Source organism: Cronobacter condimenti 1330 (genome assembly GCF_001277255.1).
Taxonomy (GTDB): domain Bacteria; phylum Pseudomonadota; class Gammaproteobacteria; order Enterobacterales; family Enterobacteriaceae; genus Cronobacter; species Cronobacter condimenti.
This window is the reverse complement of sequence record NZ_CP012264.1, coordinates 861,375-976,717: the sequence shown is the minus strand read 5'-3', so window position 1 is coordinate 976,717 and position 115,343 is coordinate 861,375. Positions and strand designations below refer to the sequence as shown.

The window sequence follows — 115,343 nt, the reverse complement described above, 5'->3', positions numbered from 1 at the left end:
ACGGCGGTCGATAACGAAAAACGTCGCACCACGCTCGCCGCTGTCGGCCTGGATTACAACGGCGACCGCCTCAAAACGTCGCTCGATCTCGGTTATCAGAAACAGGGCTTCCACGGCGGGCGGATCGGGGTCGATATTCGTAATGTCGATTTTATCCCGGCCGTGCCGAAAGCGACGCAAAACTACAGCCAGGATTGGGTCTACAGCGATCTTGAAAGCCAGTTCGGTATGGCGCGCGCGGAGTATGCGCTCACCGATGACTGGACGCTGTACGGCGGCCTTGGCGCACAGCACAGCCATGAGAAAGGGCTTTACGCCACGCCACGGCTGATTAACGCCGATGGCGACGCCACCATGGGCCGCATGGATACCAATCGCATCATCGATAATGCCAGCGGCATGGGCGGCGTGCGTGGGCGCTTCGACACCGGGTTTGTCTCACACCAGGTGAATATCGGTTATTCGGCGATTGCACGCCGTGACGCAACCGCCTGGCGCATGGCGAAAGCTACCAAAACCGTCAATATTTACGATCCGCGCGACGTAGGCCGCCCGCCCAACGCCAGCGTCAGCGGCAACTACGGCTCCCCGCCGACCACCGGACGTTCACGTACACAAGGCTGGCTGCTGAGCGATACGCTCGGCGTGCTGGATGACCGCGTACTGCTGACGGTCGCTGCGCGCCATCAGAAAGTGGTGGTGCGTAAATACAGCCCGAAAACCGGCGATGAAACTCTCGATTCGCGCTTTAACGACAGCCGCTGGATGCCGACTTACGGCATCGTCTACAAGCCCACCGACACGGTCTCGCTGTACGCCAACCATACCGAATCGCTGGAGCCAGGGGGCAGCGCGCCGGCTACCGCCGCCAACTACGGCGAGAGCACCGGCATTTTGCATTCAAAGCAGAATGAAGCAGGCGTGAAAGTGGATTTCGGGCGGCTCGGCGGCACATTGACCGCCTTTGAAATCAAAAAACCGGTCGCCACCCAGGACAGCGTTACCAACCGCTACGCGCTGAGCGGCGAGCAGCGCAACCGCGGCGTGGAGCTGAACCTGTTCGGCGAACCCGTCCTGGGGCTGCGCCTGAACGCCAGCGCCACCTGGATAGACCCGGAGATGACCCGTACCAAAGATGGCATGAACGACGGTCACGACGCCGTCGGCGTGCCACGCTTTGCGATGCGTGTGGGCGGCGAAGTGGATATCGCGCCGGTTGAAGGGCTGACCGCCAGCGCTTTTGTGAATCACACCGGTTCGCAGTTTGCGAATGCCGCCAATACCCGCAAGCTTGATGATTACACCACCCTGGATCTGGGCGTGCGTTACCGGATGGCGCTCAACGATCAGCAGAATGTGGTGACGTGGCGCGCAGGCATTGATAACGTCACCAATGAAAAATACTGGTCAACGGCGGAAAGCAGCGGTATTTACCTTTATCAGGGCAAACCCCGCACGCTGAAACTCTCCATGAGTTACGACTTCTGATCTTCCCCGCCGGGCCGCCCCGGCGGGTTTCACCTTTAGCGGTGTTTATCCTCTTCCTTCATGCGCGCCCGAATGCCGCCGTCGATGGTCGTCGTGCCGGCCATCGGCTGATAAATCGCACCGGTCGTTGGCGCCAGCGGCTGCGCTTTTTCCACCGAGCGGCTTATCACTTTCGCAGAGAGTTTTTCCGTCATATCCGGGAACAGATGATGCGACAGATTAGAGGAACGCGCTTTCCAGCCCACCGGGATTTCCTCTTCCGGTTTAAAGCAGGCTTTTACCATCGCGTCGATCACTTTCTCCGGTGAATCCATCGCCGCCATGCGCGGCGCATGTCCGGTGTAATTGGCGGCATGGGTCCACCACGGCGTGTCCACCGCCCACGGCATGATGGTCGCCACTTTAATGTCGTTATAATCGTTAAGCCGCAGCTCTTCGTTAATGGTGCGACCAAGGCTCAGGACCGCCGCTTTGGTGGCGGCGTAGCTCGACTGAAACGCGAGCGGCACTTCGCTGTCCACGGAGCCGGTGTTGATAAGCACGCCGAACCCCTGGGCAATGAAATGTTTTACCGCCACATGCGCGCCGTAGATGACGCCTTTGAGGTTTACGTCCACCAGCCGTTCGTGATCGGCCACCGGGATCTCCCAGAACCAGCCGAGCGCGCCAATGCCGACGTTATTGATCCAGACATTAATTGGCCCGAAACGGGCGATCGCCGCTTCCGCCAGACGCTCCACCTGATCTGGCTGGCTGACGTCTGTCTCGACGGCCAGCGCGTGGCCACCTCCGGCGTTGATCTCCTGCGCCAGCGCCTCCAGCGCCTCGCCCCGCCGTGCTGCCAGCACCACATTCGCGCCGCGTTTCGCCAGCGCTAACGCCGCACCACGGCCAAAACCGCTCGACGCCCCGGTGATGACAATGGTGGTGTTGATCATTCTCTCTTCAGACATACCGGCCTCTCTTTTCATCCGTAGATTGCCGCACCGCTTCAGGCCCGAAGGGCGGCGCAGCCCAGCTTTTAGTCTGGACCGGGATGCGCAGAACGCAAAAAGATGGGCTTTTTGAATACCCGCTACTCCTGAAACTGAAACCGCTTCGTTTGGGGGGAACAGGGTATGTAGAGTTTTGGTATGAGGGAGGTGCGGAGGCCCGCAACTCCATGACTAACATTGAGGCGTCTTAATCAACGGCGTGCAGGTGCTGGTTACTTTAGTTGCTTCAAGGGGTAAGCGTTAGTGGTACTGGAACCGTCGCTGTAAAGCTCGCTAATAATAATTTTTTTGCCATCAATAGCATATTTGACCGTACTGTCTGCAGGATCATCCCGCCAGCGACCAGTGCTGTCAGGATTGTCAGATGCCCACATCACTTGGTCGCCTATAAGTTTGCACTTAATTGCCCAACGGGTGCCGTCGTTCTGTCGGATATAATGTACGTAAGCAATACCTGATTCGATTTTATCAAGCTGCATGATCTTATGGTCAGGGCCAAACATCGCAGCAGAAGCAGCCTTGCAAACCTGACCTACCGTGACTTCAGAAGCCTGTACCGGCGCAGTAAATATCAGCGGCACAAGAAGTAAGAGTTTCTTCATACGGAACCATCCATTTTGTTTATTTTCCGGATAAAGCTAAATATCTATTTCGGCAACCTAAAGTGTTTCTTGACGATAATTTAGCGTAGCGCTTCATCAATTTGCCCTGTTTAGCTGACTAAAAAGGATGGCCCAGGCCATCCTTTTTTCGCATAAACACAGCCCACTCAGGCGCGCAGGCCGCCTGCCAGTTGCGTAAAGACTTCGATCATTTTCGGCAGCGCCTGCTCGGGCGCCGGGCTTGCCGCCACCCAGAGCGCGGCATTGAGCGCCGCGCCGTTCAGCAACCGCGCGGCGGCATCGGCGTCCACGGGTTTCATCATCCCGCGTTCCGTCATGCTCACCACCGTCTGGCGGGTCGCGTCGAGGCAGCTATTCTGGCTCGGCCACTGCGCCGGGTCGCCAAGGAAAGCTGGCCCATCCAGCAGCACAATGCGCCGCACTTCTTCATCCAGCGCCATCTGAATATACGCAACACCTTCAGCAAGCAATCTTTCCCAGTCATCCCCGGCGCTCGCGGCGGCGGCTTTCGCGCGCTGCGCCATCTCGCCATCGACCTGCGCGACAACGGCGGCCAGCAGGCCCTTTTTATCGCCGAAATTGTGATACAGCGCCCCGCGCGTCAGGCCAACGCTCGCGGTGAGCTCATCCATTGATGCGGCGGCAAAGCCTTTCTCAGCAAAGGCTTTACGCGCGGCAGCGATAAGCTTTGCACGGTTTTCTTCCATCGTGTCGATGCGGCGTCTCGCAGCCATAACCCCTCCATTTCACATACGCAACGTATTTCAATTTGACATACGCGGCGTATGTATGATTATTATTCACATACTCCGCGTATATTAATTCAATTGCCGACGCGGCGCATCTCTCTGTTCTGACAACATAAAGGAAATTTTATGAGCACGCGTGAACCTGTTTTCCCTGCTAACCGCCATGCGCTTTATGAAGAACATGGTTACTCGGCCGCTATCCGCACAGGCGATCTGCTGTTTGTTTCAGGCCAGGTCGGCAGCCGAGAAGACGGCACGCCTGAGCCAGATTTCGAGGCCCAGGTACGGCTGGCGTTTGAAAACCTGCGCGCGACGCTTGCGGCCGCAGGTTGCACGTTTGACGATCTGGTGGATGTCACCACGTTTCATACCGATCCGCAAAACCAGTTTCCGGCGATCATGGCGGTGAAACAGGCACTCTTCCCGCAGCCGCCGTACCCCAACTGGACCGCCGTCGGCGTGACCTGGCTGGCTGGCTTTGATTTTGAAATTAAAGTTATCGCTCGTATTCCCGCCACGCCAAACGTCTGACGGCGCACCCATGAAAAAAGGATGGCGCAGGGCCATCCTTTCGTTGAGACACGCCAGGTATTACAGACCGCGGCGCGCCATCATCAGCGCCAGTTCCACGAGCCGGTTGGAGAAGCCCCACTCGTTATCGTACCAGGCGAGGATTTTGACCATCTTGCCGCCAATCACCAGCGTCGACAGGCCATCGATAATAGAAGAGCGCGGGTCGCCGCGGTAGTCACTGGAGACCAGCGGCTCGTCGCTGTAGCCGAGGATGCCTTTGAGCGGCCCTTCCTGAGAGGCTTTCAGGAAGGCGGCATTAACCTCTTCCACGGTGACATCACGCTCAAGCGTGACGGTGAGATCGACAATCGAGACGACCGGCACCGGCACCCGCAAAGAGTAGCCTGTCATGCGGCCGTCGAGTTCCGGGATCACTTTGCCAATCGCTTTCGCCGCCCCGCTGGAATAAGGCACGATAGAGAGCGCCGCCGCGCGAGCGCCACGCAGATCTTTCTCTGGCTGGTCATGCAGCGCCTGACTGTTGGTGTAAGCGTGGGTCGTGTTCATCAGACCGTGCTGAATACCAAACTGCTGGTGTAATACCTGGGCTGCGGGCGCAAGGCCGTTAGTGGTGCAACTGCCGTTGCTGACCACGCGGTGCAGCGCCGGATCGTACTGCTCATGGTTAACGCCGAGCACGATCGTCAGATCGTCGTTTTTCGCAGGTGCTGAGATGATTACGCGTTTCGCGCCGCCTTTGGTGATATGCGCCTCGGCCTGGGCTTTATCGGTAAAGAACCCGGTCGCTTCGATGACGATATCAACACCGACGCTGCGCCACGGAATATTACCCGGATCGCGCTCACTGAAAACGCGGACAGGGCGCCCGTCGACGCGTAGCTCGCCCTCGCCCGCCTCGACCGTCGCAGGCAGCGTACCAAGCAGGGAGTCATGTTTGAGCAAATGCGCCAGGGTTTTACTGTCGGTGAGATCGTTAATCGCCACCACCTGAAACGCCTCATTGCCAAGCGCGGCGCGAAGTACGTTGCGGCCGATACGGCCAAATCCGTTGATGCCTACCTTAACCATGATGAAGCTCCTCTGTTAACGTTCTGTAGAGAGTGTGTAACGGAGGAGTAATGGCGTAAACGACGATATTAGATCACTTTACGCCAAAGCGCGGGTACAGAAGCGTTCGCGATATTCAGACGGGGTGAGATGCAGATTGCGCTCAAAGACGCGCCGCAGGTTGATCCCGCTGCCAAAACCGCACCGCACCGCCACCTGCTCGATGCTTTCGCTCCCCTGTTCCAGACGCTGACGGGCGGCGTCAAGGCGCGCCTCTTCCACATAGCGCGCGGGCGACACGCCAGTTTCACGGGTAAAGACGCGGGTAAAATTGCGCGGGCTCATCGCCACCTGCCCCGCTAAACGTTCGACGCTGAGATCGGCCCCAAGATTCTCAAGGATCCAGCCCTGGAGATCGCGAATCGGGCCGGGGGTATTGGCCTGCGTCAGCAAGTAGCGGCTGAACTGCGACTGCCCGCCGGGACGGCGCAAATACATCACCAGCTCCTGCGCCACGTTGCGGGCAAGCTCAAACCCGGCGTCTTCTTCCAGCAGCGCCAGCGTCAGATCGAACCCGGAGGTCACGCCTGCCGAGGTCCAGATGTCGCCATCCTGCACATAGATTGGCCCGCGCTCTACCGTGACCGCCGGGAAACGCGTCGCGAGCGTATCGAGCATTCGCCAGTGGGTCGTGGCCCGTCGCCCGTCCAGCAGGCCTGCCTGCGCGAGTAAAAGCGCCCCGCCGCACACCGAAACCACGCGCCGGGCATAAGGGGCCGCCTGCGCGAGCCACTGCGCGACCTGCTCGCCTTCTTCTTCCGTCAGCCCTTTGCCGGTGATGATGACCGTGTCAAACGGCGTAGTCGGCGCGAGATCGCACAAACGATGCTCTGCCAGTAGCTTGATCCCCGATGCGCCATGCACAACGTGGTGTGGCTGCGTGGTGGCGATCGTAACCCGATAGAGCGGCTCCGGCAGGTTGTCAGGCCGCAGCTGGTTCGCGCGGGTGAAAATATCTGCGATGCCGGTGGCTTCCAGCAGCATGCCCCCTTCCGGGGCGATAATCAGTATGGTTTTCATGTCCTGAAAAATACGCTTCATACAAATTAAGTCAATTAGTTCGCGCCGCGCCGTTTTGCGTCTCACCTGCCGTTCACGCGGTTCTCGTGCGTTATCTGTCGCTTTTTACAGCGAAATTTCTTGCGGGATCACAATTAGCAAAAAACATAACTTCGGTAAGAAAAATCGTAATGGCGCAATAAGGGAAGCGGGCATTCCCCGAAAGATCACAAAAAGGAAAAAACATAAATGCGGAGAAAAATATCGCAATAGTTTCGCTTAAGGCTTTATGTGAAAACGGCCCCATTGCTTATTGCGTCGACACGCATCGCCGCCTCATTGATAACAGGGGTTGTTATGTCCACTACACAACGATTATCCATCCGGGAAAAGGTCGGATATAGCCTCGGCGATGCCGCAAGCCATATCGTGTTCGATTCCTCCGTCGCTATACTCGCCTGGTTTTATACCGATATTTACGGCCTGCCGCCGGCGGTCATGGGCACCATGTTTTTGCTGGTGCGCATTCTTGACGCCATCACCGACCCGATTATGGGCGCTATCGCCGATGCCACGAATACCCGCTGGGGCCGTTTCCGCCCCTATTTGCTCGCCATTTGCGTGCCGTTCGCGGTGAGCTGCGTGCTGGTGTATTCCATTCCGGCATTTTCAGATACCGGCAAAATCGTGTATGCCGTCGCTGCGTATATCTTTATGACGCTGATGTATACGGCGATAAATATTCCTTATTGCTCGCTGGGGGCGGCGTTAACGTCCGATCCGCAGGAGAATTTATCGCTGCAGTCTTACCGCTTCGCAATAACGCCGATTGGCGGCGCGTTGGGGTCAGCGCTGATTTTACCGTTCGCCGATTTTTTATTTCCGGGCGATCGCGTAAGCGGTATCCAGGCCGCAATGGCGGTATTTGGCGTTGTTGGCTGCATCATGTTTATTCTCTGCTTCCTCACGACCCGCGAGCGCGTCCAGCCTATTCAGGAAGAGAATTTGAATATCGCCCGCGATGTCAAAATTCTCTTCAAAAATGATCAGTGGCGGATTTTGTCGGTTTATAACTTCGCGATGCTGGTGGCACTGGTCGTGCGCAACGGTGTGGTGGTCTATTACGTCAATTATGTGCTGAATAAGGGCGCCGATATCGTGTCGCTGTTTATGCTCGGCGCGATGTTCGCCTCTATGGCAGGCAGCCTGCTTGCGAAACCGCTCGGCACACGCTTTTGTAAAATCCGTCTCTCCTTCTGGATAAACATGCTTAACGCGTTGCTGGGCGTGGTTTGCCTGTTCGCGCCGGTCAGCGTCTGGGTCGCGCCGTTTATTCTCTACGTGGCGATTTCGGTAGTGCAGGGTGCCAACGGCGCACTGCAATGGTCGATGATTACCGATGCGAATAACTACGGAGAATGGAAAACGCGCAGGCGTATTACCGGTATGAATGTCGCGGCCAATATTTTCGTGATTAAACTGGGTGTGGCGGTGGGCGGCGCAGTTCTCGGCTGGGTGCTGGCGTTTTATGGCTACACGGCAAATGGCCAGACGCAATCGGCGGGTGCCATCCAGGGTATCGTCATGTTGTTCACGGTGATCCCGTCCGTCTTTTACGTCATCACCGCGCTCGCCATCCGCTTCTACCGTCTGAATGAATCCACCATGAACGCGGTTGTGCAGGATCTTAGCCAGGGCAAATTCTCACCTTCTGCCCCGGCAAGGTTAAAAAGCGAAGGCGTACATCTTTAAAATCGTGCCCCGCATACGCGGGGCCGTTTTATTGCCGAGACTGCCAGTCCCGCTCGCAATGCTCTTTCGCCTCTGCCAGTAAATCACGCAGTTCCGGTGCGCCATCGCTATAGCCATAATCCATCGTGCTGCTGGCGGCCTGCTGCTCCTGCTGTGCAGCGAAGCGGATCTCATCCTGCTGCGGTTGCCATTCGCCGCTGTCGTCGCGCACAAAGCGCGTGGCGTATTGTGGCTGTTTGTCATCCTCGCCGTAAATTTCATATTTACACTCAGGCGCGTTTTCCGGCCCAAATTCCAGTGTGTCGATCAGATGCGGCTGTGTCATTGTGCCTCCTCCAACAGGTTAAAAATAAAGGGTAGTACAGGGAAGCGAAATGCGCCGGGTACGTGTAGAATAACCGAAACGCGGGACGAGAGATAAATAAGGAAAAGTGCAGTGCTGAAAAAAATCATTTTCTTTTTCGTCGAACCGTACTTACATTACGTCGCCATTTTATTTATTGTGCTCGGCGCCGTTATTTTTGATTTTATTGTTCCCGAGTATGCCGGCCCATTGACCTTTATGTGGCTGATACATGTATTGTATTGGTTTGTGAAATATGTGCCTTCGTATGTGAAATTTAGCAAATAAACCGCACGCAGGTAAACCTCTGCACATACGATGCGCAGAGGTTTACCATTATTCCTCCCGCAGCGTCAGCTTACCATCAGGCGTTTCAATGTACATTTTCTTATCGACACCGTAAAAAACTGTTTCATTGACATTACCATGAATCATTAAAGCAATATCATTATAAATACAACGCTCTTTTTCTTTTATGTCATCAAAGCAATGGTAATCGTCAACCGAGCCATCATTACTGCCAGTTGGCAAACTTGTATAGCCCTCAAAGTTCATTACTATCACATAAAAATTCTCTTTATTTTTGATAAGACCATACTGATCCTGAAAGCGACGTTCATTTTCCTTCCACCAGCTTATTTTGCCTTTGCTGGTCATGGGCAGATTTTCTACATATATAGCACTGCCATCAACCCTAATAACTTTCGCAGGCGCAATTAAACGCCAAACCAACCATGCGAGGCAGAAAATAAACACAGTAAAAAAGACTTTTTTAAGCATTACATTTACCTGTTAATGTCACTTTCGCTTCAAAATTAGTAAAAAATGGCTTAAAGGCAAACCGATTAAAACGTTGTAGCACAAACCAGATCCTGAAAAAGGTGAAGGCACTAAACTGTGTTTTACTGATATCATCAGTATCGAGTCCAAAATGATCCTGTGCCTTAAAACGAACAATCGCAGTATACTTCCCAGCGTCTAAAGTAAGCGACTCAATGCTAATCTCAGTACTATTAACATCATGTATCGAAACCCCTAACCCATTAATACAGGCTTGCCAGCCGGTAAATTTAGGCAAGCGACCCCGTGGGATATACAAGGAGAATGCCTGTGGCGTTAATTCAAACTTTTTATAATCAAAGCTATCCAAAACCTCTTTTATGATATTCAGAATACTATCATCCGTTTTATCGTTCAGTATGATTTTCTTATACGCTTGATTCATCTGCAAATCACTGTAATCAGCGCCATCTTTATAATGCATGTGATCTATTAATTTACTGATAAGCCCCTTGTAGGCTCCTGTAAAAGAAAAAGTGCCAGACTGCGTTTTCATATCAGCAAAGAGCATTTCAATGACTCTTTCTTTAGTATAAGGTGCAAGGTGACGTAAAGCGGGATGATCGTAAGGCGAGCGATAAGTACAATAATCAATAAAGGGTGATACCTGATAAAGTTTGAAACGTCTTTTAAGGGTTTGTTCATCAAGATCGCCGCATTTCATATCATCGGCGTTCCGATCATTAAAAGGTTTTTTGCTGGTAAAATAGTTAATGGTCGCATTAATCCACTCATTGAAACATCTCCTTGTAAATCAACTCAGTGAACAGTCATTATACTAACTTTTAAAGCGCTTCAAATACGCTTTCATTTAAAATCATCATTTACCGCCTTAAAATCATCATGTTTCCTATAGATCGTAGTGATGCGTTTTACTAAACTATATATATTGCATTCACTAAATTCATCAAGCTGATGATAAGTGCGATGTATAGTCGTACTTATCATATTTAAACGTGAGTTACGCGGAAAAAGAGAATTATTGACGATCCCAGTAAAACCCAAAGCGGAGACACTAAATACCGCATAGAGGACGATATTACCTTACAAACCGCAGACGGAAATCTACAACAGACGCGCTAAAGGCAAATGTCGCCTACCGGCGTTGATATACTCCTCTCAACGCCGCTTCCCAAACCGCACCCACGTTTAAGCACGCGACCTTCCCCCCATGCCACAATAAGTTAACCATTTTTTTACTTTGGAGCGCCGATGCACGCCCCTGACTTATCTCTTCCGCCCGTGTTTGACGGCCATAACGATCTACTGCTGCGCCTGTGGCTGCGTGCGGAAGGCGCACCGCTTGATGAGGTGTTCAATGGCCTTGATGGCGGCCATCTGGATTATCCGCGTATGCGCCAGGGTGGCTTTGCGGGTGGGCTTTTTGCGGTGTTTGTGCCGCCGCCGGAGTATGTCGCGCAGATGCGCAATCTGCCGCTGGCGGATGCCGAATCGATGCACGATCCGCTCGCCATTACCGAGGCGCAGATTGGGCTCTTTCACCAGATGGCGCAGGCCTCCGGCGGGAAAATGCGCGTCTGCCATACGGTCGCGGATATCGAACAATGCATGGCGGATGACGTGGTCGCGCTGGTGCTGCATATCGAAGGCGCCCAGGCACTCAACGCGCAGCTGGAGCCGCTGGAGCACTTTATTGCACAGGGCGTACGCAGCATCGGGCCGTTCTGGAACACCCCGAACGTGTTTGGCGAAGGCGTTAGTGGGCCGTTCCCCGGCTCGCCGGATACCGGCGCCGGGCTAACGCCTGCGGGCAAAGCGCTTATCCGCGCGTGTCGCGAGCATCACATTCTGGTGGATGTTTCACATATGAACCAGAAGGCATTTTTCGATACCGCCGCGATTGGTGGCGGGCCGCTCGTGGCGACGCACTCTAATGCCCATGCGCTGTGCGCTCAGCCGCGCAACCTCACCGATGAGCAACTGGCCGCCATCAAAGAGAGCGACGGCCTGGTCGGCGTCAACTTCGGTACCGCCTTTTTGCGCGCGGACGGCAAGCGTAACGGCGATACACCATTGTCTGAAATTGTTACGCACGTTGAGTATCTGATTACTAAACTGGGTGAAGACCGCGTGGCGTTCGGCTCGGATTTCGATGGCATCAGCCTGCCGGATGCGATGGGCGACGTTACCGGTTTGCCGCGTCTGATGCAGGCGCTGGCGACGGCAGGCTTTGACGCCTCGCTGCTTGAAAAACTCGCCTGGCGTAACTGGTTACGCGCGCTCAGGCTCGCCTGGGGGGAGCTGCGATAAATGGTTACCCTTTTAAGTTGCGATCTGGATCACATTTCCGCAACATAGGCGCGCCGGTAATCGGTTTGATCATGGTGGCACAACCACCCGTTATATGAGGAGTAAGACTATGACTATGTGGACTAAACCTGCGTTTGTTGACCTGCGTCTGGGTCTGGAAGTGACGCTGTACATTTCCAACCGTTAATCGCCCGTGCCCGCGTCATGCGGGCACCTTTTCTCTTTTATCCTTTCCGGTTTGACACATGCAGATCAAAGTTCTCGGCTCGGCGGCGGGCGGCGGTTTCCCTCAGTGGAACTGCAACTGCGCCAACTGCCAGGGCGTGCGTAACGGCACGATGAAAACCTCCAGGCGTACCCAGTCCTCCATCGCCGTGAGCGACGACGGTAAAAACTGGGTGCTGTGCAACGTCTCGCCCGATATTTGCCACCAGCTTCTCGCCTCACCCGAATTGCATAATCCTGGGGTGCTGCGCGGCACCGGCATCGGCGCGATTATTCTCACCGACAGCCAGATAGACCACAGCGCGGGATTACTCAATTTACGTGAAGGCTGCCCACACCACGTCTGGTGTACGCCGGAAGTGCATGAGGATCTCAGCACCGGTTTTCCGGTCTTCCCGATGCTTTCCCACTGGAATGGCGGGCTGATTCATCACCCTATCGCGCCGCTGGCGCGCTTTCAGGTCCGGGTCTGTCCGGGGGTGCATTTCACCGCCATTCCGCTGCTAAGCAACGCGCCGCCCTACTCGCCTTACCGCGACCGTCCGCTGCCGGGCCATAACGTGGCGCTGTTTATTGAAGAGGAAGGCGGTAAGCGCCTGCTCTACGCGCCAGGGCTTGGCGAGCCGGATGACGCCATTATGCCGTGGCTTGAGCGCGCCGACGTGCTGCTGATTGACGGCACCCTGTGGCGCGACAATGAGCTTGCTGCCGCAGGCGTCGGCCAGAATACCGGCAAAGCGATGGGCCATCTGGCGCTTTCTGAAGAACAGGGGCTGGCGGCGCTGCTGGCGCGTCTGCCCGCAGAGCGCAAAATTCTTATCCATATTAATAACACCAACCCTATCCTCAACGAGGACTCGGCGGAGCGCCAGTCCCTGCACCAGCAGGGCATTGAGGTGAGCCACGACGGGATGGTTATCGCGCTATAAGAGGCTTTATGACCGAGCAACGACTGCTGACGCCCGACGAGTTCGAAGCGGCGCTGCGCGCTAAAGGCGCGTTTTATCATATTCACCACCCTTATCACATCGCCATGCATAACGGCGAGGCGACCCGCGAGCAGATCCAGGGCTGGGTGGCGAACCGGTTTTACTACCAGACCAGTATTCCCATCAAGGACGCCGCCATTATGGCGAACTGTCCGCACCCGGATGTGCGCCGCCAGTGGGTGCAGCGCATTCTGGATCATGATGGTTTCGACGGCAGCGAAGGCGGTATCGAAGCCTGGCTGCGTCTTGGCGAAGCGGTCGGGCTGTCGCGCGAGTCGCTACTCTCGGAGGAGCGCGTCCTGCCGGGCGTGCGCTTTGCGGTAGATGCGTATGTGAACTTCGCCCGCCGCGCCTGCTGGGAAGAAGCCGCGTGCAGTTCGCTCACCGAACTCTTCGCCCCGCAAATTCATCAGGCGCGTCTCGACAGCTGGCCGCAGCACTACACCTGGATTGAAGCAGAAGGCTATGACTATTTCCGCAGCCGCTTAAGCCAGGCGCGCCGCGACGTGGAACACGGGCTGTCGCTTGCGCTGGAGTACTGCAATACGCTGGAGCGCCAACAGCGGATGCTTGAGATTTTACAGTTTAAGCTCGACATCCTCTGGAGCATGCTGGATGCCATGACGATGGCCTACACGCTGGACAGAGCCCCATATCACACCGTCACCCGCGAGCCGGTGTGGCACAAACGGAGACTGGTCTGATGCAGCCTGAACGTCATCACATTCCGCAATTTCGCCGCGGCTACCGCCTGCAATGGGAAGAAGCGCAGAACACCCATGTGATCCTCTACCCGGAAGGCATGGCGAAACTCAACGAGAGCGCCGCCGCTATCCTGCAACTGGTGGACGGTCAGCAGAGCGCCGGCGCGATGATTGATGCGCTGGAAGCGCGCTTCCCGGAGGCGGGCTCGCTCACCGACGACGTGCTGGGCTTTCTGGGCCTGGCGTACCAACAAAAATGGGTGATTTTCCGTGAGTGACGCGAAACCGGTGAACCCGCCACTGTGGCTGCTGGCGGAACTGACCTACCGCTGCCCGCTGCAATGCCCGTATTGCTCGAACCCGCTCGACTTCGCCGCCCAGGAGAATGAACTCACCACGGCGCAGTGGATAGAGGTGTTTCGCCAGGCGCGCGCCATGGGCGCGGTGCAGCTTGGATTCTCCGGCGGCGAGCCGCTGGTGCGTAAGGATCTGCCGGAGCTTATCGCCGCGGCACGCGGGATGGGGTTTTATACCAATCTCATCACCTCCGGCATTGGACTTACCGAGAAAAAGCTCCAGACCTTCGCCGACGCCGGGCTCGATCACATCCAGATAAGCTTCCAGGCAAGCGACGAGACGCTGAACGCGGCGCTCGCGGGCAATGAGAAAGCGTTTCACCAGAAGCTCGCGATGGCAAAAGCGGTGAAAGCGCTCGGCTACCCGATGGTGCTTAACTTCGTGCTGCACCGCCATAACATCGACCAGATCGACCGAATTATTGCGCTGTCTATTCAGCTTGAGGCGGACGATGTCGAGCTTGCTACCTGCCAGTTCTACGGCTGGGCGCACCTGAACCGCGAAGGGCTGCTGCCAACGCGTGAACAGATTGCTCGCGCCGAGGCGGTAGTGAAGCGCTATCGCGAGAAGATGGCCGACACCGGCAATCTCGCGAACCTGCTGTTTGTGACGCCGGATTATTACGAAGAGCGCCCGAAAGGCTGCATGGGCGGCTGGGGCGCGATTTTCCTCTCCGTCACGCCGGAAGGCACCGCGTTGCCATGCCACAGCGCGCGCCAGCTGCCGGTGAAGTTTCCCTCGGTGCTGGAGCACAGCCTGTCGCATATCTGGTATGAATCCTTCGGCTTTAACTGCTATCGCGGCAACGACTGGATGCCGGAGCCGTGCCGCTCCTGCCCGGAGAAAGAGCAGGATTTCGGCGGCTGCCGCTGCCAGGCGTTTATGCTGACCGGCGATGCGGCCAACGCCGACCCGGTGTGCAGCAAATCGCCGCACCACGGCACCATCCTCGCCGCGCGCGAGGCGGCCAACCGCACGCAGATGGGTATTAGCGATCTGCGTTTTCGCAACCGCGCCAACTCGCAACTCATCTTTAAAACGCCGCAATGATGCGCACTCTCCGGCACGCCAGCGGCGTCACGCTCACGCTTATCCACCAGCCGCAGGCCACCCAGGCGGCGGCGCTGTGGCGCGTGAACGCCGGCAGCCTGCATGAGCCAGACGCCTGGCCGGGGCTTGCGCACCTGCTGGAGCATATGCTCTTTCGCGAAAGCCAGGGCTACCCGGAGGACGAACGTCTGATGCGCTGGGTGCCCGCGCACGGCGGGCGGCTGAATGCCTCCACCCGCCTGTGCCAGACCGCGTTTTTCTTCGAAGCGCCTGCGCAGGCGCTTAAGCCCGGGCTTTCGCGTCTCACCGATATGCTGGTCACCCCGCGCCTGTCGCCCGGGGCGCTGATGCAGGAGACAGCGGTGATTGACGCCGAGTACCGGCTGCTGGCGCAGGATGCCGCCACCCGGCGCGAGGCGGCGTTGCTGGCCTTAACGGCGGGCGATGCGCGGCTGACGCGCCTGCGCATCGGTCATCAGGCGGCGTTCGGCGACGATGCCCCGCGGCTGCGTGCGGCGTTAAGCGCATTTCATGAGCAGCACTATCACGCCGCGAATCTGCACCTCTTTCTCTGCGGCCCGCAGCCGCTGAATGAGCTCGAAACGCTGGCCCGCGAGGCTGCCGCGCGTATCCCGCCTGGCGTGGCCGCGCCGCTGGCCATTAACGCCCGCACGGGCGGCTCGGGCGCGCTCGCCCAGCCAGGGTTTGCGCAGCTGGAACTGAGCTTTTTACTGCCGGCTGACGTGCGCCCTGCTCTGCGTCTGCTGGCGCATGCCCTTCACAGCGAAGCGCCCGGCGGGCTGATGGCGGCGCTGCGCGAGCAGGCGCTCGCCGATGACGCCACGCTTGAGGCCGACGCGCTGGACGACGCCACGCTCTGGCTGCGTCTCGCCTTCACGCTCGCGGACGAGACGATAAACCCGGCCCGCGTGGACGCGCTGTTTCACCGCTGGCTGGCCGCCCTCGCCGCGCTGCCGGAGGGCGCGCTGTCGCCGCTGCGACGGCTCGCCGATGAGGATTTCGCCGCGCTGGGGCCGATGGACACTCTGCGCGCCCACGCGTTCGGCCTGCCGCCGGTGGAGGCAAAGGCGCTGCCTGCGCTGCTGGCAGCACTCCGGGCGCAGCGCCCGACGCGGCTATGGCTGGCTCCGGACGTCAACGGCGCGCCGGTCAAGACACAGGGGCTGAGGTTGATGCTCGGGGCGTTTCCGGCCACGCACGACGCCCTGCCTGTAAACACTGAATTTTCCCCCGCGCCGGTCTTCCCACCCGCACTCGCCGTGGCGCTGCCGGGCGACTGCGCGCCGCTCGCGTGGCAGCCCGGCGCTGAAACGGTTGCACTGACGCTTACGCCCGCGCCGGGCACCGTCGTCAGCGAGCGTCGCGGCATGGAGCTCCTCTCGCGCCTGCGCCCGCTGTGCGACCGGGCGCGCCTCGACGGCGGCGCGCTGCAGGTGGGGCTGGCGGACGGGCGCTGGCGCATCGCGCTTTCCGGCAGCGAGCCGCTGGTTATCACTATCCTTACGGAGATGATGACGTACCTGTGGGAGCCGGATGAGCGCTACACCGCCGAAGCTGAACGGCTGGCGCAGCGCGCGCAGGCGCAGGAGAGCCAGGCCATCGCGGTGCGCCGCCTGCTGGCGCAGCTGCCCCGCGAACTGCGGATGGCCACGCACGTTCCGGGTACGCAGGCGTGGCAGGCGACGCTTGAGGGCGGCGGCCCGCTCCTGCACGACGCCCTCGCGCGCCGCTTAAGCGATTTCCCCTTCCCGCTCGTCACCCCGGCGCCGCCGCGCCCGCTGCCCACGCCGCGCCGCTTTACGCTGCCCGCCGCCGGGCCCGACAGCGCCCTGCTGCTGTTTGTGCCGCTGCCATCTTCGCAGCGCACGGCCGCCGCCGCGCTCCACGCGCCGTTTTTTCAGCATATGCGCGTGGACCAGAACATCGGTTACGTGGCGCAGTGCCAGTGGCACGCCTGCGCGGGCTACGAAGGGCTGCTGGCGCTGTTACAGTCGCCGCACCTTACGCCCGATGCGCTGTTACGTGAGACCGCCGCGTTTTTTGAACGCCAGGGTGAAGCCTGGCGCGATGTGATGTCGCAGGCCTGGGTGGGAAGTGTGTCGGGGGAAGGTGCGGAGCGATAACTTAGCATAATTCTGAATAATATATTCCCCCCCCAAAAAAACACTTCACCGATGAGAATAAGTTAAACCTGTTTAATTATTCTTTGATAATTGATCTTTGTCATGAACTTACTTAATAAAATAGCCAAAATAGAATCAGAAAGATTGTGATTGAAATTAATATAATGAAAATATTATATAGAATGACAAATTCATTCTCATTGTAAATATCATTATAAAATATAATCAGCATATTTTTAAGTTATATAATTCACACAGGGAATAACAGTGAGCCATCATCATAAACCACGTATTTTTAGATTAACTGATTCTGTCGGCGCATGTGGTACAAATAACCGCGAGGATGTTGCAAAGATTCAAAAAAGCATTATTGAGGCGGGTTACAGTCGGAACACTGGCCGTAATATAAAGAGTGATGGTAAATGCTCTGCTGACACTATAGAGGCTATTCGATGGTATCAGCGGCTTTTGAATATTTCTGTTACCGGCCTGGTTAATCCCACTGATATTTGGTTCCTTGAAGCTATGGAGAATGCTTCTTCTTTGAGACGAAACCATACAAGCAACGGGATATTGTCAGTAAGAGAAGGACAACTTACGTTTGATTATGAAGGCGTAGATTATATTACTGCCGTTGATCCTTTCCGACAGCCAACTCGTATGCCTTGCTTTTCTCGTATATTACATCATCCAGCCATTAGCTCAGGTGTAACGATAGGCCGAGGCTATGATATGAAAAAGAGAAGCGCAGGAGAAATATTATTTACGTTAAGTCAGGCTGGGATTGAAGAATACAAATCGCAGATTTGTGCTAAAGCCTCCTTTTTATCTGGTAAAAAAGCCTCTTCTTTTATTGAGCTTTACGGACCATTGGTCGGTGAGATAACACATCAACAACAAATACGGCTTTTTGAATTATCTTATAAGGAGAAAAAGGACTATGCAAAAAATATTTATGAACGTAGCGCTGCTGATATAAAAAATGCTCTTCGCTGGGAACAGATAGAGTTAAGGATTCGCGACGTATTTGTAGACACAATTTACCAGGGGAATAACACCGCGAAAGAAATGGCAATAATTATAGCTAAAGATCAAAGCAGAAATGGTATTATAGACTATCTTCGCAATGACATTTATCAGAAAAAAGACTCTCAAAGACTGGCCCTAAGGTTGAGGTATCTTCAGTGAAAAGATTCTTATTTTTAATCAGCTTATGCTCGCTATGTATAACAGCCGCTGCGACCCCTCTTCACCACCCGGCCGTTGAGCGCTGCATAAAACAGTATGGTGAAAACAGTGATGAATGCCTGGGTACGCTAAACGATCGTTCTCAGCAAGCATTAAAGAAAGCTTTTGAAGCAAAACTCAGCGAGATTAACGCATTCGATTTTACCCGATGGTGGAGAGGCTCACAGGCGCAAAAAGACCAGATGATTGCCACGCTTAAGAAAAATCAGGCGGCATGGCTGTCGTACCGGGACGACTATTGCGGACTGGTGACAACTGCCGATCAAGGAACCCATGCTTTCAGCGAGAATATGCTGAGTTGCATCATAAATATGAATAGCGAACGGGAAAAAGCGTTATCGGCCATTCAGCCAGCCCCGGCAGAATAAAGGGGGCTTTGTTGATTGGGTAAATTTAAAAAGGAAGCGTGTTTAAGAAACGAATATGACAAATCGCCTCTTTATGGCCTTACTCTGGCCGCTGGTTTCACTGGCAGCCGCGAACGATGTACCGGCCCCCGTTACGGCCGCCGTACAGTTTAATCAGTGGTACATCGAGCAGGTTGCACGCGGCAAAGCGCCTCTGACCGATTACGCCGGGCTAAGCCGCTATGTCACCGCCGGCACCCTTCAAAAACTTAAAGCGCAGGCAGCCTTAGATCCGAATGACTATGACGTCCCGGACGTAGATATGTTTATTAAGGCGCAGGGCGTGGGCGATGACTGGCAGCAGATCACCGCCGTCGCCAGCGATGCGGATGCGGCATGCAATAATGTCTATATCGCGTTTGGCAAAAAACAGGATCACATCGTGATTGATTGCATGGTTGAAGAAGGGAATGTCTGGAAAGTGCATTCGGTGGCGAGTGTGGCATTCTCCCGTAATCTCCCTCACCCTTAGCCGTTTTAAAACCGCCTCCGCAGAGGCGGTTTCCCGCCTTATTTTTTAAGATCCACCTGATAAAAAATATGTTTGCCGAACGGATCGACTTCATAGCCGGTGACGTTTTTGCGTACCGGCTCGAAAATCGTCGAGTGGGCTATCATCACTGCGGGCATTTGATCGTGCATCATCTGCTGCGCCTGACGGTAGAGCGTTTCGCGCGTCGGGCGATCGCTGGTGGCTTTCGCCTCGCTGATGAGCTTATCGAACGGCGCGTAGCACCACTTCGCGGAGTTCGAGCCGCCGTTGGCGGACTGGCAGGTAAAGAGCGGGCCGAAGAAGTTATCCGGGTCGCCGGTGGCGGTCGTCCAGCCCATCAGCGCCGCCTGATGTTCGCCGCCTTTCACGCGTTTTAAATATTCGCCCCATTCATACGTGACGACATGCGCTTTGACGCCGATTTTGGCCCAGTCGGCCTGGATCATCTCCGCCATGCGTTTGGCGTTCGGATTGTAGGGCCGCTGCACCGGCATTGCCCAGAGATCGATACTAAAGCCCTCCGGCATACCGGCTTCTTTCAGCAGCGCTTTGGCCTGTTCCGGCGCATAGTCATAATCTTTTAAACCCTGATCCGCGCTCCAGACGCCCGGCGGCAGCAGGTTTTTCGCCGCTGTCCCGGTGCCCTGGAAAACAGCATTGATGATGGCAGGCTTGTTGATGGCCATTGCCAGCGCCTGGCGCACTTTGACGTTATCGAGCGGCGGTTTCTGGGTGTTGAACGCGAGGAACCCTGTATTCAGCCCCGATTTGCTCATCAGGGTAAGATCCGGGTTTTGCTTCATGCGCGGCAGATCCGCCGGATTCGGGAAGGGCATCACCTGACACTCATTTTTCTCAAGCTTGGCGTAGCGCACTGAAGCATCGGGCGTGATGCTGAACACCAGCCGGTCGAGCTTCGCTTTGCCCTGCCAGTACTGATCAAACGCGGTGAACAGAATGCGTGAGTCTTTCTGGTACTGCGCGAGCTTAAACGGCCCGGTGCCGATTGGGTCCATGTCCACGCGCTCTGGCGTGCCGGCTTTCAGCATCGCGTCGGCATATTCCGCTGACAAAATAGACGCGAAATACCAGCCAAGATCGGCCACGAACGGCGCCTCGGGGTGGGCGAGCGTAAAGCGCACGGTGTGGTCATCCACTTTATCGATAGCCGTAATGAGCTTGCCAAATTCCAGGCTTTCAAAGTTGGAGTAGTTACCGTTCGAGACATTGTGATAAGGGTGTTTCGGGTCCTTCTGGCGCATAAACGAGAAGATGACGTCGTCCGCGTTGAAATCGCGCGTTGGCTTGAAATATTTGTTGCTCTGAAATTTCACGCCCTTGCGCAGATGAAAGGTGTACGTTTTGCCATCGTCGCTCACCTCCCAGCGTTCGGCGAGGCTCGGCACGAGTTCGGTGGTGCCGGTTTTAAAATCGACGAGCCGGTTATAGACCGGCACAGCGCTGGCATCCACGCTGGTGCCAGAGGTGTAAAGCTGCGGGTTAAAGTTTTCCGGCGAGCCTTCAGAGCAATAGACCAGCGTACTCGCGCCCGCGGCGGCACTGGTCGTCAGGGCGGCGAGCGCCAGCGCATGAATCGTGTGCTTGCTAATCATCGTAATTCCTTTATGTTTTTTATTTCGTGCCAAAGGATTCTGATTCTTCGTCACTTCATCAATAACATTAAAAGCACAACGCAAACACCTGATAACACAAATAAAGAAGGATCCACCATGCCATCAACGCTCGGTAGTCAATTAACCCGTCGCTTTTTTCGCTACCTGGCAATCACCAGCCAGAGTGATGCGTCCGCCACTACCCTGCCCAGCACGCCAGGCCAGCATGAGATGGCCCGCGCCCTCGCCGAAGAGCTGCAAACCCTGGGCCTTGAACAGATTGTTATTGATGAGCACGCGACCGTTACCGCGGTGAAAAAGGGCACGGTGCCGGGCGCGCCGCGCATCGGTTTTATCACGCATACCGACACCGTGGACGTCGGGCTGTCGCCGGAGATTCATCCACAAATCCTCACGTTTACCGGTGAAGATCTCTGTCTGAACGCGAAAGAAGATATCTGGCTGCGGGTGAACGAGCGTCCGGAAATAAAAGCCTACCTGAACGAAGAGATTATTTTCAGCGACGGTACCAGTGTGCTCGGCGCGGATAATAAAGCGGCGGTGACGGTAGTGATGACGCTGCTGGAGAACCTGACGCCGCAGATGCGTCACGGCGATATCGTGGTGGCGTTTGTGCCGGATGAAGAGATTGGCCTGCGCGGCGCGAAGGCGCTGGATCTTGCACGCTTTGACGTGGATTTCGCCTATACCATCGACTGCTGCGAGCTGGGCGAAGTGGTGTATGAGAACTTTAACGCGGCGCAGGCGGAGATCCGCTTTACCGGCGTGACGGCGCATCCGATGGCCTCGAAAGGCGTGCTGGTGAACCCGCTGCTGATGGCGACCGATTTTATCAGCCACTTCGACCGCCAGGAGACGCCGGAGCACACCGCCGGGCGTGAGGGTTATGTGTGGTTTAACGGCATGCAGGCAAGCCAGAACAGCGCGACGCTGAACGCGAGCATCCGTGATTTCGACCTTCAGGCTTTTGAGCGTCGCAAACAGCAGCTGCATGACGTGGCGCGCAATATTGCCGCCGCGCACCCGACCGCGAAAGTGGACATCACCATCAGCGACGTTTACAGCAATATCAGCAACGCGATTGGCGATGACCGCCGCCCGATTGACCTGATTTATCAGGCGCTGGAGGCGCTCGATATACAACCGAAAACCATCCCGATGCGCGGCGGCACCGACGGCGCGGCGCTTTCCGCGAAGGGATTATTAACGCCGAACTTCTTTACCGGCGCGCATAACTTCCATTCACGGTTTGAGTTCCTGCCGGTGAAATCGTTTGAGGCGTCGTATAACGTGGCGCTGAAGATCTGTTTGCTGGCGGCGGGGTAACTTCTGGACTTAAGATGACGCAGGCTTGACCCGGTTCACGCCGCGATTGCCTGCTTCATACCCCAAAAACGTGCCGTTTAATGCATCAATATAAAAACGCACCGGCATCGAAAAGACAAAATCCATCCACGAGCCGGTTTCTGCCATACCGTCGTCAAGCGTCGAAACGATAAAACAGGGCGTTTCATCAAACGGGCCTTTCGTTACCGTCAGGTTTTTCTCATTCCAGCTTAAGCGATACTGTTTCGCACAGGCTTTTGCGATGCGCAGGGCTTCGTATTGCGTGATCACTGTTGCAGGCCATCCAAAACTTATCGGGTTACTGACCCCGTTATACGATGCCAGGTTGCTGTGGCTTAGCCGTCATGGTGTTTCACCATGTCATACAGAGCCTGCATGTCCGATTATTGCTGAATGACAGCCAACCCTTGCCCCGTTTCAAATGTTGATTCGTACTGGCGCGCTTCTTTCGCGTTAATAATGGTCGCAATCAGCACCGTGTAAGATTTTCCTGCGACAAAGTGAAACCCTTTAACGGGTAAACACTCTTCGGCGGAAACCCAAACCGGGTTAGCAACATCAAAATGAATAATCGTGCTGGAGGGCTTAGCGCTTTCCATGATCTCCATCCAGTCGAGCCTTTCGCCCTGTTGTGCCGGTACGCGGATGCAGATATTGCCACTGACCGCGGTCACGCTGGCCGTAAGCCTCGGCGGTAACGTGACACAGCCTGCCAGCATAAAGAATAATACTGATGTACATAGGCTTAAACGAATCATGAGCGCTTTCTTCCGTAAATGATTTTTTCGTACAAGCCGATAAGATCTTGTGGTCTGTCAAGCCCACGATATTTGCAAAACCGACCGGGAATTTCCTGTCGCTGAAAATTCCATTCCCCAAATCCTTTAACAATCAGTAGCCAGTAGTCAGCGATAATGGAAGCTTGTTGTTCAAGACTATACTCGACCAATGTGTTTCTATCCAACCGGTAATGATAATCAACGGCCCAGCTAAATAACCCTCGCATTCTGACCCACATACCATGTTCACGCTGTCACACATGTGCCAATTCATGGATAAATGTGTGCTTCAGTAGCGTATCGACCTGAGGAACAGAATAATCCGCCCGGTAAAATGGCTCTCTGAACCAAATCTCGCCATTCGGCGCCATTGCCGTAAATTTATTTTGCAAACCGAAAGGGAGATAGCTGTCATAATGTATCCAGACCCTGGACCAGGTAATAGCATAACCATAGACCCTTTTGGCCATTGCAATCTCACCCGCTGTTATGAGACGTAACTTCCCTTCCTGAGCACCTTGATTTTCCTTTTTCATAGCAAATACCTTTTATAACGTACTGCTGTAACATCCCGCTTACAGCATTCCTTTTATCATCATGAAGTTCTGAACTTATAATAAATGCCTTTTCTTTTAAATTTATTGAAAAAATAACATTTCAGAATTTGCTTCAGACGAACACGTAACAAGAACTGTTATTAGTAAAAAGGGCGTTACCAGTAGTCATTATCACAACATTTTGTCATATAAAATTACGCATTGCTTTTAATACTGCTTGTGGGGAAACTATCGTAGAGAAGAAAGAGCGTGACTCATCGTTTCATTTGTAGCTGAAAAGTGGTTCGCTCACATTAAAGGAAAAATGCTAAAAGTAAGGGATTACTGCAATGAAAAAAATAGCCTTTATCATTTCTTTGCTGCTGGTCAGCCACGGTTCGCTGGCGGCAGATGAAAAAGACATTACCGCTGATAACGTCGTCGACCAGTGTCTGGATAAGTATTACGAATTCAGCAGCGAATGTCTGGAAGATCTCAATGATCAAACCGAAGCCGAACTAAAAAAGGCGTATGAGACAAAGCTCAAATCGCTGGAACGTGTTGATTACACCAAATGGTGGATGGGCGATGAAGACCGTAAAAAACGGATGATGGAGGCCTTTCGCAAAAGCCAGCGTGACTGGTTGACCTACCGGGATAGTTACTGCGAGGTAGCGACCATCGGCGAGCAGGAAACGCATTTTATTGGTGCGGCGTGGACAGGCTGTACCATCAATATGAATAAACGGCGCATCAAAGAGATACAGTTGACAGTGGTTGAGACGACACGGTGAAGGATTATACCTGAACGCGCCCCCAACGGAGCCTGATAAAAAGATGAAGTTAATAACGGCACTTCTCATCGTGGTGCCTTTTATTCCCGCTACCGCACAGGCCGTTTCTTTTCAGTTTGGTAAAGAATTAGCTCCCTGCTTTTCTCTACCGGAATATGCAGAAGACGGAAAAAACCAGTCAGAATGCAAAGCGCAGGCGAGAGAGCGTTCGGATGAGGCGCTCAATAAAGGCATTGAACGGCTCTATAAAGTGATTGATAAAAATTATGACAATCCCTTCAAATTAAACGATTTTGGGGGCGTGACAATGAGCGCTGTCTTCCATGAAAGGTTTGCGCGCTCACAGGCGCTCTGGCTGCAATCCAGAGAGGCATTCTGCGCGGCGCGCGCTTCTCTTGTGGGGGAATGGGCACCCACGCAGTACGACCTTGAGACTCAGTGCGTTATCGACATGAATCATGCACGGCTGCATGAGATTGAAAGTATGTACGGACTAAATCCCTGATAATTATGCCCTCTACAGACTGCATGTAACGCGGGGATAAAGGATGAAAGTAAAGGACTACCGAATGAAAAAAATTGTCTTCCTGGTTTCCACGCTTTTAATCAGCCACACGTTAATGGCTGCCGATCAGAAAGACATTACCGCGGATAACGCCGTCGACCAGTGCCTGGATAATTATTATGAATTCAGTAGCGAGTGTCTGGAAGATCTCAACGATAAAACCGAAGCCGAACTCAAAAAGGCGTATGAGACGAAGCTTAAATCGCTGGAGCGTGTTGATTACACCAAATGGTGGATGGGCGATAAAGACCGTAAAAAACGGATGATGGAGGCCTTTCGCAAAAGCCAGCGTGACTGGCTGACCTACCGGGACGGTTACTGCGACGTAGCGACTACCGCAGCGCAGGGTACTCACTTTCTTGGTGCGGCATCTGTAGGTTGTAACATCAATATGAACAAACGCCGCATCAAAGAAATACGGTTGACAGTGGTTGAGATGAAACGGTAAAGAACCAAGACTAACAGTGGCAACGCGTCTGGCAGGGTAACAAGATTTTTATCCTAAAGAGACACCGGTTAATGGCGGCTACGCGCGTAAAATGGCGGTATTCGGGGTTCATGCTAAAGGATAAAAGTAAAGGAATTACCGCGATGAAAAAAATCGTTTTTATCATTTCTGTGTTGCTGGTCAGCCACGCTTCGCTGGCAGTTCAAACAACAAACGTAACGCGAAACGATGAAGTGAAAGCCTGCGAAGAACAATATGGCGATGAGAACAGCGAATGCTTAGGCGATATTGATGATAAATCCACCAGGGCGCTCAACAAGGCTTATGCGGATAAGCTTAAGGAAATGGAAAACTTCGACTACACCCAATGGTGGATGGGTGATCAAGACCGCAAAAAACGGATGATTGAATTATTCAAAAGAAGCCAGGCCGAATGGCTCAAATATCGTGATGATTATTGCGGCGTTGCAGTGGCAGAAGCAGCGAGCACGCACTACCTGGGAAATGCCGCCACGGCCTGTAACATCAATATGAACAGACAGCGTATTAAAGAAATACAGATGCTTCACATAACGAGCATGGAATAAAAGGTTTTTTAATCCCTTTCTGATTATTGCATTGTACTGGCGCGCCAGATAAACAAAGGCCGGGAACCCCCGGCCTTTTTGTCAGTTCAGCGACACGACGTGCTGCCCGGCCCAGTCTTCATAGCCCTCCTCAGTGCGCACAAAACAGGGCGCTCTCACAAATTCCACCAGATGATTCACGAGATCAAACAGCAGCCCCGTGAGCGTTTCCGCCATTTCCGGCGGGTGAGCGCGGCTTATCAACGCCATGTTCAGTGCTTTACAGTAGCGGCTCAGCATCTGCGCGTCGCTGCCGATGCAGAACGGCACCTCTGAAGGGAGCGAATCGGCCGTCAGTGAAGCAAACAGATGCGCCGGCACCGGTCTGTCGAGCGCGGCGGCGAGGGATTCCAGCATCAGCGCCAGTCTCCCGGCCAGCGCCAGAAACAGCGTCGCGTCCTTACACTCAATCAGTTCGCTGACCGTCTCTTCACACAGCGTGGCGAGCGTGAAGAAATCCATTTCCCCCGTGATCGGCCCTTCGCACAGCGTATGCAGACTCAACATTCTGGAATGCGCCGACGGCGGCATCGGAGTGGCGGGAGCGTTCAGATTGAGATTATGGCCCTCATTTTCAGGGCGTGCGGGTGTGTTACTATTGACGTTAGCCATAGCGTTAGCTCCAATAACGTTTGTGGTCAGACGCTCCGGTTGTGTTGCAGCACACCGGAGCGTTGTTTCGATAGGTCAACCATGTTAGGGTACGTACCTATTTCAGTTATATTCCTCCTATAGGTACACACATGTCAACGATGCAACGTGACAAGCAACCCAAAGGAAACGGCAAAGCCCCCGCTTTTCAGATTAGGATTACCCCTGAACTTAAAGCGCAGTTTGAGGAAGCTGCAAAGGCGCAGGGAATGAGTCTTGGAAACTGGTTTAAAAACCTGGGGCGTGAAGAATTGAAACGTCGGGGCAGCACGCCAAAAGGATAATCAACTTTCGTTATTATTTTAGTATAAAGACGCGAAATTAATCGCCACGGATGCCCTCCCTAAACCTTTATTCTGACAGGTTCTCTCATTAGTCCTGCTCGGTTCGCTCAGTACTCTTTCCCGCTATCTCACAGCCCCATAAAGATCTTGTGAAAGCCATAAACACGTCCTGCTCCAGACAAAAACTTTTAAATTTCCCTGTCAATCTTAGAGCCACTCGAGAGCCTTAGGAATACGGCAGCCTAAACCAGGCATATTCAATTAAAAACTATGCTTGATTACATACGTGCGTTGAAGCGAATGTCAGGGGACGCCAATGCCCCTTATGCGTACAACCATCTTCCAGCTTTTGCTGACTGGATAAACATATCAATGGTGAAGTCTGGAACATCAACGGGTTCGGAATTTTTAAATGGGTTCCATGAGAAATTGACTGTGGGATAGTAGGTTTCAAGATGGAAATTCGACATATCGACGTTGAAAGCTTTCGAGTAATCTTCTATTAACTCTTCAACATCATCCTGATCTAACCGTACATCAAAATGAATGCGCGACTCTGCCGTATAGGTGTCGTATTTCTTTTTCCTGAACAGGTATGAACCACTACGAATAGTGAACATCTCAATCACGCGTTTTCGATATCTTCTACCATAATTTATCGTTGCCCCGTGCAATGATGTTATATTCAGCGATCATGTTATAGACGATCTGCGATACATCAGCGACAAGAATCACTTCACCTATGAGGGGAATAGTTCGCCCTACCCAAGTTCCGATTTTCCTCACCATCCTACGTTTTACAGTCCACGGAGTATAACTGCCAATCCACGTAGGCATTTTTAACCCAAGCGGAAACAATCGAAGGGTGGAATAATTTCATATGCTGTACGGGCTTGAGCCTATATAACGCAAAGGCGTTTACCAGATGTATCAAGGACAACAATTGAAGACGCAATCCGTGAGTTCTTTTACGCTAACTAATCGATTTCTTAGATGTGGTGCCGATAATAGGAGTCGAACCTACGACCTTCGCATTACGAATGCGCTGCTCTACCAACTGAGCTATATCGGCCCTGAGGAAGGGTGTGCCTGAGCACGGGGTAAAAGCTTAAGTAAAAGCGGGTGATGCGTCAATGCCCTTGCGGTTCAAGCGGCGATTTTTGCATCACCCGGTGCGTAGTTAAGCACGAATCGTATCGTCGCCGTAGCCAATCCACTTGTAGGTGGTCAGCGCTTCGAGGCCCATCGGGCCGCGGGCGTGCAGCTTCTGGGTGCTCACGGCCACTTCGGCACCCAGGCCAAACTGCGCGCCGTCGGTAAAGCGCGTCGAGGCGTTCACATACACCGCCGAAGAATCCACTTCATTCACAAAGCGGTCCGCGTGGCGCAATGTGCGGGTGAGAATGGCGTCCGAATGCTGGGTGCCGTGCTCGCGAATATGCGCGATAGCCCCGTCGATGTCCGCCACCAGTTTCACGTTGAGATCAAGCGACAACCATTCGTCGTCAAGCTCTTGCGCCTTCACTGCCACTGCTTTTGCCGGGCCGCCGGCAAGCAATGCCAGCGCGCGCGCATCGGCATGCAGCGTAACGCCGCGTTCGTGCATGGCGTGGCTGAGTTCCGGCAGAAAACGCTCTGCGATGGCCTCATGCACCAGCAGCGTCTCCACTGTATTACAGGTGCTCGGGCGCTGGGTTTTGGCATTGGTGATGATGTTGAGCGCAGGCGCGAACTCGGCCGTTTCATCAACGAAAATATGGCATACGCCGATGCCGCCGGTAATGACCGGGATGGTCGACTGTTCGCGGCAGAGCTTATGCAGCCCAGCCCCGCCGCGCGGGATCAGCATGTCGATGTATTTGTCCATGCGCAGCATTTCACTAACCAGCGCGCGGTCCGGGCTTTCGATGGCCTGAACGGCGGCGGCGGGCAGGCCGCACTCTTCCAGCGCTTTCTGGATAACTTTCACCGTCGCCGCGTTGGTGCGCCAGGTTTCTTTACCGCCGCGCAGGATAGCCGCGTTGCCGGTTTTCAGGCACAGGGAGGCGACATCCACCGTCACATTCGGGCGCGCTTCATAAATCACGCCGACCACACCGAGCGGCACGCGGCGGCGCTCGATGCGCAGGCCGCTTTCCAGCAGGCCGCCGTCGATGACCTGGCCTACAGGATCGGCCAGATGACAGACCTGGCGCACGTCGTTCGCAATAGCGTGTAAGCGCTGCGGGTTGAGCGCGAGGCGGTCTAACAGCGCGTCGCTCAGCCCGCTGCGGCGCGCCTCCAGCAAGTCCTGCTCGTTAGCGAGCAAAATCTCTTCTGATTGCGCTTCTAAATAATCAGCGATTTTCTCCAGCACGCGGTTTTTCTCACGCGAGGAGAGCAGCGCCATCTGATATGAGGCGGCCTTCGCCGCCTGGCCCATCTGCTCCAGCATGGCAGGCTCCTTATTGGGTGATCATGTCGTCGCGGTGAACGGCCACCGGGCCATATTCATAGCCTAGGATCGCATCAATCTGCTGCGAGTGGTGCCCCGCGATACGGCGCAGCGCGTCGCTGTTGTAGCGCGTGACGCCGTGGGCGATGTCGCGCCCTTCCAGATTGCGGATGCGAATGACTTCGCCGCGCGAAAAGTTGCCGGTAACGCTTCTGATGCCTTTTGGCAGCAGCGAGCTGCCGCGTTCCATAATGGCGGCCTGCGCGCCTTCGTCGACGGTGATTTCACCGGCAGGCGGTGCGCCGAAGATCCAGCGTTTGCGGTTCTCAAGCGGCGTCTGCTGCGGGTGGAAGCGCGTGCCGACCGGCAGCCCTTCGATAACGTCGTTAATCACGCCAGGCTTGCTGCCTGCGGCGATCACGGTCTCGATGCCCGCGCGGCCCGCGACATCCGCCGCCTGAAGCTTGGTGCCCATGCCGCCAGTGCCGAGCCCGGAAACGCTGTCGCCTGCAATCGCGCGCAGCGTATCGTCAATCGCATAGACATCCTGAATCAGTTCTGCCTGCGGGTTGTTACGCGGGTCGGCGGTGAAGAGGCCCTGCTGGTCGGTCAGCAGCAGCAGTTTATCCGCGCCTGCGAGAATCGCCGCCAGCGCCGAAAGATTATCGTTATCGCCGACTTTGATTTCTGCGGTCGCGACCGCGTCGTTTTCGTTGATGACCGGCACGATACGGTTATCGAGCAGCGCCGTCAGCGTGTCGCGCGCGTTGAGAAAACGCTCGCGATCTTCCATATCCGCGCGGGTCAGCAGCATCTGCCCTACATGGATGCCGTAAATCGAGAAAAGCTGCTCCCAGAGCTGGATCAAACGGCTCTGACCGACTGCCGCCAGTAACTGCTTGGAGGCGATGGTCGCCGGGAGTTCCGGGTAGCCCAGGTGCTCACGTCCGGCGGCGATGGCCCCGGACGTCACAATAACAATACGATGCCCGGCGGCGTGCTGCTGCGCGCACTGGCGCACCAGTTCGACAATATGGGCGCGGTTCAGGCGGCGTGAACCGCCGGTCAAGACGCTGGTCCCCAGTTTCACCACCAGGGTCTGGCTGTCACTCATGATTTTCTGCCGTATCAACGAAATTAGAAAAATTAAAACCAAAATGACGTTGTAACAGGAGTGCACGCCCTTGCCAACTCCCGGTCAGAAAAACCGCACACCGGGCGCAGACGAACCGGCAAGCATAGCGGCGCTCTTTGATACTTTTATGACGGTTTACATAAAACAGAACTATTTAAAATTTATCTTACTTTGTCATATTTTTTTCATATCAGGCCGTTAAAACCCATCTTGTTTTTTCACAGGTCTTTGACCCGCGAATTTTAGCGCGTAAATAATGATTGGGATTGATGATGAAAAAGAGCACTCTGGCATTAGTGGTGATGGGTATTGTTGCGTCTTCTGCTGCGCAGGCCGCAGAGGTATTTAATAAAGATGGAAATAAAGTCAATATTTATGGCCGCGTAAAAGCCATGCATTATATGAGCGACGACGCGGGCAATGACGGCGATAAAACTTACGCTCGTCTGGGCTTCAAAGGCGAAACCCAGGTCAACAGCGAGCTGACCGGCTATGGTCAGTGGGAATATGAAATCGCTGGCAACCGCGCAGAAAACGACTCTTCTCAGAAAACCCGCCTGGCGTTTGCTGGTCTGAAAGTCAAAGATTTTGGCTCTCTGGATTACGGCCGCAACCTGGGCGCGCTGTATGACGTAGAAGCCTGGACCGATATGTTCCCGGAATTCGGCGGCGACTCCTCGGCGAAAACCGATAACTTCATGACCAAACGTACTTCTGGCGTCGCGACCTACCGCAACACTGATTTCTTCGGCGCGGTTGACGGCCTGAACCTGACCCTGCAATACCAGGGTAAAAACGAGCGTTCTGATTACTCCACCGCGAATGGCGACGGTTTCGGTACCGCGCTGACCTATGATTTCGGCGGCAGCGATTTCACCCTGGGCGGCGCCTATACCAGCTCTGACCGCACCAACGTGCAGGAGCTGAAAGCGCTCGGCGGCGGTGAGCGTGCTGAGGCATGGGCGGCTGGCGCGAAATATGACGCCAACAACCTGTATCTTGCGGTGATGTACTCTGAAACCCGTAACATGACCCCGATTAAAGGCACAGAAGCCGCCGATCAGGGCTTTGCCAACAAAACCCAGAACTTCGAAGCCGTGGTGCAGTACCAGTTTGACTTCGGCCTGCGTCCGTCCCTGGGTTACGTGATGCAGAAAGGCAAAGATATCGAAAACGGTATCGGCGATCAGGATCTGGTGGAATATATTGATGTGGGTGCCACTTACTACTTCAACAAAAACATGTCCGCGTTTGTGGATTACAGAATTAATCAGCTGGATGAAGATGACGTTACCCGTCGTCTGAAAATTTCTACCGATGATGTTGTGGCTGTCGGCCTGAATTATCAGTTCTGATGACACACAGGCGCGAAAATAAACGCGCCTGATTAAACGGGTGGCTACGATAAAAAATAACCCCGCTTCGGCGGGGTTATTTTTTATTCACGCTTTAAGTAATAACTGAAAGACGGCTTAGGCAGTAAGTTTCAGGTCTTCTGTCACCGGCTCCAGTTTTAAATCCATGGAAGCGAGCAGTGCACGCAATCTTTCATGGAAAGTACGCAGCGTTAGCTCTAGCTTCTCTTTCACTTCGGCGTCTTTGATAGGCGTCGCGGTCCAGTCGCCTTCTTTATCAAACAGGCCGAATTGCCAGGTGTAGGTGAAACGATCTTCCTGTGCTTCCAGCTCCATCCACCAGCCCCAGAATTCACGCTTTTCCGGTGCGGGTTTCACGTTGACGCAAACCGCCAGGCAATCAAAGAAGAAGCGGTTGCCTTCACACTGCTCTTCCCGAATATACGGGCCAAGGGCTGTGAATTTCTTAATCATCCTGCTTTTCGGGTGTCCACTCGGTAACGTCATTACGATCTCCTTTTGTGAAGCCACTGTTTTACCAAACCAATGGAAATTAGCAAATCATTAACTTAATTTATGATTTACCCAGCCGGAAATCTCATGCAGCGCGTTGTCAAAGTTGCTGTACACCGGCGAAGTGGGGATCTCCAACAGTTTACCCGCCGAAGATGACGAGACGATTAACCGCGACTCTTCTTCCGGGCTGAACGGATCGTTTTTCCAGTAGCCTGCGAGCATCGGCGTTGGGCAACGGCGGCCCAGCAACCCCTGCATTTTCAGTGAATAGCGGTTGAGCTCCACGCGCAGCGCGCTGTCCGAGGCGTCATACATACCAAGCCGGCTCGCCAGTACATCCATATACATTTCGGGCACCTGATCCTGACGCGCCGTATCGCTGAAGAGCTGATGCACCATCGGGCCGAGACAGGCCACCGCCTTCAGGCGCGGTGATTCGAGATACGCCAGCCGCACCGCCACGTTCGCGCCAAAGCGAAAACCAAACGCCGCCACGCGGGTGTGATCAACCCACGGCACGTTCGGCAGCGCCTGCAGGACATGCTGATGAAGCAGGCTGGAATCCTGCGTCAGCGTCCATTTAGCCGACGCGCCGACGGACGGCATATCAATCGTCAGCATCGCGATGCCAAGCGGCTCGAAGTAGCGCTCAAACAGCGAAAAGTAGTCGCTTTGCAGCGCATCGATCCCGCCGCAAACCAGCACCGTCGGGAACGGCCCCTGCCCGCCTTTAGGCAGATGTAAAAAACCGTTGATGGATGGGCCACCGGGAATGGGGAACGTCAGCTCACGCAGCTCGCCCGAAAGACGTCTGGCGGCTTCTTCATAGGCGCGGTTCGCCAGCACCTGCGCCTGTTCGGCAAGTACGTCGCCTTTCAGGTGTGGGTAGGCGGCGATACTGTAGAGCGTCGAGGCCATAAGCCAGGCCCTGCCAGTGGCGTGCTCGTCAGTTTCCTGCGTCGCGCGCTGCTGCCACTCCATTGCCTGCTTCGACCATTCGTAAATCCAGTTGCCGCCGCGATAGCCGATGACGGTGTCATAACGCGCAGGATCGGTGCGTTCCGCGTCACTTAGCACAATGCGCGACTGCACCTCGAGGATTTCCAGCGGGTCGACGCCACGCCAGACCCACATCAGGCGGTTTATCATGCGATACCACTGGGGCACTGTTTTACCGTCCAGCGCGGACTGAATAACCGGAGGCGGGGCATGCTGAAGACGACGCACCAGCGTTGAGGTTTCGGGATATTTAAACCGCGGTTTAAACAGGGTTTCGCTCAGATTTGCCTGCGACATGCTCTCTGCCTCCGTGAAAACGTCACAAAGTTTAATTGTACTCGCAGGCGGCCAATAAAAACAAAAACGCCCGGCGGTACCGGGCGTAAAGATGCGTAAGGATGGGATTAACGGCCAGACAGCGGCGGTACGAAGACCACGCCCATGTCCCATGGCTGCTCGATCCAGGTGTCCTGCGGAATATCGATCACGTAGTCGTCCACCAGCGGCTGACCTGCCGGTTTAGCGAAAATAGTGACGAAACGAGCTTTGGGATACATTTCGCGGATAGCCACTGCGGTGCCGCCGGTATCGACCAGATCGTCCACCACGATAAAGCCTTCGCCGTCGCCTTCCGCACGCTTGATAACCTTCAGTTCGCGCTGGTTGTCATGGTCATAGCTGGAGATACAGACGGTATCAACGTGACGGATACCCAGTTCGCGCGCCAGCAGCGCGCCCGGCACCAGACCGCCGCGGCTAACGGCAATAATGCCTTTCCACTGCTCAGCAGGCAGCAAGCGGCTCGCCAGCTTGCGCGCGTGGATCTGTAACATATCCCAGGTGACAACGTATTTTTCGCTCATGTGAAGTGTCCCGGCCAGTTTAAAAAACGGCTTAAAAAGTGTTCAGGGGGAAAATAGGTTGCGCGAGATTATAGAGATCTGAGCCGCTAAAAACCAGTGCCGTGCGGCCCGGGCCGTGGTTTTTACTCGCTTTGGTCTGCACCGCGTAAAAGAAAGTGGTATTCTCGGACTATTGCCCAGGCCTGTCTTGCGGCACATCACAACGATAACCCAGAGGCCCGTACGCCGCATTGCATCGGGCTTAGTCAAGGAGACTTAACGTGTCTGAACTGTCTCAACTCTCCCCTCAACCGCTGTGGGATATTTTCGCGAAGATCTGCTCCATTCCTCACCCTTCCTACCATGAAGAACAACTCGCTGAACACATCATGGGCTGGGCGAAAGAGAAAGGCCTGTTCGCCGAGCGCGACCAGGTTGGCAACATTTTAATTCGCAAAGCGGCGACCGCTGGCATGGAAAACCGCAAGCCGGTCGTGCTGCAGGCGCACCTCGATATGGTGCCGCAGAAAAACAACGACACCGTTCATGACTTCACCAAAGATCCTATTCAGCCGTACATCGATGGCGAGTGGGTAAAAGCGCGCGGCACCACGCTTGGCGCGGATAACGGCATCGGTATGGCCTCTGCGCTGGCAGTGCTGGCGGATGACTCGGTCGAGCACGGCCCGCTGGAAGTGCTGCTGACCATGACCGAAGAAGCCGGTATGGACGGCGCGTTCGGTCTGCAGGCAGGCTGGTTGCAGGCAGACATTCTGATCAACACCGATTCCGAAGAAGAAGGCGAAATCTACATGGGTTGCGCTGGCGGTATCGATTTTATCTCCACGCTGGCGCTTACGCGTGAAGCCATCCCGGCCGGTTTTGAAACCTTCAAACTGACGCTCAAGGGGCTTAAGGGCGGCCACTCTGGCGGCGATATCCATCTGGGTCTTGGCAACGCCAACAAACTGCTGGCGCGCTTCCTCTGTGCCCATGCGCAGGAACTGGATCTGCGTCTGGTCGATTTCAACGGCGGTACGCTGCGTAATGCTATCCCGCGCGAAGCGTTCGCGACCCTCGCGGTGCCGGCAGCAAAAGCCGCTGAGCTGAAGACGCTGGCGACGACCTATCTTGATATCCTGAAAAACGAGCTGTCCGAAAAAGAGAAGAACATCACCGTTCTGCTGGAAGCCGTGAGTGCGGATAAAGCGGCACTGACCGCGCAGAGCCGTGATGCGTTTATCGCGCTGCTGAACGCGACCCCGAATGGCGTTATCCGTAACTCCGACGTGGCGAAAGGCGTGGTGGAAACCTCACTGAACGTCGGCGTGGTAACGATGAACGACGAGCAGGCCGAGATTATTTGTCTTATCCGCTCGCTTATCGACAGTGGGAAAGATTACGTGGTCGGTATGCTGGAATCGCTCGGCAAACTCGCAGGCGCACAGACTGCCGCGAAAGGCAGCTACCCTGGCTGGCAGCCGGACGCCAGCTCGCCGGTGATGGCGCTGGTGCGTGAAACGTACCAGCGTCTGTTTGATAAAACGCCGAACATTCAGGTGATCCACGCGGGTCTGGAGTGTGGTCTGTTTAAGAAACCGTATCCGCAGATGGATATGGTATCCATCGGGCCGACCATTACCGGGCCGCATTCACCGGATGAGCAGGTTCATATCGAAAGCGTGGGCCAGTACTGGACGCTGCTGACCGAGCTGCTGAAAGCGATCCCGGCGAAGTAAAGGTATATACGAATAAAAGGCGGCCCTGGGGCCGCCTTTTTTGTTGAGGCGTGCCGGTGATGGAAAATAGCGGGTAAGTTGACGCCCTACGCCCCCGCCGGCCATTGTCATGCACGTCAGATAAGCGGAGCGCCGCCCTCTTTCCCCCGCATTGCCCATCATGACAAGGCACTTTGCCTTTTACTTCACTGGCGTAAACCCTTTGCCCGTAAAGCATCGCGTGGGATTACCGCGCGCTATCTGATGATGAAACAGGCGTCGCTGCGCTTTCTGCCCGGCGCTCTGCGCCTCTTGCTGCGCGTCAAGCTTGTGGGCAATCAGCAGCCTCGCCAGCCTTTTGTTCGCGTGCTGACTGCGCTCAGACTGTACCTTCACGCTGATGCCGCTCGCCACGTGCGTGCCGCGTATCGCCGAATCGGTTTTATTCACATGCTGGCCGCCGGGGCCAGAGGCGCGCAACGCCTCGAAGCGAATCTCACTTTCCGGCATATCGCGTACTGGCGCAAACATCGCCGCGCCGATAAACCAGTTTTTCCGGGCGTGACGCGGGCGGTAAGGGCTTTCGCACGTCCACTGCAACGTGCCGCACCAGCGCTGCGCAAGCCACATCGCGCGGTCGCCCTCAAGCGATACCAGCACCGAGCGCAGCGTTCCGGCGCGCGGGCCAGGCTCTTCCTCGATAATTGAAAACGAAACGTGCGCCTGCTGCGCCTCTTTACAAAGCGCGTCGAGGGCATGGCTTACGGCAAGACAACATTCGTCAGGGCCCTGTGCGGCTGAGAGTTGCAATAACATCATTCGCTTCTCTCCCCGCTGGTTTTTAACGTCAGCACAGGCTTCAGACGCGCCAGCGGTTTCACCAGCCCGGCGCCGATTAGGCACTGCATGACACTCTCTATCGATTTATACGCCTGCGGCGCTTCTTCATAAATAAGCTGGCGGTCGCGGCAAATCACCCGGCTGCCGAAGGCTGTGCGCGAGAGTTGCGCGGGGCTGAATTTCCCGGAAAGTCGCCCTTTGCATTCAGTACGCATCCATTTGCGCCCGGCACCGTGGGCAAGCGAATCCAGCGCCTCGCTGCTGCCCGTCGGCTGCACCAGATAGCTGTAATCGCCGCGTGAGCCGGGGATCACCACCGGGCCGCAGTGGGCAGGCGTCGCGCCTTTACGATGCAGCCAGCCCTGTTTTTCGCCCCACGTATACGGCTCCAGCAGGTTATGGTTCACATCCAGCACAGGCTCGCCGGTGACTTTAATATGCTCAAGCAGCCGACGGGCGATCAACGCGCGGTTGGCGATAGCGAAATCGAGCGCCTGCTGATGCTGCGCCAGATAATCGTCGGCCGCCTCGCTGCCTGCCTCCAGACCGTCATGGGAGAAGCGTTCGACATGCGCGCGTAAAATCTGCTGGCCGAATCCGCGCGAGCCGCTGTGCGCCAGCAGCAAAAGCTGCGCCGGACGGATGTTAAGTGCATTTACCGCCTCGTCGTCATAGACGTGGTCAATGTGCTGTAACTCCGCAAAGTGGTTACCGCCGCCGACAGAGCCGAGCGACGCGGCGTAAGGATGCGCCGCAAGATGAGGCGGTAGCGCTGATTCCAGCCATTCCACCGGTGCGATATCGCTGTAGCTGTGCAGACGCTTCTCAAGCTTGTCGAGATTCGCCTTGCGGCTTGAAAGCGAGGTTTGCCACAGCGCCATGCCGCAGCCAATGTCATTGCCCACAAGGGCCGGGTAGAAACGATTAACGGAGAAAAAGGCCGCGCCGACAGGATAACCACGGCCTGGATGCAGATCCGGCATGCCAACGATGCGGGTCATTCCCGGCAGCCTGGCGGTGGTTAAGAGTTGTTGCGTGGCGGCGCTTTCGATCCAGAGATCATCGGACGCCAGATAAGCGACAGCGTCAGACAAGGGACGAATAAAATTGCCCATATACCAATCCATAATGTGGAAAAAAATAAGGATGTGGCAGACGTAAACCCGGGCAATGAAAAAAGCGGAATTATTCCTGGGTCAGTCTGCAAAGCGTAATCAGCGTGGAATAAGTCATGATGTGCCTCCTTTGCAGATGATGAGAATGGGTAAAAAACGGCCTGCATCATAACGAGTGCGGTATGAGGGCACAATGATAAATAACGAATAACTATTAGTTCAGGTAGGGGGAATAAGCGAAGCGCCCCCACCAGGCACGACAATGCAAACCTACAGCCCCAGCACCAGTTGCCGCTCAAGCTGCGGGTCGAGCAGCGTCACATGCAGCCCCACCAGCCGCACGCCGCGCCCGGCACGCCGCTCATCCCAGGTTTTTCGGGCGGTGGCGATAAGGTCGTCCTTGTTAAGGCGCGGCCAGACATGCTCCTGCGTCGTCAGCTGGAAATCATTAAACTTAAGCTTAACGCCCTGACGTGCGATGCGCAGATCGGGTTTGACCTTCGCAAGACGCAGTTCCAGCTCCGGGTACAACCGCTCGATGATCGCCTCGCACTCCGCCCACTCGTGAATATCCTCCGCGAGCGTGCGCTCAACGCCCACCGATTTCCGCTGGCGATCCGGGCTGATTTCGCGCTCGTCGATACCGTGGCTGCGCTCCCACAGCACGCGACCAAACTTGCCGAAGCGCTTAAGGAGTGAGGCCAGATCGCTTTTTTGCACATCTTCGCAGGTGCGAAGCCCCAGCCCTTCGAGCTTGCCTGCCGTCACCTTGCCGACGCCCGGAATTTTGCCAAGCGGCAGCGATTGCAAAAAGGCAGGCACGTCATCCGGGGTAATAACATATTGCCCGTCAGGTTTATTCATATCAGACGCAATTTTGGCGAGGAATTTTATCGGTGCCACGCCTGCGGAAGCCGTGAGCTGAAGTTCGTTAAATATCGTCTGGCGGATTTCGCGCGCCATCAATGTGGCGGAGCCGTAACAGTGCGGGCTATGGGTAACATCCAGATAAGCTTCGTCGAGCGAAAGGGGTTCAATCAGCGAGGTATAGCGTGAAAAGATATCGCGGATATGGGCAGACGCCTCTTTATAAGCGTCAAAACGGCCAGGCAAAAGGGTGAGATGCGGGCAGAGCTTAAGCGCCATCGCCGTTGGCATCGCGCTACGCACACCATATTTACGGGCCGGGTAGTTGGCGGTGCTGATAACGCCACGGCGCTCGCGGCTGCCGCCAATGGCGAGGGGGATATCGCGCAGGGACGGATTATCGCGCATCTCAACCGCCGCGAAAAAGCAGTCCATATCGACATGAATGATTTTGCGCATACCCGGCCTCATACTGTATGTGTATACAGTCTGGCAAAAAAGCGTCGCTGCGGCAACCTTCCTTATTTCGCTGTGAAGGCGTAAATTCACTGCCGCGCAAGGATGTTAAGCAGAACTTAATTGTAAACGCAGCAGGCAGCGCTTGCGAAAAATAATAGCGATGCTAATGTGAGCGCTCCTGAACCAGAATAATCTTATTTTGGATCCCTTCGCCGTTCCGGCATCGGTCTTAGCTTTATCAAGGAAACAAGCAGTATGCGTAAAATCGCATTGTTAATCGCAATGCTTCTGGTGTCGTGCTTTTCATGGGCCAGTACAGTCAGTAGCGACAGCGTTACCCCGATAAAAAAAGAATTAAAACAGCAGTTAATGGGTTCCCCGGTTTATATCCAGATCTTTAAGGAAGAGCGCACGCTTGAGCTGTACGTCAAGATGGGCGAGCAGTATCAGTTACTGGATAGCTACCGCATCTGCAACTATTCCGGCGGTCTTGGGCCGAAACGTCGTCAGGGCGATTTCAAAAGCCCGGAAGGTTTCTATAGCGTGCAGCGCAGCCAGCTCAAACCCGACAGCCGTTTTTACAAAGCGATTAATATTGGTTTTCCGAACGCCTTTGACCGCGCAAATGGCTATGAAGGGAAATATTTGATGATCCACGGCGCCTGCGTTTCCGTCGGCTGCTATGCGATGACCGATAAAAACATCGATGAGATTTTCCAGTTCGTCACGGGCGCGCTGGTGTTTGGCCAGCCGAATGTGCAGGTGAGCATTTATCCGTTCCGCATGACCGACGCCAATATGGAGCGCCACAAGTATTCTTACTTCATCAGCTTCTGGAAACAGCTTAAGCCGGGGTATGACTACTTTATGACGACCCGCCAGCCGCCGGTAGTTTCTGTGGTTAATGGCAATTACGTGGTCAGCAAGCCGCTCAACAGCAGCGTGGTGCACCCGCAGCTCGCGTCAAACTACGCGCTCCCCGAGACAAAATAACGCCCACTCGCCTGGCATAATCTTGTGCCAGGTTTCATTGCCCGTCAGCGGCTGAGTCGCGATTACCGTGACCACATCATTGGGTGTGGTCTCTTCCTGAAAATCAATCTCCACATCCTGATCGAGCAGTTTGGCAACGCCAAACGGCGCACGGCGCGTTATCCAGAAAAGATTGGTAGAGCAGAACGCCATGACGTAACGCCCGTCCGAAAGCAACATGTTGAAAACGCCTTTCTCGCGAAGCTCCCCCGCCAGTTCCGCAATATAGCGAAAGACCGCCGTCATATTGCCTGGCGTGCGTGGATAGCGCGTGGTGAGCTTGTGTAAAAGCCAGCAAAACGCTTTTTCGCTGTCGGTTTCGCCAATCGGGCGAAACGGGCCGGTGTCAAGCGAGCGGTAACCCGTGAGCTGGCCGTTGTGCGCGTAGGTCCAGTTGCGGCCCCACAGTTCGCGGGTAAAGGGATGGGTATTTTCCAGCGCCACTTCGCCGCGGTTCGCCTGACGAATATGCGCCACGACCGAACAGGATTTGATGGGATAGTCCTGCACCAGCTTCGCAATAGGCGAGTTGTAGCTGGGTTGTGGATCTTTAAATGTGCGACAGCCTTTACCTTCGTAAAAGGTAATGCCCCAGCCATCTTTATGCGGGCCAGTTCCCCCGCCCCGCTGGACAAGGCCGGTAAAGCTAAAGCAGATATCGGTCGGCACGTTGGCGCTCATCCCGAGCAGTTCGCACATAAGTCACCTCATCACACGCCGCCTTCCGTTAAGAAGGCGTCACCGGGGCCATCAGCCGGGCGACGCATCGCCCGTACCGATATTCAGCCTGTCAGGCTTTTACCATCTCTTTTTCGATAAGCTGGATCAGGATGTGGATCACTTTGATGTGAATTTCCTGAATACGGTCAGCATAGCCGAAATGCGGCACGCGAATTTCTACATCTGCCGTTCCCGCCATTTTGCCGCCGTCTTTGCCGGTCAGCGTGATGACTTTCATGCCCTTCTCGCGCGCGGCGTCGATAGCTTTAATCACATTGCCGGAATTACCGGAGGTGGAGATGCCGAGCAGTACATCGCCCTCACGCCCTACCGCTTCGACATAACGAGAGAAGATATGGTCGTAACCGAAATCATTGCCAACACAAGAGATGTGGCTGACGTCGGAAATGGCAATGGCCGGATAGCCCGGACGGTTTTCACGATAGCGTCCGGTCAGCTCTTCAGCGAAATGCATCGCATCGCAGTGCGAGCCGCCGTTACCGCAGGAGAGCACTTTGCCACCCGCTTTAAAGCTGTCCGCCAGTAAGACCGCCGCACGCTGGATAGCGTGGATATTGGCTTCATCTTTCAAAAAGTTAGCCAGCGTTTCGGCGGCTTCGTTCAGCTCGTTACGAATCAGATCCTGATACATGAGGGATATCCTTCAGCATTAAAAAGTAACCGTACGCAGTGTACCGGATAGCGCCGGGGCCGAGAAGCGCTACGCCGCGGCCTGCGTACCGCTTTTGCGTTTACGTGCGGCAACAATGTGAGCTAGGTTGTAATTATTTTGTGAACGCATTGCTAAAAAAAGCAACATCCTCTACAACCATATCATCACAAGTGGTCGGACCTCCTACAAGCAAGGGAGCTTTTCTTTATGATGATCTTGAGTATCGTTGCCACCCTGGTTCTCATCGGTGTGCTGTTTTATCACCGCGTCAGCCTGCTGCTCAGTAGCCTGATTCTGCTCGGCTGGACTGCTGCATTAGGCGCCGTCGGTCTCTGGTCGCTGTGGCTGCTGGTGCCGCTGGCTATCATTCTGGTTCCTTTTAACTTTACGCCGATGCGTAAATCGCTGATCTCCGCGCCAGTATTCCGCGGTTTTCGTAAAGTGATGCCGCCGATGTCGCGTACAGAAAAAGAAGCCATCGACGCCGGCACTACCTGGTGGGAAGGCGATCTGTTTCGCGGCACCCCGGACTGGCAGAAGCTGCATAACTATCCGAAACCGCAGCTGACTGCCGAAGAGCAGGCGTTTATCGACGGCCCGGTGGAAGAAGCGTGCCGCATGGCGAATGACTTCCAGATAACCCATGAGATGGCGGATCTGCCACCAGAACTGTGGGCATACCTGAAAGAGCATCGCTTCTTTGCGATGATCATTAAAAAAGAGTACGGCGGTCTGGAGTTTTCAGCTTATGCGCAGTCCCGCGTGCTGCAGAAACTCTCCGGCGTGTCGGGCATTCTCGCTATCACTGTTGGCGTGCCAAACTCACTCGGCCCAGGCGAACTGCTGCAACATTACGGCACCGAGGCGCAGAAAAACCACTATCTGCCGCGTCTGGCACGTGGTCTGGAAATCCCCTGCTTTGCGCTCACCAGCCCTGAAGCGGGCTCTGATGCAGGCGCCATCCCGGATACCGGCGTGGTCTGTATGGGTGAATGGCAGGGCGAACAGGTGCTCGGCATGCGCCTGACCTGGAACAAACGCTATATTACGCTCGCGCCAATCGCGACCGTGCTGGGCCTCGCGTTTAAACTCTCTGACCCCGATCGCCTGCTGGGCGGCGAACAAGAACTCGGCATTACCTGTGCCCTGATCCCAACGAACACTCCGGGTGTGGAAATCGGCCGACGCCACTTCCCGCTTAACGTACCGTTCCAGAACGGCCCGACCCGCGGCAACGACATTTTTGTGCCGATCGACTACATCATCGGTGGACCGAAAATGGCCGGTCAGGGCTGGCGTATGCTGGTGGAATGCCTGTCCGTGGGCCGCGGCATTACGCTGCCGTCTAACTCGACCGGCGGCCTGAAATCAGTCGCGCTCGCAACCGGTGCTTATGCCCATATCCGCCGCCAGTTCAAAATCTCTATCGGTAAAATGGAAGGGATCGAAGAGCCGCTGGCACGTATCGCAGGCAACGCGTATGTGATGGATGCAGCGGCATCGCTGATTACGTACGGCATCATGCTTGGCGAAAAACCGGCAGTGCTGTCCGCGATTGTTAAATATCACTGCACCCACCGTGGTCAGCAGTCGATCATTGACGCGATGGATATCGCAGGCGGTAAAGGCATTATGCTTGGCGAGGGCAACTTCCTGGCTCGCGCATACCAGGGCGCGCCTATCGCTATCACGGTGGAAGGCGCGAATATCCTGACCCGCAGCATGATGATCTTCGGTCAGGGTGCCATCCGTTGCCATCCGTACGTCCTGGAAGAGATGGCCGCCGCGCAGAATAATGACGTTAACGCCTTCGATAAGCTGCTGTTCCGCCATATCGGTCATGTGGGCAGCAGCCTGGTGCGCAGCTTCTGGCTCGGTCTGACGAACGGCCTGACCAGCAGCAGCCCGACCCGCGACGCCACGCGCCGCTACTATCAGCATATCAACCGCCTGAGCGCCAGCCTGGCGCTGCTCTCGGATGTCTCCATGGCGGTACTGGGCGGTAGCCTGAAACGTCGTGAACGCATCTCAGCGCGTCTGGGCGATGTACTGAGCCAGCTTTATCTGGCCTCGGCGGTGCTGAAACGCTATGACGATGAAGGCCGTCAGGAAGCCGATCTTCCGCTGGTACACTGGGGCGTGCAGGATGCGCTGCATCAGGCGGAACAGGCCATTAGCGATCTGTTGCGTAACTTCCCGAACGGCGCAGTGGCGGGCCTGCTGAGCCTGGCGATTTTCCCGGCGGGCCGTCGTTACGACGCGCCTTCCGACAAGCTGGATCATAAGCTTGCGAAGATCCTGCAAACGCCGTCAGCCACCCGCTCACGTATCGGTCGCGGTCAATATCTGACGCCGAGCGAGCATAACCCGGTGGGCCTGCTGGAGCAGGCGCTTGAAGATGTGATGGCCGCCGACCCTATCCACCAGCGGATCTGCAAAGAGATGGGCAAAAACCTGCCGTTCACCCGTCTTGATGAGCTGGCGAAACGCGCACTGAAAGAAGGCCGCATCAATGATGACGAAGCGGCAATCCTGATTCGCGCTGAAGAAAGCCGTCTGCGCAGCATTAATGTGGACGACTTCGAGCCAGAAGCGCTGGCCACCCAGCCGGTAAAGCTGCCAGAAGCGGTGCGTAAAGTTGAAGCAGCCTGATCATTCTGCGTAAAAAAAACCCCGCTCCGGCGGGGTTTTTTATTGCCTCGCATCCTGTCGCGCGCATGATAAAGTGACCTGAGTTGCCAATGACGGGGGAGTCTGAACGTGTCTGGTTTGAAAATTTCACTGCTGCAGCAGTCGCTGACCTGGATGGACGGGCCCGCCAACCTGCGCCATTTCGACATCTTGCTGGAAAAGGTGCAGGGGCGGGATCTCATTGTGCTGCCGGAGATGTTTACTACCGGCTTCGCTATGGAAGCCGCGCAGTCGTCGTTGCCTGAAGAGACGGTCGTCGCCTGGATGCAGGAGAAAGCGCGTCAGACGAACGCGATGGTGGCAGGCAGCGCGGCGCTACAAACCGAGCGCGGCCCGGTGAACCGTTTTCTGCTGGTCGAGCCGCAGGGCGCGGTGCACCGCTACGACAAACGTCACCTGTTCCGCATGGCCGACGAGCATCAGCATTATGTGGCGGGCGACACGCGGATTATCGTGCAATGGCGCGGCTGGCGCATTCTGCCGCTCATCTGTTATGACCTGCGCTTTCCGGTATGGTCGCGCAACTGCAACGATTACGACCTGGCGCTCTATGTAGCGAACTGGCCTGCCCCGCGCGCCCTGCACTGGCAGGCGCTGCTGACCGCCCGTGCTATCGAAAACCAGGCGTATGTCGCAGGCTGCAATCGGGTGGGGAGCGACGGCAACGGTCATCACTATCGCGGTGACAGTCGTATCATTAACCCGCAGGGTGAAATTATTACCGCCAGCGACGCGCATCAGGCGGTTCGTCTGGAAGCGGAGCTGTCTCTGGAGTCGCTGAACGACTACCCCCGCCTGGCAGGACGCCGACCGCTTTAAGCTGGAATAGCGCATCAGGGCTGCTAAAAGCAGCCCTGATTAAACTCACGGCGAGGGATGCGCGATACTTTTTTAGAGGGTGGCGACGAACTTTGTCGGAAATAAATATCGCTGTTTCAGAAAATGGCTTTTACCCGATATTCTACGCTCGTCATTACACTCATGAATGAGATGAGCGTGCCGCAGAGCCATTCTTTAAAATTCAACCGCCCTCCCATTGATAAAATACATAAGAAAAACATCGCGACTGGTTTCAGAATCCATGCCCACGCGATTAAATGGAGACGGCCTGGCATTCAGTGGAGCCCTTATTCCTCCAGCGATCCGTCTGTCATTAAATGCGCTGTATTTATAACGGCAATGTTCGCACGCGCGCAACGTAGCGCCAGCCCATGTCGGGTGCCTTCGGCGACATCACCTTTTATTTAAAACGCATGCCCCGGCGCACAAAAGGTTGGCGGGAAAAGGAACAATGAAAAGATAAAAAGAGGGGAAAAGGATGCGGCATTTAAGGCGCGCTGAAATGACGAAAGCCCGAATCATTGCTGATTCGGGCTTTCTGAATAGTGGCGGAACGGACGGGACTCGAACCCGCGACCCCCTGCGTGACAGGCAGGTATTCTAACCGACTGAACTACCGCTCCGCGTTGTGTTCCCTGGGGAACGGGGCGAATATTACGGGCTGCCCCTGGAGCCGTCAACGGTTTTTCTCACATTTTGAATCGTTTGCTTTAAAAATCGCCCGCGCGGCGATTTTGTCTGCGTTTTCAGCGTACTCAGGCGCGCCAGAGGCAGCTTCCGCCCTTTTTCTGCACCAGATCAAGACGTGATTCATGGGCCACCAGCTCTTCATCGCAAGCGCGGACGACTTTCAGACGTGACGCCTGCACGCGCTGAATGCCGGTATCGCCCTGCTGCTGCTGTCCATCGCCTTCCATTGCGAACGCGATGGACGTCTGCCCACCGGTCATCGCCAGATAGACATCCGCCAGAATTTGGGAGTCGAGTAATGCCCCGTGCAACGTACGCTTGGTGTTATCTATTTCGTACCGGGAGCACAACGCATCAAGGCTGTTACGCTTGCCCGGGAACATTTTACGGGCCAGCGCCAGGCTATCGGTGATTTTGCAGAACGTTTCGGTCTTCGGAATGCCGCGGTTGAGCATACCGAATTCGTAATCCATAAAGCCGATATCGAACGACGCATTGTGGATGACAAGCTCAGCGCCACGGATGTAATCGAGAAAATCGTCCACCACATCGCCGAAAACGGGTTTATTTAGCAAAAACTCGTCGGAGATCCCGTGAACCATAAAGGCCTCCGGGTCCACCAGCCGATCGGGCTTAAGGTAAACGTGAAAGTTGTTGCCGGTCAGGCGGCGGTTGATGACTTCAACCGCACCAATCTCAATAATGCGGTGTCCTTCATAATGGACGCCTATCTGGTTCATACCGGTGGTTTCAGTATCCAGAACGATCTGTCGTGTAATAGCTGTGCTCATAGCGCTCGTTTATGTCAGACTTGGCTTTTTACTCACAGGAAGTCTACCAGAGATGCGTAAACAGGTAGAAATTTTCACCGATGGTTCTTGTCTCGGGAACCCAGGGCCGGGCGGCTACGGCGCCATTTTGCGCTATAAGCAGCATGAGCGTACTTTTAGCGCGGGTTATCGCCTGACGACCAATAACCGCATGGAGCTAATGGCGGCGATTGTCTCGCTGGAGGCGTTGCGTGAGCACTGCACGGTCACGCTCAGTACAGACAGTCAGTATGTGCGCCAGGGTATTACCCAGTGGATCCACAACTGGAAGCGCCGCGGCTGGAAAACCGCAGACAAAAAACCCGTTAAGAATGTCGACTTATGGCAGCGGCTGGATGCAGCGCTGAGCCAGCACGAAATCAAATGGGAATGGGTTAAAGGCCACGCGGGGCACCCCGAAAACGAGCGCTGTGATGAACTGGCGCGCGCTGCAGCTATGGCGCCGACACTGGAAGACACCGGCTATCAGCCGGAAGCGGCGGCCAGTTAAGGTTTTCGATACTGCCGCGTAGCGCCGACTGCCGGGCGTAGCTGCGTGCGAGCGCGCGGCTTCATCAAGGGATTGATGGTCAACGGGATGGTGCGCTTGCGTGCCACCATCACCTGCAAACACCCCAGCGCAGGCAGATGTTTTGTCAGCATTTTTCCGCCCTGCCGACACCACGGCAGCACCTGGCAGCGGCTATAATAGAGCAGCTCAAAATTAAGCAGCGAGAGCCAGTCCATCTGACGCATCATGGTAAACATCCGGCTATTTACTGGCGCACGTTTACGCACAAACGGCAGCAGTTTAGCGGCCCCCAACAGACTGACGGGATTAAAACCAGTCATGATGAGCCAGCCATCGTCGATAAGCACGCGATCCGCCTCATTCAGCAAACGGTGCGGATCGTCGCACCAGGGAAGCGTATGGGCGAGCAGGCAAGCATCAACGGATTTCGCGGCAAACGGCAAATGAAGCGGATCGCCCTGAACCTGTAGCGCATCGCCTTGCAGAGCGATGTTGACCTGATGTGAAATGGCGCAGGCTTCCGTATTTATCCCGGCGCTCAGATTGCCTATCTTAAGCAAATGAAAGCCATACATTTTTCCAAGCCAGGGCTGAAGTTCCCGCTCAAGCGCCGCGCGATAAGTGTCGCCCCAGGAAAATGCATCCCAGTGGGCCGGTGCGCTGAGTGTCGCGGATGTCCTTGCCGGTTTCATCACTACCTTCCGTAACGCATGAGAGGTGAATTATGAATCTTAACAGTATTCCTGCTTTCGAGGATAACTACATCTGGGTGTTGAATAATGAAGAAGGAAAATGCCTGATTGTTGACCCTGGCGAGGCCGAACCTGTTTTTCGTGCCATCGAGGAGAACCAATGGCAGCCGGTGGCGATTTTGCTCACGCATCATCATCATGATCACACCGGCGGCGTCAAAGAGCTGCTGACGCGGTTTCCGGATATGGTGGTTTATGGCCCGCAGGAAACCCGAAGTAAAGGCGCGCAGGTTATAGTCAACGATGGTGAGAAGTTCAACATTCTGGGTTGCGAATTCCTTGCATTCTCTACGCCAGGTCACACTTTAGGACATTTCTCATATTTCAGTTTCCCTTATCTATTTTGTGGCGACACGATGTTTTCCGGCGGCTGTGGACGTCTCTTCGAAGGCACGCCCGCGCAGATGTACCAATCATTCCAGAAAATAAACGCTTTACCAGAAGATACGCTGATTTGCTGCGCCCACGAGTACACATTAAGCAATCTTAAGTTTTTAGTGGCTATTTTGCCTGACGATCCCGCTTTAACCCAATATTATCGAGAAGTTAATGAGTTACGTGCAAAAAATCAAAAAACACTACCTTCAATTCTTAAAAATGAGCGTCGAATAAATCTTTATCTCCGATTAGAAGATAATGATTTAATTGGTAAAATTAACCCAGACCTGATGTTGTCTCCCCCTGAAGAAAGATTCGCGTGGTTAAGGTCAAAGAAAGATAACTTCTAAAAATTCTTGCTTGTATTCGAGAAACTTCGCCGTTATCATTGCTCGTCTTTTAAGCAACTATTGACACACACATGAAGGCAAAAGCGATCTTACTCGCCTCTTTCCTGCTTGTGGGGTGCCAGGCGTCGCAACACGACGGCAGCGTCCAACAGCATGCACAGAGCCTTTCTGCGGCTGGTCAAGGGGAAGCAGGAAAGTTCGCTGGTCGAGCGGCTTCTGCGCGATGGATGGATGATGGAACTTTCCTCGCGCAAGATCAGGACCTGTGGACTTTCATTGGCGACGAGCTAAAGATGGGGATTCCGGAAAATGACCGGATCCGCGAACAAAAACTGAAGTACTTGAGTAATAAGAGCTATCTCCACGATGTAACTTTACGGGCAGAGCCGTATATGTACTGGATAGCCGGGCAGATTAAGAAACGTAATATGCCAATGGAACTAGTACTACTACCCATAGTGGAGAGCGCTTTTAACCCCCACGCGACATCTGGCGCGAATGCCGCAGGCATCTGGCAGATTGTTCCGAGCACGGGGCGGAATTATGGTTTAAAACAGACCCGGAATTACGACGCACGTCGTGATGTGGTGGCATCAACTACCGCCGCACTGAACATGATGCAGCGTCTGAACCGTATGTTTGACGGCGACTGGTTATTAACGGTTGCGGCCTACAATAGCGGTGAAGGTCGTGTATTGAAGGCAATGAAAGCGAATAAAGCACGTGGCAAACCCACGGATTTTTGGTCGCTCTCACTGCCACAGGAAACCAAAATTTACGTGCCGAAAATGCTGGCGCTGAGTGACATACTCAAAAACAGCAAGCGGTATGGGGTGCGTTTACCAACCACAGATGAAAGCCGCGCGCTGGCGCGTGTGAAAGTGAGTAATCCAGTGGAAATGGAACAGCTGGCGGAAATGGCCGGGATTTCAGTGAATAAACTGAAAACCTTCAACGCAGGCGTTAAGGGCTCCACCCTCGGCGTTAGCGGGCCCCAGTACGTGATGGTGCCGAAGAAACATGTGCAGCAGTTGCGCACGTCTCTGGCAGCCGGTGAAATTGCCGCCGTTCAGCCAACACTGGTCGCAGATAATTCTCTGTCTGCGCGAACGTATAAGGTGCGTTCTGGCGATACGCTTTCAGGTATTGCCGCACGCATGAACGTGAGCACCAAAGATTTGCAGCGCTGGAATAATCTGCGCGGCGCGAAGCTGAAACCAGGCCAGACGCTTTCTGTCGGGACAGTCAGTGACGCCGGTGCACTGGCAAGCAACAATGACAGTATCACTTACAAAGTGCGTAAGGGCGACTCGCTCTCCAGCATCGCGAAGCGTCATGGCGTTAACATCAAGGATGTGTTGCGCTGGAACAGCGACACGGACAACTTGCAGCCGGGCGATCAAATCACCCTGTTTGTGAAGAACAGTTCGACGCCAGATTCCTGACAATCAGCGGCAGTATGGTAAAAAGGCACCGATTCCCCCGGTGCCTTTTTCGTTATCTGCGTTAAGCGGGTTTCTTCGCCTCGATCATAATGGTGTCGCTGGTAAAGGATCCATCCTCCTGCAGCGCGAAATACCGTTGTACCTCCGCCGACGCGCTTTGTTGATAGGCACGAATAGCCTGCACGAAAACATCAGGCGTACGCATACGCGCAATCCAGCTGCTGAACTCCAGCACCAGCCTATCAGTACAGACCTCTTGTGTAATAAGCCCCGCCTGATTAAACATCGACAACCATTCACCGCTTGCGTAATTACGAACATGCGAGGTATCGCGCAACGCCTCAACTGTCTGCAGCCAGATATCCAGTACCGGGTGACCAGGCGAGAGAATATCCATCATGACCATCGTGCCGCCAGGCTTCAGAACACGCTTCGCTTCGCGCAGCGCCTGGCCGACATCGTGCCAGTGGTGCGCTGAATAACGGCTAATGACGATATCTACGCTTTCTGTTGCAAAGGGCAGTGATTCGGCATAACCCTGTTGCGTTGAAAGATGGTTGAAACCGCGTTCGCGGGCTGCCTCTTCGACTACCTTGAGCATGGAAGAAGATAAATCATACGCGACGACGTCACGAACCTGTTCGGCAGCGATAAAGCTCGCATGCCCTGCCCCACAGCCCAGGTCAAGCACGCTTGCCTGGGGAGACGCGGCCAGCCGCTCCCGCAAGCGCTGCAGGTCACGGCCTGAGGCATGTACCTGACTGGTTAAATAGGCCTTCGCCTGTGAGCCGAATTGTTCTTCTACGTGGTCGTGGTGGGAGCGTGTTGCCATTGTCATGTCCTTGCGTTGAGTAAAAGAGAGGGCAGGCACAGGGTCTGCCCAACGGCAGACCTGACACACCCTACTTCTGCTCAGGTTTGCCGGGACTGAATTCGACGAGTAGCGGGTTGTGATCGGAGGCGCGGGTCACCAGTACGGAAGCTTCCTGCACCGCAAGACCGCGATAAAAAACGAAATCGAGCGGGCGACCAAAGGCGCGGCGGCGCTGATCATCGGTAAAGCGCACTTCACGCAGCGACATCTCACGCGCAAAGCGATACAGCGCATTCATTCTCGGACGGCTCCAGGCGTTAAAATCGCCTGCCATAATGACCGGGCCGCTGTGGTGGCCAATCTGGTCGCCGATAGGCCCTAACTGTTTGCTATAGACATCCACACCCAGACTGAAATTCACTGCGTGAATGTTTACCACCATCAGCAGACGGCCATCAGGCAAAGGATAGACCGTCACCAGGGCAGACTTAGAGAGACGCAGGATGGGCTCACGCTCGCGCAGCGGACAGCAGTAGACTGGATGCGCAGCGGAGAGCGTCATCACGCCAGACGGATGCTGTGGCAGCACAAACGCGGGTACCTGATCGGCTGCCAGATAATTGGATGTGGCAAAGCGCACCAGTTCAGGCGTCGTCTGCGCTTCCTGCAACAGCACGAGGTGTGCTTCTTTGCCGAAGTTTTGCAGGACCGAAAGCCAGTCAGCGCGTTGCTGTTTGAAGATATTCCAGACCAGCACTCTGAGCGCACCGTTTCCGGGCAAGGGTTCTCCGGCGGGCAATGCCTTTCCTATACTCGCAAACGATCCTGGTGCCAGTATGCGTTCTGCTGGCTGACCGGCGACATAGCGCATGGCATAAGTATTTTTTCGCACGTTTCGCTGCTAACCCCTGTAGATGTGTTCGCAAGATAAGCGACCTTTATCAGTTATAGGGATTTTAGCTCACAGATGCAATGACCGGGTGAAAGCAGCACGAGGCGCTTAATCTTAGCGCCTCGTGTTATCAGGCCAGTTTAAGGCTGGCTCGTTTATCCATTCTGCCGCTCCAGATAATTAAAATCAGCGCGACAGCAACGATGAAAGCCCCTGTGCACGGTGTCTGTGATAAGCCGAAGGCGAGCACCGTCTGGCCGCCAATAACAGAGCCTAGCGCAATCCCAACATTAAACGCGGCTATATTCAGGCCGGAGGCGACATCTACTGCATTGGGCGTGTACTGCTCAGCCTTCTGAACGACATAAACCTGCAGCCCTGGCACATTACCGAAGGCGAAGATCCCCATGATGAGCACCGTTACCAGCGCGGCATAGTGCATGGTGGCCGTGAACTGGAAAATCAGCAATAGCACTGCCAGCGCAGCGAAAATCAGCGTGAGCGCAGAGACAGCTCCGTACCGGTCAGCCAGTTTACCGCCCCAGATATTCCCAAGCGCGACCGCTATGCCGTAACCCAGCAAGATCCAGCTCACCGCGGCGGGTGAGAACCCCGCCAGCTCTTGCATCATGGGCGCAAGAAACGTAAAGGCAGTAAAAACGCCACCGTAACCGAGTGCGGTAATGGCATATATCAGCAACAGACGCGGGTGTGTTAATACGCTTAACTGATCGCGCAGATCCGCCACTGCCCGGCGTGGGATCTCTTTAGGCACGAGGATCAAGCTACTAACCAGCGCCACCACGCCCAATGCCGAAACTGCAAGGAAAGTCTCACGCCAGCCGAAATGCTGCCCGATAAATGTGCCGAGCGGTACACCTGTAACCAGCGCGACCGTCAGCCCGCCGAACATAATTGCAATCGCTGAAGCGGCCTTTTCTTTCGGAACCAGACTGGTGGCGATAGTCGAACCAACCGAGAAGAAGACGCCATGCGCAAGACCTGTCAGTAGACGCGCCAGTATCAACGTCTCGTAGTCAGGCGCAAGCCATGCCAGTAGATTCCCGATGGTAAAGAGCACCATTAGTCCTGTTAGCAATTGCTTACGGGGCATGGTGCCAGTAAGTGCCGTCAGGACAGGCGCACCAACAGCGACGCCAAGCGCATAAACGGAAACCAGCAGACCAGCGGAAGGCAGTGTCACAGAGAGTTGCTGCGCAATAGTCGGTACCAGACCCACGATAACAAATTCTGTCGTACCTATTGCAAAGGCGCTAATGGTTAATGCAAGTAATGCCAGCGGCATAATTTACTCCATACGGTGTCATTGATGGCGTGCAGTATGGCGCTGTGTTTAAATAACAAAAATATATAAAGTCTCAATATAATTTTGCTTCTGGAGCAATAATGAAAGCGTCTTCTGATGAACTTATTATCTTTGTGGCTGTGGTAGAAAGCGGGAGCTTTAGTCGGGCAGCAGAACGGTTGAATCTGGCGAATTCGGCGGTAAGCCGGGCGGTAAAAAAACTGGAGATGAAACTTGGTGTGAGTCTGCTCAACCGAACCACGCGGCAACTAAGTCTGACAGAAGAAGGCGAGCGTTATTTTCGCCGGGTACAGCAGGTTCTACAGGAAATGGCATCGGCCGAGACAGAACTTATGGAGAGCCGACAAACGCCGCGCGGACTGTTGAGGATTGATGCCGCAACACCGGTTATCCTGCATTTACTGATGCCTGTCATTAAACCTTTTCGTGAACGTTACCCGGAAGTCACGCTTTCTCTTGTCTCCTCTGAAACCTTTATTAATCTTATTGAGCGAAAAGTCGATGTGGCGATCCGCGCAGGTACGTTGACTGACTCCAGCCTGAGAGCGAGACCCCTCTTTACCAGTTACCGAAAAATAGTGGCTGCCCCCGATTACCTTGAGTCGTATGGCATGCCGTCAGCAATTTGCGATCTCAAAAACCATGTCTGTCTGGGTTTTACGGAGCCTCTGTCTCTGAACACCTGGCCTGTTGCCTGTGATGATGGACAACTTCTGGAAATAACCCCTGGCATGACCTCAAATAGTGGAGAGACGCTTAAGCAGTTATGTTTGACCGGCAATGGTATTGCCTGTCTGTCAGACTATATGATTGATAAAGAAGTGGAACGGGGAGAGTTGATAGAGTTGTTAGCGGAACACCGATTACCGGTAGAGATGCCTTTCAGCGCGGTATATTACAGCGATCGCGCGGTCAGTACGCGTATCAGGGCTTTTATCGATTTTCTCAGTGAGCAGATAAAAAAATAGTCCTTCAGGAGCTATGCATTAATATTTGTCAGGGCATTGCCTTCAGGATTGACCAAACATTCATGACGTTCAACCCGGCAATAGCTTGCATAGCATAGGTAGCCAGTTGCAGATCAATGCGCCTGAATTGTTTCTGGTTCTGTCGCTTCAGCGAAGAAAGAATGACCGCAGAGCCAGGCGACATCGCCCATCTTAGAATGACCTGTGCGGGAGTGGGCTGATGCTTGTGCGTTATCGGCCCTGTGACCTCATCTTTTATCGTCTTCCCATAAGCAGCGTCATGTAAGATGTTATATGAATGACCTGCGCCTATTCTATGAGCTTAGGGTTATGCTGGCATGGAAATATTTCATTCTGTTTGGTCGCGATGTGCTCCCCCAATCGTATTGATTGCCTGCTGCATACGTTCAATGGTGAAGTTAAGCGTGCAATACCGCCTCCCTGAATAGCCAGTCCGCTCGCCGCTTCATTACGGTAGATCTGTGCAGTATTGAGAGCGCGGTAATCTCATTCGAGCGCATCCTATAAGGGGGTAATGAGGACCCGCCTTGCATATTTAAGCGAAAACAGCAACAACTTCATGATTTTTGGCTTGATAAGCGATAATAAAGACAGGGACTAAAGACAGGGACGAAAAAAAACCCTGAGTGTTAACTCAGGGTTTCTTAATAAGTGGCGGAACGGACGGGACTCGAACCCGCGACCCCCTGCGTGACAGGCAGGTATTCTAACCGACTGAACTACCGCTCCACCGAATTTCTTCACACCACCGGATTATTGTTCCGGCTTACTGCTTAATTTGATGCCTGGCAGTTCCCTACTCTCGCATGGGGAGACCCCACACTACCATCGGCGCTACGGCGTTTCACTTCTGAGTTCGGCATGGGGTCAGGTGGGACCACCGCGCTACAGCCGCCAGGCAAATTCTGTTTCCCGCCGCCTTCCGGCCACAGGATTTTATCCGTCACAAGCTGAATTGTCTCTCAACACGCCAGACTTCTTTGGCGTTGTAAGGTTAAGCCTCACGGTTCATTAGTACCGGTTAGCTCAACGCATCGCTGCGCTTACACACCCGGCCTATCAACGTCGTCGTCTTCAACGTTCCTTCAGGAGACTTATAGTCTCAGGGAGAACTCATCTCGGGGCAAGTTTCGTGCTTAGATGCTTTCAGCACTTATCTCTTCCGCATTTAGCTACCGGGCAGTGCCATTGGCATGACAACCCGAACACCAGTGATGCGTCCACTCCGGTCCTCTCGTACTGGGAGCAGCCCCCCTCAATTCTCCAGCGCCCACGGCAGATAGGGACCGAACTGTCTCACGACGTTCTAAACCCAGCTCGCGTACCACTTTAAATGGCGAACAGCCATACCCTTGGGACCTACTTCAGCCCCAGGATGTGATGAGCCGACATCGAGGTGCCAAACACCGCCGTCGATATGAACTCTTGGGCGGTATCAGCCTGTTATCCCCGGAGTACCTTTTATCCGTTGAGCGATGGCCCTTCCATACAGAACCACCGGATCACTATGACCTGCTTTCGCACCTGCTCGAGCCGTCACTCTCGCAGTCAAGCCAGCTTATGCCATTGCACTAACCTCCTGATGTCCGACCAGGATTAGCTGACCTTCGTGCTCCTCCGTTACACTTTGGGAGGAGACCGCCCCAGTCAAACTACCCACCAGACACTGTCCCCACGCCGGATCACGGCGCCAGGTTAGAACATCAAACATTAAAGGGTGGTATTTCAAGGTTGGCTCCACGCAGACTGGCGTCCACGCTTCAAAGCCTCCCACCTATCCTACACATCAAGGCTCAATGTTCAGTGTCAAGCTGTAGTAAAGGTTCACGGGGTCTTTCCGTCTTGCCGCGGGTACACTGCATCTTCACAGCGAGTTCAATTTCACTGAGTCTCGGGTGGAGACAGCCTGGCCATCATTACGCCATTCGTGCAGGTCGGAACTTACCCGACAAGGAATTTCGCTACCTTAGGACCGTTATAGTTACGGCCGCCGTTTACCGGGGCTTCGATCAGGAGCTTCTCTTGCGATAACCCCATCAATTAACCTTCCGGCACCGGGCAGGCGTCACACCGTATACGTCCACTTTCGTGTTTGCACAGTGCTGTGTTTTTAATAAACAGTTGCAGCCAGCTGGTATCTTCGACTGACTTCAGCTCCACCCGCAGGGGCTTCACCTACATGTCAGCGTGCCTTCTCCCGAAGTTACGGCACCATTTTGCCTAGTTCCTTCACCCGAGTTCTCTCAAGCGCCTTGGTATTCTCTACCTGACCACCTGTGTCGGTTTGGGGTACGATTTCGTGTTACCTGATGCTTAGAGGCTTTTCCTGGAAGCAGGGCATTTGTTACTTCAGCACCGTAGTGCCTCGTCATCACGCCTCAGTGTTAAAGTGAACCGGATTTACCTGGAACACACACCTACACGCTTAAACCGGGACAACCGTCGCCCGGCCAACATAGCCTTCTCCGTCCCCCCTTCGCAGTAACACCAAGTACAGGAATATTAACCTGTTTCCCATCGACTACGCCTTTCGGCCTCGCCTTAGGGGTCGACTCACCCTGCCCCGATTAACGTTGGACAGGAACCCTTGGTCTTCCGGCGAGCGGGCTTTTCACCCGCTTTATCGTTACTTATGTCAGCATTCGCACTTCTGATACCTCCAGCATGCCTCACAGCACACCTTCGCAGGCTTACAGAACGCTCCCCTACCCAACAACACATAAGTGTCGCTGCCGCAGCTTCGGTGCATGGTTTAGCCCCGTTACATCTTCCGCGCAGGCCGACTCGACCAGTGAGCTATTACGCTTTCTTTAAATGATGGCTGCTTCTAAGCCAACATCCTGGCTGTCTGGGCCTTCCCACATCGTTTCCCACTTAACCATGACTTTGGGACCTTAGCTGGCGGTCTGGGTTGTTTCCCTCTTCACGACGGACGTTAGCACCCGCCGTGTGTCTCCCGTGATAACATTCTTCGGTATTCGCAGTTTGCATCGGGTTGGTAAGCCGGGATGGCCCCCTAGCCGAAACAGTGCTCTACCCCCGAAGATGAGTTCACGAGGCGCTACCTAAATAGCTTTCGGGGAGAACCAGCTATCTCCCGGTTTGATTGGCCTTTCACCCCCAGCCACAGGTCATCCGCTAATTTTTCAACATTAGTCGGTTCGGTCCTCCAGTTAGTGTTACCCAACCTTCAACCTGCCCATGGCTAGATCACCGGGTTTCGGGTCTATACCCTGCAACTTAACGCCCAATTAAGACTCGGTTTCCCTTCGGCTCCCCTATACGGTTAACCTTGCTACAGAATATAAGTCGCTGACCCATTATACAAAAGGTACGCAGTCACCCTCTTACGAAGGCTCCCACTGCTTGTACGTACACGGTTTCAGGTTCTGTTTCACTCCCCTCGCCGGGGTTCTTTTCGCCTTTCCCTCACGGTACTGGTTCACTATCGGTCAGTCAGGAGTATTTAGCCTTGGAGGATGGTCCCCCCATCTTCAGACAGGATATCACGTGTCCCGCCCTACTCATCGAGCTCACAACCTGTGTGCCTTCGTGTACGGGGCTGTCACCCTGTATCGCCGGCCTTTCCAGACCATTCCACTGACACACAAACTGATTCAGGCTCTGGGCTGTTCCCCGTTCGCTCGCCGCTACTGGGGGAATCTCGGTTGATTTCTTTTCCTCGGGGTACTTAGATGTTTCAGTTCCCCCGGTTCGCCTCACAGCACTATGTATTCATGCTGAGATAGTGCAACGAATTGCACTGGGTTTCCCCATTCGGACATCGCCGGCTATAACGGTTCATATCACCTTACCGGCGCTTTTCGCAGATTAGCACGTCCTTCATCGCCTCTGACTGCCAGGGCATCCACCGTGTACGCTTGTTCGCTTAACCTCACAACCCGAAGAAGTCTTCGTGCTGCGAGTTTGAGAGACTCTGACACACCGCGCATTCCTGATTACGGAAGAATGCAACAGCGTGTCTGTTTCAATTTTCAGCTTGTTCCGGATTGTTAAAGAGCAAATACTTCGCAGTATACTCAGTGAGTACACTCTGAAGTGATGGTGGAGCTATGCGGGATCGAACCGCAGACCTCCTGCGTGCAAAGCAGGCGCTCTCCCAGCTGAGCTATAGCCCCATCGTAGTTAAACCTCAGCAACTCCGTGGGGAGTTGGTAGGCCTGAGTGGACTTGAACCACCGACCTCACCCTTATCAGGGGTGCGCTCTAACCACCTGAGCTACAAGCCTGTAGAGGTTTTGCTTCTTTACTTTCTATCAGACAATCTGTGTGAGCACTACGAGGTTGTATCTTTCAGGTAAGGAGGTGATCCAACCGCAGGTTCCCCTACGGTTACCTTGTTACGACTTCACCCCAGTCATGAATCACAAAGTGGTAAGCGCCCTCCCGAAGGTTAAGCTACCTACTTCTTTTGCAACCCACTCCCATGGTGTGACGGGCGGTGTGTACAAGGCCCGGGAACGTATTCACCGTGGCATTCTGATCCACGATTACTAGCGATTCCGACTTCATGGAGTCGAGTTGCAGACTCCAATCCGGACTACGACGCACTTTATGAGGTCCGCTTGCTCTCGCGAGGTCGCTTCTCTTTGTATGCGCCATTGTAGCACGTGTGTAGCCCTGGTCGTAAGGGCCATGATGACTTGACGTCATCCCCACCTTCCTCCGGTTTATCACCGGCAGTCTCCTTTGAGTTCCCGGCCGAACCGCTGGCAACAAAGGATAAGGGTTGCGCTCGTTGCGGGACTTAACCCAACATTTCACAACACGAGCTGACGACAGCCATGCAGCACCTGTCTCAGAGTTCCCGAAGGCACTCCCGCATCTCTGCAGGATTCTCTGGATGTCAAGACCAGGTAAGGTTCTTCGCGTTGCATCGAATTAAACCACATGCTCCACCGCTTGTGCGGGCCCCCGTCAATTCATTTGAGTTTTAACCTTGCGGCCGTACTCCCCAGGCGGTCGACTTAACGCGTTAGCTCCGGAAGCCACGCCTCAAGGGCACAACCTCCAAGTCGACATCGTTTACGGCGTGGACTACCAGGGTATCTAATCCTGTTTGCTCCCCACGCTTTCGCACCTGAGCGTCAGTCTTCGTCCAGGGGGCCGCCTTCGCCACCGGTATTCCTCCAGATCTCTACGCATTTCACCGCTACACCTGGAATTCTACCCCCCTCTACGAGACTCAAGCTTGCCAGTTTCAAATGCAGTTCCCAGGTTGAGCCCGGGGATTTCACATCTGACTTAACAAACCGCCTGCGTGCGCTTTACGCCCAGTAATTCCGATTAACGCTTGCACCCTCCGTATTACCGCGGCTGCTGGCACGGAGTTAGCCGGTGCTTCTTCTGCGAGTAACGTCAATGAATGAGCGTATTAAGCTCACTCCCTTCCTCCTCGCTGAAAGTACTTTACAACCCGAAGGCCTTCTTCATACACGCGGCATGGCTGCATCAGGCTTGCGCCCATTGTGCAATATTCCCCACTGCTGCCTCCCGTAGGAGTCTGGACCGTGTCTCAGTTCCAGTGTGGCTGGTCATCCTCTCAGACCAGCTAGGGATCGTCGCCTAGGTGAGCCTTTACCCCACCTACTAGCTAATCCCATCTGGGCACATCTGATGGCATGAGGCCCGAAGGTCCCCCACTTTGGTCTTGCGACGTTATGCGGTATTAGCTACCGTTTCCAGTAGTTATCCCCCTCCATCAGGCAGTTTCCCAGACATTACTCACCCGTCCGCCGCTCGTCACCCGAGAGCAAGCTCTCTGTGCTACCGCTCGACTTGCATGTGTTAGGCCTGCCGCCAGCGTTCAATCTGAGCCATGATCAAACTCTTCAATTAAAGTTTGATGCTCAAAGAATTAAACTGTTAGTTCGTAATGAATTAACTGTTGTTCACTTGAGACTTGATATTCATTTATCGTCCGAAGACGTTAAGATATCAGTGCCCCGAGTGCCCACACAGATTGTCTGATAAATTGTTAAAGAGCGGTGCGACGCGGCTTACAGCCTGCTGTCGCGAGGTGGCGTATATTACGCTTTCCTCCTGCAGAGTCAACCCTTAATTTCAGGTTTTTCTCTTTCCGACTTACCGTCGCTGTGTGATGTTTCGCATCAGCGCCGTGTCGATGGAGGCGCATTATAGGGAGCTCAGAAGTAATGGCAAGCGGAAAACTAAAAAAAAATCACAACCGCTCACCTTTTCATCATCACGCTCATTTTTAGCGCTTTTTGATAGCTTCCGGTAGCAAAGCCAGGCTATTTAACACCCAATCCGCCGCTGCTTCTGCTTGCGCCGTCACAGGTTTGCCGGTGCGAACCAGTACTTTTGTGCCCACACCCGCCGCAGCGCCAGCCTGCATATCTTCTAATTTGTCGCCCACCATATAGGAAGCCTCCATATCGATGTGCAGAAAATCGCGTGCGGAAATCAGCATACCCGGTTGCGGCTTACGACAATCGCAGTTCTGACGAAACTCTTCAACGGCGCCCTCAGGATGATGTGGACAATAATAGATGCCATCCAGATCAACGCCGCGGTCAGCCAGCGACCAGTCCATCCACTCCGTCAGTTGCTCGAACTGCGCTTCGGTGAATTTACCGCGCGCAATGCCGGACTGATTAGTCACCAGCACCAGCGCGAACCCCATCGCTTTCAGTTCGCGCATCGCATCAATAACGCCCTCGATAAACTCGAAGCGGTCAACCTCAGAGACATAACCGTGATCGATATTAATTGTGCCGTCGCGGTCGAGAAAAATTGCCGGTACAGATTTAGCCACCTGAAAAACTCCTGCCTTAAATAATGCTAACTAGTATCGCATGATTCCTGGACGGAGAAAGCGCTCATTGCAGACAGTCAGATTGATTTAGACGTCTGGATGCCTTACCATCCATTCCGTTTACGGTCACCGTCCGTATATGGCAGAACAAAATGCCACGGCTAACTCGCATAAGATAATAAATAACCAGATGATCAAACTGTCGAATATCACCAAAGTGTTCCAGCAGGGAAATCGCACCATTCAGGCGTTGAATAATGTCAGCCTGCATGTTCCGGCCGGACAGATTTATGGCGTGATTGGCGCCTCCGGTGCCGGTAAAAGTACGCTTATCCGCTGCGTCAACTTGCTTGAGCGTCCAACGCAGGGCAGCGTGCAGGTCGGCGGCCAGGAGCTGACCGCGCTTTCTGAATCCGAACTAACCAAAGCCCGTCGCCAGATAGGCATGATTTTCCAGCATTTTAATCTGCTGGCATCGCGTACTGTTTTTGGCAACATCGCGCTTCCGCTGGAGCTGGACAATACGCCGCGCGAAGAAATCAAACGCCGCGTTAACGAGCTGCTGGAGCTGGTTGGCCTGAGCGAAAAACAAGACGCCTACCCGGCAAACCTTTCTGGCGGTCAGAAGCAGCGCGTGGCTATTGCCCGAGCGCTGGCGAGCAATCCTAAAGTATTGCTGTGCGACGAAGCCACCAGTGCTCTGGATCCGGCGACCACGCGCTCCATACTGGAACTCTTAAAAGATATTAATCGTCGTCTCGGTCTGACCATTCTTCTTATTACGCATGAGATGGATGTCGTTAAGCGTATCTGTGACTGCGTGGCGGTCATCAGTAACGGCGAACTCATCGAACAGGACAGCGTCAGCGAAGTGTTCTCGCATCCAAAGACGCCGCTGGCTCAGCAGTTTATTCAGTCCACACTGCATCTCGATATCCCGGAAGATTATGCCCAGCGTCTTAATCAACAGTCTGCTGACAATCGCGTACCGCTGCTGCGCCTTGAATTCACCGGCCAGTCGGTCGACGCCCCGCTCCTTTCCGAAACCGCACGTCGCTACAATGTGAACAACAACATTATCAGCGCGCAGATGGATTACGCCGGTGGCGTGAAATTCGGCATTATGCTGACGGAAATGCACGGCACACAGGAAGAAACACAAGCGGCCATCGCTTACCTGCAACAACATCATGTAAAAGTAGAGGTTCTGGGTTATGTCTGAAGCAATGATGTGGTTACTGGTGCGCGGCATCTGGGAAACGCTGGCGATGACCTTTGTTTCCGGCTTCTTCGGGTTTGTGATTGGCCTGCCAGTTGGCGTACTGCTGTATGTCACGCGTCCCGGTCAGATCATCGAAAACGCGAAGCTCTATCGCATTCTCTCTGCGCTGGTCAATATCTTCCGCTCCATTCCTTTCATTATTTTATTGGTCTGGATGATCCCCTTTACCCGCACCATCGTTGGCACGTCCATCGGCCTGCAGGCCGCCATTGTGCCACTGACCGTCGGCGCCGCACCGTTTATCGCTCGCATGGTCGAAAACGCCCTGCTGGAGATCCCCTCCGGTCTTATCGAAGCCTCACGCGCGATGGGCGCCACGCCGATGCAAATCGTCCGCAAGGTTCTGCTGCCGGAAGCACTGCCGGGCCTGGTTAATGCCGCCACCATCACGCTGATTACGCTTGTAGGCTACTCCGCCATGGGCGGCGCGGTCGGCGCCGGCGGTCTTGGACAGATTGGCTACCAGTACGGTTATATCGGCTATAACGCGACCGTGATGAATACCGTATTAGTATTACTCGTGGTCCTGGTGTATTTAATTCAATTCTCAGGCGATCGTATCGTCCGGGCTGTCACTCACAAGTAACGTTACACACAACATCAATATACTTTTCAGTTAAGGAATGGTTATGTCTTTCAAGTTTAAAACCTTTGCGGCGGTAGGCGCCCTGCTCGGCACGCTCGCCCTGGCAGGTTGCGGTCAGGAAGAAAAAGATCCGAACCATATTAAAGTCGGCGTCATTGTGGGTGCGGAACAGCAGGTCGCTGAAGTCGCCAAGAAAGTTGCGAAAGAGAAATATGGTCTCGATGTCGAACTGGTAACCTTTAACGACTACGTGCTGCCGAACGAAGCGCTGAGCAAAGGCGACATCGACGCTAACGCTTTCCAGCACAAACCGTACCTGGATCAGCAGATCAAAGACCGCGGCTACAAACTGGTTTCTGTTGGCAACACCTTCGTTTACCCGATTGCTGGCTACTCCCGCAAAATCAAATCGCTGGACGATCTGCAGCCGGGCGCGCAAGTTGCCGTTCCGAACGATCCGACTAACCTTGGGCGTTCCCTGCTGCTGCTGCAGAAAGTAGGCCTGATCAAACTGAAAGACGACATCGGTCTGCTGCCGACCGTACTGGATATCACCGAGAACCCGAAAAACCTGAAGATTGTTGAGCTGGAAGCGCCGCAGCTGCCGCGCTCCCTGGACGACGATCAAATAGCGCTCGCGGTCATCAACACCACGTACGCCAGTCAGATCAACCTGACGCCGGCAAAAGACGGTATCTTTGTTGAAGATAAAGACTCGCCGTATGTGAATATGATCGTGACCCGTGAAGATAATAAAGACGCCGAAAACGTGAAGAAATTTGTTCAGGCGTATCAGTCTGACGAAGTGAATGAAGCCGCCAATAAAGTCTTTAACGGCGGCGCCGTCAAAGGCTGGTAAGCGCGTTTAGTTACTCTCGCGAATAATTTCAGGACGGGCTTAAGCCCGTCTTGTTATTTCTGCAAGCTCCTGATTCAATAAGCCACGTTTTTATCACCGACGAGGAATTATTATGCGTGCTTTACCGATCTGTCTTCTGGCATTCATCCTGAGCGGCTGTTCCGTGCTAAGCAGATCCCCTGTAGAACCTGCTCAAAGCACCGCGTCGCCGCAAAAATCCGAGCCCGTCCGCCAGAAAACGGTTCGCCCTGCCCCGGTGAGAATCTATACCAATGCTGAAGACTTGGTGGGCAAACCCTTCCGCGATCTCGGTGAAGTGACCGGCGACTCTTGCCAGGCCTCAAACCAGGATTCCCCGCCGAATATCCCGACTGCCCGCAAACGCCTGCAGATTAACGCCTCTAAAATGAAAGCGAACGCCGTTCTGCTGCACAGCTGTGAAGTGACCAGCGGCACGCCGGGTTGTTATCGCCAGGCCGTCTGCGTAGGTTCCGCGCTTAGCGTTCCAACCAAATGACCGCATTTGCGTTTGAGCAAATCGGCGTCATTCGCTCGCCTTATAAAGAAAAATTCGCCGTGCCGCGCCAGCCCGGGCTTGTCAACAGCGCGCGCGGCGAGCTTCATCTGCTGCCCCCCTATAATCAGCCTGACGCGGTACGCGGTTTAGAAGGGTTTAGCCATATCTGGGTGCTGTTTATCTTTCATCAAACGATAGAAGGCGGCTGGCGACCAACCGTACGGCCTCCGCGCCTCGGGGGTAACACCCGCATGGGCGTCTTCGCGACACGATCCACATTTCGTCCCAATCCCGTCGGCATGTCGCTGCTGGAGCTGCAGGGCATCCGCACTGAAAAAGACCGTGTGATCCTGACGCTCGGCGGCCTGGATTTGGTAGACGGCACGCCCGTTGTCGATATCAAGCCTTACCTCCCGTTCGCCGAAGCGCTGCCTGATGCGCGCGCAGGCTACGCTCAGCAGGCGCCCGACACCGCCGTACCGGTGTATTTTACCGAGGCGGTTGCGCGCGATTTACCGCGTCTTGAGAAACACTACCCACAGCTTGAGCAGTTTATCTGCGAAGTACTCTCACAGGACCCGCGTCCGGCATACCGTAAAGAAGAGGAAACCGGAAAGCATTACGCCGTCTGGCTGCATGATTTCAATGTCCGTTGGCACGTTACGCCGCAGGGCTTTGAGGTCTACGCGCTGGAGCCGCGTTAATTTCTGTAGCCTCTCTTTTGGCTGCCCTTTCTCGCTGGTACACTAAACCACTTTTTTGTGTCAGGCTTTACAGTGCCTGAATTCACACGTTCAAACGGAACCGTAACAACATGCGTACTAGCCAATATCTGCTCTCCACCCTTAAGGAGACACCTGCCGACGCGGAGGTTATCAGCCACCAGCTGATGCTGCGCGCCGGGATGATCCGCAAGCTCGCCTCCGGGTTATACACCTGGCTGCCGACCGGCCTGCGCGTCCTGAAAAAAGTCGAAAACATCGTGCGTGAAGAGATGAATAACGCCGGTGCTATCGAGGTGTCGATGCCGGTTGTTCAGCCAGCTGAACTGTGGCAAGAGAGCGGCCGCTGGGAGCAATACGGTCCGGAGCTGCTGCGCTTTGTCGATCGCGGCGATCGCGCCTTTGTTCTCGGCCCGACGCACGAAGAAGTCATCACTGATCTGATCCGCAACGAGCTGAGCTCTTATAAACAACTGCCGCTTAACTTCTATCAGATCCAGACCAAGTTCCGCGACGAAGTGCGCCCGCGCTTTGGTGTGATGCGCTCCCGCGAGTTCCTGATGAAAGACGCCTACTCTTTCCATACGACACAGGAATCGCTGCAACAGACGTACGAAGCAATGTATGACGCCTACAGCAAAATCTTCACCCGTATGGGTCTGGATTTCCGTCCGGTGCAGGCTGATACCGGTTCGATTGGCGGCAGTGCGTCCCATGAATTCCAGGTACTGGCGCAGAGCGGTGAAGATGACATCGTCTTCTCTGACACGTCTGACTTCGCGGCAAACATTGAACTGGCCGAAGCCGTAGCCCCGACCACACCACGCGCCGCCGCAACGCAAGAGATGACGCTGGTTGATACGCCGAACGCGAAAACCATCGCTGAGCTGGTTGAGCAGTTCAACCTGCCGATTGAGAAAACCGTGAAAACGCTGCTGGTGAAAGCGGCGGAAGGCAGCGCCTCGCCGCTGGTCGCATTGCTGGTACGTGGCGACCACGAACTGAACGAAGTGAAAGCCGAGAAACTGGCGCAGGTAGCGAGCCCGCTGACGTTTGCGACCGAAGCGGAAATCCGCGCCGCCGTTAATGCAGGTCCTGGCTCTCTCGGTCCGGTGAACATGCCGGTGCCGGTGGTTATTGACCGCACCGTGGCTGCGATGAGCGACTTCGCCGCAGGCGCGAACCTCGACGGCAAACACTACTTTGGCATCAACTGGGATCGCGATGTCGCGACGCCGATGGTGGCGGATATTCGTAATGTGGTGGCAGGCGATCCGAGCCCGGATGGTCAGGGCACGCTGCTTATCAAGCGCGGCATCGAAGTGGGCCACATTTTCCAGCTGGGCACCAAATACTCCGACGCGCTGAAAGCCTCCGTTCAGGGCGAAGATGGCCGCAATCAGGTACTGACGATGGGCTGCTATGGCATCGGCGTGACGCGCGTCGTCGCCGCCGCGATTGAACAGAACCACGACGAGCGCGGTATCGTCTGGCCAGACGCCATTGCCCCGTTCCAGGTTGCTATTTTGCCGATGAACATGCACAAATCCTTCCGTGTGCAGGAACTGGCGGAGAAACTTTACGCCGAACTGCGCGCTAAAGGCATCGACGTGCTGATGGATGATCGTAAAGAGCGCCCGGGCGTGATGTTCGCTGACATGGAACTCATCGGTATTCCTCACACCGTGGTGATTGGCGATCGCAACCTCGACAACGACGAGATTGAATACAAATACCGTCGTGACGGCGAGAAGAAGATGATCAAAACCGGTGACATCCTGGATTACCTGATAGCGAACGTAAAACGCTAAGCGTTATACGGCTTCCATAAAAAAGGCCCTCGTTTGAGGGCCTTTTTCTTATCCGTTGTCATTACGGATTATCACAATCTTTGCCGGGCTTGAACGCCACGTTACGGTCTGTCACCAGCTGCTTTTGCACGGTGCCATTAGTGGGGCTTACCGTCATGCTGAAATGCGCTTCCACCACCAGCAGCACCGGTTTCTGACCCGTTCCGCGCGCGGCGAGATAATCGCGCTCAAGCGCCGCATGGTTCGCCACGCCGGCCTGACGCTTTGTCGCGCAGTCAGTAAAAGTCGCGGTGTCTGCGTCATCTTGATACATCCCGGTCATCGTCATCGGCGTTTCCGGCAGCGGATCGTTGCCCGGCTCCAGACGATAATTGAGCGAAGAGGTAATGGCATTCCCTTCACGATCCAGCATCTCCAGCGCCTCGCCGCGAGCGCGGAAATACTGTTTTTCTCCGTCACTGTCAGTCAGCACCAGTTTATCGGCGGTGCGCGCCCAGGTCCCGTAAGAGGCAAACACCGTCCGCCCTTTCGCGCCCTGATAATGTTGATTCATCACCCACGTGCCGTCTTTTTCTAAAAACAACGCGGTGTCGATGCCTTCACAGTCAGCGCAGGGCAACACACCCCTCCAGCTCTGTTGCATCGGTTTCAGCTCTGACGCGCTGGCAGGCGCCAGGGCCGGGACTTCCGCCCGGTTGTTACAGCCAAACAGCGAAAACAGGCTTAATGCCGCCGCTGCGCAAAAAATGCGTTTTTTCACCGTATTTCCTTATCGTTCGTGTTTTTTTAATCCGGCATACCGCGCACTTTTCCCCGCAGGGCTTTGGTCGCGGATTTATGGGTCTTCGCCTCCAGGCGGCGCACTTTCGAGGCGCGCGTAGGGCGAGTCTCCTTTCGACGCTTTTGCGTGGCGGTAAGTTCCCTTACCAGCATGATAAGACGCGCCAGCGCCGCCTCACGGTTCATCTCCTGACTGCGGTACTCCTGCGCTTTGATGACCACCACGCCTTCGGCGGTAATGAGATGATGACTCGCTGCCAGCAGGCGCGTTTTCCACTCCTCCGGCAGGCTGGAGGCGTGAATATCAAAGCGCAAATGGATAGCCGTCGAGCTTTTATTCACATGCTGCCCGCCCGCCCCCTGTGCCCGGATAGCGCTAAAGGTGACTTCCTCGTCCCCCACCGCCACGCTTCGCGAAAAAGTGATCATGCTGTCGCTTGCCAGACTTCAGGGTGAAGTTCCAGGTTTTGCGCGGTATCGGAAAGCCAGATAACGCCTTCCTGCAATGTCGCCTGCAACGTCATCGTTCTCTGGGTCAGCGCGCTCAACTGTGCGAGCTGTTCATCGGTGATATACCAGATGGTCAGGTTTTTGTACTGCTTAAGCTTCTCCTGATTTTGCTGCCACCAGACCTGCGCCGCGCGATCGTTATAGGCAAACAGCGCAACCTGCTGCGACTGGCTCACCGCTTTTTTAAGGCGACGTTCTTCCGGCAGACCGAGCTCTATCCAGAGATCGATGCCGAGGTGATCGTTACGCAGCCAGATTTCCGGCTCGTCATCGGCGCACAGGCCTCGGGTGAATTGCAACCGCTCGTCGGCATACATCATCCAGGCCAGCAAACGCAGCATCATTCGCTCCTGCGTTTCTGAGGGATGGCGCGCCAGCGTCAGGTTAATGTCGAGAAATTGCTGCCGGTCGAGATCGGCCACATTGACCGCCGCTTTATAAATGGTTGCTTTTAACGCCATAGGGCCCCCTGAAAAGTTGGGGGGTATTGTAGCCCAAACCGCGCCGCCTGGCTGCCGATTCAAGCGCAACGCGGCACACGCATGCGAGCCTGCGCTATGGCCCTGATGACTATGGTATAGTCACCTTGCTAAACAGAGTTTAACTACGTAGGCTTAGACTTGCATCCCGCGGTGAAGTCTGTCGTCAGGCTCTGACAGGAGGGCATGTGGATAAATATTGTGAATTAATACGACAGCGCTATTCGCAGATAGCCAGCGGCGAACTGGGATACATCCCCGACGCGCTGGGCTGCGTATTAAAGGTTCTGAATGAGGTGGCCTCTGACGGAGCCCTTTCAGAGTCGGTCAGGGAACAGGCGGCGTATGCTGCCGCGAACTTACTGGTGAGCGATTATGTCAATGAATGATGCCTATCAACCCATCAACTGCGATGACTATGACAACCTCGAACTCGCCTGCCAGCATCATTTATTACTGACGCTGGAACTCAAAAACGGCGAGGTCATTAAGGCCAAAGCGCAGGATTTGGTTTCACGCAAAAACGTCGAATATTTAGTTGCCGATGAAGCCGGAGCAGTACGCGAATTGCGTCTCGATAAAATTGCCAGCTTCAGCCATCCACAAATCGGCACCGTCGTCGTCAGCGAATCCTGACACGTGTCCCACGCTTACGGGCAGCCCTGAGGCTGCCCTTTTTTATGGCTTCTGCCCGGCGTAGTACGCGGCCAGGTTTGCGATATCCTCATCAGACAGCCCGCTCACATAAGCCTTCATGATTTCCGCCTGTCCGCCGCTGCGTTCGCCTTTTTTATACGCCTGCAACGCATGCTCAAGATACGCCTCGTTTTGCCCCGCGAGATTGGGGTAAACAGGCGCACTGGCTTTCCCGGTCGCGCCATGACAGGCAACGCACATGACCGCTTTTTCTTCGCCTGCCGCCGCGTCACCTTTGGCCTGCGCCGTCAGGCTCACTGCCAGCAGACCCGCCAGCATAATGCCAGATTTACTCATCGTTACTCTCCTTATGCCAGGCAAGCTTCCAGCCCGGTTCATGCAGCGCTTCGCCTTCCCGGGTAATAAACAGGCCAGGGGCGCAAATAGGTTGCTCATCATAAAACAGAATCGGCGTCGTCTCGCGCTGCCATGGCGGCACCTGAAGCTCCTGCCAGAGTTTTTTTAGCGTGCGCCCGCGGTCACGACCGACAATATAAAGCGTACCCGGCGCGCTGAACCGGACGGAAAGTGTCTCTTCAGGCCTCGGGGGGCGCACGGTATCGCCATTTTGGCCAAATGCCAGTGTGCCGAGCGCCTCGGGTAAGGGACGGGCCTCGCGGGCATCAGGCCAGGCCAGGATGGTCTGTCGTTGTCCGCGTCGTGCCCTGACCCACCACAGGCGCCCCTGATAACGTCGTACTTCATAATCGCCTGCTTTGAGGCGCGGGCAGGCATCCTCCCGACTTTGCGCGACTTCATCCCAGATGCGCTGAAGCGTGGCGCGAGCAGGCATCGGCGCATTAAGCGTGGCCAGCCAGCGACGCAGCAGCGCGGCGCGCTTAAGCGCGCTCATGGTTTCAAGCGGTGCGATAGCAAGCGTTTTACCTTCAATCAGCGCGGCAAGCTCCTGGGCGAGCAGTTCATCCAGCAGTTGCTCCTGCTCGCCGCAAAGCTGCGCACTGCGCGCCGCGGCCTGAGTGAAATGGGGCCAGCGCGCTTCCAGCGCAGGCAAAATATGCAGGCGCAGAAAGTTACGATCGTAGCGATCGTCCTGGTTGCTCTCATCGTCGATCCAGACAAGCTGATGCTGCTTTGCCCAGGTTTCAAGTTGCGCGCGCGGCGTCGCAAGCAGCGGGCGCAGAATAACGCTTCCGGCGAACGGCAGTTCCGCAGGCATCGCTGCAAGCCCCGCCGGACCGCTGCCGCGCTTAAGCGCCAACAGCAGGGTTTCACACTGATCGTCAAGATGCTGCGCCGTCACCAGCGCCTCGTCTGGCATCAGCGCCGCCGCAAACGCCCGATAACGCGCCTTACGCGCCTGTGCCTCAATCCCTAATCCTTCCTGAGCCAGCTCCACATAAGTTAGCGTAAATGGTACTTGCCAGCGGTGACATAACGCCTGGCAGTGCGCCGCCCAACGGTCAGCGTTCGGGCTGAGGCCGTGATGAACGTGAATGGCGCGCAGGCGTAACGCCGGGCACGCTTCACGCAGCCGCACCAGTTGATGGAGCAACACCGTCGAATCGAGCCCGCCGCTATAAGCCACCAGCAGCTGGCGTCGGCCCCGCAGGGCACAGAGCAGAGAAGTATCCATTGCGTCGAAAGAAAGAGGAGCCATTGCCGGGCAACTTACCGGGCAATGGCGCCGGGAGCAAGCGTTACTGCTGGTAGAGCTCCAGCGGAAGGCCGTCCGGATCGGTGAAGAAGGTAAAGCGTTTACCGGTTAGCGGATCGACACGCACGGCCTCGCACGTTACGCCGCGGCTTTCCAGAAACGCAACGGCCTGATCCACATCGTCAACGCTGAATGCCAGATGGCGTAAACCACAGGCTTCCGGGCGGCTTGGACGCGCGGGCGGAAACGGGAACGAGAACAGCTCAATCACGTACTGGCCGTTCAGCGCCAGGTCGCCCTTCCAGGAATCGCGCGCCTCGCGATAGACCTCCGATTGCAGGGTGAAGCCCAGCGTGTCGCAATAGAACGCTTTGCTGCGGTGATAATCCGTCGCGATGATGGCGATATGGTGAATCTGTTTTAAACCCAGCATAATCCCTCCTTATGATTGTCTGGCACGTTACTGAGCCTGATGCGGCAAAACAAGGGGTTACGCGCTTTTTAGGACACGTACCCTATAGACGCCATCTTCACCGCACTTTGCCCCGTGGATATCGGTTTCAAAGCCCGGATAGTGTCTGCCGATGGAGCAGAGCATCAGCAGGAAATCGAGCACCGCACGCGATTCCTCAGTAATCATCTCGCCAGGCATGACCAGCGGCACGCCGGGCGGATACGGCAGGATCATATTGGCAGAGACGCGTCCGATGAGTTTTTCTATCTCTATCGTCTCTACGTTCCCCTTCACCTGTTGCTGATACATCTCATGCGGTGTCATCTTCATTTCCGGTAAGACATCAAAGGCGCGCAGCATCAGATCCGGCAGATCGTGCTGCTGAATCAATTTGTGGATCCCCTGCGCCAGCTCCTGCACTCGCATGTTGCGGTAGAAGTCTGGATCTTCGGCCCAGAGATCGGGCAGCATGTTTTTTACTCGAAGGTTAAGATCATAGGCGCGCTTAAACTCCGTCAGCCCGCGTAGCAGCCCCATCGCTCGGGTTTTGTCGATCCCGATGCTAAAAAGAAAGAGCAAGTTATAAGGCCCGGTTTTTTCCACCACCACGCCGCGCTCATCAAGGAATTTCGCCACCAGCGCGGCTGGAATGCCCTCTTTCTCCATATTGCCCTGCGCATCCATGCCAGGGGTGAGGATCGTGACCTTAACCGGATCGAGATACATATGATCGGCGTCGGCATGGGTAAAGCCGTGCCAGTCGTCGCCCGGCGTGATAGGCCAACAATCAGCGTCGTCGATCTCCTCCGGTTGCCAGATATCGAAAAACCAGCTGTCGCTCTCTTCACGAAGCCGCTGCACCTCTTTGCGAAAATGCAACGCCCGCTCCACTGAACGGTTGATGAGGCGACGACCCGGATTGCCGCGCAACATCGCCGCCGCCGTTTCAATCGACGCGACCAGCGGATAACTCGGCGAGGTCGTGGTGTGCATCATATAGGCTTCGTTAAACGTCTCTTCGTCGTAATCGCCTTTGATATGAATGAGCGACGCCTGCGACAGCGCCGCCAGCATTTTGTGGGTCGACTGGGTTTCAAAGAAGACTTTGCCGGGCACCCGCTCGCCGCTCATGCCGCTTTTGCCTTTGTAGATAGGGTGAAAATGGGTATAAGGCACCCAGGCGGAATCAAAGTGAATCGATGGAACATCAAGCGTTTGCTTGATCCAGTTAGTGTTATACAGCAGGCCGTCATAGGTGGAGTTGGTAATAACCGCATGCACAGGCCAACTGGCATCTGGCGTCTGGGCCACTTTTTGGGCGATAGCGTCGCGGGTAAATTCCCGTTTCGGAATGCCGCCCAGGATCCCCAGCGCGTTGCGCGTGGGCTTGAGCCACAGCGGCACGATATCGCTCATCATCAATAAATGCGTCAGCGATTTATGGCAGTTACGGTCAATCAACACGGTGCTGCCCGCATGCGCGGCGTACATCCCGATAATCTTGTTCGATGTGGAGGTACCGTTGGTGACCATATAGCTCTGCTCCGCACCGAACGTGCGGGCGATGTACTCTTCCGCCTCCAGATGCGGGCCGGTGTGGTCAAGCAGCGAGCCCAGCTCTGTCACCGAGATGGAGACATCGGCCTTGAGCGTATTGCCGCCGAAAAAATCGTAAAACAGGCACCCGACCGGGCTTTTCTGATACGCCGTCCCGCCCATATGGCCAGGTGTGCAGAACGTGTATTTGCCTTCTTTCACATAGGTAAAGAGGGCTTTAGTGAACGGCGGCGTGATGTTGTCGAGATATTCCTGCGTGTACTGGCGTATACGCGTCGCGATATCGTCAGCAATACCGAGCGAATATTCGAAAAACCAGAGCGCCATGCGCATGTCGTTAGCGCTGACATCCAGTGTGGAGTGGGTATTGATGAAGGCGTACAGCGGCAGGTATTCATTAAGCTGATTGATCTCACAGCATAAATCGAGGCTGTACTCGTCCCAGTCAAAAATAACGCCGCAAATGCGCGGATTGTGCTCGATAAACTTAAGCAGGTCGTTGCTGTTTTTCGGCCAAATCAGCTGAAAGCCCTGCTGCTGGAGCGCCGCCTGCAACTCCTTCATCGGCTCGTCTTTATAAAAAACGCCGTGCGGCCCCATGATGGCGATGATATTCACTGCTTACCCCCTGGCAAAAAAAACCGTCTGGTAAGCATAGTTGAAGGAACAACGCCAGCGGCTCGCTGGCGTTGGGGATGCGTAACGGGGCGTTACAGCGCGTTCCAGGCGTCCTGCCAGCTGATGCCTGCACCTGGCTCATAATACGTCGGCGCTACGCTGCACCAGCCGCCCGCTGGAAACGGCTTGCACTGATAGAGCGCGCCCTGGTTGAGCACAATATCGCCAGGCTTCCAGCTTTTACCGGCAGACCACGATGGGTAGCTCCCCGGGCCGGCGTCCGGCGTTTTCGCCCTCGCTCTGACGTTGAGCACGTAGCTTGTGGTGTCGCTCAGCTTACCGTCATCGACTTTCAGGCTTATCGTGTATTGCGCGTCACTGGCGCTTTCCGGCGCGTTGAAAGTGACGACGCGCTGGTCTTTACCACTGAGCGTCTGCCCGTTTTGTGCCGTCCAGGTGTAGGTCAGCGCATCGCCGTTAGCATCGCTGGAACTGCTCGCACTCAGGGACACGTTGCTCCCGGCATCGACCGCGCCGACCGGACCGCTGATGCGCGCCACCGGCGCGACATTCCCGGTGGCCGGCTCTGGCACTGGGGCAGGCTCTGGCGTAGTGCCCATTGATGATGTTCACGTTAAAGTGGTTCTTCACGCATTTCGCATAATCACCGTCCTTGAATGCGCTGAAGGGCGTCTGGTAACCCACCAACTGGCACGCGTAAGCCTGACCGTCTGGCGTGGTGCGGCTCCAGCTCCAGTCCATTTCCCAGTAAATCGGCAGCGCGCCTGCGCCCCCCGCATCGAATTGCTTCATCTTTTTACAACCGAGCACTTCGTCTGCCGCGACAGGCACCTTCAGATAATTAGCAAATGCTTTGTAATACGCGATACGGTTCAGCGACTGGGCGTTTTCCGCCTCGCCGCCGCACTCCACCCCACCGTTGATTATCTGGATAGTCACGCCGAAACCGGGCACCAGCCCGCTCTCTTTATCATGCTCGTTCGGCACCCAGGTGCCATCAATCACATGCAGCATCCCCGGTTTTGGCGGCTGCGGATAGACGAAGAAAAATATCGCGCTGGCGAGGTTAAGCCAGGTGTCGGCCACCCGCTCGGGATTATCGAGTAAAGGCCGGACATCGCCATACATGGCGTCAGAGAATGGCCCGTAGTTGTAGTTATAGGAAAGCTGTTTGGCGCCGCGACCGAAGTAGCTCACGTAATCGCCATCTTTATCTCTGCCGCAGGGCCAGGTCTGCCCTTGCCAGGTATCCGGGTTACATTCGCCGTTATAGCCGCCCTTCTGCCCTTCGCTCCAGCCCATTTCTCGCAGATAAACCAGCGCCTGACGCCACTCTGGCTGCTCGCGCCAGCTTTCGTGGCCGCCCGTTTCCTGGGCGAAATGCGCGAACATCGTCGCGAGCGATTTACGGCAAATGGCCTCGGCGTTGCGTCCGTCGCTGTATGCGCCGCACACCGCCGGGAATTTGCCGACCGCTTTCAGGAAATGGGTATAGGTGTATTCCGGCGCACGCAGCGGGAAAAGATAATCCCAGTCCTGGGCAGTCAGGATTTTCTCGACTCGTTTAACGTTATCGGGATTGGCGGCGCGCCCCGGTGCTATCAGTTCGACCTCGGTGTTATCTCGCGTGCGGATAGCGCTTTTGACCGACTGCATAAGCGGAAAATTCGTCAGCGCGTGCTCTTTTTGCGTAAGGTCGCGGGCGTTGAGGGTATAGGGCGTACTGCTGGTGAGTAGTGGTGCGGCGAAAACGGGCGAGCCTGCGATGAGTCCGGCTGCGCCTAACGCCGCGATAGCTGATCTTTCCATTCCGGTGTCCCCTTTGGTTGTGGTTCACCTGCGAGTGTAGAGAGAAGAAAGCGCGCGCTGCCTCACGTTAGCTCATTGCTGCAATCACATTTCATCAGCGGCAAGCCACCATAAAAAAGGGCCGCTTACGCGACCCTCATTGAGATTTTTATTTGCCGTTTATCAGGCGTAACCGTAGCTCATCAGGCGCTGATAGCGGCGGTTGAGCAGATCGTCTTTGCTCAGCACGTCGAGATCGGCGAGATCGGCCAGCAGCTGCGCTTTCAGCGACTGTGCCATCACTTCCGGGTTGCGGTGCGCGCCACCCAAAGGCTCAGGGATCACGCTGTCGATAAGCTTCAGTTCTTTCAGGCGCGGGGCAATAATGCCCATCGCTTCTGCGGCAAGCGGCGCTTTGTCGGCGCTTTTCCACAGAATGGATGCACAGCCTTCCGGCGAAATAACGGAATAAGTGCTGTACTGCAGCATGTTCACTTTATCGCCAACGCCGATTGCCAGCGCGCCGCCAGAACCGCCTTCGCCAATAACGGTGCAGATAACCGGCACTTTCAGGCGAGACATTTCACGAAGGTTGCGGGCAATCGCTTCGGATTGACCGCGCTCTTCCGCGCCCACGCCCGGATAGGCGCCCGGTGTGTCGATAAAGGTCATGATCGGCATATTGAAACGCTCGGCCATTTCCATCAGGCGCAACGCCTTACGGTAACCTTCCGGCGCCGGCATCCCGAAGTTGCGGCGAATTTTCTCTTTAGTTTCGCGCCCTTTCTGGTGACCGATGATCATCACCGGACGACCATCCAGACGCGCGATGCCGCCTACGATCGCTTTGTCGTCAGCATAGGCGCGATCGCCTGCCAGTTCGTCAAACTCCTCAAAGGCCAGGCGGACATAATCCAGGGTATAGGGGCGCTGCGGATGCCGCGCCAGCTGGGCAATCTGCCAGGCTCCCAGATCGGCGAAAATTTTACGGGTCAGCTCTACGCTCTTTTCGCGCAGGCGGTGCACCTCTTCGTCGATGTTAATATCCAGTTTCTCATCCTGACGGCTAACCGCAGTCAGGGAATCGATTTTCGCTTCCAGCTCTGCAATCGGCTGTTCAAAATCAAGGAAATTCAGACTCATAGTATTCCTGTATTAGTCAAACTCCAGTTCCACCTGCTCCGAACCTGGCAGGCCACGCGGGTTGAGGTCCAGCGATTCAGGTTCCCGGAACCTGATGCAATGCATCAGTCAAACTCCAGTTCCACCTGCTCCGAACCAATCAGGCCACGCAGATCGTTGAGTAAACGATCGTTCGGAGAGACACGCCACGTCGCACCAAAGCGCAACCGGGCGCGTGCATCCGCCCTCTGATAGTAGAGATGTACTGGAATGGTTCCCGAACGGTGGGGTTCCAGAGACTGACGGAGTCGGTTTAAAAGCTGGTCATCAATTTGCCTGTCCGTCAGCGAGATAGCAAGCCCGCGCGCATACTTTTCGCGGGCTTCGTCAATGTCCATGACTTCGCGGGCGGTCATTTTAAGGCCCCCGCTGAAGTCATCAAAGCTGACCTGTCCGCTGACGATAAGGATTCGGTCTTTTTCCAGCAGATGCTGGTATTTTTCCAGAGCATCAGTGAACAACATCACTTCAAGACGCCCGGAACGGTCATCCAGCGTACAGATGCCGATACGATTGCCGCGCTTGGTGACCATAACCCGCGCGGAAATTATCAGCCCCGCCGCCGTGGTCAATTTGCCACGTTCGGTAGGGTGCATATCTTTGAGACGCATGCCGCCGACATAGCGATCTATCTCTTTCAGGTATTGATTAATGGGGTGGCCGGTCAGATACAGCCCGAGCGTTTCACGCTCGCCATCCAGTACCACTTGCTCAGGCCACGGCTGGCAGTTGGCATAGGATTGCTCAACCTGCTCTGGCTCTTCGGCCAGCACGCCGAACATATCCGCCTGGCCTATCGCCTCGGCTTTCGCGTGTTGATCCGCCGCCTTCAGCGCATCGCCAAGGGAATTCATCAGGGCAGCGCGATGCGGCCCGAGACGGTCAAACGCCCCGGACATGATCAGTTTTTCCAGCACGCGGCGGTTGAGCTTTTTGGTGTCAGTACGGGCGCAAAGATCGAACAGCTCACGGAAGTAGCCATCTTTATTACGCGCTTCGATAATGGCCTCAATAGGGCCTTCGCCGACGCCTTTAATCGCGCCGATGCCATAGACTATTTCCCCATCATCGTTGACGTGGAAATGGTACAACCCGGAGTTAATATCCGGCGGCAGGATCTTAAGCCCCATGCGCCAGCATTCATCCACCAGCCCGACGACTTTATCCGTGTTGTCCATATCGGCCGTCATCACCGCCGCCATAAACTCCGCCGGATAGTGGGCCTTGAGCCACAGCGTCTGGTATGAAACCAAAGCATAGGCGGCAGAGTGCGATTTGTTAAATCCATACCCGGCGAATTTCTCTACCAGGTCAAAGATTTTCATCGCCAGCTCGCCGTCGACGCCGTTATTTTTCGCGCCGTCTTCAAAGATGGAGCGCTGCTTGGCCATCTCTTCGGGTTTCTTTTTACCCATCGCACGACGCAGCATGTCAGCGCCGCCCAGCGTATAGCCAGACAGCACCTGGGCTATCTGCATCACCTGTTCCTGATACAGGATGATACCGTAGGTCGGCTCCAGTACCGGTTTAAGGCTTTCATGCTGCCACTGAATATCCGGGTAAGAGATAGCCTCGCGCCCGTGTTTACGGTCGATAAAGTTATCCACCATGCCCGACTGCAGCGGCCCTGGGCGAAAGAGCGCCACCAGGGCTATCATGTCTTCGAAGCAGTCCGGCTGCAGACGCTTGATAAGATCTTTCATGCCGCGCGATTCAAGCTGGAAGACCGCCGTGGTTTCCGAGCGTTGCAGCATGTCGAAGCTTTTCTTGTCATCGAGCGGGATAGCCGCGATATCAATCGGCTCAAGCCCCTGCTTCGCGCGCCGGGCGTTAATCATATCCAGCGCCCAGTTGATAATGGTGAGCGTACGCAGCCCCAGGAAGTCGAACTTCACAAGCCCTGCGTATTCCACGTCGTTTTTATCGAACTGCGTGACCGGATGCTGGCCCATTTCATCGCAGTAGAGCGGAGCGAAATCGGTAATTTGGGTGGGTGCGATAACCACGCCGCCCGCATGCTTACCGGCGTTACGCGTGACGCCTTCAAGCTTACGTGCCATATCGATGAGGGCTTTGACCTCTTCATCGGCATCGTAAATTTCCTGGAGCTGCGGCTCGGCTTCAAACGCTTTGGCAAGCGTCATGCCAGGGTCTGGCGGGACCAGCTTCGAGATGCGGTCGACAAACCCGTAAGGGTGCCCCAGTACGCGGCCCACGTCACGGATAACCGCTTTCGCGGCCATGGTGCCGAAGGTAATAATCTGCGATACCGCCTCGCGACCATACATATCCGCCACATGCTCGATAACCTGGTCGCGTTTTTCCATGCAGAAGTCAACGTCGAAGTCAGGCATCGACACACGTTCCGGGTTAAGGAAGCGTTCGAAAAGCAGGTCGAATTCAAGCGGATCGAGGTCGGTAATTTTTAGCGCATACGCCACCAATGAACCTGCGCCCGAACCACGTCCAGGCCCTACCGGAATGCCGTTATCCTTCGACCACTGGATAAACTCCATCACGATGAGGAAGTAGCCCGGAAAGCCCATCTGGTTGATGACCTGAAGCTCGATATCCAGACGCTCATCGTAAGCCGGACGTTTTTGCGCGCGCTCTTGTGGGTCAGGGAACAAGAATTCAAGGCGCTCTTCCAGGCCTTCTTTTGATTTCATGACCAGGAAATCTTCCGTGGTCATATCGCCGGTCGGGAATTGCGGCAGGAAATACTCGCCCAGACGCACCGTCACGTTGCAACGGCGGGCAATCTCAACGCTGTTTTCCAGCGCCTCCGGAATATCGGAGAACAGCTCGCACATTTCATCTTCGGTACGCAAATATTGCTGCGGCGAATAGTGGCGCGGGCGTTTGGGGTCGTCCAGCGTGAAACCATCGTGAATAGCAACGCGGATTTCATGTGCGTCGAAATCACCAGGCTCGATAAAGCGTACGTCGTTCGTGGCGACGACCGGAATACCCTTTTCTTCCGCAAGCGCGACAGCCGCGTGCAGATAGCGCTCTTCGTCAGGGCGACCTGTACGAACCAGCTCAAAATAGTATCGGTCAGGGAAATGTTCCTGATAAAACGCCAGCGCCTGCTCGGCCATGACGGTATTACCACGAAGTAAACACTTACCAACATCGCCCTGTCGCCCGCCGGAGAGCAAAATCAGCCCTTCGCCCAGATCTGCCAGCCACTGCTGGTCAATCCAGGGGCCGGCGGCGCCATAACCGCGCTGATACGCACGCGAAATGAGTAACGTCAGGTTTTGGTAGCCAGTGTTATTGGCCGCCAGCACCGTAATATGTGAAAAATCGTCGCCCAGCAGTTCGCACTGCATATTGAAATCGGCACCGATAATCGGTTTTACGCCAACGCCATGCGCGCCGCCGTAAAATTTCACCAGTCCACACAGGTTGGTGAAATCAGTGATGGCAAAGGCAGGCATGCCAAGCGCGGCCGCCTTTTTTACCAGCGGCCCCGTTTTAGCCAGTCCATCTATCATGGAATAGTCACTGTGCACCCTCAGGTGCACAAAACGAGGTTCAGCCATTTCTGTTTCCGGTTAACTCTGTTTCGTCGGTTAAGAGGCAAGGCCCAGCGCGCGTTTGACCGGCGCAAAGCTACGCCGATGATGAGCCGTCGCGCCGTGCTCGGCCAGCCGCTCAAGATGAAAGGCGGTAGGATAGCCCTTATGCTGAGCGAATCCATATTGAGGAAAGGTGAGATCCAGTTCAGCCATTTCCGCGTCGCGCGTAACTTTAGCCAGTATTGACGCGGCGCTGATTTCCGCGACCCGGCTATCGCCTTTGACGACGGCCATGCTGGGCACAGGCAGAGCCGGACAGCGGTTGCCGTCCACCAGCACATATTCCGGCGTGACGGCAAGGCCCGCGACCGCGCGCTGCATCGCCAGCATCGTGGCATGAAGAATATTCAGCTCGTCGATTTCATGCGGCTCTGCGCGACCGAGACTCCAGGCGATCGCTTTCTCTTTGATCTCAGCAAACAGCGCGAGACGACGCTTTTCAGACAGTTTTTTAGAATCCGCCAGCCCGATGATAGGGTTGAGCGGATCAAGGATCACTGCAGCGGTAACCACAGCGCCGACCAGCGGACCGCGGCCCACTTCATCAACGCCCGCCACCAGATGAGTGTGCGGATAAATAAATTCCATCATTGCGCCAGTTCCAGCACCGCGTCCGCCGCCTGTTCATCGGCATTGCAGCGGATCTGCTGATGCAGTTTACGGAAAGTGTCGTGCATTTCATGGCTCTGTTTGCCGTCAGCCAGCAGCGGCAGGAGCGCGGCCGCGAGTTTCTGCGGCTCGCAGTCGTCCTGCAGTAGCTCTTTCACCAGTTCTCGTCCGGCAAGCAGGTTTGGCAGCGACACAAATTCAGTTTTTACCAGCCGTTTCGCAAGCCAGAAGGTGAAAGGCTTCATGCGATAACCTACCACCATCGGACATTTGGCCAGCATGCATTCGAGCGCGGCCGTGCCGGAAGCAAGCAACGCGGCATCGCTTGCGATCATCGCCTCGCGGGCGTGGCCATCAAGCAGATGCGCGGTCAGCTCCGGGGCGACCTCTGCTTTGATGCGCTCGAACTGTTCGCGCCGCTTTGCATTGACCAACGGCACGACGATTTCAAGATCAGGGTAATGTTCGCGAAGACGTTGCGCGGTTTTCAGGAAATCCGCACTCAGCATCTCAACTTCCGCGCTGCGGCTGCCTGGCAACAGGGCCAGACAACGGGCCTCATGCGCGATGCCCAGCACGTCTCGCGCCGCGTTTTTATCAGGGTCCAGCGGCATGGCGTCTGCCATCGTATGACCGATAAAGCGACACGGAACGCTAAATTTGTCATAAAACGCTTTTTCGAAAGGCAGAAAAGCGAGTACCAAATCAGTAGCTCTGCCTATTTTGAAAACGCGTTTCTGGCGCCAGGCCCAGACGGAGGGACTGACATAATGGATAGTACGAATGCCCTGCTGTTTCAGGTTGCCTTCAAGCGTGATATTGAAATCCGGCGCGTCGATACCGACAAAGACATCCGGCTTCAGCTCGGTGAAGCGCTGCGTGAGATCGGCGCGGATATGCAAGAGGCGGCGCAGGCGGCCCAGCACTTCCACAATTCCCATCACCGCCAGCTCTTCCATCTCATACCAGGCTTCGCAGCCTTCTGCCTGCATACGCGGACCGGCGACGCCAACAAAACGTGCGTTCGGCACGCGCGCCTTGAGCGCCCGGATGAGACCGGCACCAAGAATATCGCCGGAGGTTTCTCCGGCGACCAGGGCAATCGTAAGCGGACGGGTCATTAACGAATCAGACCACGCGTGGAACGGGCGAAGAAATCGTAGAAAGGCTGCACTTCAGGATGCTTTGCGGCGATCTCTGCGATTTCCGGCTTCACTTCGTCCAGTGTCTTACCGCTGCGGTAAAGCAGCTTGTAAGCGTTACGGATAGCGTGCAGCGCTTCTTTGCTGAAGCCGCGACGCTTGAGCCCTTCAATGTTCACGCCAAACGGTGTCGCGTGGTTGCCCTGCGCGATCACGTATGGCGGGACATCCTGCGCAACGCCGGAGCAGCCGCCGACCATCACATGCGCACCAATAATGCAGAACTGGTGCACCGCGGTCATTCCACCAATGATGGCGAAATCGTCGACAGAAACGTGTCCGGCAAGCGTAGCGTTATTGGCAAGAATGCAGCGGCTGCCTACTGTGCAGTCATGCGCGATATGCGCATTGATCATCAGCAGGTTATCGCTGCCCACCTTCGTCAGACCACCACCCTGTTCTGTGCCGCGATGAATGGTGACGCTTTCGCGAATGCGGTTGCGATCGCCAATCTCAACGCGGGTCGGTTCACCAGCATATTTTAGATCCTGGTTGACCTCGCCGATGGAGGCGAACTGGTAAATCTCGTTATCGCGGCCAATTTTAGTATGACCATTTACGACAACATGCGATTTCAGTACGGTACCTTCACCAATTTCGACATGAGGGCCGACAATACAAAACGGACCAATGTGGGCGTTAGCGCCGATAACGGCACCGTCTTCCACAATGGCGGTGGGATGAATAAAGGCGGTCTTATCAATCACGTATCAGGCCTCCCGGCTCCGTGCACACATCATGGTGGCTTCACACACCACTTTACCATCAACCAGCGCGACGCCTTTGAAGCGAGTCACTCCACGGCGCGTTTTTTCAAAGGTAACTTCCATCACCATCTGGTCGCCTGGCACGACGGGGCGCTTAAAGCGCGCTTCATCAATGCCTGCAAAATAGTAAAGTTCACCCGGCTCGAGTTTGCCAACGCTTTTGAAAGCCAGAATGCCGGTGGCTTGTGCCATGGCTTCTAAAATCAACACACCCGGAAAAATGGGTTTACCAGGAAAGTGACCCTGGAAAAAAGGCTCGTTTACAGAGACATTTTTAACTGCGCGTAGAAAACGACCTTCCTCAAAATCCAGCACGCGATCCACCAGCAGGAATGGATAACGGTGCGGCAGAAGCTCTAAAATCTCTTCAATGTGCAGAGTATGAGTTTCAGTAGTCAAAATACTCTTCCTGTCTAAAAATATACTGAATGGGCAATAATAACACGGCCTGCGGCGATTCTGGATCGCATGCAGGCCGCGGTTCTGTTGGCGGGCAGGCTTTATTACCGGCGAGTTAGTCTTGCTGAGTGACTTTACGCTCAACTGCTTTTAAGCGTTTGTTCATTTCATCAATATTCATCACCAGCGCCGCCGTTTTGCGCCACACTTTGTTGGGTTGCAGCGGTATGCCTGAAGAGTAGACCCCAGGTTCAGTAATAGGACGCATGACCATCCCCATCCCTGTTACCGTTACTTTATCGCAGATTTCCATATGGCCGTTAATCACGCTGGCGCCGCCAATCATGCAGTAGCGACCGATTTTCAGGCTACCAGCCATGATAACGCCACCCGCGACCGCCGTATTGTCGCCAATCACGACGTTATGTGCAATCTGGCACTGGTTATCAATGATCACGCCATTGCCAATAATGGTATCGTCCAGCGCACCGCGGTCGATCGTGGTACAGGCACCAATCTCAACGCGATCGCCGATAATGACACGGCCAAGCTGTGGAATTTTAACCCAATTGCCGCGATCGTTAGCGTAGCCGAAACCATCTGCCCCAATCACAGTGCTGGACTGAATCAGGCAATTTTCGCCAATCTGAATATCGTGGTAAATGCTGACATTTGCCCACAAACGTGTACCGGCACCAAGTTTGCTGTTTTTACCCACGAAACAGCCAGGGCCGATAACGACGTTGTCCCCAAGCTCTACGCCGGATTCAATCACAGCGTTAGCGCCGACGGACACGTTATTACCAAGCCGCGCGGAAGAGTCAATCACTGCGCTCGGCGCAATGCTGGTGGCAGGTTGCGGCGTGGTATCAAGAATCTGAGCCATACGCGCGTAAGTCAGGTAGGGATTCTTCACTACCAGCGCAGCGCTATTGACGAAAGGAAGATCGGCCTCAGTCATCACAACCGCAGAGGCCTGGCAGTGCGCCAGTTGTTCACGATAACGCGGGTTTACCATGAACGTGATTTGCCCTTGTTGTGCAGACTGCATGGAAGCGACGCCGGTGATGGCAATATCGCCATCACCGTGTAACTCCGCATCCAACTGCTGGGCTAAATCAGCCAGTCGAATTGAAGGCATTACTTATTTAACCTGTTTCAGCACATCGGCAGTGATGTCTTTAACATCGCTGCTGGTGTAAGCCACAGTATTGGCGTCTACGACCAGATCGATATCCTGGTCAGCAGCCACTTTTTTCACGGCGCTCTGAATGCGAGTCACCAGTTTGCCGCGTTCTTCGTTAGAACGACGCGCACGATCCTGTTCGAACTGCTGCGCTTTGCTGGAGAACTCCTGGCGACCCGCCATCACGTCTTTCTCCAGTTTGCTGCGATCGCTCGCCTTCATGGTAGAGCCGTCACGCTGCAGACGCTGCATTTTGGACTGCAGGTCGGTTTCCATGCGCTGCAGTTCGCCGGCGCGGCCTTTGAACTCATTTTCCAGCGTTTTGGAAACGCCAGTGCTCTGTGCAACCTGCTGGAACAGATTACCCATGTTAACTACAGCGATCTTGTCAGCAGCCTGAGCTGATGCTGCCATTGCCAGGCCAAGACCTGCAGCGAATAACCACTTTTTCACAATAAACTCCTTACCATCCCATATGTACCCGAAGGCACTATTCTTTGCGTGGCCAGGGTGCGTGTTACGCACACGCACCGAAAGTCATCGCGACTGCTAAACGCATTCCCTTGTAACGAACATTACCAGGTCTTGCCAATATTGAACTGGAACTGTTCCGCTTCGTCCCCTTCATATTTCTTGAACGGCTGGGCATACGAGAACACCAACGGCCCAAGCGGAGACATCCATTGTAACGCGATACCCGCAGACATACGGATGTTGCTCGGATCGCTATAATCCGGCACGCCCGCCGCACGCATGGCGGCGGTGTTCTTCCAGTTAGTATCCCAGACAGTACCAGCATCGACGAACAGCGAGGTACGAACGGAGTTCGCGTATTTCTCGCTCAGGAACGGCGTTGGCGTAATGAATTCAAGGCTTGCTACACCCATGGCGTTGCCGCCCACCGCATCGTCGGAAGAGCAGTAAGAACCCGCTGCTTTGTCACAGTTATCCAGACCTGGACCGCTGTAATAAACGGCTTTAGGACCGATGTTGTTGGACTGGAAGCCACGTACGGTACTTGAACCGCCCGCATAGAAGTTCTCATAGAACGGCATTTCTTTGCCGCTCAGGCCGTCGCCGTAACCCCAACGTGTACGGCCCAGCACCACCCATTTGTGATCTTCATCGATAGGCAGGTAGCTCGCCGTATCGAGCGTTACTTTGTAGAACTCGTTATCGGAACCCGGAATCGTTACTTTACCATTCAGGTTCACACGCGAGCCTGCGGTCGGGAAGAAACCACGGTCAAGATTGTTGTAGGTCCAGCCGTAGTTCAGCGTGAAGTCATCCGCCGAGAAACCGTTGTCATCTGAGGTTGTTTTAGCGCTCTGACCTAAAGAATCCAGATAACGCCACATCGCCACCTGCGGTTCCATATTGGACAGGTCGTTATGCACGTAGCCTAAACCGAGGCGCAGCGTGTTGTATTCGTTGATCGGGAAACCCAGGGTTCCATCCACACCATAGCTTTTGTTGGTGTAAGAGGAGAGGTCTGCATCATCCGCTTTAAAGTCGTTATAGAAAATGCGCCCGCCGAGACTGACGCCATCTACCGTGAAATACGGGTTGGTGACGGAGAACTCAGAATAGGTTTGGTAATCGTTTTTGGTACCGTTAATGCCAACCGAATAACCGGTACCGAGCCAGTTATCCTGCTGCACGCCGACCTGGAAGCTTACGCCGCTTTCGGTGCCGTAACCGACGCCGAAGTTAAAGCTACCGGTGTTGCGCTCTTTAACTTTGTAGACCACATCAACCTGATCCGGGCTTCCGGAAACACGCTGCGTATCCACATCCACAGTTTCGAAGTAACCGAGGCGATTGAGACGCTCTTTACCTTGATCAACCAGATTGCTGCCGAGCCATGCGCCTTCCATCTGACGCATTTCACGACGCAGGACGGCGTCTTTGGAAGTATCGTTACCTTCAAAGCGGATCTTACGGACATAGAAACGGTTGCCAGAATCGACATTGACATGCAGCTTAACGGTCTTATCGGCATCGTTGATTTCCGGTTGCGTCTGCACGCGCGGATAAGCGTAACCGTAACGGCCAAGCAGCTTTTTAATGTCGTCTTCCATACGGGTCACTTTCGTGCCGTTGTAAAGTTCGCCCGGCTGCATTTTGGTCAACGACTCGATTTCAGCGGAATGACCCGCCAGGTTGCCGCTCACTTCAACGCCTGCAATCTTGTACTGCTCGCCTTCGGTCACGTTAATCGTAACGTAGATGCCTTTTTTGTCCGGCGTCAGGCTGACCTGCGTGGAATCGATATTAAAGCGTGCATAACCGCGATCGAGGTAATAGCTACGCAGCGTTTCGAGATCGCCCTGAAGTTTCTGCTTCTGGTATTTGCGATCGCCAACGACGTTCCACCATGGCACTTCGTCGCGCAGCTGGAAGTTGGAAATAAGCTCTTCGGTGCTGAAAGCGTGGTTACCGACGATATTGATCTGCTGGATCTTCGCCGAAACGCCTTCCTGGAAGACCAGTTTGAGGTCAACACGGTTACGCGGCAGCGGCGTGACCACAGCTTTTACGCTGGCACTGTATTTACCTACGCTGTAGTAGAAGTCTTCGAGACCTTTTTCGATATCAGACAGCGTGGTACGGTCCAGCGATTCGCCGACGCGCACGCCAGAGGCTTCGAGATTCTGCTTAAGCATGTCATCTTTCACCGACTTATTGCCGGAGAAAGTTATGCTGGCGATCGTTGGGCGCTCTTTCACCTGAACGAGCAGCGTATCGCCGTCGCGCAGTACCCGAACATCTTCGAAGTTGCCAGAGGCAAACAGTGCACGGATAGTATTACTGATATCCTCGTCATTGACCGTATCGCCGACGCGAACCGGCATGCTGAGGAGGGCCGCACCAACGGCGACTCGCTGCAGGCCTTCGAAATGAATGTCCTTCACTACGAACCCGTCTGCACCGTATACGGTGGCGCTGCTAAACAGCAGCGACGCTATGAGCAACTTTTTCATCGCCATCGTTGTTATGCGTTCTTCCTAACCTGCTCTCTATAGCCGAGAGAAATCATTGAAAAGTGCAAGCCCCATTAACAGCACCAGCAAAATTGAGCCAATGCGATAACTAAAGTCTTGAACTCGCTCGGAAACCGGCCCGCCTTTAAGCTTCTCAATCGCCAGAAACAGCAAATGTCCCCCGTCAAGTACGGGTAACGGGAACAGATTGATAATCCCCAAGTTCACGCTTATCAGCGCCAGAAACATCAGGTAATAAATCAACCCGAACTCCGCAGACATCCCTGCGCCCTGGGCAATCGAGATTGGCCCACTGAGGTTGTTCAGTTTAACGTCGCCGGTCAGTAATTTTCCCAGCATGCTGACCGTAAGCTTCATCAGTTGCCACGTTTTTGTCGTAGCTTCTGTGATGGCATTGAACGGCCCATACTGGCGCACAGTTTTGTACTCATCGGGCAGCGGCGCAATTTTCGGCACCACGCCTGCAAACCCTTCCGCCTTTTCTTTACCGGGTTTTGTATCCGGTATCAGCGTCAAAGACAAGGGGCTACCCTGTCTTTCTACGTCGATTGCGAGCGGACGCGCCGGATTATCCTGCACTATCGTCACAAAGGCTGACCACTCACGCAGCGGTTGCCCATCGACTTTAACGATCCTGTCTCCGGCTTGCAAACCCGCTTTACTGGCTGCCGACTGCGGCTGAACCTGCGCAAGGACAGGTTCAATCTTCGGCCCAAATGGCCGAATACCGAGCGACGCCACCGGATCTTCTTTATCGGGTTCGAACTGCCACTGTCGCAGATCGAGCACTTTATCGGTCGAAGCGGTATCACCCGGCGCGGCAATGCTTAGCGTTACATTTTCTTCGCCGATACGGGCGATGAGCGCAAGGCGCACAGCATCCCAGTCTGGCGTTTCGATGCCATCTACCGCTTTTAGTTCCGTGCCAGGTGCGATTTGTGCCTGTGCCGCGATGGAGTTGGGTGTTATTTCACCAATTACCGGTTTGATACCTGGCACGCCCATCATGAAAACGAGCCAGTAAGCGAAAATAGCGAAGAGGAAATTAGCAACGGGGCCGGCTGCGATAATCGCGGCGCGTTGCGCAACGGTTTTATTGTTGAAAGCTTCGTGGCGCAGTTCCGGTGCGACAGGTTCTACGCGCTCATCGAGCATTTTCACATAACCGCCAAGCGGGATTAGGGCGATGACATATTCGGTGCCATGGCGGTCAGTACGCCGCCAGAGGGCTTTACCAAAGCCGACAGAGAAACGCTCGACGCGCACTCCCGCTTTACGGGCAACCCAGAAATGGCCGAACTCATGCACGGTGATAAGAACGCCCAATGCGATGATAAACGCCGCCAGATTCCAGAGTATGCTCAACATAATTTATTCCGTTAAATCGTCCTGAAGACCAACAGCAGCAGGCAGGCAAAAACGGGCACCGCCGCAGTCAGACTGTCGATACGATCGAGAATACCACCGTGTCCGGGGATAAGGTGACCACTGTCTTTAATGCCCGCTTCACGCTTGAACATGCTTTCCGTCAAATCACCCAGCACAGAAGCCAACGTGGCGACAATAGAACAGGTCAGCAGCGCCGCAGGCGGGACGTTAAGATCCGCCCACGTGCCGTAAATCCAGGAGATAACCGCCGCTGTAAACAACCCGCCAAAAAAGCCCTGCCAGGTTTTCCCCGGAGAGACTTTTGGCGCGAGTTTATGCTTGCCAAACATTTTGCCAAACACATATGCGCCAGAATCAGCTCCCCAGACCAGGAACATCACATACAGCAGCCACAGCGCACCGCTATAATGATTCGCGTCATAATGCCAGGCGCGTAACGCCACCATGCCCCAGAAAAACGGCACAATCGTCAACAGGCCAAACACCAGGCGCAGCGCTTTAGAGTGTCGCCAGAATGTGGCCGAATTTGGATAGAAAAGCACCAGCAGCAGCGCGACAACCCACCAACCAAGGGACGCCCAAAGCGCACCTTCAACAAGCGGAACGTTAGTTGGCGCCTGGTAAACCGGCAGAAGAAAGAGCATCAGCGCCAGAAGCAGCCCGCAAAGTAGCGCCAGCCACACCCGTTGAGATCGGGAAGCGAAACCGCTTAGTTGCCCCCACTCCCATGCGGCCAGCACACAGACGACCAGCGTGGCGATAGCGAACCCCATCCGCGGCAACAAAAACAGCGCGGCGATAACAACCGGTATTAAAACAAACGCAGAAATCAGGCGATACTTCAGCAAAAGCTACCCCCATCAGGCATCGATGCCGCCAGGTGCCGTGCCGCCGAACCGGCGTTCCCGGTTGGCAAAGGCATTTAGCGCACCTTCAAAGTCTTGTTCATCAAAATCAGGCCAGAGAACATCGGTAAAATAGAGTTCTGCATAGGCAATTTGCCACAGCAGGAAATTACTGATGCGATGTTCTCCCCCTGTCCTAATCACTAAATCTACGGGAGCCAACTCATTCATGCAGATCTGCTTACTGAGCATCTCTTCATCAATCTGGTCAGGACGCAACAAACCTTCCTGAACCTGCGCAGCTAATTGCTGCACTCCCTGAATAATATCCCAACGTCCGCCATAATTCGCGGCGATATTCAGCGTCAACCCGCTATTTTGGCTGGTTAACGCTTCGGCTTTATGGATGCGATCCTGTAAACGGGTGTTGAAGCGGCTGATATCACCGATAACCCGCAGGCGCACATTGTGGCGATGCAGGCTTTTGACTTCGCTGTCGAGCGCCCAGACAAATAACTCCATCAGCGCGCTGACTTCCTGAGCGGGGCGGTTCCAGTTCTCGCTGCTGAATGCGTAAAGCGTCAGTGCCTCGATACCATTGTTTGCAGCGAAAGAGACCGCGCGGCGAACTGACTTCGCCCCTGCCTTATGACCAAAGGCTCTGATTTTCCCTTGTCTTTTCGCCCAGCGACCATTGCCATCCATAATAATGGCAACATGGCGCGCGCCATGTGCGGGCAAGTTTTCGCTTAATGGAAGGTTTACAGACAACATAACGCGTATTTATTCCCTGATAAGGATTAAGCGGTACTCAGGAATACTGAAGCCTTTGCATAAAAAAGCCGTGACAACCACGGCTCGCCTGACCGGCCAGGCTCACCCACCCGTATTCAGGTGGCGCAGACTATATCACCGAAGCAGAGCGCTCACAAATAACGTCGCCTTCGCCGCGTGATTAATCATCAGCTTGCGAGACGTGTCACCTGCTTATGCGCAACAATGCGAGCATCGGCGTCGACAGTGAGCACTTCATCCACACTTTGCGGTTCGCGAAGATCCATTTCATCAAGCACCGCCTGATTAAGCGCTGCAATATCCGTAAAACGAATCTCTCCGGCAAGGAAAGCGGCGACGGTAATTTCGTTTGCCGCATTAAGCGCCGTCGTCGCTGCCTGTCCTTGTTCAAACGCGTCTATGGCAAGCTTCAGACACGGGTAGCGCTGGTAGTCTGGTTCACAGAAACTCAGCGTCGCTATCTTGCAAAAATCCAGAGGCTTCACGCCGGAAGGGACGCGCGCCGGCCAGGCCATCGTATGCGCGATGGGGGTGCGCATATCGGGTTCGCCCAGTTGAGCCAGCACGCTGCCATCAGCATAACGCACCATGGAATGAATCACCGACTGTGGATGAATCAGAACTTCCATCTGGTCTGCCCGGGCGTTAAACAGCCAGCGAGCTTCAATGTATTCGAGACCTTTATTCATCATAGTGGCTGAATCGACGGAGATTTTACGCCCCATCGACCAGTTCGGATGACGGCAAGCCTGATCTGGCGTCATTGCGGCCAGTTCAGGCAATGGCGTCTGTCGAAACGGGCCACCAGATCCGGTGAGGATAATCGAAGAAACTCCGCTTTCCTCAAGTTTAGCGTACCCCAGGTTGTGTTGAATTGTTGCCGGTAAACTCTGAAAAATCGCGTTGTGCTCGCTGTCTACCGGCAACAACTGCGCACTGGTGCGCGCAACGGCGTCCATAAAAAGGCGGCCACAGGTCACAAGGGACTCTTTATTCGCCAGTAAAACTTGCTTACCTGCGGCGATAGCCGCAAGGGTCGGCAACAGGCCTGCTGCGCCGACAATCGCCGCCATGACCTGAGAGACATCGTCCAGTGCAGCCATCTCACAGGCCGCATCACGTCCAGCAAGCACCTCTGTCCGGCTCCCCTGCTCACGCAACGCGATCCGTAGCGCGCCTGCACTCGCCTCATCATCCATCACGGCGAAGCGAGGACGAAATTCCAGACATTGCTCAACCATTCGGGCGACGTTTTTGCCCGCCACAAGGGCAGTTACCGAAAACTTGTCGGGATTATGACGAATAACATCAAGAGTGCTGCAACCGATAGAGCCGGTAGAGCCGAGAATGGTTAAATGCTTCATGAGGCGCTCAACGTGAAATAAGAATAAACGCATCGCGCAGGCGCGCGATCCAATGCAAAACGCCGCCAGCAAAAACCGCGATGCGGCTTCCCTGTACGGCGTTTACAGTATCATCAGAAAGGGATTAGAACTGCATCAGTTCAGCTTCTTTGTCGGCAAGCGCCGCGTCCACTTTCTTGATAGCGGCGTCAGTCATTTTCTGAACGTCGTCCTGAGAGCGGCGATCTTCATCTTCACCGATCTCTTTATCTTTCAACAGCGCTTTTACTTTATCGTTCGCGTCACGACGGACGTTACGAATAGCCACGCGCGCCTGTTCAGCTTCGCCACGCACGACTTTGATAAGGTCCTTACGACGCTCTTCGGTCAACGGCGGCAGCGGAACACGGATATCGCTCCCCGCAGAGCTTGGGTTCAGACCGAGGTCAGACGCCATAATCGCTTTCTCAACGGCCGGGCTCATGGAGCGATCGAATACGTTGATTTTCAGCGTACGGGAATCTTCTACCGTGACGTTAGCCAGCTGACGCAGCGGCGTCGGCGTGCCGTAATATTCAACGACGATTCCGTCGAGTAGGCTCGGAGAAGCGCGGCCGGTGCGCACTTTGCTGATTTGGGTTTTAAACGCTTCAACGCATTTGTCCATGCGTACTTCAGCATCTTTTCTGATATCGCTAATCACGTTACGAATCCTTGAAAACTGGTTGTCAGGCAGACCACACCCGCGCCACGATGCCTTGCGGCTGCGTGCTAAGTATAGCCTTCTTTGTCTTGCGGCACCCGACGGGTCGCCTGGTCACGAAAACCGATTTTAAAGCGGAATCTTACCTTGATTCCCCAAAAACGAAAATTATTCCGTAATCAGAGTGCCTTCTTTTTCGCCCATGACGACGCGGCGCAGCGCGCCTGGCTTATTCATATTGAATACACGAATCGGCAGTTTATGGTCACGAGCCAGCGTAAAGGCCGCTAGATCCATAACTTTAAGCTCTTTTTCCAGCACTTCCTGATAGGAAAGCTGATCGTAAAGCGTCGCGGTGGGATCTTGCATCGGGTCTGCGGAATAGACACCGTCAACTTTAGTCGCTTTGAGCACCACATCGGCTTCGATTTCGATACCGCGCAGGCAGGCGGCTGAATCGGTTGTAAAGAACGGGTTGCCGGTGCCAGCAGACAGAATGACCACGCGATTATTGCGCAGCAGGCTGATAGCTTCAGCCCAGCTGTAGTTGTCGCACACGCCGTTTAACGGGAAGGCGGACATCAGACGAGCGTTAACATAGGCGCGGTGCAGCGCGTCGCGCATAGCAAGGCCGTTCATGACGGTCGCCAGCATGCCCATGTGGTCGCCCACGACACGGTTCATACCGGCTTTCGCCAGGCCCGCACCGCGGAATAAGTTGCCGCCGCCGATCACCACCCCGACCTGGATGCCCAGCTCCACCAGCTCTTTAATTTCCTGAGCCATGCGATCCAGTATGCTCGCATCAATACCGAAGCCCTCTGCTCCTTGCAGCGCTTCGCCACTCAGCTTGAGCAGAATGCGTTTATAAACGGGTTTTGCATTGGTAGCCATGTTTCTTTCCTGGAACTGTCAACGAATGGGATGGTTAATTCAGGCGACATGATGCGTCGCATTCCGGCTCTGGCTATATAAGAGCAGGCCGAAATTTATGAATGACGGATAAAAAGGAGCCGCCCTCAGGCGGCTCTTTTACACCATTAAGACTGGCGGGACATGGCAGCAACTTCTGCTGCGAAGTCAGTCTCAACTTTCTGGATGCCTTCGCCCACTTCAAAGCGGATGAAGTTAGTCACATCAGCGTTGTGCTCTTTGAGCAGCTGAGCAACGGTTTTGCTCGGATCCATAACGAAAGGCTGGCCGGTCAGAGAGACTTCGCCGGTGAATTTCTTCATGCGGCCTTCAACCATTTTCTCTGCGATTTCTTTCGGCTTGCCAGACTGCATGGCGATGTCCAGCTGTACCTGGTACTCTTTTTCTACCACGTCAGCAGACACATCTTCCGGCTTAACGAATTCCGGCTTGCTTGCAGCAACATGCATAGCCAGCTGTTTAACCAGCTCTTCGTCAGCGTTTTTAGCCGCAACCAGAACGCCGATACGCGCGCCGTGCAGGTAGCTTGCCAGAACGTCGCCTTCCAGGGATGCGATACGACGGATGTTGATGTTTTCGCCGATTTTAGCAACCAGTGCAACGCGCTCTTCTTCGAACTGCGCTTTCAGAGCTTCAACGTCGGTGATTTTGCCCGCAAAAGCAGCGTCCAGCACTTTGTCAGCGAATGCCTGGAAACCACCGTCTTTAGCAACGAAGTCGGTCTGGCAGTTTACTTCCAGAATCACGCCGTAGTTGCCTTCGATCTTGGTTTTGATCACGCCGTCAGCAGCTACGTTGCCTGCTTTTTTCGCCGCTTTGATCGCGCCAGATTTACGCATGTTTTCGATAGCCAGCTCGATGTCGCCATTAGCTTCAACCAGAGCTTTTTTACATTCCATCATGCCTGCGCCGGTACGTTCGCGCAGCTCTTTTACCAGGGAAGCGGTAATTTCAGCCATTCTTTAATCCTCGGTTATCTCGTGCGGGGAGATAAGTCCAGGCCTGTCGGAAAGCTCCGACACACCCGACTCAAACAAAAAAGGGAGCCTGAGACAGGCCCCCTAACCAAACTTGTTACTACCTGGTTAATAAGGGCTCTAAAAGAGCATGCCTTATTATTCAGCTTCTACGAAGCTTTCTTCCGCCTGAGAAGCCAGATCCTGAGAGCGGCCTTCACGAACGGTTGCAGCAACAGCATTCAGGTACAGGCTGACAGCACGGATGGCGTCATCGTTACCCGGGATAACGAAGTCAACACCGTCCGGATCGGAGTTGGTATCAACGATAGCAAATACCGGGATACCCAGGTTGTTTGCTTCTTTGATAGCGATGTGCTCGTGGTCAGCGTCGATAACGAACAGTGCGTCCGGCAGGCCGCCCATGTCTTTGATACCGCCGAGGCTGTTTTCCAGCTTGTCCAGCTCACGAGTGCGCATCAGCGCTTCTTTTTTGGTCAGCTTATCGAAGGTGCCGTCCTGAGACTGAGTTTCCAGATCTTTCAGGCGCTTGATGGACTGACGAACGGTTTTCCAGTTAGTCAGCATACCGCCCAGCCAGCGATGGTTCACGAAGAACTGGTCGCAGCTGTTAGCAGCTTCTTTCACCGCTTCGCTTGCAGCGCGTTTAGTACCAACGAACAGAATCTTACCTTTACGGGAAGAGATTTTGCTCAGCTCAGCCAGAGCTTCGTTGAACATCGGTACAGTTTTCTCAAGGTTGATGATGTGAACTTTGTTACGCGCACCGAAGATGAACGGCTTCATTTTCGGGTTCCAGTAACGGGTCTGGTGACCGAAGTGAACACCAGCCTTGAGCATGTCGCGCATGGAAACAGTTGCCATGATTTAAAACCTCTGTTTAAAAGTTGGGGTTATGCCTCCACGTATCCCATATTACCGACCCCGAAGGGCACCCCGGAATATGTGCCGATACGTGTGTGTTATTACACAAAGTGAGAGTAGTCGCCTCTGTGCCAGGATTCTGGTACAGAAGTCCGGCGCGCTTTATATCACAAATTCGCCAGGGACTCCAATAGTTGTTAACAGGAGGTGCCCTTAATGATTCTCAATTTGGCACCTTCCTGATGCCCTGATACCATTGTTTTACATTTATCAGTATTGCCGAATTTTCCGGCACCAGCGGACCAGATTATGGCTATTTCAATCAAAACTCCTGAAGAAATCGAAAAAATGCGCGTCGCGGGCAGGCTTGCCGCTGAAGTGCTTGAAATGATCGAAGATCACGTGAAACCGGGCGTTAGCACCGGCGAACTGGATCGCATCTGCCACGATTATATTACCAACCATCAGCACGCGATCTCCGCGAGCCTTAATTACCACGGCTTTCCGAAGTCAGTGTGCATCTCCGTTAACGAAGTGGTATGCCACGGTATTCCGGATGACGGCAAATTGCTGAAAGATGGCGATATCGTCAACATCGACGTGACCGTCATTAAAGACGAATATCACGGTGATACGTCCAAAATGTTTATTGTCGGCAAACCGACCATTCTGGGCGAGCGCCTGTGCCGCATCACGCAAGAAAGCCTGTACGTCGCGCTGCGTATGGTGAAACCGGGCATTCGTCTGCGCAGCCTCGGCGCGGCTATCCAGAAATTTGTAGAAGCGCAGGGCTTTTCAGTAGTGCGCGAATATTGCGGGCACGGCATTGGCCGCGGCTTCCACGAAGAGCCGCAGGTGCTGCATTACGATGCTGATGACGGTGGCGTCGTGCTGCAACCGGGCATGACGTTCACGGTCGAGCCGATGGTCAACGCTGGCGATTACCGCATCCGCACCATGAAGGACGGCTGGACGGTGAAAACCAAGGATCGCAGCTTGTCTGCACAGTACGAGCATACTATTGTGGTGACGGATAACGGCTGCGAAATTCTGACGTTGCGTAAAGACGACACCATACCCAACATCATTTCGCATAACGACTAATAAGAAGCCGGCCAACGCCGGCTTTTTTTATGGGTGGCGCATGATGAGTAACACATTACCCGAGCAGTCTGTGAATACCACGCTTGCTCCCCTTCCCGGACAGCCTGAAAACCCCGCCACCTGGCCTGCCGACGCGCTCAACTGCGCGCAGATAAAACAACATCTCGACGCTTTCCAGCAGTGGCTCGGAAGCGCGTTTGATGACGGTTTCACCGCAGAAGCGCTCATTGAAGCGCGCACAGAATTTATCGATCAATTGCTGCAACGACTCTGGCTCGCCGCCGGGTTCGGCGAAACTACCGATGCCGCGCTAGTGGCGGTCGGCGGTTACGGGCGTGGGGAACTGCACCCGTTATCGGATATCGATCTGCTGATCCTCAGCCGCAAGCGTCTTTCTGACGAGCAGGCGCAAAAAGTGGGCGAACTGCTGACGCTTCTGTGGGATGTGAAGCTGGAAGTTGGCCACAGTGTGCGCACGCTTGAGGAGTGTTTGCTGGAAGGGTTATCCGATCTCACCGTTGCCACCAATCTGATTGAATCACGCCTGTTAATTGGCGATGTGGCGCTGTTTCTGGAGTTGCAAAAACATATTTTTAGCGACGGTTTCTGGCCTTCTGAGAAATTCTTTGCGGCCAAAGTCGAAGAGCAGAATGAACGCCATCAGCGCTATCACGGCACCAGCTATAACCTCGAGCCCGATATAAAAAGCAGCCCCGGCGGCCTTCGCGATATCCACACGCTGCAATGGGTGGCGCGCCGTCATTTCGGCGCGACTTCGCTTCGAGAAATGGTTGGCTTTGGCTTTCTGACCGAAGCCGAGCGCAACGAACTTGATGAATGCCAGCACCTCCTCTGGCGTATCCGCTTCGCGCTGCATCTGGAACTTAACCGCTACGACAATCGCCTGCTGTTTGACCGTCAGCTCAGCGTGGCCCAGCGCCTGCGTTATGAAGGTGAAGGCAATGAGCCGGTTGAGCATATGATGAAGGATTTCTATCGCGTTACGCGCCGCGTCGGCGAACTTAACCAGATGCTGCTGCAACTGTTTGACGAAGCGATTCTGGCGCTGACCACCGATGAAAAACCACGGGTGCTGGATGACGATTTCCAGCTGCGAGGGTCGCTTATCGACCTGCGTGATGAAACGCTCTTCATTCGTGAGCCGCAGGCCATCCTGCGCATGTTTTATACGATGGTACGCAACCGCGATATTACCGGTATCTATTCCACGACGCTGCGCCATCTGCGCCACGCGCGCCGCCATCTTAAGCAACCGCTGTGTTACATCCCAGAGGCCCGCTCGCTCTTTCTGACCATGCTGCGCCACCCCGGCGCAGTGAGACGCGGACTGTTGCCCATGCATCGTCATAGCGTGCTCTGGGCTTATATGCCGCAGTGGTCGCATATCGTAGGCCAGATGCAGTTCGACCTGTTTCACGCATATACGGTAGATGAACACACCATCCGCGTGCTGCTGAAGCTTGAAAGCTTCGCCAAAGAAGAAACACGCTCAAAACATCCGCTCTGTGTGGAGCTCTGGCCACGGCTTTCGCATCCTGAACTCATTTTAATTGCGGCGCTGTTCCACGATATCGCCAAAGGCCGCGGCGGCGACCACTCAGTGCTGGGTGCGCAGGACATCCTGAAATTCGCCGAGCTACATGGCCTGAACTCGCGTGAAACGCAGCTCGTCGCCTGGCTGGTGCGCCATCATTTATTGATGTCAGTGACCGCCCAGCGGCGCGATATCCAGGATCCGGAGGTCATCAAACAGTTCGCCGAAGAAGTCCAGACGGAAAACCGGCTGCGCTATCTTGTTTGCCTGACCGTCGCGGATATCTGCGCGACCAACGAAACGCTCTGGAACAGCTGGAAGCAAAGCCTGTTGCGTGAACTCTACTTCGCGACAGAGAAACAGCTGCGCCGCGGCATGCAAAATACGCCGGACATGCGCGAGCGCGTGCGTCATCACCAGTTACAGGCGCTGGCGTTGCTGCGTATGGAAAACATTGACGAAGAAGCGTTGCATCACATCTGGGGACGCTGTCGGGCCAACTATTTTGTGCGTCACAGCCCGAATCAGCTTGCCTGGCACGCGCGCCATCTGTTGCATCACGATCTTAGTCAGCCGCTTATCCTGTTAAGTCCACAGGCGACCCGCGGCGGCACGGAAATCTTTATCTGGAGCCCGGACCGCCCTTACCTGTTCGCCGCCGTTTGCGCGGAACTCGACCGCCGCAACCTGAGCGTTCACGACGCGCAAATCTTCACTACCCGCGACGACATGGCGATGGATACGTTCATTGTGCTGGAGCCGGACGGCAGCCCGCTCTCCGCCGACCGCCACGAGGCGATTCGTCACGGTCTTGAGCAGGCCATCACGCAGCGCACCTGGCAACCGCCGCAGCCGCGTCGTCAGCCCGCTAAACTGCGTCATTTTACGGTCGATACCGAGGTCAATTTCCTGCCGACCCACACCGACAGAAAATCCTTTCTGGAGCTTATCGCGCTCGATCAACCAGGGCTTCTGGCGCGCGTCGGACAGGTCTTCGCTGACCTTGGCATTTCCCTTCACGGGGCGCGAATTACGACTATCGGGGAGCGAGTAGAAGATTTATTTATAATCGCGACGGCGGACCGGCGTGGGCTTAATAATCTGCTCCAGCAAGAGGTGAGACAACGGTTGACAGAGGCCCTCAATCCAAACGATAAAGTGTAGTAAATTTTTAATACCCAAAAGTTATCAGGAAAGAAGCTAATTATGCAGCAGCTACAGAACGTTATTGAATCCGCTTTCGAGCGCCGCGCCGACATCACGCCTGCGAACGTTGATGCCGTCACCCGTGAGGCGGTAAATCAGGTTATCGCCCTGCTGGACAGCGGCGAACTGCGCGTCGCAGAGAAGATCAACGGCGAGTGGGTCACCCACCAGTGGCTGAAAAAGGCAGTGCTGCTCTCCTTCCGTATTAACGACAATCAGGTCATCGAAGGCGCGGAAAGCCGCTACTTCGACAAAGTGCCGATGAAATTCGCGAACTACGACGAAGCCCGCTTCCAGAAAGAAGGGTTCCGCGTGGTGCCGCCTGCGGCTGTACGTCAGGGTGCGTTTATCGCCCGCAATACGGTACTGATGCCGTCCTACGTCAACATCGGCGCGTATGTCGATGAAGGCACTATGGTTGATACCTGGGCGACCGTTGGTTCCTGCGCGCAGATCGGCAAAAACGTGCACCTCTCCGGCGGTGTCGGCATCGGCGGCGTACTGGAGCCGCTGCAGGCGAACCCGACCATCATTGAAGATAACTGCTTTATCGGCGCGCGTTCTGAAGTGGTGGAAGGCGTTATCGTTGAAGAAGGTTCAGTTATCTCTATGGGCGTCTACATCGGCCAGAGCACCAAAATTTATGACCGTGAAACCGGCGAAGTCTTCTACGGTCGCGTACCGGCAGGCTCCGTCGTGGTTTCCGGCAACCTGCCGTCGAAAGATGGCAAATACAGCCTTTACTGCGCGGTGATCGTCAAAAAAGTCGACGCGAAAACCCGCGGCAAGGTGGGCATCAACGAACTGCTGCGCACCATCGACTAAGCAGAACGTAAAAAGGCGGGCCTGGCCCGCCTTTTTAACATCTGGGGGTGGCGCGATGGGATCTTTTCGTTAATTATCTAAAGGTTAATATTTCCCCAGGGGGATCGCTATGTACGACAACCTTAAGAGTCTTGGCATAACCAATCCTGATGAAATCGACCGTTACAGTCTGCGCCAGGAAGCGAACAACGATATCCTGAAGATCTACTTCCAGAAGGATAAAGGCGAGTTCTTCGCCAAGAGCGTGAAGTTTAAATACCCACGCCAGCGCAAAACCGTGGTCGCCGACGGCGTCGGTCAGGGTTACAAAGAAGTGCAGGAAATCAGCCCTAACCTGCGCTACGTGATAGACGAGCTGGATCAAATCTGCCAGCGCGATCGCACCGAAGTGGATCTCAAACGCAAAATCCTCGACGATCTGCGTCATCTCGAAAGCGTGGTGGCAAACAAGATCTCAGAGATCGAATCTGACCTCGAAAAGCTTACCCGTAACAAATAAGCGTTGGCCGCGCACCGTGAGCGTCACGGTAAACACCGACGTAAAAAAGGCCGCTCTCGCGGCCTTTTCTTTTTCGCTACCGATTACTGCATCAGCAGATAGATAGAGCTGTCGCCGCGCTGAATGTTCAGTGCCAGGACAGAGGGCTTGCTGTCGAGGATTTTGCGCAGTTCAGCGATATTACTTACCGGCTGCTGGTTCGCACCGACAATCACATCGCCTTTCTTAAGACCAATGCGCGCTGCAGGCGATCCTGCTTTCACGCTATTGACCACCACGCCTTTCTCTTTGCCGCTGCGGTTACTCATCTCAGCCCCTTCGATACCGCTGAAGATGGAAGACGAGTCGACCTGCGTCTGGCTGCTCTGCTGCAGTTCGAGATTCACGTTCACCGGTTTACCATCGCGCAGCAGGCCGAGCGTCAGTTTCGTTCCTACCGGCATAGTGCCCACCTGCGCACGCAGCGCAGCGAAGCTGTTAATCGGCTTGCCGTTCAGCGACACAATCACGTCACCTGCTTTCACACCCGCTTTCGCAGCAGATGAGTTCGCCAGCACCTGGCTTACGAAAGCGCCGCGCTGCGCGTCTACTTTCATCGCTTTCGCGAGTTCAGAGTTCAGCTCGGTGCCCATAATCCCGAGTTCGCCGCGTTTCACCTGGCCATATTCAACCATCTGCGTCGTCAGGCTTTTCACCATGTTGCTCGGAATAGCAAAGCCGATACCGATGTTGCCGCCATCCGGCGCCAGGATCGCGGTGTTGATACCGATAAGCTCGCCGTTGAGGTTAACCAGCGCGCCGCCGGAGTTCCCGCGGTTAATCGCCGCATCGGTCTGGATGAAGTTCTCGTAGTTCTCCGCATTCAGGCCGCTGCGGCCAAGCGCGGAGACGATACCGGATGTCACCGTTTCGCCAAGACCAAACGGGTTACCGATAGCGACCGCGTAATCGCCGACACGCAGGCTGTCAGAATCGGCCAGTTTAATCGCCGTCAGGTTTTTCGGGTCCTGAATCTGGATAAGCGCAATGTCCGAGCGCGGATCTTTACCCACGATTTTCGCATCCAGTTTACGGCCATCGCTCAGCTGTACTTTGATTGAGGTGGCGTTATCTACCACGTGGTTATTAGTCACCACGTAGCCTTTGGCGGCGTCGATAATCACGCCTGAGCCGAGCGCCATAAATTTCTGCTGCTGACCACCGCCATCAGCACCACCGGGCCCCCCCTGACAGAACGGCGAGCTCTGGAACGGCGATCCTTCCTGACAGAACGGCGAATCGTCGCCGAAGAACTGCTGGAAGTTACGCGGCATACGCGGCGTGTTTACTGTCGTGCTGCCCTCAACGTTAATGCTGACAACAGAAGGCATGACCTTTTCCAGCATTGGCGCCAGGCTCGGCATCGCCTGTGAAGTGACGGCAGAGGCCGTTTCAGCAGCGAAAGAAGCCGGGCTTAATGCCAGTCCAAGACTCAGAGCCAGCGCACTCATAGCTAACGTGGTTTTTTTCATCGTTTCATTCCCAACTAACAAGTAACGCAAATAAATTGCTGTGAAGGTGATTACTCAGAGCGAATTTATAGCGCGAAGTTCCACCGTTAATTTTCTGAAAAAAGTAAAAATTTATTGGCCATCTTTACAAAACAGAGCGGCATTATTCCACCGCCATCAGCCTGCGATATTCATCCCATGCATATAAATCGGTCATACCGCTGATATAGTCCTGGATGAGACGACAGCGATAATAATATTCCCAAACCGGGAAATCCGCCGCCTGCGGGTGCAAATTATTCACAGCCTCTATATAAGCCAGCCGGTGCCGGGACGAAAGCTTATGGTAGAGACGCGATTCAATCGGCAGCGAGCGCACGCTCTCTTTTTCCACCAGCTCGCGAAACTGCGCAAGCGTCAGCGACAGCAGCGGCCGGTAAATATCCAGCAGGCCGCTAATGACCCGATAGCCCTGTAATTCCAGTTGCTCTACGTCAGGGTGGTTAAACACATGACGCACCGCCACATTTTTATAAAGCTCCAGCAAGCGGCTGAACGGGCTTTCATCCTCAAGCAGCGCATGGTTAAAAGAGCCTTCAAACACGGCGGGTAAATTATCAATAAACCGTTGGGCTGCGTAAGGCGCGAGACGATTTAACGTATTGACGCGCAGATACATAAAGAACTGATCTTCCGCGCTGTGATGCAACTGGTTAGTGCCTGATTTATCCCAGGCGTTTTGCACGACCAGATTAAAGAGATCGCCCGGCTGATGTTCGCCCCAGGCCTCATAAAGATGCTGATATAACTGCTCGACGCTGAAAATACGTTTTTCTACGGCATCTTCGAGATCGGCCACGCAATAAGAAATATCGTCTGCCGCCTCCATAATCCAGGCGAGCGGGAAGCGACTGTAAGTCTCTAATTGCAATTCTTTACGTAGCCGCGAAATATATTGCTCTTCCGACAGATAAAAACCCGGCTTTTTCATCAAATAACTGTGAGTTTCCGGCACTTCGCCGGTATACCAGGCCGGGCGCGTATATTTGAGAATGCCGCCGACCTGCGCCCAGGTCAGATTCATGCGCAGCAGCGTATGCACCAGGCGGATGCCCTGCGCGTTACCTTCAAACTGACACAAATCCTGGCGCACTTTGCGGCGCAGCGCGTTGAGATCGTCTTCGCCTTCCTGTAGCCGCAGCGCCAGCACGGCGCAGCGATCCTGGCTTACCGGAAGCGTTCCGGCATCTGCCGGAAATAGCTGCTGGCGGAACCAGTCGTTAATCGCCGCCTCACCAAAATGGCCAAACGGCGGATTGCCGATGTCATGCATCAGGCATGACATCTCGACAATGCTTTCAAACGGCCCGGTCAGTTCTGCCAGGCCGTACGCCTCAAGCTGCCCCTGCTCTTTCAGGCGGCTTAGTACCTCTTTTGCGATATAACGTCCCACCTGCTGCACTTCGAGCGAATGGGTCAGACGCGTACGCACCGCAGCGTTGCGCTCAAGGGGAAAAACCTGGGTTTTCTGTTGCAGGCGGCGGATCGCAGGCGAGTTGATAATACGGCCACGATCGCTTTCGAAGATACGCAGGATCTCGTGTTCACTTTTCACGCCCTGCGGCGAGCGATACCGGCGATGCCAGTTGATTTTATTACGGAAATCAATTTTCTCCATCCGCCCTCCGGGTCAGCCTGCGCACGCGAATTAAATCCTTCTTGTCTGCCATGATAGACTATGCCTCTGAATCCATCATTTAGCGAGTATCTCTATGAAAGCAGGCATTATTGGCGCAATGGAAGAAGAAGTGACGCTGTTGCGTGACAAAATCGACAACCGCCAGACCCTGAATATCGCCGGCTGCGAAATTTACACCGGCACCCTCAACGGCGTGGACGTAGCGCTGCTGAAATCGGGCATCGGCAAAGTTTCCGCCGCGATGGGCGCAACGCTGCTGCTGGAGCACTGCAAACCTGACGTTATCATTAACACCGGTTCTGCAGGCGGCCTTGCGCCAACGCTGAAGGTGGGCGACATCGTGGTATCCGATGAAGTGCGTTATCACGACGCCGACGTAACTGCCTTCGGCTATGAATATGGCCAGATGGCTGGTTGTCCGGCGGCGTTCAAAGCCGATGAAAAACTGATCGCCGCCGCAGAAGCCACGATCGAAGCGCTGAACCTGCACGCCGTACGCGGGCTGGTGGTGAGCGGTGATGCGTTCATCAACGGTTCGGTGAACCTGGCGAAAATCCGCCATAACTTCCCGCAGGCCGTTGCTGTTGAGATGGAAGCCACCGCGATTGGTCACGTCTGCCACAACTTCGGCGTGCCGTTTGTGGTCGTGCGCGCGATTTCCGATGTCGCGGATCAGCAGTCGCACCTGAGTTTTGAAGAGTTCCTGGCGGTAGCGGCGAAGCAGTCAACCCTAATGGTAGAAACGCTCCTGACGAGCCTGAATCGTGGCTAAGCTTCGGCTTACCAGGGCGCTTGTCGCCCTGCTTTTTCTCCCGGCGTGGCTCTTCGCCGCGCCGCGGGTCATTACGCTCTCTCCGGCCAACACCGAGCTTGCTTTTGCCGCCGGCATCACGCCAGTCGCGGTAAGTGCTTACTCCGACTACCCCGATGCCGCCCGTAAGCTTGAGCAGGTGGCGAGCTGGCAGGGGATGAACCTTGAGCGCATCGTCGCTCTGAAACCCGACGTGCTCATCGCCTGGCGCGGCGGCAACCCCGAGCGGCAGGTCAATCAGCTACAGTCGCTCGGCATTCGCGTGCTTTGGCTCGATCCGCAATCGGTGCCGCAGGTGGCCGACGCGCTGCGTGCGCTGGCGCCCTACAGCCCAACACCTGAAAAAGCGCAGGCCGCGGCGCGTGATATCGAACAACGCTGGCAGGCGCTCGCCGTACGTTATTCAGGCCAGACGAAGAAACGCGTCTTTATGCAGTTTGGATCACGCCCTCTCTTCACCAGCGGTAAAGCCTCTATCCAGAATGACATCGTCGAGACTTGCGGCGGCGTCAATATTTTTGCCGACAGCCCCGTTCCCTGGCCGCAGGTAAGCCGCGAACAGGTGCTGGCGCGCCGGCCACAGGCCATTGTCATCACGGGTGGCGCTAAGTTTATCGCCGCGACACAGCAGTTCTGGCAGCCTCAGCTCACCGCGCCGGTCATAAGCATTAACGATGACTGGTTTGAGCGCGCAGGCCCGCGTATTATCCTCGCCGCAAATCAGCTCTGTCAGGCGCTGGCAGAGGTAAAATAACGAGTCGAGGAACATCATGCTGGTTTACTGGCTGGATATTATTGGCACTGCGGTGTTTGCCATCTCCGGCGTTTTGCTGGCGGGCAAACTGCGTATGGATCCCTTCGGCGTGCTGGTGCTGGGCGTCGTCACCGCCGTCGGCGGCGGGACGATCCGCGATATGGCGCTCGATCACGGTCCGGTTTTTTGGGTCAAAGATCCCACCGATCTGGTGGTAGCGATGGTGACCTGCTTACTGACTATCGCGCTGGTGCGCCAGCCGCGACGTCTGCCGAAGTGGGTGCTGCCGGTTCTGGATGCCGTGGGGCTTGCGGTGTTCGTCGGGATTGGCGTCAACAAAGCATTTATGGCAGGCACCGGACCACTGGTCGCGATTTGCATGGGCGTGGTGACTGGCGTCGGCGGAGGCATTATCCGCGACGTGCTGGCGCGTGAAATCCCGATGATCCTGCGAACCGAAATCTACGCTACGGCCTGTATCGCAGGCGGGATTGTTCACGCCACCGCATTTTTTACCTTCGCGGTGCCGCTGGAACAGGCCAGTATGATGGGCATGGCAATTACCCTGACTATCCGCCTTGCAGCGATTCGCTGGCACCTGAAGTTACCGACGTTCGCGCTTGATGAAAAAGCGTGAGCCATAAAAAAAGCCGTGTCGCAAAACACGGCTTTTTTGTTTCAGCAAAACATCAGATGCTGAAGGAGGAACCACACCCGCATGTGCTGGTGGCGTTCGGGTTATTCACCACGAAACGCGATCCTTCAAGGCCTTCAGTGTAATCCACCGCGCCGCCGACAAGATATTGCAGACTCATCGGGTCTACGACCAGCGACACGCCCTGCTTCTCGATAGTCATATCGCCATCGTTGATCTGGTCGTCAAAGGTAAAACCATACTGGAAGCCGCTGCAACCACCACCGGTGATGTAGACGCGCAGCTTGAGATTCGGGTTTTCTTCATCTGCGATCAGGCTTTTTACTTTATTGGCTGCTGCGTCAGTAAACTGCAGAGGCAGCGCTACGTCATCACTCATTTTTTGCTCCCGTTGAAACCAGCAATCGGGCAAAGAATAACCCGATCTTTAGGGCCATTATCTATTACCCTGGTAAATCGTTCAAGTATTCCGCCCGTCGGCCTGTACCTGCCGCTGCGCCTCTTGTTTCGCAAGCGTACGCGCAAGGATCGTTGAATAAAGCGGCTTGCCGCCAAGGAACTGGGCAAGCAGTGTCGCGCCGAGACAGGTAATAATCATTGGCAAAATGAGCTGGTAATTATCCGTCATCTCCAGCACCAGCACGATGCCGGTGATAGGCGCCCTGACGGAGGCGGCAAGCAGCGCGCCCATCCCGGCGATGGCGAACGTGCCTGCCTGCAACTGCCAGTCCGGGAACCAGGCCGCGCACGCCATGCCGAAGGCGCTGCCAAGCAGCGTGCCGAGCGCCAGCATCGGCGCAAAAATCCCGCCCGGCGCGCCGGAGGAAAAACAGAGCACCGTCGTTACCACGCGGGCGATAAAAATAAACAGCAGCATGCCCACGGTGAAGTTACCCGCCGCCGCCACCGGAATCAGGTCAAACCCACCGCCTGCGGCGACCGGCTCCCACAGCGCCAGCAGACCGCACAGGCCGCCAATCGCGCCGCCGAGCAGCACCCAGCGGGTAATATTGCCGCCGTGAATACGCGCAAAGACATCCTGCATCCCGAGCACCATGCGGTTAAACAGCGGTCCGATAGCGCCGAAAATAATACCGAGCAGCAGATAGAGCCAGAGCGTGTGAACCGGCGCGTTGGTAAGATGCCCAACTTCAATGACCGCCCGTTCGCCGTTAAACACGCGAAAGACGATGCTCGACATAATCACGCCGGTGAACACCGCTTTAATGGAGATCAGGTTATAGCGAAACTGCGGGCGCATCTCTTCGATGATAAACAGAATGCCCGCCAGCGGCGCGTTAAAGGCGGCCGCAAGCCCCGCTGCTGCCCCTGTCGCGAGCAACGTGTGGCGCGCTTCGGCATCGTTTCGGCGAAAGAGATCGAGCACCATGCGCCCAATATTCCCGCCAATCTGCACCGTCGGCCCTTCGCGCCCCAGCACCATGCCCGCGCCGAGTGTTCCCATCCCGCCAATAAACTTCACCGGCAAGACGCGCCACCAGCGCACCGGACGCAACTCCTCCAGCGCGCCTTCAATCTCCGGAATGCCCGAACCGCCAGCCTCCGGCGCGAAGCGACGTACCAGCCAGTACCCGATCATCGCGAGCAGCGCGGAAAGCACAAATGCCAGCGGCCAGACGTACCAGGGGTTATCCGCCACCTGCACCAGCAACCCGATGCGCTGCTGCGATACCCAGACCACCGCTTTTTCGAACGCCACGCCCATAAGCCCCGTCACAAGACCGGTCAGCGCAGCGAGCAACAAGATAGTTAACGGCGTTTTATCGCGTAGCAGTAACCGTCGGATAACAGCAGCGTGCCGTAATCCTTTGACGTGGCGCGGTGGGGGCGTCTGAGAATTCATGCGAACAGGTTCTCCGGAGGTCAATTCAGGCTGCGCATTGTACGCCCGGTATGGGCATCATTCAAAAAACCCCTTCAGGCTACCGGGGTTTAATTGGGCAAAACTTTCATAACCCGGAAGGGATGACTTAGAATAACCCGTTATCCCTATTTTCCCGAATCAGGAGCCGATTCATGAGTAAGTCTGAAAACCTCTTTGCCGCCGCCCGCGAACTTATTCCAGGTGGCGTGAACTCGCCGGTGCGCGCTTTTACCGGCGTCGGCGGCACGCCGCTCTTTATCGAACGGGCGGACGGGGCTTATCTCTATGATGCCGATGGCAAAGCCTATATTGATTATGTCGGCTCCTGGGGCCCGATGGTGCTCGGCCATAACCACCCGGCTATCCGCAACGCGGTGATAGAAGCGGCGCAGCGCGGCCTGAGCTTCGGCGCGCCGACTGAAATGGAAGTGAAAATGGCGCAGCTCGTCACCGACCTGGTGCCGACAATGGACATGGTGCGCATGGTGAACTCCGGCACCGAAGCGACGATGAGCGCCATCCGTCTGGCGCGCGGTTTTACCCGCCGTGACAAAATCATCAAGTTCGAAGGCTGCTACCACGGTCACGCCGATCACCTGCTGGTGAAAGCCGGCTCCGGCGCGCTGACCCTCGGCCAGCCGAACTCGCCAGGCGTACCGGCAGATTTCGCCAAACATACCCTCACCTGCACCTATAACGATCTGGCGTCGGTGCGCGAGGCATTTGAGCTTTACCCGCAGGATATCGCCTGCATTATCGTAGAGCCGGTCGCAGGCAACATGAATTGTATTTTACCGCAGCCGGAATTCCTGCCGGGCCTGCGTGCACTGTGCGACGAATTCGGCGCGCTGCTCATTATCGATGAAGTGATGACGGGATTCCGCGTCGCGCTGGCGGGCGCGCAGGCCTATTACAACGTAGTGCCGGACCTCACCTGCCTTGGCAAAATCATCGGCGGCGGTATGCCGGTAGGCGCGTTCGGCGGGCGTCGTGAAGTCATGGAAGCGCTGGCCCCGACCGGCCCGGTCTACCAGGCCGGAACGCTCTCCGGCAACCCGGTCGCTATGGCGGCGGGCTACGCGTGCTTAAGCGAAGTGGCGCAGCCGGGCATACACAGCACGCTGGATGCGTTGACGACGCAGCTGTCGGAAGGCCTTCTGGATGCTGCGAAAGAGGCAGGTATTCCACTGGTGGTGAACCATGTCGGTGGGATGTTCGGGCTCTTCTTTACCGACGCCGCAGCCGTGACCTGCTATCAGGATGTAGTGAAATGCGATGTCGAGCGCTTTAAGCGCTTCTTCCATCTGATGCTGGAAGAAGGCGTTTATTTCGCGCCGTCCGCGTTCGAAGCGGGCTTTATGTCCGTCGCGCACAGCGAAGAAGATATCAACAACACCATCGACGCCGCGCGTCGCGTGTTCGCGAAGCTGTAATAAAAAAGGCGGGTAGCGTTACGCTTACCCGCCCTATATTTCATTAATAAACCGGATAGCGACATACCCGCACCGTCACTTTCCCACTCCCCGTCAGGAAGAGAAGCAGAAGATTAACGGCTCTGCTTACGCAACAGATAAACAAAATAGGGCGCGCCGATAAACGTCGCCAGTAGCCCTGCCGGGATCTGATACGGGAACATCGCCATACGGCCCGCCCAGTCGGCCAGCATCATCAGCATCCCACCCAACAGCGAAGCAATCACCAGCTGCGGCAGCGCGCGTCGAAAACCCAGCATTCGCGTAATGTGTGGCGCCATCAGGCCAATAAAGCTCAGCGGTCCGATGGTCAGCGTCGCCGCCGCGGTCAATGCCGAGGCGAGCAGCAGCAACACTATCCTCGTCGGCGTCAGCGCCATGCCGACCGCCCGGGCGGTATCGCCTCCAAGCGGCAACACGGTAAGCCAGCGGCGACACAGCGGCGTTAGCGCCAGCAACACCAGCATCACCCAGAGGGAATGCCTTGCCTGCTGTGGCGTCACGCTATACGTCGACCCGGAAACCCAGGTAATCACCTGCGCCATTCGCGGATCGCCGCTCGCCTGAAGCATCATCAGCAACATCGTGAAGGCCGTACTGAGCGCCATCCCCGCAAGCAGCATCCGGTGCGGCGAGAACCCGCCGCGACCGGCGGCAATCAGAATAATCATCAGCGTTGCCGCCGCCCCTACGCTTCCCGCCGGCAGCAGCCAGCCAAAAGCGTCGCCTGGCACGAACAGCAGCAGCATCACCACGCCAAACGCGGCACCCGAACTGATGCCAAGCACTTCAGGGCTCGCCATAGGGTTACCGGTGAGGCGCTGGATAATACAGCCCGCCGCCGCGAGCATCGCGCCTGCACACAGCGCCGCCAGTACACGCGGCCAGCGCCAGCCGAGCAGCTCACGCAGCACATCGCCCTGCGCGAAGACCCAGCCGTGCGCGTCACGGCCAAAGCAGAGCGCCAGCACCGCGACGCCCAGCATCAGCAGCAACGCCGCCAGCGCCCAGCGCGCTACATGCCCACGCTCCGCCGGAATGCGGTCGCCTGCGTTCATCGCCGGCGCGCTCATGGTGCGCAGCCGCGGCAGCAGCCAGAGCAGCAGCGGCGCGCCAAACAGCGCGGTCGCCATGCCGGTCGAGACATCAAGCCAGACGCGGGAGAGCCAGAGGATAAATTGATCGGAGAGCCACAATAGCAGCGCGCCGATAAGCGATGCCAGCAGCAGACGTGCCAGTAACCGCCGCGCGCCGAGCATTTTCGCAAGCAGCGGCGCGAACAGACCGATAAACCCAATAATGCCCACCGCGTTAACCAGCAGTGCGCTGATAACAATCGCGAGCGTCAGAGTAGCGAGGCGCGCCAGCGAGAGCGCAAGCCCAAGATTACGCGCCACGCCGTCATCGAGCCCCATCAGGGTGAGCGGGCGCAGGAGCAGCAGCGTCAGCAAAAATCCCGCCAGCAGCTGCGGCCACAGCCGCGCCGCCACGCTCCAGTCATTCTGGTTGAGCGCTCCGGTACTCCATAAAAACATGCTTTGCAGCTGATCGTGGTGAAACAGCACCAGCAGTTGGTTGACCGCGCCGCAGTACAGGCTCACCACCAGGCCCGCCAGGATAAGCGTCACTGGCGAGAGGCGCTTGCCCCAGGCGACACCGAACACCAGCAGCCCCACGGCGCAGGCGCCTGCCAGCGCCGCGAACTGCGCCGTCAGGACGCCACCGGGCAACGCCCAGAGTGTCGCGACCGTGACGCCAAGCTGCGCGCCGGTCGCGACACCGAGCGTAGTCGGCTCCGCAAGCGGGTTACGCAGCACCTGCTGGAATAACACGCCCACCAGCCCCAGCCCTGCGCCAACCAGCAGCGAGACCGCGAAGCGTGGCAGCAGGCTATAGTGGAACAGCATCTGATCGATAGCATCGATATCCGGGTGCCATAGCGCCTCGCGCCATTGCGCGCGCGGCAGCCAGGCGTTCAGGTTTATCCAACTGAGCCCCAGCCCCAGCGCGAATAACAGCCCCAGCAATAACGCGGGGAAAAGCAGATGACGCGTTCTCATGCCCGGCCTCCCAGCGCGTTATCCAGCACGCGGCCAAAGCGCATCGCCGAGAGCGTCGCGCCGTAGAACCAGACCGCGGGCACGCGCTGAAAACGCCCTTCGCGCACAAACGGCATCGCCTGCCAGAGCGGCGTGGCGGCAAGCTGGCGCATCACCGGGTCGTCGCCATGTTCAAAGCAGATAACATCGGCGTCTTTAAACTGCGCGAGCCGTTCGACGCCGACGATCGCGCTGCCCCAGAAGTTGCTATCGTCCTGCCAGGCATTAGGAATATTGACGGCGTCCAGCACCGGCTGGAACAGGCTGTTTGTGCCGATGGTCAGCGCATGGCGCGCGTCCAGCAGCGACATCATTAACAGCGGACGTCCACCGCGGCCCGCAAAACGCGGCTTCATCTTCGCGAGGAACTGTTCGAATTCATCAAGGTGCGTTTTCGCCGCCACCTGTAGCCCCAGCCGTTCGGCCAGCGCCAGCAGCGACTGTCGCGCCATCGTGAGCGGTGCTTTACCATCCGTAAAGGTCACGCCCATACCGGGCGCAATTCGCGCAAGCTGCGCCTCCGCCGGGCCATAACCTGACGACCAGATCATCAGCGACGGCTTCAGTTGAGTCAGCAATTCAAGGTTTGGCTCGGTGCGCAGACCCACGTCAATCACGGATGCCGGCAGCGGTGGATCGTTGACCCACAGGCGATAATTCGGCACGTCCGCCACCGCGAAGGGCGTCACACCCAGCGCAATCAGTTGTTCCACGGGCAGCCATTCGAGCGCCACGATATGTTGCAGATTGACCGTCGCCGCACGCGCCTTTGCCATCTGCCACATCAGCGGCGAGAGCGCCATCGCCGTCATCAGACGACGGCGGCTAAAAGGAGTTGAGAGAACATCACGCATCAGCAGACGAAGCTCACGGGTGCCAGACCTGCCGGATGCGGCAGAATGCCCATCGGAATGCCATAGATTTGCTGGAGCGTTTCGCCGTTCATTAATTCAAGCGGGCTTCCCTCAGCTATCATTTCTCCGCCGCGTAGCGCCACCAGATGGTCGCAATAACGCGCCGCCATGTTGATATCGTGCAGAACGGCGATGACGGTCAGCCCACGCTGCTGGCTTAAACGGTGGATAAGCGCCAGCACGTCGACCTGGTGGGCGATATCCAGCGCCGAGGTCGGCTCGTCGAGCAGCAGACAGCGGCTGTTTTGCGCCACCAGCATGGCTATCCATGCACGCTGACGTTCGCCGCCCGAAAGGCTGTCCACCAGCCGGTGCGCCAGCGGCTTCAGGCCCACCAGGCTTATCGCCTCTTCCACCCGCTCGCGATCTTCTGCGCCAAAACGCCCGAGCGCGCCGTGCCACGGATAGCGACCAATCGCCACCAGCTCGCGCACCGTCATCCCTTCGGCTGCAGGCAACTGCTGCGGCAGATACGCGACTTCACGTGCGAATGCTTTGCTGTTCCAGCGCGCAAGCGGCTCGCCGTTCAGCAAAATGTCGCCTTCAGAGGGTTTCTGGTGACGGCCCAGCATTTTCAAAAGCGTGGATTTGCCGGAGCCGTTGTGACCGATAAGGCCAGTGACTTTGCCCGCCGGAAAGGTGAGCGACAAGGGGTGAAGCAGCGTGCGTCCGGGCACACGAAAAGAGAGATCTTTTAAAGAAAAACCAGCGTCGGGCGGGGATGTTTTGTCCTGCATGGTAGCCAACTTGTTGAAGGGCACGCAAAGCGTGCCCGAAGAGGATCAGAAGCGGAATGTGGCGGTCGCCGTCACCTGGCGTTCCGCGCCCCAGAAGCAGCCATAGGCCTGGAAGCAGCTGGAGACATACTCACGGTCTAACAGGTTATTAACGTTTACCGCAACGCTTGAGCCCGGCAGGCCCAGTCGCGCGAGGTCATATTTGACCACAGCGTCCATCACCGCGGCACTACCAACTTTAAAGGAGTTTGCCGGGTCGCCGTAACTGGAGCCGATGAAGCGGCCGCCAGTACCGATGGTCAGGCCAGAGAGCGGACCATCATTGACGGTGTAATCGCCCCACAGCGAGCCCATATGACGCGGCACCTGCTCAACGTGATTCCCTTTAAGTTTGGTGTCTTTCGTGTATTCGGCGTCAATATAGGTATAAGACGCCGTCAGGTTGATATTCGCGTTTAGTGCAGCCTTCGCCTCCAGCTCGACACCGCGGGAGCGTACTTCACCTGACGGAACCTGCTGGGTCGCATCATTAGGATCGGTAGTCAGGGTGTTCGTTTTGGTCAGCTGATAAACCGCGCCGGTCATGACAACAGGCATGTCTTTCGGCACATATTTCACACCCGCTTCATACTGCTCGCCTTTGGACGGCGCGAAAGCCATGCGCGGTGTGCTGTAAAGATCGAAAGCGTTCGGCTCGAAAGACTGACTGTAGCTGACGTAGGGAGAAATACCGTTGTCAAACAGGTAGTTTACACCGCCACGCCACGTGAACTGGTGATCGTTGCGCTCAATGGAGCCACCGTCGGCACGTACGGTCGTACCTTGCTGAGACCAGTCATAGCGGCCGCCCAGCGTGAATACCCATTTATCCCACTCAGCCTGATCCTGAACGTAGATCCCGGTCTGTTTGGTTTCATTGAGCTGGTAAGGTTCGGCCTTGTCAAAATCAAAATCTTCTGGCGTGTAAGAACCGTAAAGATCAATCGCCGGGGCAGTGCCAAATTTCGCGTTGATGTCGTTGCGCATACGCATGAAATCGACGCCGGTCAGCAGCGTATGACCCAAATCGCCAGTCGCAAATTTGCTTTGCAGCTGAGTATCGACACTGAAGTTTTGCAGACGCTCGTTATCGACAACAGTGCCGCGGTTCAGCGTGTGCCCATCAGCCTGGATCCCGGTACCGTAGACGCTCTGCTGCGAGGTTTTCATCTCGGCGAAACGCAGGTTCTGGCGCACGGTAAAGGTGTCGTCGAAAGCGTGTTCAAAGCTATATCCCACCATTTTCTGGTTGCGGGAATAAGTATTGTTAGACGCACCTTCATTAAAGTTACTGCCAATACGTTTGCCGTTCGGCAGCGGCTCGACGGTCCCCTCTTTCGGCAACCAGCCGTAGTAACCGGTTTGCGGCTCGTTCTGAAAGTAAGAGAGGAAAGTGAAATTGGTTTTGTCATCCGGGCGCCAGGTGAACGACGGTGCGATGGCATAGCGTTTCTGTTTGGCGTTAACTTGCTGCTGATCGTTGGAGCGAGCTACACCCGTCAGGCGATAAGAGAATTCGCCGTTATCGTCGAGCGCGTCGCTGAAATCAAAGCCAGTCTGATACAGGTTATCAGTGCCCATTTTAAACTGGACTTCATGCAGCGGCTCGGTAGTGGGACGCTTGCTGACCATGGAGATAATCCCGCCCGGATTGCTCTTGCCGTAAAGCACTGAAGTCGGGCCGCGCATCAGTTCAACGCGCTCCAGCATGTAAGGGTCAATAACTGCATCGTTATAGAAGTTGCCCTGGAGTTTGAGGCCATCCAGATAGTTATTCTGACTAAGTCCCACAGACGTAAAGCCGCGAATGCTGACAAAATCATACGTGGTAGAGGCACCACGGTTGCTGACAACGACGCCAGGCGTGTAACCCAGCGCTTCTTTTACCGACTGCGCCTGATGCATATCCATCTCTTCGCGCGTCACGACCGAAACGGACTGCGGCGTTTTTTCAATCGGCGTATCGGTTTTAGTGGCGGTGGCAGAACGCTTCGCCGCAATGGTCGGGGCCGGGCCCCACGCGCTCTCCTGCGCAGCTGCAGATGCGGAAACGGTGATCGTCTCCTCTTTCTGACCGTTATTGGCGGCCAGGGCCTGCGCGGAAAATCCGCTGCATGCAGAGGCAACAAAAACGGCCAGTGTGCAAATCCTGGTGTTGATCTGAGTGGAAGTAGAACGCGCCATGCTAATTTCTCTGAGTAATAGTGACAAATGATAACGTAAACGAGAATTATTATTATGCGCCCGAGATAATATGCGAAAGGTTGTTTATATAGCAAGCACCTGGCGTGTCAGGGTCGGCCAATGGGGCAATTAATCACCAGACGAAATTATCTGGTTAATTCAGAGATACCGAAACGTTACAGCCGCTTTAAGCGCGAGTAACAATAAAAAAAGGCTTAGCCCTGCTCCTGCCAAAGCCGGAGAGGCGCTAAGCCCTGTATTCCCGAACGGGACGTTAGTTGCTGCCGAACATATCTTTGATCCAGCCCGCGACGCCGTCGCTCTTCTCTTCCTGCTGCGGCG

Annotated in this window: 105 protein-coding genes, 5 tRNA genes, 3 rRNA genes and 4 pseudogenes (2 of these 117 cut by a window edge); 44 read left to right on the top strand and 73 right to left on the bottom strand. The window is 55.3% G+C overall.

The genetic code is table 11. From position 1 onward, the window contains the following. Nucleotides 1–1,488: the 3' portion of a TonB-dependent receptor gene (locus tag AFK62_RS04500; RefSeq protein ID WP_007680200.1), read on the top strand. It extends 687 nt beyond the left edge of the window; 1,488 of the gene's 2,175 nt are visible here — the last part of the coding sequence; its start codon lies beyond the left edge, outside the window; its stop codon occupies nt 1,486–1,488. Between the two features lie 35 nt (nt 1,489–1,523). On the opposite strand, the gene AFK62_RS04495 is transcribed toward AFK62_RS04500, so the two are convergent. The 3 genes from AFK62_RS04495 to AFK62_RS04485 form a co-directional block, all read right to left on the bottom strand. Next, nucleotides 1,524–2,441 (bottom strand): SDR family NAD(P)-dependent oxidoreductase, encoded by a 918-nt coding sequence (locus tag AFK62_RS04495; RefSeq protein ID WP_032984865.1) that lies wholly within the window; start codon nt 2,439–2,441, stop codon nt 1,524–1,526. A 254-nt stretch (nt 2,442–2,695) separates the two neighbouring features. Further along, on the bottom strand, nt 2,696–3,085 hold the full coding sequence (locus AFK62_RS04490; protein ID WP_007680204.1) for a hypothetical protein: 390 nt from the start codon (nt 3,083–3,085) through the stop codon (nt 2,696–2,698). Between the two features lie 167 nt (nt 3,086–3,252). Next, nucleotides 3,253–3,840 carry a TetR/AcrR family transcriptional regulator gene (locus AFK62_RS04485; RefSeq protein ID WP_007680206.1) on the bottom strand — a complete coding sequence of 196 codons (588 nt, stop codon included), beginning with the start codon at nt 3,838–3,840 and terminating at the stop codon, nt 3,253–3,255. Between the two features lie 141 nt (nt 3,841–3,981). Here AFK62_RS04485 and AFK62_RS04480 point away from each other — a divergent pair, with 141 nt between their 5' ends. Continuing rightward, nucleotides 3,982–4,386 carry a RidA family protein gene (locus AFK62_RS04480; protein WP_007680208.1) on the top strand — a complete coding sequence of 135 codons (405 nt, stop codon included), beginning with the start codon at nt 3,982–3,984 and terminating at the stop codon, nt 4,384–4,386. A gap of 60 nt (nt 4,387–4,446) precedes the next feature. Here the strand turns inward: AFK62_RS04480 and gap are convergent, their stop codons facing one another. Both gap and AFK62_RS04470 read right to left on the bottom strand, forming a co-directional pair. Beyond that, entirely contained in the window at nt 4,447–5,457 is a 1,011-nt protein-coding gene (gap, locus tag AFK62_RS04475; protein WP_007680210.1) for a type I glyceraldehyde-3-phosphate dehydrogenase, read from the bottom strand. Nucleotides 5,458–5,535: 78 nt separating this feature from the next. Next, nucleotides 5,536–6,516, bottom strand: a complete 981-nt coding sequence (locus AFK62_RS04470) for a GlxA family transcriptional regulator (protein ID WP_032984875.1) — start codon at nt 6,514–6,516, stop codon at nt 5,536–5,538. A 336-nt stretch (nt 6,517–6,852) separates the two neighbouring features. On the opposite strand from AFK62_RS04470, the gene AFK62_RS04465 reads away from it, so the two are divergent. Continuing rightward, nucleotides 6,853–8,247: a glycoside-pentoside-hexuronide (GPH):cation symporter gene (locus AFK62_RS04465; RefSeq protein WP_007680213.1), complete on the top strand. Its 1,395-nt coding sequence runs from the start codon at nt 6,853–6,855 to the stop codon at nt 8,245–8,247. Nucleotides 8,248–8,275: 28 nt separating this feature from the next. On the opposite strand, the gene AFK62_RS04460 is transcribed toward AFK62_RS04465, so the two are convergent. The 3 genes from AFK62_RS04460 to AFK62_RS04445 all read right to left on the bottom strand — a co-directional run bounded on the left by AFK62_RS04460 (nt 8,276) and on the right by AFK62_RS04445 (nt 10,094). Continuing rightward, nucleotides 8,276–8,572: a hypothetical protein gene (locus tag AFK62_RS04460; protein ID WP_007680215.1), complete on the bottom strand. Its 297-nt coding sequence runs from the start codon at nt 8,570–8,572 to the stop codon at nt 8,276–8,278. 354 nt (nt 8,573–8,926) lie between these two features. After that, nucleotides 8,927–9,370, bottom strand: a complete 444-nt coding sequence (locus tag AFK62_RS04450) for a DUF943 family protein (protein ID WP_071884284.1) — start codon at nt 9,368–9,370, stop codon at nt 8,927–8,929. Next, complete coding sequence (locus AFK62_RS04445) at nt 9,363–10,094, bottom strand: DUF3289 family protein (RefSeq protein ID WP_235509466.1); 732 nt, start codon at nt 10,092–10,094, stop codon at nt 9,363–9,365. The genes AFK62_RS04450 and AFK62_RS04445 overlap by 8 nt, the downstream gene beginning before the upstream one ends. 548 nt (nt 10,095–10,642) lie before the next feature. Between AFK62_RS04445 and AFK62_RS04440 the strand changes: the two genes are divergently transcribed. The 10 genes from AFK62_RS04440 (at nt 10,643) to AFK62_RS04400 (ending at nt 19,297) form a co-directional block, all read left to right on the top strand. Then, on the top strand, nt 10,643–11,701 hold the full coding sequence (locus tag AFK62_RS04440; RefSeq protein WP_032984866.1) for a dipeptidase: 1,059 nt from the start codon (nt 10,643–10,645) through the stop codon (nt 11,699–11,701). A 115-nt stretch (nt 11,702–11,816) separates the two neighbouring features. Beyond that, the gene (gene pqqA / locus AFK62_RS20850) at nt 11,817–11,888 is read left to right on the top strand and encodes a pyrroloquinoline quinone precursor peptide PqqA (RefSeq protein ID WP_072016902.1); all 72 of its coding nucleotides are present in this window, start codon (nt 11,817–11,819) and stop codon (nt 11,886–11,888) included. 58 nt (nt 11,889–11,946) lie between these two features. After that, entirely contained in the window at nt 11,947–12,855 is a 909-nt protein-coding gene (pqqB, locus tag AFK62_RS04435; protein ID WP_007680224.1) for a pyrroloquinoline quinone biosynthesis protein PqqB, read from the top strand. A gap of 8 nt (nt 12,856–12,863) precedes the next feature. After that, nucleotides 12,864–13,619 carry a pyrroloquinoline-quinone synthase PqqC gene (pqqC, locus tag AFK62_RS04430; RefSeq protein WP_007680226.1) on the top strand — a complete coding sequence of 252 codons (756 nt, stop codon included), beginning with the start codon at nt 12,864–12,866 and terminating at the stop codon, nt 13,617–13,619. Further along, the gene (pqqD, locus tag AFK62_RS04425; RefSeq protein ID WP_007680228.1) at nt 13,619–13,897 is read left to right on the top strand and encodes a pyrroloquinoline quinone biosynthesis peptide chaperone PqqD; all 279 of its coding nucleotides are present in this window, start codon (nt 13,619–13,621) and stop codon (nt 13,895–13,897) included. Before pqqC ends, pqqD begins: the two co-directional genes overlap by 1 nt. Further along, nucleotides 13,890–15,026, top strand: coding sequence for a pyrroloquinoline quinone biosynthesis protein PqqE (gene pqqE / locus AFK62_RS04420; protein ID WP_007680231.1), 1,137 nt, complete (start codon nt 13,890–13,892; stop codon nt 15,024–15,026). Before pqqD ends, pqqE begins: the two co-directional genes overlap by 8 nt. Then, on the top strand, nt 15,023–17,170 hold the full coding sequence (gene pqqF, locus AFK62_RS04415) for a pyrroloquinoline quinone biosynthesis protein PqqF (RefSeq protein WP_053531735.1): 2,148 nt from the start codon (nt 15,023–15,025) through the stop codon (nt 17,168–17,170). The genes pqqE and pqqF overlap by 4 nt, the downstream gene beginning before the upstream one ends. A 261-nt stretch (nt 17,171–17,431) precedes the next feature. Continuing rightward, nucleotides 17,432–18,358, top strand: coding sequence for a peptidoglycan-binding protein (locus tag AFK62_RS04410; RefSeq protein WP_129232738.1), 927 nt, complete (start codon nt 17,432–17,434; stop codon nt 18,356–18,358). Next, on the top strand, nt 18,355–18,786 hold the full coding sequence (locus tag AFK62_RS20845) for a lysozyme inhibitor LprI family protein (protein ID WP_032984244.1): 432 nt from the start codon (nt 18,355–18,357) through the stop codon (nt 18,784–18,786). The genes AFK62_RS04410 and AFK62_RS20845 overlap by 4 nt, the downstream gene beginning before the upstream one ends. Nucleotides 18,787–18,841: 55 nt before the next feature. Beyond that, nucleotides 18,842–19,297 (top strand): DUF3828 domain-containing protein, encoded by a 456-nt coding sequence (locus tag AFK62_RS04400; RefSeq protein ID WP_007669870.1) that lies wholly within the window; start codon nt 18,842–18,844, stop codon nt 19,295–19,297. Between the two features lie 38 nt (nt 19,298–19,335). Here AFK62_RS04400 and AFK62_RS04395 read toward each other — a convergent pair whose 3' ends face one another. Beyond that, a complete protein-coding gene (locus AFK62_RS04395) occupies nt 19,336–20,931 on the bottom strand; it encodes an ABC transporter substrate-binding protein (protein WP_053531734.1) in 1,596 nt (531 codons plus the stop codon). A gap of 117 nt (nt 20,932–21,048) precedes the next feature. On the opposite strand from AFK62_RS04395, the gene pepT reads away from it, so the two are divergent. Beyond that, the gene (gene pepT, locus AFK62_RS04390; protein ID WP_032984249.1) at nt 21,049–22,278 is read left to right on the top strand and encodes a peptidase T; all 1,230 of its coding nucleotides are present in this window, start codon (nt 21,049–21,051) and stop codon (nt 22,276–22,278) included. A 9-nt stretch (nt 22,279–22,287) separates the two neighbouring features. Here pepT and AFK62_RS04385 read toward each other — a convergent pair whose 3' ends face one another. The 3 genes from AFK62_RS04385 to AFK62_RS22765 all read right to left on the bottom strand — a co-directional run bounded on the left by AFK62_RS04385 (nt 22,288) and on the right by AFK62_RS22765 (nt 23,614). Next, a complete protein-coding gene (locus AFK62_RS04385) occupies nt 22,288–22,569 on the bottom strand; it encodes a hypothetical protein (RefSeq protein WP_007669876.1) in 282 nt (93 codons plus the stop codon). Between the two features lie 113 nt (nt 22,570–22,682). Continuing rightward, nucleotides 22,683–23,057: a putative T6SS immunity periplasmic lipoprotein gene (locus tag AFK62_RS22770; RefSeq protein ID WP_007669878.1), complete on the bottom strand. Its 375-nt coding sequence runs from the start codon at nt 23,055–23,057 to the stop codon at nt 22,683–22,685. A gap of 275 nt (nt 23,058–23,332) precedes the next feature. Continuing rightward, nucleotides 23,333–23,614, bottom strand: a complete 282-nt coding sequence (locus AFK62_RS22765; RefSeq protein WP_032984245.1) for a hypothetical protein — start codon at nt 23,612–23,614, stop codon at nt 23,333–23,335. A 350-nt stretch (nt 23,615–23,964) separates the two neighbouring features. Between AFK62_RS22765 and AFK62_RS04365 the strand changes: the two genes are divergently transcribed. The 4 genes from AFK62_RS04365 to AFK62_RS04350 all read left to right on the top strand — a co-directional run bounded on the left by AFK62_RS04365 (nt 23,965) and on the right by AFK62_RS04350 (nt 26,008). Beyond that, nucleotides 23,965–24,408, top strand: a complete 444-nt coding sequence (locus AFK62_RS04365) for a lysozyme inhibitor LprI family protein (RefSeq protein WP_007669884.1) — start codon at nt 23,965–23,967, stop codon at nt 24,406–24,408. Between the two features lie 43 nt (nt 24,409–24,451). Continuing rightward, entirely contained in the window at nt 24,452–24,913 is a 462-nt protein-coding gene (locus AFK62_RS04360) for a lysozyme inhibitor LprI family protein (RefSeq protein ID WP_007669887.1), read from the top strand. Nucleotides 24,914–24,977: 64 nt separating this feature from the next. Further along, entirely contained in the window at nt 24,978–25,421 is a 444-nt protein-coding gene (locus AFK62_RS04355) for a lysozyme inhibitor LprI family protein (protein WP_007669890.1), read from the top strand. Nucleotides 25,422–25,564: 143 nt separating this feature from the next. Beyond that, complete coding sequence (locus AFK62_RS04350) at nt 25,565–26,008, top strand: lysozyme inhibitor LprI family protein (RefSeq protein ID WP_007669894.1); 444 nt, start codon at nt 25,565–25,567, stop codon at nt 26,006–26,008. Nucleotides 26,009–26,089: 81 nt separating this feature from the next. On the opposite strand, the gene AFK62_RS04345 is transcribed toward AFK62_RS04350, so the two are convergent. Then, nucleotides 26,090–26,659: a hypothetical protein gene (locus tag AFK62_RS04345; RefSeq protein WP_032984247.1), complete on the bottom strand. Its 570-nt coding sequence runs from the start codon at nt 26,657–26,659 to the stop codon at nt 26,090–26,092. Nucleotides 26,660–26,790: 131 nt separating this feature from the next. Here AFK62_RS04345 and AFK62_RS20840 point away from each other — a divergent pair, with 131 nt between their 5' ends. Beyond that, nucleotides 26,791–26,982 carry a toxin-antitoxin system HicB family antitoxin gene (locus AFK62_RS20840; RefSeq protein WP_071884282.1) on the top strand — a complete coding sequence of 64 codons (192 nt, stop codon included), beginning with the start codon at nt 26,791–26,793 and terminating at the stop codon, nt 26,980–26,982. Nucleotides 26,983–27,305: 323 nt separating this feature from the next. Here the strand turns inward: AFK62_RS20840 and AFK62_RS04340 are convergent. The 5 genes and pseudogenes from AFK62_RS04340 to proB all read right to left on the bottom strand — a co-directional run bounded on the left by AFK62_RS04340 (nt 27,306) and on the right by proB (nt 30,530). Then, nucleotides 27,306–27,634, bottom strand: a pseudogene (locus tag AFK62_RS04340) (DUF1493 family protein). After that, nucleotides 27,628–27,837, bottom strand: a pseudogene (locus AFK62_RS22760) (STM2901 family protein); the annotation flags it as partial. The pseudogenes AFK62_RS04340 and AFK62_RS22760, both read right to left, overlap by 7 nt. Before the next feature lie 141 nt (nt 27,838–27,978). Continuing rightward, nucleotides 27,979–28,054: transfer RNA gene (locus tag AFK62_RS04335), tRNA-Thr, on the bottom strand. A 108-nt stretch (nt 28,055–28,162) separates the two neighbouring features. Then, nucleotides 28,163–29,416: a glutamate-5-semialdehyde dehydrogenase gene (proA, locus tag AFK62_RS04330; protein ID WP_007669899.1), complete on the bottom strand. Its 1,254-nt coding sequence runs from the start codon at nt 29,414–29,416 to the stop codon at nt 28,163–28,165. 10 nt (nt 29,417–29,426) lie between these two features. Continuing rightward, nucleotides 29,427–30,530, bottom strand: coding sequence for a glutamate 5-kinase (gene proB, locus AFK62_RS04325; RefSeq protein WP_032984248.1), 1,104 nt, complete (start codon nt 30,528–30,530; stop codon nt 29,427–29,429). 293 nt (nt 30,531–30,823) lie between these two features. On the opposite strand from proB, the gene phoE reads away from it, so the two are divergent. After that, complete coding sequence (phoE, locus tag AFK62_RS04320; protein ID WP_032984255.1) at nt 30,824–31,906, top strand: phosphoporin PhoE; 1,083 nt, start codon at nt 30,824–30,826, stop codon at nt 31,904–31,906. 117 nt (nt 31,907–32,023) lie between these two features. Here phoE and crl read toward each other — a convergent pair whose 3' ends face one another. The 3 genes from crl to gpt all read right to left on the bottom strand — a co-directional run bounded on the left by crl (nt 32,024) and on the right by gpt (nt 34,284). Beyond that, a complete protein-coding gene (crl, locus tag AFK62_RS04315) occupies nt 32,024–32,413 on the bottom strand; it encodes a sigma factor-binding protein Crl (protein WP_007669920.1) in 390 nt (129 codons plus the stop codon). A gap of 57 nt (nt 32,414–32,470) precedes the next feature. Further along, nucleotides 32,471–33,718 carry an esterase FrsA gene (gene frsA / locus AFK62_RS04310; protein WP_007669923.1) on the bottom strand — a complete coding sequence of 416 codons (1,248 nt, stop codon included), beginning with the start codon at nt 33,716–33,718 and terminating at the stop codon, nt 32,471–32,473. Nucleotides 33,719–33,825: 107 nt separating this feature from the next. Further along, nucleotides 33,826–34,284, bottom strand: a complete 459-nt coding sequence (gpt, locus tag AFK62_RS04305) for a xanthine phosphoribosyltransferase (RefSeq protein WP_004385350.1) — start codon at nt 34,282–34,284, stop codon at nt 33,826–33,828. Nucleotides 34,285–34,544: 260 nt separating this feature from the next. On the opposite strand from gpt, the gene pepD reads away from it, so the two are divergent. After that, nucleotides 34,545–36,002 (top strand): cytosol nonspecific dipeptidase, encoded by a 1,458-nt coding sequence (gene pepD, locus AFK62_RS04300; RefSeq protein WP_007669926.1) that lies wholly within the window; start codon nt 34,545–34,547, stop codon nt 36,000–36,002. Nucleotides 36,003–36,182: 180 nt separating this feature from the next. On the opposite strand, the gene prfH is transcribed toward pepD, so the two are convergent. The 3 genes from prfH to dinB all read right to left on the bottom strand — a co-directional run bounded on the left by prfH (nt 36,183) and on the right by dinB (nt 39,262). Beyond that, nucleotides 36,183–36,800, bottom strand: a complete 618-nt coding sequence (prfH, locus tag AFK62_RS04295; protein ID WP_007669928.1) for a peptide chain release factor H — start codon at nt 36,798–36,800, stop codon at nt 36,183–36,185. Beyond that, nucleotides 36,797–37,936, bottom strand: coding sequence for an RNA ligase RtcB family protein (locus AFK62_RS04290; protein WP_007669931.1), 1,140 nt, complete (start codon nt 37,934–37,936; stop codon nt 36,797–36,799). Before AFK62_RS04290 ends, prfH begins: the two co-directional genes overlap by 4 nt. Nucleotides 37,937–38,206: 270 nt before the next feature. After that, nucleotides 38,207–39,262: a DNA polymerase IV gene (dinB, locus tag AFK62_RS04285; protein ID WP_007669936.1), complete on the bottom strand. Its 1,056-nt coding sequence runs from the start codon at nt 39,260–39,262 to the stop codon at nt 38,207–38,209. Nucleotides 39,263–39,517: 255 nt separating this feature from the next. Here dinB and dpaA point away from each other — a divergent pair, with 255 nt between their 5' ends. Then, the gene (dpaA, locus tag AFK62_RS04280; RefSeq protein WP_007669939.1) at nt 39,518–40,255 is read left to right on the top strand and encodes a peptidoglycan meso-diaminopimelic acid protein amidase; all 738 of its coding nucleotides are present in this window, start codon (nt 39,518–39,520) and stop codon (nt 40,253–40,255) included. Here the strand turns inward: dpaA and AFK62_RS04275 are convergent. Together AFK62_RS04275 and lpcA are read right to left on the bottom strand one after the other, a co-directional pair. Next, complete coding sequence (locus tag AFK62_RS04275; protein WP_004385353.1) at nt 40,226–40,993, bottom strand: class II glutamine amidotransferase; 768 nt, start codon at nt 40,991–40,993, stop codon at nt 40,226–40,228. The two genes, dpaA and AFK62_RS04275, sit on opposite strands and share 30 nt — an antisense overlap. A gap of 91 nt (nt 40,994–41,084) precedes the next feature. Then, on the bottom strand, nt 41,085–41,666 hold the full coding sequence (lpcA, locus tag AFK62_RS04270; RefSeq protein ID WP_007669944.1) for a D-sedoheptulose 7-phosphate isomerase: 582 nt from the start codon (nt 41,664–41,666) through the stop codon (nt 41,085–41,087). A 228-nt stretch (nt 41,667–41,894) separates the two neighbouring features. On the opposite strand from lpcA, the gene fadE reads away from it, so the two are divergent. Then, nucleotides 41,895–44,339 (top strand): acyl-CoA dehydrogenase FadE, encoded by a 2,445-nt coding sequence (gene fadE / locus AFK62_RS04265; RefSeq protein ID WP_053531733.1) that lies wholly within the window; start codon nt 41,895–41,897, stop codon nt 44,337–44,339. A gap of 108 nt (nt 44,340–44,447) precedes the next feature. Beyond that, nucleotides 44,448–45,207: pseudogene (locus tag AFK62_RS04260) on the top strand (amidohydrolase). Between the two features lie 557 nt (nt 45,208–45,764). Here AFK62_RS04260 and AFK62_RS04255 read toward each other — a convergent pair. Next, nucleotides 45,765–45,841: transfer RNA gene (locus AFK62_RS04255), tRNA-Asp, on the bottom strand. A gap of 132 nt (nt 45,842–45,973) precedes the next feature. Next, complete coding sequence (gene dnaQ / locus AFK62_RS04250; protein WP_007666558.1) at nt 45,974–46,699, bottom strand: DNA polymerase III subunit epsilon; 726 nt, start codon at nt 46,697–46,699, stop codon at nt 45,974–45,976. Here dnaQ and rnhA point away from each other — a divergent pair. Then, entirely contained in the window at nt 46,653–47,228 is a 576-nt protein-coding gene (rnhA, locus tag AFK62_RS04245) for a ribonuclease HI (protein WP_161602021.1), read from the top strand. The two genes, dnaQ and rnhA, sit on opposite strands and share 47 nt — an antisense overlap. Here rnhA and AFK62_RS04240 read toward each other — a convergent pair. Beyond that, the gene (locus AFK62_RS04240) at nt 47,225–47,941 is read right to left on the bottom strand and encodes a class I SAM-dependent methyltransferase (protein ID WP_007666563.1); all 717 of its coding nucleotides are present in this window, start codon (nt 47,939–47,941) and stop codon (nt 47,225–47,227) included. The two genes, rnhA and AFK62_RS04240, sit on opposite strands and share 4 nt — an antisense overlap. 32 nt (nt 47,942–47,973) lie before the next feature. On the opposite strand from AFK62_RS04240, the gene gloB reads away from it, so the two are divergent. After that, nucleotides 47,974–48,729, top strand: a complete 756-nt coding sequence (gloB, locus tag AFK62_RS04235) for a hydroxyacylglutathione hydrolase (protein ID WP_007666564.1) — start codon at nt 47,974–47,976, stop codon at nt 48,727–48,729. A 71-nt stretch (nt 48,730–48,800) separates the two neighbouring features. Further along, the gene (gene mltD / locus AFK62_RS04230) at nt 48,801–50,174 is read left to right on the top strand and encodes a murein transglycosylase D (protein ID WP_032984070.1); all 1,374 of its coding nucleotides are present in this window, start codon (nt 48,801–48,803) and stop codon (nt 50,172–50,174) included. 61 nt (nt 50,175–50,235) lie between these two features. Here the strand turns inward: mltD and AFK62_RS04225 are convergent, their stop codons facing one another. From AFK62_RS04225 to AFK62_RS04215, 3 genes are all read right to left on the bottom strand, one after another. Further along, nucleotides 50,236–51,006, bottom strand: a complete 771-nt coding sequence (locus tag AFK62_RS04225; RefSeq protein ID WP_007666568.1) for a class I SAM-dependent methyltransferase — start codon at nt 51,004–51,006, stop codon at nt 50,236–50,238. A 70-nt stretch (nt 51,007–51,076) separates the two neighbouring features. Further along, the gene (locus AFK62_RS04220; RefSeq protein ID WP_032984072.1) at nt 51,077–51,880 is read right to left on the bottom strand and encodes an endonuclease/exonuclease/phosphatase family protein; all 804 of its coding nucleotides are present in this window, start codon (nt 51,878–51,880) and stop codon (nt 51,077–51,079) included. Nucleotides 51,881–52,010: 130 nt separating this feature from the next. Then, entirely contained in the window at nt 52,011–53,186 is a 1,176-nt protein-coding gene (locus AFK62_RS04215; RefSeq protein ID WP_053531732.1) for an MFS transporter, read from the bottom strand. 101 nt (nt 53,187–53,287) lie between these two features. Between AFK62_RS04215 and yafC the strand changes: the two genes are divergently transcribed. Beyond that, the gene (gene yafC, locus AFK62_RS04210; protein WP_053531731.1) at nt 53,288–54,175 is read left to right on the top strand and encodes a DNA-binding transcriptional regulator YafC; all 888 of its coding nucleotides are present in this window, start codon (nt 53,288–53,290) and stop codon (nt 54,173–54,175) included. Nucleotides 54,176–54,848: 673 nt separating this feature from the next. Here yafC and AFK62_RS04205 read toward each other — a convergent pair. The 7 genes from AFK62_RS04205 to gmhB all read right to left on the bottom strand — a co-directional run bounded on the left by AFK62_RS04205 (nt 54,849) and on the right by gmhB (nt 60,995). Continuing rightward, a tRNA-Asp gene (locus tag AFK62_RS04205) sits at nt 54,849–54,925 on the bottom strand. A 54-nt stretch (nt 54,926–54,979) separates the two neighbouring features. Continuing rightward, nucleotides 54,980–55,095 (bottom strand): 5S ribosomal RNA (rrf, locus tag AFK62_RS04200). A gap of 91 nt (nt 55,096–55,186) precedes the next feature. Further along, nucleotides 55,187–58,091: ribosomal RNA gene (locus AFK62_RS04195) — 23S ribosomal RNA — on the bottom strand. Nucleotides 58,092–58,259: 168 nt separating this feature from the next. After that, nucleotides 58,260–58,335: transfer RNA gene (locus tag AFK62_RS04190), tRNA-Ala, on the bottom strand. A gap of 34 nt (nt 58,336–58,369) precedes the next feature. Further along, nucleotides 58,370–58,446 (bottom strand) — tRNA-Ile (locus AFK62_RS04185). Between the two features lie 69 nt (nt 58,447–58,515). After that, nucleotides 58,516–60,055, bottom strand: a 16S ribosomal RNA gene (locus AFK62_RS04180). Together the 16S, 23S and 5S rRNA genes with 3 tRNA genes alongside form the textbook arrangement of a ribosomal RNA operon. A 379-nt stretch (nt 60,056–60,434) precedes the next feature. Beyond that, nucleotides 60,435–60,995 carry a D-glycero-beta-D-manno-heptose 1,7-bisphosphate 7-phosphatase gene (gene gmhB / locus AFK62_RS04175; protein ID WP_007674146.1) on the bottom strand — a complete coding sequence of 187 codons (561 nt, stop codon included), beginning with the start codon at nt 60,993–60,995 and terminating at the stop codon, nt 60,435–60,437. Between the two features lie 190 nt (nt 60,996–61,185). Here gmhB and metN point away from each other — a divergent pair, with 190 nt between their 5' ends. From metN to proS, 6 genes are all read left to right on the top strand, one after another. Further along, nucleotides 61,186–62,217, top strand: coding sequence for a methionine ABC transporter ATP-binding protein MetN (metN, locus tag AFK62_RS04170; RefSeq protein ID WP_032984480.1), 1,032 nt, complete (start codon nt 61,186–61,188; stop codon nt 62,215–62,217). Further along, nucleotides 62,210–62,863 (top strand): methionine ABC transporter permease MetI, encoded by a 654-nt coding sequence (locus AFK62_RS04165; protein WP_012815377.1) that lies wholly within the window; start codon nt 62,210–62,212, stop codon nt 62,861–62,863. Before metN ends, AFK62_RS04165 begins: the two co-directional genes overlap by 8 nt. Nucleotides 62,864–62,906: 43 nt before the next feature. Further along, nucleotides 62,907–63,722: a MetQ/NlpA family lipoprotein gene (locus AFK62_RS04160; protein WP_007674157.1), complete on the top strand. Its 816-nt coding sequence runs from the start codon at nt 62,907–62,909 to the stop codon at nt 63,720–63,722. A gap of 112 nt (nt 63,723–63,834) precedes the next feature. Next, nucleotides 63,835–64,239: an Rcs stress response system protein RcsF gene (gene rcsF, locus AFK62_RS04155; RefSeq protein WP_053531730.1), complete on the top strand. Its 405-nt coding sequence runs from the start codon at nt 63,835–63,837 to the stop codon at nt 64,237–64,239. After that, nucleotides 64,236–64,943 carry a tRNA (N6-threonylcarbamoyladenosine(37)-N6)-methyltransferase TrmO gene (gene tsaA / locus AFK62_RS04150; RefSeq protein ID WP_007666626.1) on the top strand — a complete coding sequence of 236 codons (708 nt, stop codon included), beginning with the start codon at nt 64,236–64,238 and terminating at the stop codon, nt 64,941–64,943. Before rcsF ends, tsaA begins: the two co-directional genes overlap by 4 nt. A gap of 110 nt (nt 64,944–65,053) precedes the next feature. Beyond that, a complete protein-coding gene (proS, locus tag AFK62_RS04145; protein WP_007666627.1) occupies nt 65,054–66,772 on the top strand; it encodes a proline--tRNA ligase in 1,719 nt (572 codons plus the stop codon). Between the two features lie 61 nt (nt 66,773–66,833). Here the strand turns inward: proS and nlpE are convergent, their stop codons facing one another. Genes nlpE through AFK62_RS04130 form a run of 3 tightly spaced genes read right to left on the bottom strand, consistent with a single transcriptional unit; the run spans nt 66,834 to nt 68,523 of the window. Next, nucleotides 66,834–67,532, bottom strand: a complete 699-nt coding sequence (gene nlpE / locus AFK62_RS04140) for an envelope stress response activation lipoprotein NlpE (protein WP_032984081.1) — start codon at nt 67,530–67,532, stop codon at nt 66,834–66,836. 26 nt (nt 67,533–67,558) lie between these two features. Further along, nucleotides 67,559–67,981: an alternative ribosome rescue aminoacyl-tRNA hydrolase ArfB gene (gene arfB, locus AFK62_RS04135; protein WP_053531729.1), complete on the bottom strand. Its 423-nt coding sequence runs from the start codon at nt 67,979–67,981 to the stop codon at nt 67,559–67,561. Continuing rightward, nucleotides 67,978–68,523 (bottom strand): YaeQ family protein, encoded by a 546-nt coding sequence (locus AFK62_RS04130; protein ID WP_007666630.1) that lies wholly within the window; start codon nt 68,521–68,523, stop codon nt 67,978–67,980. Before AFK62_RS04130 ends, arfB begins: the two co-directional genes overlap by 4 nt. A 206-nt stretch (nt 68,524–68,729) precedes the next feature. Here AFK62_RS04130 and AFK62_RS04125 point away from each other — a divergent pair, with 206 nt between their 5' ends. Both AFK62_RS04125 and rof read left to right on the top strand, forming a co-directional pair. Beyond that, entirely contained in the window at nt 68,730–68,930 is a 201-nt protein-coding gene (locus AFK62_RS04125) for a YaeP family protein (protein ID WP_007666631.1), read from the top strand. Then, entirely contained in the window at nt 68,917–69,177 is a 261-nt protein-coding gene (gene rof / locus AFK62_RS04120) for a Rho-binding antiterminator (RefSeq protein ID WP_007666633.1), read from the top strand. The genes AFK62_RS04125 and rof overlap by 14 nt, the downstream gene beginning before the upstream one ends. A gap of 42 nt (nt 69,178–69,219) precedes the next feature. Here the strand turns inward: rof and AFK62_RS04115 are convergent, their stop codons facing one another. The 22 genes and pseudogenes from AFK62_RS04115 to rpsB all read right to left on the bottom strand — a co-directional run bounded on the left by AFK62_RS04115 (nt 69,220) and on the right by rpsB (nt 95,073). Further along, entirely contained in the window at nt 69,220–69,534 is a 315-nt protein-coding gene (locus AFK62_RS04115) for a c-type cytochrome (RefSeq protein ID WP_007666634.1), read from the bottom strand. Further along, on the bottom strand, nt 69,527–70,831 hold the full coding sequence (gene tilS / locus AFK62_RS04110; RefSeq protein WP_053531728.1) for a tRNA lysidine(34) synthetase TilS: 1,305 nt from the start codon (nt 70,829–70,831) through the stop codon (nt 69,527–69,529). Before tilS ends, AFK62_RS04115 begins: the two co-directional genes overlap by 8 nt. Before the next feature lie 64 nt (nt 70,832–70,895). Beyond that, nucleotides 70,896–71,285 (bottom strand): VOC family protein, encoded by a 390-nt coding sequence (locus AFK62_RS04105; RefSeq protein WP_007666639.1) that lies wholly within the window; start codon nt 71,283–71,285, stop codon nt 70,896–70,898. A 57-nt stretch (nt 71,286–71,342) separates the two neighbouring features. After that, nucleotides 71,343–73,481 carry a lysine decarboxylase LdcC gene (locus AFK62_RS04100; RefSeq protein ID WP_007666643.1) on the bottom strand — a complete coding sequence of 713 codons (2,139 nt, stop codon included), beginning with the start codon at nt 73,479–73,481 and terminating at the stop codon, nt 71,343–71,345. Nucleotides 73,482–73,573: 92 nt separating this feature from the next. Next, nucleotides 73,574–75,311, bottom strand: a pseudogene (locus AFK62_RS04095) (glycoside hydrolase family 19 protein). Between the two features lie 162 nt (nt 75,312–75,473). Continuing rightward, on the bottom strand, nt 75,474–76,433 hold the full coding sequence (gene accA / locus AFK62_RS04090) for an acetyl-CoA carboxylase carboxyl transferase subunit alpha (RefSeq protein WP_007666653.1): 960 nt from the start codon (nt 76,431–76,433) through the stop codon (nt 75,474–75,476). A 104-nt stretch (nt 76,434–76,537) separates the two neighbouring features. Next, the gene (dnaE, locus tag AFK62_RS04085) at nt 76,538–80,020 is read right to left on the bottom strand and encodes a DNA polymerase III subunit alpha (RefSeq protein ID WP_007666655.1); all 3,483 of its coding nucleotides are present in this window, start codon (nt 80,018–80,020) and stop codon (nt 76,538–76,540) included. 30 nt (nt 80,021–80,050) lie between these two features. Then, on the bottom strand, nt 80,051–80,647 hold the full coding sequence (gene rnhB / locus AFK62_RS04080; protein WP_007666659.1) for a ribonuclease HII: 597 nt from the start codon (nt 80,645–80,647) through the stop codon (nt 80,051–80,053). Next, the gene (gene lpxB / locus AFK62_RS04075; protein WP_007666662.1) at nt 80,644–81,786 is read right to left on the bottom strand and encodes a lipid-A-disaccharide synthase; all 1,143 of its coding nucleotides are present in this window, start codon (nt 81,784–81,786) and stop codon (nt 80,644–80,646) included. The genes rnhB and lpxB overlap by 4 nt, the downstream gene beginning before the upstream one ends. Beyond that, a complete protein-coding gene (lpxA, locus tag AFK62_RS04070) occupies nt 81,786–82,574 on the bottom strand; it encodes an acyl-ACP--UDP-N-acetylglucosamine O-acyltransferase (RefSeq protein WP_007666665.1) in 789 nt (262 codons plus the stop codon). The genes lpxB and lpxA overlap by 1 nt, the downstream gene beginning before the upstream one ends. A gap of 3 nt (nt 82,575–82,577) precedes the next feature. Further along, nucleotides 82,578–83,033 carry a 3-hydroxyacyl-ACP dehydratase FabZ gene (fabZ, locus tag AFK62_RS04065; protein WP_004386127.1) on the bottom strand — a complete coding sequence of 152 codons (456 nt, stop codon included), beginning with the start codon at nt 83,031–83,033 and terminating at the stop codon, nt 82,578–82,580. A 115-nt stretch (nt 83,034–83,148) separates the two neighbouring features. Then, entirely contained in the window at nt 83,149–84,174 is a 1,026-nt protein-coding gene (lpxD, locus tag AFK62_RS04060; protein ID WP_007666673.1) for a UDP-3-O-(3-hydroxymyristoyl)glucosamine N-acyltransferase, read from the bottom strand. A gap of 3 nt (nt 84,175–84,177) precedes the next feature. Continuing rightward, complete coding sequence (skp, locus tag AFK62_RS04055; protein ID WP_007666676.1) at nt 84,178–84,672, bottom strand: molecular chaperone Skp; 495 nt, start codon at nt 84,670–84,672, stop codon at nt 84,178–84,180. Nucleotides 84,673–84,794: 122 nt separating this feature from the next. Beyond that, a complete protein-coding gene (gene bamA / locus AFK62_RS04050) occupies nt 84,795–87,209 on the bottom strand; it encodes an outer membrane protein assembly factor BamA (protein WP_032984083.1) in 2,415 nt (804 codons plus the stop codon). 30 nt (nt 87,210–87,239) lie between these two features. Further along, the gene (rseP, locus tag AFK62_RS04045; RefSeq protein ID WP_007666685.1) at nt 87,240–88,592 is read right to left on the bottom strand and encodes a sigma E protease regulator RseP; all 1,353 of its coding nucleotides are present in this window, start codon (nt 88,590–88,592) and stop codon (nt 87,240–87,242) included. 11 nt (nt 88,593–88,603) lie between these two features. Continuing rightward, nucleotides 88,604–89,461: a phosphatidate cytidylyltransferase gene (gene cdsA, locus AFK62_RS04040; protein ID WP_007666688.1), complete on the bottom strand. Its 858-nt coding sequence runs from the start codon at nt 89,459–89,461 to the stop codon at nt 88,604–88,606. A 12-nt stretch (nt 89,462–89,473) separates the two neighbouring features. Further along, complete coding sequence (gene ispU, locus AFK62_RS04035) at nt 89,474–90,232, bottom strand: (2E,6E)-farnesyl-diphosphate-specific ditrans,polycis-undecaprenyl-diphosphate synthase (RefSeq protein WP_007666691.1); 759 nt, start codon at nt 90,230–90,232, stop codon at nt 89,474–89,476. A 188-nt stretch (nt 90,233–90,420) separates the two neighbouring features. Beyond that, on the bottom strand, nt 90,421–91,617 hold the full coding sequence (ispC, locus tag AFK62_RS04030; protein WP_032984087.1) for a 1-deoxy-D-xylulose-5-phosphate reductoisomerase: 1,197 nt from the start codon (nt 91,615–91,617) through the stop codon (nt 90,421–90,423). Between the two features lie 124 nt (nt 91,618–91,741). Then, nucleotides 91,742–92,299, bottom strand: coding sequence for a ribosome recycling factor (gene frr, locus AFK62_RS04025; protein ID WP_007666696.1), 558 nt, complete (start codon nt 92,297–92,299; stop codon nt 91,742–91,744). A gap of 168 nt (nt 92,300–92,467) precedes the next feature. Next, nucleotides 92,468–93,193, bottom strand: a complete 726-nt coding sequence (gene pyrH / locus AFK62_RS04020; protein WP_007666699.1) for a UMP kinase — start codon at nt 93,191–93,193, stop codon at nt 92,468–92,470. A 146-nt stretch (nt 93,194–93,339) separates the two neighbouring features. Beyond that, the gene (gene tsf, locus AFK62_RS04015; RefSeq protein WP_004386138.1) at nt 93,340–94,191 is read right to left on the bottom strand and encodes a translation elongation factor Ts; all 852 of its coding nucleotides are present in this window, start codon (nt 94,189–94,191) and stop codon (nt 93,340–93,342) included. A 156-nt stretch (nt 94,192–94,347) separates the two neighbouring features. Then, nucleotides 94,348–95,073 (bottom strand): 30S ribosomal protein S2, encoded by a 726-nt coding sequence (rpsB, locus tag AFK62_RS04010; protein ID WP_032984084.1) that lies wholly within the window; start codon nt 95,071–95,073, stop codon nt 94,348–94,350. A gap of 309 nt (nt 95,074–95,382) precedes the next feature. Between rpsB and map the strand changes: the two genes are divergently transcribed. From map to AFK62_RS03990, 4 genes are all read left to right on the top strand, one after another. Then, a complete protein-coding gene (gene map, locus AFK62_RS04005) occupies nt 95,383–96,177 on the top strand; it encodes a type I methionyl aminopeptidase (protein ID WP_007666702.1) in 795 nt (264 codons plus the stop codon). 43 nt (nt 96,178–96,220) lie between these two features. Next, entirely contained in the window at nt 96,221–98,896 is a 2,676-nt protein-coding gene (gene glnD, locus AFK62_RS04000; RefSeq protein ID WP_007666703.1) for a bifunctional uridylyltransferase/uridylyl-removing protein GlnD, read from the top strand. Nucleotides 98,897–98,938: 42 nt separating this feature from the next. Next, nucleotides 98,939–99,763: a 2,3,4,5-tetrahydropyridine-2,6-dicarboxylate N-succinyltransferase gene (gene dapD / locus AFK62_RS03995; protein ID WP_007666705.1), complete on the top strand. Its 825-nt coding sequence runs from the start codon at nt 98,939–98,941 to the stop codon at nt 99,761–99,763. Nucleotides 99,764–99,872: 109 nt separating this feature from the next. Continuing rightward, nucleotides 99,873–100,262 carry a DUF3461 family protein gene (locus AFK62_RS03990; RefSeq protein ID WP_007666707.1) on the top strand — a complete coding sequence of 130 codons (390 nt, stop codon included), beginning with the start codon at nt 99,873–99,875 and terminating at the stop codon, nt 100,260–100,262. Nucleotides 100,263–100,345: 83 nt separating this feature from the next. Here the strand turns inward: AFK62_RS03990 and degP are convergent, their stop codons facing one another. Both degP and dgt read right to left on the bottom strand, forming a co-directional pair. Further along, nucleotides 100,346–101,773 carry a serine endoprotease DegP gene (degP, locus tag AFK62_RS03985; protein WP_007666709.1) on the bottom strand — a complete coding sequence of 476 codons (1,428 nt, stop codon included), beginning with the start codon at nt 101,771–101,773 and terminating at the stop codon, nt 100,346–100,348. Between the two features lie 142 nt (nt 101,774–101,915). Next, nucleotides 101,916–103,430, bottom strand: a complete 1,515-nt coding sequence (gene dgt, locus AFK62_RS03980) for a dGTPase (RefSeq protein ID WP_007666712.1) — start codon at nt 103,428–103,430, stop codon at nt 101,916–101,918. A 94-nt stretch (nt 103,431–103,524) separates the two neighbouring features. Here dgt and mtnN point away from each other — a divergent pair, with 94 nt between their 5' ends. The 3 genes from mtnN to AFK62_RS03965 are packed head-to-tail and all read left to right on the top strand — an operon-like array spanning nt 103,525 to nt 105,653. After that, complete coding sequence (mtnN, locus tag AFK62_RS03975; protein WP_007666715.1) at nt 103,525–104,223, top strand: 5'-methylthioadenosine/S-adenosylhomocysteine nucleosidase; 699 nt, start codon at nt 103,525–103,527, stop codon at nt 104,221–104,223. Further along, nucleotides 104,216–105,016, top strand: coding sequence for a vitamin B12 ABC transporter substrate-binding protein BtuF (gene btuF / locus AFK62_RS03970; protein ID WP_007666717.1), 801 nt, complete (start codon nt 104,216–104,218; stop codon nt 105,014–105,016). Before mtnN ends, btuF begins: the two co-directional genes overlap by 8 nt. A gap of 16 nt (nt 105,017–105,032) precedes the next feature. Then, on the top strand, nt 105,033–105,653 hold the full coding sequence (locus AFK62_RS03965) for a TRIC cation channel family protein (RefSeq protein WP_053531727.1): 621 nt from the start codon (nt 105,033–105,035) through the stop codon (nt 105,651–105,653). A gap of 52 nt (nt 105,654–105,705) precedes the next feature. Here the strand turns inward: AFK62_RS03965 and erpA are convergent, their stop codons facing one another. Next, on the bottom strand, nt 105,706–106,050 hold the full coding sequence (gene erpA / locus AFK62_RS03960; protein ID WP_007666722.1) for an iron-sulfur cluster insertion protein ErpA: 345 nt from the start codon (nt 106,048–106,050) through the stop codon (nt 105,706–105,708). Between the two features lie 81 nt (nt 106,051–106,131). Further along, nucleotides 106,132–107,535 carry a H(+)/Cl(-) exchange transporter ClcA gene (gene clcA / locus AFK62_RS03955; protein ID WP_032984085.1) on the bottom strand — a complete coding sequence of 468 codons (1,404 nt, stop codon included), beginning with the start codon at nt 107,533–107,535 and terminating at the stop codon, nt 106,132–106,134. A 173-nt stretch (nt 107,536–107,708) separates the two neighbouring features. Here clcA and hemL point away from each other — a divergent pair, with 173 nt between their 5' ends. Beyond that, the gene (hemL, locus tag AFK62_RS03950; protein WP_007666725.1) at nt 107,709–108,989 is read left to right on the top strand and encodes a glutamate-1-semialdehyde 2,1-aminomutase; all 1,281 of its coding nucleotides are present in this window, start codon (nt 107,709–107,711) and stop codon (nt 108,987–108,989) included. A gap of 113 nt (nt 108,990–109,102) precedes the next feature. Here the strand turns inward: hemL and fhuB are convergent, their stop codons facing one another. From fhuB to mrcB, 5 genes are all read right to left on the bottom strand, one after another. Next, nucleotides 109,103–111,088: a Fe(3+)-hydroxamate ABC transporter permease FhuB gene (gene fhuB, locus AFK62_RS03945; protein ID WP_053531726.1), complete on the bottom strand. Its 1,986-nt coding sequence runs from the start codon at nt 111,086–111,088 to the stop codon at nt 109,103–109,105. Continuing rightward, nucleotides 111,085–111,981, bottom strand: a complete 897-nt coding sequence (gene fhuD, locus AFK62_RS03940; protein WP_007666731.1) for a Fe(3+)-hydroxamate ABC transporter substrate-binding protein FhuD — start codon at nt 111,979–111,981, stop codon at nt 111,085–111,087. The genes fhuB and fhuD overlap by 4 nt, the downstream gene beginning before the upstream one ends. After that, entirely contained in the window at nt 111,981–112,778 is a 798-nt protein-coding gene (gene fhuC, locus AFK62_RS03935) for a Fe3+-hydroxamate ABC transporter ATP-binding protein FhuC (RefSeq protein WP_007666734.1), read from the bottom strand. Before fhuC ends, fhuD begins: the two co-directional genes overlap by 1 nt. Nucleotides 112,779–112,823: 45 nt before the next feature. Next, nucleotides 112,824–115,001 carry a ferrichrome porin FhuA gene (fhuA, locus tag AFK62_RS03930; RefSeq protein WP_007666737.1) on the bottom strand — a complete coding sequence of 726 codons (2,178 nt, stop codon included), beginning with the start codon at nt 114,999–115,001 and terminating at the stop codon, nt 112,824–112,826. Nucleotides 115,002–115,275: 274 nt separating this feature from the next. Beyond that, nucleotides 115,276–115,343, bottom strand: the 3' portion of a protein-coding gene (mrcB, locus tag AFK62_RS03925; RefSeq protein WP_007676922.1) for a bifunctional glycosyl transferase/transpeptidase. It continues 2,464 nt past the right edge of the window; 68 of the gene's 2,532 nt are visible here — the last part of the coding sequence; its start codon lies off the right edge, out of view; it ends in the stop codon at nt 115,276–115,278.

Coding starts and splice junctions, on each gene's coding strand:
- hemL (WP_007666725.1), top strand. CDS start 107,709: ATGAGTAAGTCTGAAAACCTCTTTGCCGCCGCCCGCGAACTTATTCCA.
- fadE (WP_053531733.1), top strand. CDS start 41,895: ATGATGATCTTGAGTATCGTTGCCACCCTGGTTCTCATCGGTGTGCTG.
- AFK62_RS04395 (WP_053531734.1), bottom strand. CDS start 20,931: ATGATTAGCAAGCACACGATTCATGCGCTGGCGCTCGCCGCCCTGACG.
- AFK62_RS04115 (WP_007666634.1), bottom strand. CDS start 69,534: ATGAGTAAATCTGGCATTATGCTGGCGGGTCTGCTGGCAGTGAGCCTG.
- AFK62_RS04345 (WP_032984247.1), bottom strand. CDS start 26,659: ATGGCTAACGTCAATAGTAACACACCCGCACGCCCTGAAAATGAGGGC.
- AFK62_RS04130 (WP_007666630.1), bottom strand. CDS start 68,523: ATGGCGTTAAAAGCAACCATTTATAAAGCGGCGGTCAATGTGGCCGAT.
- dnaQ (WP_007666558.1), bottom strand. CDS start 46,699: ATGAGCACAGCTATTACACGACAGATCGTTCTGGATACTGAAACCACC.
- proA (WP_007669899.1), bottom strand. CDS start 29,416: ATGCTGGAGCAGATGGGCCAGGCGGCGAAGGCCGCCTCATATCAGATG.
- AFK62_RS03990 (WP_007666707.1), top strand. CDS start 99,873: ATGTACGACAACCTTAAGAGTCTTGGCATAACCAATCCTGATGAAATC.
- yafC (WP_053531731.1), top strand. CDS start 53,288: ATGAAAGCGTCTTCTGATGAACTTATTATCTTTGTGGCTGTGGTAGAA.
- tsaA (WP_007666626.1), top strand. CDS start 64,236: ATGACCGCATTTGCGTTTGAGCAAATCGGCGTCATTCGCTCGCCTTAT.
- rpsB (WP_032984084.1), bottom strand. CDS start 95,073: ATGGCAACTGTTTCCATGCGCGACATGCTCAAGGCTGGTGTTCACTTC.
- AFK62_RS04465 (WP_007680213.1), top strand. CDS start 6,853: ATGTCCACTACACAACGATTATCCATCCGGGAAAAGGTCGGATATAGC.
- tsf (WP_004386138.1), bottom strand. CDS start 94,191: ATGGCTGAAATTACCGCTTCCCTGGTAAAAGAGCTGCGCGAACGTACC.
- ispU (WP_007666691.1), bottom strand. CDS start 90,232: ATGTTGTCTGTAAACCTTCCATTAAGCGAAAACTTGCCCGCACATGGC.
- rnhB (WP_007666659.1), bottom strand. CDS start 80,647: ATGATGGAATTTATTTATCCGCACACTCATCTGGTGGCGGGCGTTGAT.
- AFK62_RS03965 (WP_053531727.1), top strand. CDS start 105,033: ATGCTGGTTTACTGGCTGGATATTATTGGCACTGCGGTGTTTGCCATC.
- fhuA (WP_007666737.1), bottom strand. CDS start 115,001: ATGGCGCGTTCTACTTCCACTCAGATCAACACCAGGATTTGCACACTG.
- glnD (WP_007666703.1), top strand. CDS start 96,221: ATGAGTAACACATTACCCGAGCAGTCTGTGAATACCACGCTTGCTCCC.
- fhuC (WP_007666734.1), bottom strand. CDS start 112,778: ATGCAGGACAAAACATCCCCGCCCGACGCTGGTTTTTCTTTAAAAGAT.
- pqqF (WP_053531735.1), top strand. CDS start 15,023: ATGATGCGCACTCTCCGGCACGCCAGCGGCGTCACGCTCACGCTTATC.
- AFK62_RS04440 (WP_032984866.1), top strand. CDS start 10,643: ATGCACGCCCCTGACTTATCTCTTCCGCCCGTGTTTGACGGCCATAAC.
- AFK62_RS04485 (WP_007680206.1), bottom strand. CDS start 3,840: ATGGCTGCGAGACGCCGCATCGACACGATGGAAGAAAACCGTGCAAAG.
- proB (WP_032984248.1), bottom strand. CDS start 30,530: ATGAGTGACAGCCAGACCCTGGTGGTGAAACTGGGGACCAGCGTCTTG.
- rseP (WP_007666685.1), bottom strand. CDS start 88,592: ATGTTGAGCATACTCTGGAATCTGGCGGCGTTTATCATCGCATTGGGC.
- lpcA (WP_007669944.1), bottom strand. CDS start 41,666: ATGTATCAGGATCTGATTCGTAACGAGCTGAACGAAGCCGCCGAAACG.
- dgt (WP_007666712.1), bottom strand. CDS start 103,430: ATGGAGAAAATTGATTTCCGTAATAAAATCAACTGGCATCGCCGGTAT.
- mtnN (WP_007666715.1), top strand. CDS start 103,525: ATGAAAGCAGGCATTATTGGCGCAATGGAAGAAGAAGTGACGCTGTTG.
- AFK62_RS04400 (WP_007669870.1), top strand. CDS start 18,842: ATGACAAATCGCCTCTTTATGGCCTTACTCTGGCCGCTGGTTTCACTG.
- dapD (WP_007666705.1), top strand. CDS start 98,939: ATGCAGCAGCTACAGAACGTTATTGAATCCGCTTTCGAGCGCCGCGCC.
- clcA (WP_032984085.1), bottom strand. CDS start 107,535: ATGAATTCTCAGACGCCCCCACCGCGCCACGTCAAAGGATTACGGCAC.
- fhuB (WP_053531726.1), bottom strand. CDS start 111,088: ATGAGAACGCGTCATCTGCTTTTCCCCGCGTTATTGCTGGGGCTGTTA.
- AFK62_RS04470 (WP_032984875.1), bottom strand. CDS start 6,516: ATGAAAACCATACTGATTATCGCCCCGGAAGGGGGCATGCTGCTGGAA.
- AFK62_RS22770 (WP_007669878.1), bottom strand. CDS start 23,057: ATGATTCGTTTAAGCCTATGTACATCAGTATTATTCTTTATGCTGGCA.
- dinB (WP_007669936.1), bottom strand. CDS start 39,262: ATGCGCAAAATCATTCATGTCGATATGGACTGCTTTTTCGCGGCGGTT.
- pyrH (WP_007666699.1), bottom strand. CDS start 93,193: ATGGCTACCAATGCAAAACCCGTTTATAAACGCATTCTGCTCAAGCTG.
- dpaA (WP_007669939.1), top strand. CDS start 39,518: ATGCGTAAAATCGCATTGTTAATCGCAATGCTTCTGGTGTCGTGCTTT.
- gpt (WP_004385350.1), bottom strand. CDS start 34,284: ATGAGCGAAAAATACGTTGTCACCTGGGATATGTTACAGATCCACGCG.
- AFK62_RS04215 (WP_053531732.1), bottom strand. CDS start 53,186: ATGCCGCTGGCATTACTTGCATTAACCATTAGCGCCTTTGCAATAGGT.
- AFK62_RS04460 (WP_007680215.1), bottom strand. CDS start 8,572: ATGACACAGCCGCATCTGATCGACACACTGGAATTTGGGCCGGAAAAC.
- AFK62_RS22765 (WP_032984245.1), bottom strand. CDS start 23,614: ATGAAAAAGGAAAATCAAGGTGCTCAGGAAGGGAAGTTACGTCTCATA.
- rof (WP_007666633.1), top strand. CDS start 68,917: ATGTCAATGAATGATGCCTATCAACCCATCAACTGCGATGACTATGAC.
- arfB (WP_053531729.1), bottom strand. CDS start 67,981: ATGATCACTTTTTCGCGAAGCGTGGCGGTGGGGGACGAGGAAGTCACC.
- dnaE (WP_007666655.1), bottom strand. CDS start 80,020: ATGGCTGAACCTCGTTTTGTGCACCTGAGGGTGCACAGTGACTATTCC.
- metN (WP_032984480.1), top strand. CDS start 61,186: ATGATCAAACTGTCGAATATCACCAAAGTGTTCCAGCAGGGAAATCGC.
- AFK62_RS04105 (WP_007666639.1), bottom strand. CDS start 71,285: ATGCTGGGTTTAAAACAGATTCACCATATCGCCATCATCGCGACGGAT.
- pepT (WP_032984249.1), top strand. CDS start 21,049: ATGCCATCAACGCTCGGTAGTCAATTAACCCGTCGCTTTTTTCGCTAC.
- AFK62_RS04290 (WP_007669931.1), bottom strand. CDS start 37,936: ATGGGCAATTTTATTCGTCCCTTGTCTGACGCTGTCGCTTATCTGGCG.
- rcsF (WP_053531730.1), top strand. CDS start 63,835: ATGCGTGCTTTACCGATCTGTCTTCTGGCATTCATCCTGAGCGGCTGT.
- pqqC (WP_007680226.1), top strand. CDS start 12,864: ATGACCGAGCAACGACTGCTGACGCCCGACGAGTTCGAAGCGGCGCTG.
- AFK62_RS04160 (WP_007674157.1), top strand. CDS start 62,907: ATGTCTTTCAAGTTTAAAACCTTTGCGGCGGTAGGCGCCCTGCTCGGC.
- degP (WP_007666709.1), bottom strand. CDS start 101,773: ATGAAAAAAACCACGTTAGCTATGAGTGCGCTGGCTCTGAGTCTTGGA.
- AFK62_RS04240 (WP_007666563.1), bottom strand. CDS start 47,941: ATGAAACCGGCAAGGACATCCGCGACACTCAGCGCACCGGCCCACTGG.
- map (WP_007666702.1), top strand. CDS start 95,383: ATGGCTATTTCAATCAAAACTCCTGAAGAAATCGAAAAAATGCGCGTC.
- AFK62_RS04490 (WP_007680204.1), bottom strand. CDS start 3,085: ATGAAGAAACTCTTACTTCTTGTGCCGCTGATATTTACTGCGCCGGTA.
- prfH (WP_007669928.1), bottom strand. CDS start 36,800: ATGATGTTATTGCAACTCTCAGCCGCACAGGGCCCTGACGAATGTTGT.
- AFK62_RS04275 (WP_004385353.1), bottom strand. CDS start 40,993: ATGTGCGAACTGCTCGGGATGAGCGCCAACGTGCCGACCGATATCTGC.
- tilS (WP_053531728.1), bottom strand. CDS start 70,831: ATGGATACTTCTCTGCTCTGTGCCCTGCGGGGCCGACGCCAGCTGCTG.
- lpxB (WP_007666662.1), bottom strand. CDS start 81,786: ATGACCCGTCCGCTTACGATTGCCCTGGTCGCCGGAGAAACCTCCGGC.
- lpxD (WP_007666673.1), bottom strand. CDS start 84,174: ATGCCTTCAATTCGACTGGCTGATTTAGCCCAGCAGTTGGATGCGGAG.
- crl (WP_007669920.1), bottom strand. CDS start 32,413: ATGACGTTACCGAGTGGACACCCGAAAAGCAGGATGATTAAGAAATTC.
- gloB (WP_007666564.1), top strand. CDS start 47,974: ATGAATCTTAACAGTATTCCTGCTTTCGAGGATAACTACATCTGGGTG.
- AFK62_RS04445 (WP_235509466.1), bottom strand. CDS start 10,094: ATGAAATGCGGCGATCTTGATGAACAAACCCTTAAAAGACGTTTCAAA.
- ispC (WP_032984087.1), bottom strand. CDS start 91,617: ATGAAGCATTTAACCATTCTCGGCTCTACCGGCTCTATCGGTTGCAGC.
- pqqD (WP_007680228.1), top strand. CDS start 13,619: ATGCAGCCTGAACGTCATCACATTCCGCAATTTCGCCGCGGCTACCGC.
- AFK62_RS04480 (WP_007680208.1), top strand. CDS start 3,982: ATGAGCACGCGTGAACCTGTTTTCCCTGCTAACCGCCATGCGCTTTAT.
- phoE (WP_032984255.1), top strand. CDS start 30,824: ATGAAAAAGAGCACTCTGGCATTAGTGGTGATGGGTATTGTTGCGTCT.
- AFK62_RS04350 (WP_007669894.1), top strand. CDS start 25,565: ATGAAAAAAATCGTTTTTATCATTTCTGTGTTGCTGGTCAGCCACGCT.
- gap (WP_007680210.1), bottom strand. CDS start 5,457: ATGGTTAAGGTAGGCATCAACGGATTTGGCCGTATCGGCCGCAACGTA.
- AFK62_RS04495 (WP_032984865.1), bottom strand. CDS start 2,441: ATGTCTGAAGAGAGAATGATCAACACCACCATTGTCATCACCGGGGCG.
- bamA (WP_032984083.1), bottom strand. CDS start 87,209: ATGGCGATGAAAAAGTTGCTCATAGCGTCGCTGCTGTTTAGCAGCGCC.
- mltD (WP_032984070.1), top strand. CDS start 48,801: ATGAAGGCAAAAGCGATCTTACTCGCCTCTTTCCTGCTTGTGGGGTGC.
- AFK62_RS04450 (WP_071884284.1), bottom strand. CDS start 9,370: ATGCTTAAAAAAGTCTTTTTTACTGTGTTTATTTTCTGCCTCGCATGG.
- accA (WP_007666653.1), bottom strand. CDS start 76,433: ATGAGTCTGAATTTCCTTGATTTTGAACAGCCGATTGCAGAGCTGGAA.
- proS (WP_007666627.1), top strand. CDS start 65,054: ATGCGTACTAGCCAATATCTGCTCTCCACCCTTAAGGAGACACCTGCC.
- AFK62_RS04165 (WP_012815377.1), top strand. CDS start 62,210: ATGTCTGAAGCAATGATGTGGTTACTGGTGCGCGGCATCTGGGAAACG.
- fhuD (WP_007666731.1), bottom strand. CDS start 111,981: ATGCGTGATGTTCTCTCAACTCCTTTTAGCCGCCGTCGTCTGATGACG.
- frsA (WP_007669923.1), bottom strand. CDS start 33,718: ATGTCGCAGGCAAATCTGAGCGAAACCCTGTTTAAACCGCGGTTTAAA.
- AFK62_RS04360 (WP_007669887.1), top strand. CDS start 24,452: ATGAAGTTAATAACGGCACTTCTCATCGTGGTGCCTTTTATTCCCGCT.
- AFK62_RS04355 (WP_007669890.1), top strand. CDS start 24,978: ATGAAAAAAATTGTCTTCCTGGTTTCCACGCTTTTAATCAGCCACACG.
- pqqB (WP_007680224.1), top strand. CDS start 11,947: ATGCAGATCAAAGTTCTCGGCTCGGCGGCGGGCGGCGGTTTCCCTCAG.
- AFK62_RS04365 (WP_007669884.1), top strand. CDS start 23,965: ATGAAAAAAATAGCCTTTATCATTTCTTTGCTGCTGGTCAGCCACGGT.
- AFK62_RS04225 (WP_007666568.1), bottom strand. CDS start 51,006: ATGGCAACACGCTCCCACCACGACCACGTAGAAGAACAATTCGGCTCA.
- erpA (WP_007666722.1), bottom strand. CDS start 106,050: ATGAGTGATGACGTAGCGCTGCCTCTGCAGTTTACTGACGCAGCAGCC.
- AFK62_RS20840 (WP_071884282.1), top strand. CDS start 26,791: ATGTCAACGATGCAACGTGACAAGCAACCCAAAGGAAACGGCAAAGCC.